This window comes from Parasutterella secunda (genome assembly GCF_016901835.1).
GTDB classification, from domain to species: Bacteria; Pseudomonadota; Gammaproteobacteria; order Burkholderiales; family Burkholderiaceae_F; genus Aphodousia; species Aphodousia faecavium.
In genome coordinates this window covers 115,343-198,785 of the sequence record NZ_JACJKX010000002.1, presented here as the reverse complement: position 1 = coordinate 198,785, position 83,443 = coordinate 115,343, and the positions used below count along the sequence as shown (strand labels likewise).

70 protein-coding genes, 3 tRNA genes and 1 other RNA gene (1 of these 74 only partly in view) are annotated in these 83,443 nt (G+C 49.3%); 47 read left to right on the top strand and 27 right to left on the bottom strand.

What is annotated here, in order from left to right; translation table 11 throughout:
- Positions 1 to 461: 461 nt before the first annotated feature.
- On the top strand, positions 462 to 3,848 hold the full coding sequence (locus tag H5985_RS02235) for an autotransporter domain-containing protein (protein ID WP_205049687.1): 3,387 nt from the start codon (positions 462 to 464) through the stop codon (positions 3,846 to 3,848).
- Positions 3,849 to 3,948: 100 nt separating this feature from the next.
- On the opposite strand, the gene hemW is transcribed toward H5985_RS02235, so the two are convergent.
- From hemW to H5985_RS02215, 4 genes are read right to left on the bottom strand one after another with little or no spacing between them, the layout of a single operon-like run.
- Positions 3,949 to 5,097: a radical SAM family heme chaperone HemW gene (hemW, locus tag H5985_RS02230; protein ID WP_205049686.1), complete on the bottom strand. Its 1,149-nt coding sequence runs from the start codon at positions 5,095 to 5,097 to the stop codon at positions 3,949 to 3,951.
- Positions 5,094 to 5,687, bottom strand: coding sequence for an RdgB/HAM1 family non-canonical purine NTP pyrophosphatase (gene rdgB, locus H5985_RS02225; protein WP_205049685.1), 594 nt, complete (start codon positions 5,685 to 5,687; stop codon positions 5,094 to 5,096). Before rdgB ends, hemW begins: the two co-directional genes overlap by 4 nt.
- Positions 5,688 to 5,700: 13 nt before the next feature.
- Complete coding sequence (gene rph / locus H5985_RS02220; RefSeq protein ID WP_205049684.1) at positions 5,701 to 6,423, bottom strand: ribonuclease PH; 723 nt, start codon at positions 6,421 to 6,423, stop codon at positions 5,701 to 5,703.
- 20 nt (positions 6,424 to 6,443) lie between these two features.
- Positions 6,444 to 7,118: a beta propeller repeat protein gene (locus H5985_RS02215; protein ID WP_205049683.1), complete on the bottom strand. Its 675-nt coding sequence runs from the start codon at positions 7,116 to 7,118 to the stop codon at positions 6,444 to 6,446.
- Between the two features lie 349 nt (positions 7,119 to 7,467).
- Here H5985_RS02215 and H5985_RS02210 point away from each other — a divergent pair, with 349 nt between their 5' ends.
- The 11 genes from H5985_RS02210 to H5985_RS02160 all read left to right on the top strand — a co-directional run bounded on the left by H5985_RS02210 (position 7,468) and on the right by H5985_RS02160 (position 20,538).
- Positions 7,468 to 8,595: a porin gene (locus H5985_RS02210; RefSeq protein ID WP_205049682.1), complete on the top strand. Its 1,128-nt coding sequence runs from the start codon at positions 7,468 to 7,470 to the stop codon at positions 8,593 to 8,595.
- Positions 8,596 to 8,939: 344 nt separating this feature from the next.
- On the top strand, positions 8,940 to 10,019 hold the full coding sequence (locus tag H5985_RS02205) for a porin (protein WP_205049681.1): 1,080 nt from the start codon (positions 8,940 to 8,942) through the stop codon (positions 10,017 to 10,019).
- A gap of 339 nt (positions 10,020 to 10,358) precedes the next feature.
- On the top strand, positions 10,359 to 11,687 hold the full coding sequence (gene miaB, locus H5985_RS02200; RefSeq protein ID WP_205049680.1) for a tRNA (N6-isopentenyl adenosine(37)-C2)-methylthiotransferase MiaB: 1,329 nt from the start codon (positions 10,359 to 10,361) through the stop codon (positions 11,685 to 11,687).
- A 9-nt stretch (positions 11,688 to 11,696) separates the two neighbouring features.
- The gene (locus tag H5985_RS02195; RefSeq protein ID WP_205049679.1) at positions 11,697 to 12,689 is read left to right on the top strand and encodes a PhoH family protein; all 993 of its coding nucleotides are present in this window, start codon (positions 11,697 to 11,699) and stop codon (positions 12,687 to 12,689) included.
- A 2-nt stretch (positions 12,690 to 12,691) separates the two neighbouring features.
- Complete coding sequence (gene ybeY / locus H5985_RS02190) at positions 12,692 to 13,168, top strand: rRNA maturation RNase YbeY (RefSeq protein ID WP_205049678.1); 477 nt, start codon at positions 12,692 to 12,694, stop codon at positions 13,166 to 13,168.
- Between the two features lie 192 nt (positions 13,169 to 13,360).
- Positions 13,361 to 14,239 carry an HlyC/CorC family transporter gene (locus H5985_RS02185; protein WP_205049677.1) on the top strand — a complete coding sequence of 293 codons (879 nt, stop codon included), beginning with the start codon at positions 13,361 to 13,363 and terminating at the stop codon, positions 14,237 to 14,239.
- 2 nt (positions 14,240 to 14,241) lie between these two features.
- Positions 14,242 to 15,777 (top strand): apolipoprotein N-acyltransferase, encoded by a 1,536-nt coding sequence (gene lnt, locus H5985_RS02180; protein WP_205049676.1) that lies wholly within the window; start codon positions 14,242 to 14,244, stop codon positions 15,775 to 15,777.
- Between the two features lie 63 nt (positions 15,778 to 15,840).
- A complete protein-coding gene (gene glyQ / locus H5985_RS02175; protein ID WP_205049675.1) occupies positions 15,841 to 16,746 on the top strand; it encodes a glycine--tRNA ligase subunit alpha in 906 nt (301 codons plus the stop codon).
- 14 nt (positions 16,747 to 16,760) lie between these two features.
- Complete coding sequence (gene glyS, locus H5985_RS02170; RefSeq protein WP_205049674.1) at positions 16,761 to 18,851, top strand: glycine--tRNA ligase subunit beta; 2,091 nt, start codon at positions 16,761 to 16,763, stop codon at positions 18,849 to 18,851.
- Positions 18,852 to 18,920: 69 nt separating this feature from the next.
- Positions 18,921 to 19,679 (top strand): lysophospholipid acyltransferase family protein, encoded by a 759-nt coding sequence (locus tag H5985_RS02165; protein ID WP_205049673.1) that lies wholly within the window; start codon positions 18,921 to 18,923, stop codon positions 19,677 to 19,679.
- A gap of 10 nt (positions 19,680 to 19,689) precedes the next feature.
- On the top strand, positions 19,690 to 20,538 hold the full coding sequence (locus H5985_RS02160; RefSeq protein ID WP_205049672.1) for a YgjP-like metallopeptidase domain-containing protein: 849 nt from the start codon (positions 19,690 to 19,692) through the stop codon (positions 20,536 to 20,538).
- On the opposite strand, the gene rsmA is transcribed toward H5985_RS02160, so the two are convergent.
- Genes rsmA through H5985_RS02145 form a run of 3 tightly spaced genes read right to left on the bottom strand, consistent with a single transcriptional unit; the run spans position 20,535 to position 25,013 of the window.
- Complete coding sequence (rsmA, locus tag H5985_RS02155; protein WP_205049671.1) at positions 20,535 to 21,314, bottom strand: 16S rRNA (adenine(1518)-N(6)/adenine(1519)-N(6))-dimethyltransferase RsmA; 780 nt, start codon at positions 21,312 to 21,314, stop codon at positions 20,535 to 20,537. The two genes, H5985_RS02160 and rsmA, sit on opposite strands and share 4 nt — an antisense overlap.
- A 14-nt stretch (positions 21,315 to 21,328) precedes the next feature.
- The gene (locus H5985_RS02150; protein ID WP_205049670.1) at positions 21,329 to 22,666 is read right to left on the bottom strand and encodes a peptidylprolyl isomerase; all 1,338 of its coding nucleotides are present in this window, start codon (positions 22,664 to 22,666) and stop codon (positions 21,329 to 21,331) included.
- Positions 22,659 to 25,013: an LPS-assembly protein LptD gene (locus H5985_RS02145; RefSeq protein WP_205049669.1), complete on the bottom strand. Its 2,355-nt coding sequence runs from the start codon at positions 25,011 to 25,013 to the stop codon at positions 22,659 to 22,661. Before H5985_RS02145 ends, H5985_RS02150 begins: the two co-directional genes overlap by 8 nt.
- Positions 25,014 to 25,133: 120 nt before the next feature.
- Between H5985_RS02145 and H5985_RS02140 the strand changes: the two genes are divergently transcribed.
- The 11 genes from H5985_RS02140 to H5985_RS02090 all read left to right on the top strand — a co-directional run bounded on the left by H5985_RS02140 (position 25,134) and on the right by H5985_RS02090 (position 36,073).
- Complete coding sequence (locus tag H5985_RS02140) at positions 25,134 to 26,144, top strand: aminoglycoside phosphotransferase family protein (RefSeq protein WP_205049668.1); 1,011 nt, start codon at positions 25,134 to 25,136, stop codon at positions 26,142 to 26,144.
- An 18-nt stretch (positions 26,145 to 26,162) separates the two neighbouring features.
- On the top strand, positions 26,163 to 26,873 hold the full coding sequence (locus H5985_RS02135; RefSeq protein WP_205049696.1) for a nucleotidyltransferase family protein: 711 nt from the start codon (positions 26,163 to 26,165) through the stop codon (positions 26,871 to 26,873).
- A 143-nt stretch (positions 26,874 to 27,016) separates the two neighbouring features.
- Positions 27,017 to 28,000: a tRNA dihydrouridine synthase DusB gene (dusB, locus tag H5985_RS02130; RefSeq protein ID WP_205049667.1), complete on the top strand. Its 984-nt coding sequence runs from the start codon at positions 27,017 to 27,019 to the stop codon at positions 27,998 to 28,000.
- Positions 28,001 to 28,342: a helix-turn-helix domain-containing protein gene (locus H5985_RS02125; RefSeq protein WP_239481537.1), complete on the top strand. Its 342-nt coding sequence runs from the start codon at positions 28,001 to 28,003 to the stop codon at positions 28,340 to 28,342.
- A gap of 68 nt (positions 28,343 to 28,410) precedes the next feature.
- The gene (gene purH, locus H5985_RS02120; RefSeq protein WP_205049666.1) at positions 28,411 to 29,964 is read left to right on the top strand and encodes a bifunctional phosphoribosylaminoimidazolecarboxamide formyltransferase/IMP cyclohydrolase; all 1,554 of its coding nucleotides are present in this window, start codon (positions 28,411 to 28,413) and stop codon (positions 29,962 to 29,964) included.
- A gap of 133 nt (positions 29,965 to 30,097) precedes the next feature.
- A complete protein-coding gene (gene tolB, locus H5985_RS02115; protein ID WP_205049665.1) occupies positions 30,098 to 31,384 on the top strand; it encodes a Tol-Pal system beta propeller repeat protein TolB in 1,287 nt (428 codons plus the stop codon).
- Between the two features lie 28 nt (positions 31,385 to 31,412).
- Positions 31,413 to 31,889 (top strand): peptidoglycan-associated lipoprotein Pal, encoded by a 477-nt coding sequence (gene pal / locus H5985_RS02110; protein ID WP_205049664.1) that lies wholly within the window; start codon positions 31,413 to 31,415, stop codon positions 31,887 to 31,889.
- 72 nt (positions 31,890 to 31,961) lie between these two features.
- A complete protein-coding gene (locus H5985_RS02105) occupies positions 31,962 to 32,642 on the top strand; it encodes a tetratricopeptide repeat protein (protein ID WP_205049663.1) in 681 nt (226 codons plus the stop codon).
- A gap of 74 nt (positions 32,643 to 32,716) precedes the next feature.
- Positions 32,717 to 34,336 carry an NAD-dependent malic enzyme gene (gene maeA, locus H5985_RS02100; protein ID WP_205049662.1) on the top strand — a complete coding sequence of 540 codons (1,620 nt, stop codon included), beginning with the start codon at positions 32,717 to 32,719 and terminating at the stop codon, positions 34,334 to 34,336.
- 64 nt (positions 34,337 to 34,400) lie between these two features.
- Complete coding sequence (locus H5985_RS02095; RefSeq protein ID WP_205049661.1) at positions 34,401 to 35,261, top strand: segregation/condensation protein A; 861 nt, start codon at positions 34,401 to 34,403, stop codon at positions 35,259 to 35,261.
- 107 nt (positions 35,262 to 35,368) lie between these two features.
- On the top strand, positions 35,369 to 36,073 hold the full coding sequence (locus H5985_RS02090) for a TerC family protein (protein ID WP_420892570.1): 705 nt from the start codon (positions 35,369 to 35,371) through the stop codon (positions 36,071 to 36,073).
- Between the two features lie 143 nt (positions 36,074 to 36,216).
- Here the strand turns inward: H5985_RS02090 and H5985_RS02085 are convergent, their stop codons facing one another.
- From H5985_RS02085 to H5985_RS02060, 6 genes are all read right to left on the bottom strand, one after another.
- Positions 36,217 to 37,485 (bottom strand): ATP-binding protein, encoded by a 1,269-nt coding sequence (locus tag H5985_RS02085; protein WP_205049659.1) that lies wholly within the window; start codon positions 37,483 to 37,485, stop codon positions 36,217 to 36,219.
- A 328-nt stretch (positions 37,486 to 37,813) separates the two neighbouring features.
- On the bottom strand, positions 37,814 to 39,496 hold the full coding sequence (locus H5985_RS02080) for an AMP-binding protein (protein ID WP_205049658.1): 1,683 nt from the start codon (positions 39,494 to 39,496) through the stop codon (positions 37,814 to 37,816).
- A 100-nt stretch (positions 39,497 to 39,596) separates the two neighbouring features.
- Entirely contained in the window at positions 39,597 to 40,133 is a 537-nt protein-coding gene (hemG, locus tag H5985_RS02075; RefSeq protein WP_205049657.1) for a menaquinone-dependent protoporphyrinogen IX dehydrogenase, read from the bottom strand.
- 199 nt (positions 40,134 to 40,332) lie between these two features.
- The gene (locus H5985_RS02070; protein WP_205049656.1) at positions 40,333 to 40,992 is read right to left on the bottom strand and encodes an HAD family hydrolase; all 660 of its coding nucleotides are present in this window, start codon (positions 40,990 to 40,992) and stop codon (positions 40,333 to 40,335) included.
- 136 nt (positions 40,993 to 41,128) lie between these two features.
- On the bottom strand, positions 41,129 to 42,496 hold the full coding sequence (dcuC, locus tag H5985_RS02065) for a C4-dicarboxylate transporter DcuC (protein ID WP_205049655.1): 1,368 nt from the start codon (positions 42,494 to 42,496) through the stop codon (positions 41,129 to 41,131).
- Positions 42,497 to 42,526: 30 nt separating this feature from the next.
- Positions 42,527 to 43,951 (bottom strand): argininosuccinate lyase, encoded by a 1,425-nt coding sequence (locus H5985_RS02060; protein ID WP_205049654.1) that lies wholly within the window; start codon positions 43,949 to 43,951, stop codon positions 42,527 to 42,529.
- Between the two features lie 159 nt (positions 43,952 to 44,110).
- On the opposite strand from H5985_RS02060, the gene H5985_RS02055 reads away from it, so the two are divergent.
- On the top strand, positions 44,111 to 45,097 hold the full coding sequence (locus H5985_RS02055) for a LysR family transcriptional regulator (RefSeq protein ID WP_205049653.1): 987 nt from the start codon (positions 44,111 to 44,113) through the stop codon (positions 45,095 to 45,097).
- Between the two features lie 121 nt (positions 45,098 to 45,218).
- Here the strand turns inward: H5985_RS02055 and H5985_RS02050 are convergent, their stop codons facing one another.
- Positions 45,219 to 45,797, bottom strand: coding sequence for an OmpA family protein (locus H5985_RS02050; protein WP_205049652.1), 579 nt, complete (start codon positions 45,795 to 45,797; stop codon positions 45,219 to 45,221).
- Between the two features lie 109 nt (positions 45,798 to 45,906).
- A complete protein-coding gene (locus H5985_RS02045; protein WP_205049651.1) occupies positions 45,907 to 47,217 on the bottom strand; it encodes a TRZ/ATZ family hydrolase in 1,311 nt (436 codons plus the stop codon).
- Positions 47,218 to 47,514: 297 nt separating this feature from the next.
- Between H5985_RS02045 and gyrA the strand changes: the two genes are divergently transcribed.
- The 9 genes from gyrA (at position 47,515) to H5985_RS02000 (ending at position 58,965) form a co-directional block, all read left to right on the top strand.
- On the top strand, positions 47,515 to 50,157 hold the full coding sequence (gyrA, locus tag H5985_RS02040) for a DNA gyrase subunit A (protein WP_205049694.1): 2,643 nt from the start codon (positions 47,515 to 47,517) through the stop codon (positions 50,155 to 50,157).
- A 54-nt stretch (positions 50,158 to 50,211) separates the two neighbouring features.
- Positions 50,212 to 50,868 (top strand): (d)CMP kinase, encoded by a 657-nt coding sequence (cmk, locus tag H5985_RS02035; protein ID WP_205049650.1) that lies wholly within the window; start codon positions 50,212 to 50,214, stop codon positions 50,866 to 50,868.
- A gap of 111 nt (positions 50,869 to 50,979) precedes the next feature.
- Positions 50,980 to 52,674: a 30S ribosomal protein S1 gene (gene rpsA / locus H5985_RS02030; protein ID WP_205049649.1), complete on the top strand. Its 1,695-nt coding sequence runs from the start codon at positions 50,980 to 50,982 to the stop codon at positions 52,672 to 52,674.
- Positions 52,675 to 52,686: 12 nt separating this feature from the next.
- Complete coding sequence (locus H5985_RS02025) at positions 52,687 to 52,998, top strand: integration host factor subunit beta (protein WP_239481535.1); 312 nt, start codon at positions 52,687 to 52,689, stop codon at positions 52,996 to 52,998.
- Between the two features lie 237 nt (positions 52,999 to 53,235).
- Entirely contained in the window at positions 53,236 to 54,423 is a 1,188-nt protein-coding gene (locus tag H5985_RS02020) for a hypothetical protein (RefSeq protein ID WP_205049648.1), read from the top strand.
- Positions 54,424 to 54,481: 58 nt separating this feature from the next.
- A complete protein-coding gene (locus H5985_RS02015) occupies positions 54,482 to 55,648 on the top strand; it encodes an amidohydrolase (protein ID WP_205049647.1) in 1,167 nt (388 codons plus the stop codon).
- Positions 55,649 to 55,756: 108 nt separating this feature from the next.
- Positions 55,757 to 56,890 (top strand): glutamate 5-kinase, encoded by a 1,134-nt coding sequence (gene proB / locus H5985_RS02010; RefSeq protein ID WP_205049646.1) that lies wholly within the window; start codon positions 55,757 to 55,759, stop codon positions 56,888 to 56,890.
- A 9-nt stretch (positions 56,891 to 56,899) separates the two neighbouring features.
- A complete protein-coding gene (locus tag H5985_RS02005) occupies positions 56,900 to 58,159 on the top strand; it encodes a glutamate-5-semialdehyde dehydrogenase (RefSeq protein ID WP_205049645.1) in 1,260 nt (419 codons plus the stop codon).
- A gap of 17 nt (positions 58,160 to 58,176) precedes the next feature.
- Positions 58,177 to 58,965, top strand: coding sequence for an SGNH/GDSL hydrolase family protein (locus tag H5985_RS02000; RefSeq protein WP_205049644.1), 789 nt, complete (start codon positions 58,177 to 58,179; stop codon positions 58,963 to 58,965).
- Positions 58,966 to 59,023: 58 nt separating this feature from the next.
- On the opposite strand, the gene H5985_RS01995 is transcribed toward H5985_RS02000, so the two are convergent.
- Entirely contained in the window at positions 59,024 to 60,055 is a 1,032-nt protein-coding gene (locus H5985_RS01995) for a DUF362 domain-containing protein (RefSeq protein ID WP_239481533.1), read from the bottom strand.
- 271 nt (positions 60,056 to 60,326) lie between these two features.
- Here H5985_RS01995 and brnQ point away from each other — a divergent pair, with 271 nt between their 5' ends.
- Positions 60,327 to 61,658 (top strand): branched-chain amino acid transport system II carrier protein, encoded by a 1,332-nt coding sequence (gene brnQ / locus H5985_RS01990; RefSeq protein WP_205049643.1) that lies wholly within the window; start codon positions 60,327 to 60,329, stop codon positions 61,656 to 61,658.
- Between the two features lie 63 nt (positions 61,659 to 61,721).
- Here the strand turns inward: brnQ and H5985_RS01985 are convergent, their stop codons facing one another.
- Positions 61,722 to 62,630: a radical SAM protein gene (locus tag H5985_RS01985; protein ID WP_205049642.1), complete on the bottom strand. Its 909-nt coding sequence runs from the start codon at positions 62,628 to 62,630 to the stop codon at positions 61,722 to 61,724.
- A gap of 177 nt (positions 62,631 to 62,807) precedes the next feature.
- On the opposite strand from H5985_RS01985, the gene metC reads away from it, so the two are divergent.
- Complete coding sequence (gene metC, locus H5985_RS01980) at positions 62,808 to 63,980, top strand: cystathionine beta-lyase (RefSeq protein WP_205049641.1); 1,173 nt, start codon at positions 62,808 to 62,810, stop codon at positions 63,978 to 63,980.
- A gap of 70 nt (positions 63,981 to 64,050) precedes the next feature.
- On the opposite strand, the gene H5985_RS01975 is transcribed toward metC, so the two are convergent.
- Positions 64,051 to 64,899, bottom strand: a complete 849-nt coding sequence (locus tag H5985_RS01975) for a DMT family transporter (protein ID WP_205049640.1) — start codon at positions 64,897 to 64,899, stop codon at positions 64,051 to 64,053.
- Between the two features lie 311 nt (positions 64,900 to 65,210).
- Positions 65,211 to 65,579: a transfer-messenger RNA gene (ssrA, locus tag H5985_RS01970) on the bottom strand.
- 220 nt (positions 65,580 to 65,799) lie between these two features.
- Here ssrA and infA point away from each other — a divergent pair.
- The 3 genes from infA (at position 65,800) to htpX (ending at position 68,359) form a co-directional block, all read left to right on the top strand.
- Complete coding sequence (infA, locus tag H5985_RS01965) at positions 65,800 to 66,066, top strand: translation initiation factor IF-1 (RefSeq protein WP_205049639.1); 267 nt, start codon at positions 65,800 to 65,802, stop codon at positions 66,064 to 66,066.
- Positions 66,067 to 66,167: 101 nt separating this feature from the next.
- Positions 66,168 to 67,322 carry a lipopolysaccharide assembly protein LapB gene (lapB, locus tag H5985_RS01960; protein ID WP_205049638.1) on the top strand — a complete coding sequence of 385 codons (1,155 nt, stop codon included), beginning with the start codon at positions 66,168 to 66,170 and terminating at the stop codon, positions 67,320 to 67,322.
- Positions 67,323 to 67,465: 143 nt separating this feature from the next.
- Positions 67,466 to 68,359: a protease HtpX gene (htpX, locus tag H5985_RS01955; RefSeq protein WP_205049637.1), complete on the top strand. Its 894-nt coding sequence runs from the start codon at positions 67,466 to 67,468 to the stop codon at positions 68,357 to 68,359.
- 133 nt (positions 68,360 to 68,492) lie between these two features.
- Here htpX and H5985_RS01950 read toward each other — a convergent pair.
- From H5985_RS01950 to H5985_RS01940, 3 genes are all read right to left on the bottom strand, one after another.
- Positions 68,493 to 68,568: transfer RNA gene (locus tag H5985_RS01950), tRNA-His, on the bottom strand.
- 9 nt (positions 68,569 to 68,577) lie between these two features.
- Positions 68,578 to 68,654, bottom strand: a tRNA-Arg gene (locus H5985_RS01945).
- Between the two features lie 19 nt (positions 68,655 to 68,673).
- Positions 68,674 to 68,750: transfer RNA gene (locus H5985_RS01940), tRNA-Pro, on the bottom strand.
- A gap of 130 nt (positions 68,751 to 68,880) precedes the next feature.
- On the opposite strand from H5985_RS01940, the gene folP reads away from it, so the two are divergent.
- Together folP and glmM are read left to right on the top strand one after the other, a co-directional pair.
- The gene (folP, locus tag H5985_RS01935; RefSeq protein ID WP_205049636.1) at positions 68,881 to 69,741 is read left to right on the top strand and encodes a dihydropteroate synthase; all 861 of its coding nucleotides are present in this window, start codon (positions 68,881 to 68,883) and stop codon (positions 69,739 to 69,741) included.
- Between the two features lie 4 nt (positions 69,742 to 69,745).
- Complete coding sequence (gene glmM / locus H5985_RS01930) at positions 69,746 to 71,080, top strand: phosphoglucosamine mutase (protein WP_205049635.1); 1,335 nt, start codon at positions 69,746 to 69,748, stop codon at positions 71,078 to 71,080.
- A 39-nt stretch (positions 71,081 to 71,119) separates the two neighbouring features.
- Here the strand turns inward: glmM and H5985_RS01925 are convergent, their stop codons facing one another.
- Together H5985_RS01925 and H5985_RS01920 are read right to left on the bottom strand one after the other, a co-directional pair.
- The gene (locus tag H5985_RS01925) at positions 71,120 to 71,854 is read right to left on the bottom strand and encodes an LrgB family protein (protein ID WP_205049634.1); all 735 of its coding nucleotides are present in this window, start codon (positions 71,852 to 71,854) and stop codon (positions 71,120 to 71,122) included.
- Positions 71,841 to 72,197 carry a CidA/LrgA family protein gene (locus H5985_RS01920; RefSeq protein ID WP_205049633.1) on the bottom strand — a complete coding sequence of 119 codons (357 nt, stop codon included), beginning with the start codon at positions 72,195 to 72,197 and terminating at the stop codon, positions 71,841 to 71,843. The genes H5985_RS01925 and H5985_RS01920 overlap by 14 nt, the downstream gene beginning before the upstream one ends.
- A 271-nt stretch (positions 72,198 to 72,468) precedes the next feature.
- Between H5985_RS01920 and H5985_RS01915 the strand changes: the two genes are divergently transcribed.
- From H5985_RS01915 to secF, 7 genes are all read left to right on the top strand, one after another.
- Positions 72,469 to 74,166: a zinc-binding metallopeptidase family protein gene (locus H5985_RS01915; protein ID WP_239481531.1), complete on the top strand. Its 1,698-nt coding sequence runs from the start codon at positions 72,469 to 72,471 to the stop codon at positions 74,164 to 74,166.
- 21 nt (positions 74,167 to 74,187) lie between these two features.
- Positions 74,188 to 74,613, top strand: coding sequence for a peptidase dimerization domain-containing protein (locus H5985_RS01910; protein ID WP_205049632.1), 426 nt, complete (start codon positions 74,188 to 74,190; stop codon positions 74,611 to 74,613).
- Positions 74,614 to 75,331: 718 nt separating this feature from the next.
- Positions 75,332 to 76,378 carry a tRNA preQ1(34) S-adenosylmethionine ribosyltransferase-isomerase QueA gene (gene queA / locus H5985_RS01905; protein ID WP_205049631.1) on the top strand — a complete coding sequence of 349 codons (1,047 nt, stop codon included), beginning with the start codon at positions 75,332 to 75,334 and terminating at the stop codon, positions 76,376 to 76,378.
- A 3-nt stretch (positions 76,379 to 76,381) separates the two neighbouring features.
- Positions 76,382 to 77,515: a tRNA guanosine(34) transglycosylase Tgt gene (gene tgt, locus H5985_RS01900; RefSeq protein ID WP_420892569.1), complete on the top strand. Its 1,134-nt coding sequence runs from the start codon at positions 76,382 to 76,384 to the stop codon at positions 77,513 to 77,515.
- Between the two features lie 95 nt (positions 77,516 to 77,610).
- On the top strand, positions 77,611 to 77,952 hold the full coding sequence (gene yajC / locus H5985_RS01895; RefSeq protein ID WP_205049630.1) for a preprotein translocase subunit YajC: 342 nt from the start codon (positions 77,611 to 77,613) through the stop codon (positions 77,950 to 77,952).
- Positions 77,953 to 78,090: 138 nt separating this feature from the next.
- Entirely contained in the window at positions 78,091 to 79,965 is a 1,875-nt protein-coding gene (gene secD / locus H5985_RS01890; RefSeq protein WP_205049629.1) for a protein translocase subunit SecD, read from the top strand.
- A 14-nt stretch (positions 79,966 to 79,979) separates the two neighbouring features.
- On the top strand, positions 79,980 to 80,915 hold the full coding sequence (gene secF, locus H5985_RS01885) for a protein translocase subunit SecF (RefSeq protein WP_205049628.1): 936 nt from the start codon (positions 79,980 to 79,982) through the stop codon (positions 80,913 to 80,915).
- Positions 80,916 to 80,979: 64 nt separating this feature from the next.
- Here the strand turns inward: secF and H5985_RS01880 are convergent, their stop codons facing one another.
- The 3 genes from H5985_RS01880 to H5985_RS01870 form a co-directional block, all read right to left on the bottom strand.
- The gene (locus H5985_RS01880; protein ID WP_205049627.1) at positions 80,980 to 81,765 is read right to left on the bottom strand and encodes a transporter substrate-binding domain-containing protein; all 786 of its coding nucleotides are present in this window, start codon (positions 81,763 to 81,765) and stop codon (positions 80,980 to 80,982) included.
- Positions 81,766 to 81,942: 177 nt separating this feature from the next.
- On the bottom strand, positions 81,943 to 83,394 hold the full coding sequence (locus tag H5985_RS01875; protein WP_205049626.1) for a GTPase domain-containing protein: 1,452 nt from the start codon (positions 83,392 to 83,394) through the stop codon (positions 81,943 to 81,945).
- 9 nt (positions 83,395 to 83,403) lie between these two features.
- A protein-coding gene (locus tag H5985_RS01870; RefSeq protein ID WP_205049625.1) for a DUF2868 domain-containing protein crosses the window boundary here: on the bottom strand, positions 83,404 to 83,443 show its 3' end. 1,412 nt of this gene lie beyond the right edge of the window; the window shows 40 of its 1,452 coding nt (coding positions 1,413-1,452); the start codon falls outside the window, past its right edge — the gene reads right to left on this strand; it ends in the stop codon at positions 83,404 to 83,406.

The window sequence follows — 83,443 nt, the reverse complement described above, 5'->3', positions numbered from 1 at the left end:
GGCCGAAAACGACCTTATTACCCACGAGTTTACCGACGGTTTTGCGGCTGATGCAGCGAGACTTCCCGTTAATCCACTGGTTTTTATAGCGAACAATGTAATCGGTCCCAGTTTGGTTAACGATCATGACGGGGTGGATAGGTTCGAGTGAGGGCATGACAATCTCCATGGATTGCTTATATTATAATCTATGTTTAATGCAAAATTCAATAAGGAAATTAAAAATAATGCAATGAAAACAATGAATTAACTAAAGTGATACTTTAGTTTGGAGATTTATGAGCTAGTTTTTGAAAAGTTGGGGTTCTAGGGGAAAACCCAGACAAAGGTAGGCAGTTTGACTTATATCAATATAGTAAAACTGTAGGAGAGCTAAGCTCAGCACCGAAGCTGCCCTCTGAGGTGCTTTTTGTACCTGTCGGAAAGCTTATTTTCTTTTTTCGGAAAAGGAACTAGCAGTTATGAATAAAACATTTAAAACCATTTGGAACGAAGCTCGTCGTAGCTATATCGTCACCAATGAAGCTCAAAAGTCTCACGGGAAACCATCAAAATGTGCCGTTGCTTTAGCTGTTGCTGCAACGGCTATTTTGTCGATGGGCGCCGCTAACGCCGCCTATGTAGATCCGGGTCGCGTGGCCGCGGGTGCTTATGATGTAAATGCAGCTAAAGCCTCTTGGGAAACTGCAGAATATCAAGCTGACTGGGGCTTGACGGCTATGCATGCTTCTAAAGCTTACGCTTTGGGTTACACCGGTAAAGGTGTAGCTGTCGGTGTCATGGATTCTGGAGCTTTGTTGCAAAAGCACCCGGACTTGGCTGGTGATCGTTTCCATGCTTCTGAAGCAGACGCTCACTACGGTTCTACTGGTGACCGTTACCCGCAAGCAACAGGTGATAAGGGTCATTATGTAGATGGTGGATCTGCTACAGAAAGTGGCAAAATTGACGGTAATTGGATTGCCGGCACAAACGACTCTCACGGTACGCACGTAACGGGTTCTGTTGGCGCTAATCGTGATGGCAGCGAATTCCATGGTGTAGCTTTCGATGCTGATGTGTGGGTAGGCAACACCGGTGGTACGGACAATACTAACTACGGTCCTTTCCAAGATTACGAATTCTTCCACAATCAATGGAAGGCTCTTGCTGATAACTTGGTTAAAGCCAATGGTGTTGAACGTGGTGGTGTGATCAATAATTCCTTCGGTACGAACACTCGCGTTGTCGATAATAAAACTACAGGTCCTGACGGTGGTAGTACCGGTTTTCACTTCCCGACAGATACGGTTTCACAAACAGAATACGAGTATTTCCTGTTCAAGCAAATTTATGGCGACGGCAATAAGACGTTCGTAGATGCCGCTTACGATGCTGTGACGGGAGATAATAGAAATGTTGTTCAGGTCATGACAACGGGTAACCGTGACTTTGCCAACCCGTTCCATCGCCCGCTTTATCCGTATTTCAACCCTGAAGCTGAAAAGAATTGGATTGCTGTTGCAGGCTTGCAAAAAGACTCTGCAACTGGTGGTTATAAGTTGGTCTCTACCTGGAACGAAGCTGGCTTAGCTAAGTACTGGACCGTTGTGGCTCCTGGATCCGGAATTTATGGTTCGAAGGTTGATACAGCCACTGGCGAACCGTATTGGGGTAATTCCTCTGGTACCTCCATGTCTGCTCCTCACGTGACGGGCGCCATGACTGTTTTGATGTCCCGTTATCAAGATATGAGCGCTGTTCAAGTGCGTGATGTCTTGTTCACGACCGCTAACCATAAGAATCCTGACGGTTCCAATTTCGCTGGTTGGACTGCTAAGGAAGGTGAGGTAGATATCCGTTACGGTTGGGGTAATCCTGATCTTGATAAGGGTATGTACGGTTTGGGCCAATTGTTGGGTCACTTCGACTACAACATGGCAAACACTAAATTAGACGTTTGGACCAACGACATTTCTCAAATTGCTTTGAATCAACGCGAAGCAGAAGAGCTTGCATGGAAAGAAGCCGCTGAAGCTTGGCAGAAATTAGACAATTCCAAGAAGTTGTCCATGGAAGGCTTGACGGCTGAACAAAAGGAACTCCTTGGCGAAATTCTCCTTGACACAGATGATGATGTTGTCGGTGTTACGGCAGAACAGGAAAAGATCAGCGAAGAAAATGCTATCGCTTGGCGTGATCAATACTACCAAAAGCGTATCGATGCAATCCAAGAAAAGATTGACAAGGGCTTGTACGACGGTTCTCTGACCAAACGTGGTCAAGGTACATTAGTCTTAACAGGTAACAACGATTATCTCGGTGAAACGAGAGTTGAAGGCGGTACATTGTTGGCCTTCTCCGAATCTATTGGCTCTGCGGATGCCAAGGATGGTCGTGTTGTTACAGTTGGTACTGATGGTACCTTCGGTGTCTTGTCTTCTTACTATGATAACTTCACCATGACTGGCATGAACACCAGTGAAGCTACCGCAGAAGACAAGCTGACGATCAACATTGAAGGCGACGGTACCTTGTTTGTGGACGCCGCTTCCAACGTCAATGTGGCCGCAGTTAGCGGTGTGAAGAACGTTGAGGTTGGTCTTGTCGGTGCCGATGCTGAGCAATTGGCTAAGGTTTATCGCGGTGAAGCTGAATTCAGCGGTTCTATTACGACTGATGAAGGTAGCTTTGCTGGCGCTACCATCACAAAGACTGATGTGAATAACTCTGCGTTCTTCACGGTAAGCAAGGCTGAAGTTTCTGAAGACGGATCTAGTATCTCTGTTTCTGCCGAAAGCAACGGTAAGAAGATCTCCGATTTCAGTACGTCTAAGAATGCTGCCGCTGTAGCTGCCGCTTTGGATAACGGTCCTGCCAACGAATTCTTGGGTTCTGTTTTGTCCATGACTGAAGGTGAAGTTACCGGTACGTTGGATGCTTTGTCTGATGACATGTACTCTACGGCTCGTAACGCTTTTGCTGTTAACAGCTTGACGGTAAGCCGTACGGTTGTTGAACAAGCCCGTAGCTATGGCGAAGGTCGTTCTGCCGAATTCGAAAACGGTCGTGGTCGTATCTGGGTGACGGCTGTTGGTCAATGGATGAATGCTGATGGCGCAAGCAGCAGCATGGACGTTGATTTTGGTGCTGGTTTGGCCGGTGCTGAATGGATTGTCACGGACAACACCAAGTTGGGTGCCTATATCGGTTACGGTCAAACCCGTTACCATGGCAACGCCGGCAAGATTGAAGGTGATGATCTCCACTACGGTATCTACGGCTTGACGGATGTTGGTCCTGTTGGTTTGACCTATGGTATCGGTTACACCACGGAAGATCGTGACTCCAGCCGTACTTTTGCCGGCACGGCTAACTCCCACAGTGAAGACGCTACAGCTTTGCAAGTGTTTGCAGAAGCTGCTTACAACGACTTCAACTTGGGTGATGTCAATGTCGCTCCGTACATTGGTTACCAATGGTTGCGTATCGAAACCGACGGCTTCACGGAATCTGCTTTGAACAATAACTTCAAGATGGATGACGTTGAAGACGATCTGCAAGTTGCAACGGTTGGTGCTCGTGTGACGGCTCCGGTGATGGTTGGTAAGATGCCTGTTGCCTTGAAGGCTGATGTTGGTTACAGCCGCTTCTTCGGTGATACGGAAAGCGTAACCCGCATGCAATTGGGTAACGGTGGCGCTATTGCCTCGATCGAAGGCGAAGAACTTGAAGGCCAAGTCAACTTTGGTCTCGGTATGACCGCTCAAATCGGCAAGCGTGCTACGATTGGCATCAATTACACCGGTGCTTATGGTAGCGATACGGATACCCATGGTATCGGCGCTAACTTGCGTATCAACTTCTAATAGCTGAGAAGTCAAAAGAAAGAGGGAGGAAATTTCCTCCCTCGCCAATCATTCTCTTAAATGAGTATGTTTCCCCGGGTTTTAGCTAGCCCGGGGATTTTTATAGAAAAATTCCCTGCAAATCAGATAAAAAATTCCAACCTTTGTCAGAGGCTACAAAGCGTTTAAGGGGATTATCCATAAGTCCAAAATTTTGGGCTTTTTGAATATTTTCAGAAATATCTGATAGTGAAAGATCAGTTCGTTCAGATATGAGCTCTAAAGCGACACCTTTTCTGAGACGAAGGACATTGAGCATGAATTCAAAAGCCTGCTCTTCTTTGTCAACAATGCGTTTACGAGCAATCGCCGAGCCTCGAATGGCATGTTGCATGTAGCTTACGGGTTGCCTATATCGGGCTTGACGCAGAATCTTCCCATCTTTCAGCGTGATCTTACTGTGTGCCCCCGCTCCGCAGGCGATATAGTCACCAAACTGCCAATAATTAAGATTGTGTTGACAATGTCTGCCAGGCTTCGCATAACCTGAAACTTCATAATGATCGAACCCTGCACTTTCCAAAGTTGAGGCCACTAGATCCTGCATTTGCTCAATTGTATCGGTGTCCGGAATACCTTTCGGAATGTGTTTGGCAAAAATGGTATTGGGTTCTAGTGTGAGTTGGTAGAAAGATAGATGAGTGGTTTGACAACGAATGGCCTCCTGAAGCTCGAATTCGAGTTCTGAGAGCGTTTGGCAGGGTAATGCGAACATCACATCCAAATTGAAATTATCAAACGTTTCCTGCGCGATTTGAATGGCTCGGTGGGCTTCTTTGCTATTGTGGATTCTTCCCAAGCGTTTTAGGAGTTCATCATTGAAGCTTTGTATGCCCATAGAAAGGCGGTTAATGCCGATTGAGTGATATGCGTGAAAATGCTCTGTATCAACTGTACCGGGGTTGGCTTCGAGAGTTATTTCGATGTTGGGAGTTAGAGAGAAATTAGCTGAGACTGCACTTAAAAATCGATCTAACTCGCAGGGTTGAATTAAAGAAGGCGTGCCGCCACCGATAAAAATGCTGATTAAGGGGCGGTTTTGAGCTAATTCAACAGAAGTTTTTAAATCGGCAATTAATGCATCGACGTACTCATGCGAAGGATCCTGATTACTGGGTAAGGCGTGAGAATTGAAGTCGCAATAAGGACACTTTCTCACGCACCATGGCCAATGAACATAAAGAGAAAGGGGGATGTCAGTGCTTTTCATAGCACCCAACGCTTTTTCATTTCGTCAATCAGTTTCACCATGGCAAGACCTCGGTGACTGATGGCGTTTTTTTCTTCTGCGGTTAGTTCTGCAGCGGTTTTACCTAGTTCAGGTAATAAAAAATGCGGGTCATATCCAAAACCACCTTCGCCTCTGGGCGTGTCAATGACTTCTCCGTACCAACGGCCTTCTGCAATGATGGGCTCGGGGTCGTCAGCACTTCTAACGGCAACGAGTACACAGGTGTAGTGAGCACCTCGATCAGATGCTCCTTGAAGCTTTTGAACCAAGAGAGTGTTATTTTTTTTGTCGTCTCCAGGCTCTCCGGCAAAACGAGCAGAATGCACGCCAGGAGCGCCTCCAAGAGCATTAACGCAAATGCCGGAATCATCAGCGATGGCAGCCAGCCCTGTAAGCCGCGCAGCGTGACGAGCTTTAGCCAGGCAATTTTCTAAAAACGTACCGTAGGGCTCTTCGGCAGCTGGAATGTTGAATTCGCCTTGAGGATGAACTTCAACATTAAGGGGCGCCAAAAGTTTATTAAATTCACGCAGTTTCCCTTTGTTGTTACTGGCTAAAACTATTTTCATATTTTGACTCCCGTCAGGCTTTGATCGCTTCTTTTTGCAATTGGATGATTTGGGTAATGGCTTCTTTTGCCAGGGCAGTCATTTCAGCCATTTCTACTTCTGAGAAGGGTTCGCCCTCCGCGGTGCCCTGAATTTCAACGAAACGACCGTCATCGGTCATGACAAAATTCATGTCGGTTTCGCTGTTGCTGTCTTCCGGGTAGTCTAGGTCAATGACAGGGACACCTTCAAAGATGCCCGCACTGATAGCGGCTACCTGTCCCTTAATGGGGCTTTCTGTAATTTGGCCCTTATCGAGCATCGTTTGAATGGCTAATGCCAATGCAACCCAAGCGCCGGAAATGGAGGCGCAGCGCGTGCCGCCATCGGCTTGAATGACATCACAGTCAAGCTGTATGGTGAAGTTATCAATCTTTGTGCGATCCACGACGGCGCGAAGGGCTCGACCGATTAAACGCTGAATTTCCATCGTTCGGCCGGATTGTTTCCCCTTAGCTGCTTCACGGTCGCATCGTGTGTGGGTGGCTCGCGGCAAAAGACCGTATTCAGCGGTGACCCAACCCTCAGCGCGATCTTTCAAAAATTTGGGTTTCCCCTCAATAACAGAAGCCGTGCAGATGACTTTTGTGTTGCCCACTTCTACAAGTACAGAGCCTTCTGCGTGCATGGTGTAGTGAGTTGTAAAGCGCACGGGACGCATTTCATTAGGTTTGCGGTGTGAAGGTCGTTCAAACATAGTTAATCGATCCTTAGAAATTATCCATTGGTTTTGTCGCGCTTTTTTAAACGCGGTTCAAAGAGCATCGAGCCTCCCATCGCTTCGGTCCAAGGGCCTTGCACGTTGGGTTGTGGATGCCAGTGTTGAGCAGAATCTTCACTGACGTAGAAGCCTTTGTCGGTTTGGGCAAAAAGTTTATCTTCCCGGCCATCGAGTGCGACAAACATGCCGAGCTCTTTGCTGATAAAGCGAGGATGCCAGAATTTTCCTTCTTGGCTCGAGACATAAATCCCTTTTTCGCAAGCAGCAAAGAGTTTTCCTTGAAAGTTAAGAAGTGAGAAGAAATGACCACAGGCTTTTCCGTCGTACTTCAGGCGCCATCGGGCCCCCGATGAGGCTTGGAAAATCGCCTCGTTTGTGCAGGCATAAAGCATATTGTCAAAGCTTTCAATGTCAACGAATTCAGCTCCTTTGCGTTGAGGGCTAACTTGCGAAAACTTGGGAGCCTCAATTGACGAACTGTAAATACCACTGTCGGTAACAATAAAAATCTCCCCCCGGTGAAAGGTCAAGCCTCGCAAAGTACCCATGGGTTGGTTTTGATCTTCATAGAAGATGGTCCAAGACTGGCGAGAATCGTGACTGATTTCGATTCGATTAAAGAGGTAATTGAGCCGAAAGGAGGCATTGGGAGCATCAATAACTAAAGGCATTCTTGTTGTTTCCGATTAAGTACCCGAAGATTGTAAAGCAAAAGGAGTGGTTCACATAGAAAAGTATCTTGAGAACTTTAAACAGATGCTCGATTTAAAGAGTGGATGGTTTTGTTAAATGGTCATGAGGTCGAATAAGCCAGCGATGATGTACCGCATCCCGAAGTCAGGAAAGCTATGTTCTGATTGTTTTGTTGTTAAAAAGATACAAATAAAATAGTTAAATCATTTTAAATTTGACATGGAGCGGGGTATGTGGCAAGAAAATTCCAGACAGCAAAGCGAATGTCTTGAGAGATTTGCTTTCACTTTTAGAAAAGAAAGATGTCTTTTTAAAGGAATATCTATTATGAAAAAGACTTTAGCTGCTGTCGCTGTTCTCGGCGCTTTTGCCGGCTCTGCTATCGCTGCCGATGTTACTCTTTATGGTCGTATCGATGAAGGTTTGCTCTATCAACGCGTCGATGCTGACCAACCCCATCAATCTGCAGAAAACTCCTGGGGCCTTGAATCCGGCAATATGACGAGTTCCCGTTTTGGTATCAAGGGTTCTGAACAAATCTCTGAAGATTTGACGGTTTCCTTCACATTGGAACAAGGTTTTAATCCCGATGACGGTTCTTTCGGCGACGATGACCGTATGTTTAATCGTGAAGCCAGTTTGCGTGTGACGACCGCTTACGGTGAATTGGGCTTCGGTCGTATGGGCCGTGTCTTGAGTGATGCTGGTACATATTCCCAACGTGGGGAATTCATCCTTGGTTCTTCTTGGGGTGGAATGACCGGTGGTACCGAACTGATCACCGATAAGACGAGTTCTCGTTTGGACAACATGATCACCTATAAGTCTCCGACATTTGCTGGGATGACGGTTTATGCTCAGTACGCTGGTGGTGATACGGCAGCTGCTGACAGCGAAGAAGAAAACACTTCTAAGACTGATCGTTACTATGGCTTGGCCGCTCTTGGTAACTGGGGTGCCTGGAGCGCTATGTTGGGTGTTGAACAAACCAACTATCAATCTTGGTTCCCGGCTACGGGCACGGGAGAAGACGTTGATGATTCAATCGGTGTCGAAGCATCTGTGGCTTACGACTTCGGTGCTGTCAAGACCGCTTTGACGGGCCGTTACTTCAAGGATAGTGCTGGCTACAACACGATCGTTAGCGACTATCAAATTGAACGTATTGATGGTTATGGTGTGAAGTTGGCAGCTGCTGCTCCGGTGTTTGGTGGTACTTTGCAAGGTATGGTTGGTTACATGGATGCTGAATCTTCTGACGATAAAGAATTTGGTGATCTCGAAGTTAGCCGCTACACAGTTGCATTGACCTATGACTATCCGTTGAGCAAGCGCATGAAGTTGTATACCGCTGCTTCCTACACGAAGGATGACTTCAAGGATAACAACGACAGCACGAATGATGCTAAGCCTAACAATACCGCTTTCGTGTTCGGTATGGCTCACTACTTCTAATTTGAGAAGTCTTCTAATCTGAGTTAGACAGTTTTCTACTACCTTCTGTCTGATTTGGAGTTAGTTGGGGCGGATTCAAGAGCAGAAATGCTTTTGGATGCGCCTTTTTGTTGTAAAAAAACAACTCATTGAAAGCGACCGATAAAAATATAAAAAATTAAACAAATTCATATAGATATAGTGGAATGGTGAAGGTGTTTGAGTAGCTTGGACTATATAGTTAGAAGGACCTTTAGTTTGACTAAGTTGTTTGAGGGGAGCAACAATGCAACTCAGGCAGAAGGTATTCTGCTTTTTCCTCTAGAGGAAAAACAATTCGTTTTTCATATAAAAAGGTAGTAATTATGAAAAAGACTTTAGCTGCAGTCGCCGTTCTCGGCGCATTTGCCGGCACGGCTCTCGCTGCCGACGTTACCCTCTATGGTAAGGTTGACCTTGGTCTCCAATATGTTCACCAAGATGACAAGGGTGTGAAGACCGATAACTGGGGTCTCAAATCCGGTAACTCCAGCTCCTCTCGCTTTGGTTTGAAGGGCCAAGAACAAATTTCTGAAGATTTGACGGTTGGTTTCCAATTGGAACATGGCTTCAACGCTGATGACGGTTCCGATTCTGCCGAAAACAAGGCTTTCTCTCGTGAATCTCGCCTCTATGTGAAGACCGATTACGGTACATTGCACATGGGTCGTTTCGGTGCTTTGGATTCCGGTACGGGTTCTATTGACGTAGCCGCTGGCTTCACGGCTTCCGGTACGGGCTATGGTACCAACATCAATGACCAAGGTCGTGTGTTCAATACCTACAGCCGTTTGGATAACTCCATTGCTTACACCTCTCCCGAATTTGCGGGTATGACGGTGCATGCCATGGCCTCTTTGGGCAATGATCAAGGCACTGCCAAGGAAGCTTCTTCTGACGTGGACCGCTACTATGGTTTGGCCGTTACCGGTCAATGGGGTAACTTCGGTGCCGGTTTGGTCGTGAGCCAAGTTGACCGTGGTCATGTTCAGAGCGCTCTTTATGATGATGACTCCACCAACGTTACGGCTGGTGTGAACTACGACTTCGGTGTCGCACAGACTTTCTTGGCAGCCAACTACTACAAGGGTGGTCAAGTGTTGGATGCGAAGGATGATGAAGTCACTGCTAAAGACTACAGCCAATGGGGCGTGAGCTTTAGCGTTGCTGCTCCGATCGCCGGTGGTAAGTTGGAAACGGCTGTTGGTTATGCAATGGGTACGGATGATGCACGTGCTAGCGATGCTGACGAATACAAGGTGTTCAACGTTGGTGCTTACTACTCTTATCCGTTGAGCAAGCGTACCTATGTTTACGCCGGTGTCGGTTACGACCAAGTTGAAGATTTCGACGGCGAAAAGACCAAGACCACGGAAGTTATCTCCGGTTTGGTTCACAACTTCTAATTCTTGAGAAGTTCTCTGATCTGATTTAACTCAGAAATCAGGCGGGTTCAAGAGCAGACGTGCTTTTGAATCCGCTTTTCTTTACTGATGAGCTTAGACGAAATCGCTTTGAGGTTCGTTTAAGCGTCTTTAACTCTCCATTTATTCAATTTAAAGACGAATCAAAGATTACGAAGTATTTCGTTTACTCTTTGACTGCACTCGAGACTAAAGCTTTGATGAATCAGTATCTTCAATACAAAGTGCTTTTTCTGCTCTGCTATACTTACACCCCCTTTATTGATTAACAATAATTTGTTTTTAAAGAACAAATTTCCTTTTGTGCAACGGATGTAAACCGTGACCGCGAAAAAAATCTACCTTCGCAGCTTTGGCTGCCAGATGAATGAGTACGACTCTGAGAAAATTGTTGACCTGATGGTCGATAACGGCTATGAGCGTACCGATAAAGTCGAGGATGCTGATCTCGTCGTATTAAATACCTGCTCTATTCGAGAAAAGTCTCAGGAAAAAGTTTTCTCGGAATTGGGTCGCATTCGCGATACCAAACGCGAAGCACACAAAGACGATATGCTGATTGCCGTGGGTGGCTGTGTCGCAAGCCAAGAAGGCAAAAAGATTTTGTCTCGTGCGCCTTATGTCGATATCGTTTTTGGACCGCAAACGCTTCATCGTTTGCCGGAAATGGTTGGCAAAGTAAACGACACACACAAACCTCAAGTCGATATTCGTTTCCCTGAAATCGAAAAGTTTGACCACTTAGCCGAACCCAAGGCCCGAGGTGCTACGGCCTTCGTTTCCATCATGGAAGGCTGCAGCAAATATTGCTCCTACTGTGTGGTGCCCTACACCCGCGGCGAAGAAATCTCTCGCCCCATGGCTGATGTGTTAATTGAGGTTGCAAAGCTTGCTGCTCAAGGCGTTAAAGAAGTGACGCTTTTGGGACAAAATGTCAATGCCTATCGGGGAGAAACGCCCGACGGTGACATCGCAGACTTTGCGATGTTGCTGGAATATGTGGCTGAAATTGATGGCATTGAACGCATTCGCTACACCACTTCTCACCCCAAAGAATTTACTCAGCGTTTGATTGATGCGTACGGCAAGATTGACAAGCTGGTCAATCACGTGCATTTGCCCGTGCAGTCCGGAAGTGATCGCATTTTGGCTGCGATGAAGCGCGGCTACACGGTGCTTGAATATAAGTCCATTATTCGACGCTTAAAGGCGATTCGCCCGGATATTTCGATTGCCACCGATATCATCGTGGGGTTCCCCGGCGAAACCGAAGAAGATTTCCAAGCCACATTAAAACTCATGGACGATGTGGGTTTTGATGCAAGCTTCTCCTTTGTTTACAGCCGTCGACCGGGGACGCCTGCCGCGTATTTAAAAGACGATACGCCTCAAGAGGTGAAATTAAAGCGCCTGCAGATTCTTCAGGTGAAAAACGATGCCAAGGCCACGGAAATTGCCCAATCCATGTTGGGGACTGTGCAGCGCGTGTTGGTAATTGGCCCCTCTCGTCGCGGTCGCGGCATGATGGCCGCTCGCACCGACAATAACCGTATTGTCAATTTTGTGGGCGATGAGTCTCTTACAGACACGATGGTGAACGTGAGAATCACGGAAGTCAATCCCCATACGCTTTTGGGTGAACGGGTATAAGAATTGAAAATGGCTGAAGAAAAAGTTTTGTCACTCAATTTGGATTTAAGCAACACGGCCCTAGCGAGTCTCGTGGGGCCGATGGATGCCAATTTGCGCCAGATTGAAGTGATTTTGGACGTCTCGATTTCTCGTCGAAACAATCAATTTCGGATTGCAGGCGACGCAGACAAAGCCCGTGAAGCCTTAAATGCTCTCCAGACATTGGCACTTCGCGCTGAAAGCAGTGCAGAGGAATTGACAACCGATGATGTGCAGCTCTTTTTTGTCGGAGAAAATGCCAAAAAGGTGGACGGAGATTCTCCGACCACGCCGGTGCTGCACACCAAGCGACGTGAGCTTCAAGGCAGAACCCCTCGGCAAAATGACTACATTCAGTCGATTCTGGATAACGATATTGCGTTCGGTATAGGTCCCGCCGGTACCGGTAAAACGTATCTGGCGGTCGCAGCAGCCGTTGATGCCTATGAAAGAGATCGCGTCGAGCGCATTATTCTCACGCGCCCTGCCGTAGAAGCCGGGGAACGCTTGGGGTTCTTGCCCGGAGACCTCTCCCAGAAAGTGGATCCCTATCTGAGGCCCCTTTACGATGCTCTTTTTGATCTCTTGGGCTTTGATAAAACCCAAAGGCTTCTTGAGCGTCAGACGATTGAAATTGCGCCCTTGGCTTATATGCGTGGACGCACCTTAAACAATGCGTTTGTGATCTTGGATGAAGCGCAAAACACGACGCCTGAGCAAATGAAGATGTTTTTAACCCGCATCGGGTTCGGCTCCAAGGCGGTGATCACGGGAGACGTCACGCAAATTGACCTGCCTCGTGGTACACGCTCGGGGCTTGTCGAAGCTCAAAATGTTTTAGCCGGAGTCCGTGGGATTGCGATGACGTATTTCACCGCAAGCGACGTTGTTCGTCACCCACTTGTCGCCCGTATCGTTGAGGCGTACGCTAAAGCTGATGAGAAAAGGCAGTTGGCGAAACTTGCCAAAGAGGACAAATAACCATGTCGAAAAAGAAACTGCAATTTAACATCTTTGAACACGGTGACTTTAAGCTTCCTTCGACCAAAAAGATGAAAAAGTGGGTGAAGGCCGCTATTGAGCGTGACACAGAATTAAACGTGATGTTTGTGGGCGAAGAAGAAGGGCGCGCCATGAACGCTCAGTATCGCCACAAAGACTATGCGACCAATGTGTTGACATTTGACTATCAACACGAGCCTGTGGCGATCGCGGATTTGGTCATTTGTGTGCCGGTTCTCATTAAAGAGTCCAAAGCCCAGAATAAGTCCTTTGACGAACATTTAGCGCACTTACTTATTCACGGGACACTGCATGCTCACGGCTATGACCACATGGAGTATGCCGATGCCAACGTGATGGAAGATAAAGAAATCGGTGCGCTTTTGAAGTTAGGTTTCAAAAATCCCTACGAAGACCGGATTCTCTTAAAAGGGAAAAAGCTGAAGCTGGAATTTTAGAAAAGCATTCAGAGAATTTTGAACCAACTACCGGTATGAGCTTACCCGACAAAATCCCGAATGGTGTTTTTGTCGGGTCTTTAACGCTTAGAAATCTTCAGGTTTTGTCGTGACTTAGAGGCTATGAATAAAGCAATGAAGGCAAAACCCTGATAACATTAACTTTCTTGTTGTTTAATTATTTTAATCTACATGAGTACAGAACCCCCGCTTAAAGCGACTGCAACCAAACACCGCACTTTTTTTGAACGCATCTCCGGCGTCTTTCACCGCCCCACACGCGAAGACTTCATCGATACGCTCCACGAAGCCAATGAACAGAAGCTGATTGACGATTCCGCCTTGAAAATGATGGAAGGCGTCATGCAGTTTTATAACTTGAGAGCGTGTGATTTAATGGTGCCGCGCTCTCAGATGCAGGTGGTGGATTTAAGCGAGAGTAAAGATGTGTGGCTGCCGCAGATGATCGAAGCCGGCCACTCACGTTTTCCGGTCATTATGGACGGAGACCGGGATAATGTGATCGGTATTTTGCACGCCAAAACCATTTTGCGGGTATTGGTTGATCCGAACTTTAAAGCCAAGGACCATCTTCGTGCGGTGAAATTTATTCCCGAAAGTATGCCGCTTAACGACCTGTTGCGGGACTTTAAACTCGAACACAACCATATGGCCATTGTCGTGGATGAGTTTGGCAGCGTCTCGGGCCTTATCACCATTGAAGACGTGCTCGAGCAGATTGTGGGCGAAATCGACGACGAATTTGATGAAGTGGACGAAGACGCTGACAATATTCTGGAAGATCCCAAGCACGGCTGCTGGCGAGTGAAGGCACTCACGGAAATTGAACAATTCAATAACTTTTTCGCGACTGAAATCAATACCGATGAAGACTGCCACTGTGAGACAATCGGCGGCTTGATTGCCGACCGCTTGGAGCATATGCCTAAGATCGGTGAAACGGTGGTGATTGAAGGCTTCCGATTTACGGTTTTGCGAGCAGACGAACGTCAGGTTCGTTTGCTGAAAGTGGAAAAACTTCCCACGACCGACCCCGCTAAAAAAGAATAAAAATGATGTTGTTATCACCCACTCAAAAGTACTATCTTTATCGCCTTGTCTTGAGTTTCGCAAGCGGCGTGTCGCTTGCGAGCGCCTTTGCACCGGCCAACGAACCCATGTTTGCGTTTGCCGCACTCATTGTGATTTTCTATTTGGTAAGCGTCAGTGAAAAAGTCTCTCACGCTGCACTTTGGAGTATGGCCTTTGGTTTCGGATGGTTTGTAAGCGGCATCAATTGGGTCTATTTCAGCATGTATCACTATGGCTACATGCCCCTTGAGTGGACCTATGTGACTACGTCAGTTTTTTCTTTGGCACTTGCGCTTTTTCCCACCGCAGCCTTTGTTCTCGTGGTGAAATTTATTCCCAATCCCATTTTGCGCATGGCCCTGGCGCTGCCTGCAGCGTTTACCTTCTTTGAGTGGTTGCGAGGCTGGGTATTGACGGGCTTTCCGTGGTTAAATCCTGCCTACACCATGATCGATTGGCCTTTTGCGGGTCTTGCGCCCTTTATCGGCAGTTTCGGGGTGCTTTTAGGGATGTCCACGGTGGCAGGCCTTCTGGCCGCTATTTGGACACTTCGCGGTAACTGGATTTATATCGCCTCTTGTGTCATTACCATTTTCTCTATTTTGCTGCTTTCCATGGCAGGAAAAGAAATCGTTTGGAGTGAGCCCGCAGGCGACATCAATGTGCGTCTCGTGCAGCCCAATTTGGAGCCTCGCCTTTTGCAACAATCGATGAGCGAGCGTTTCGATGAAATTTATTTCTATCTCGATAACGTCTCGGTTGAAAGGACTGCGGTGGACGCTGTGATTTTGCCTGAGTCCGCTTATCCCTTGGCTTGGCAGCAATTTCCCAAGGCCCAACAAGACAGACTCATTAATTGGGTCAAAACGGAAAATAAGTCGCTTCTTTTTAACGCCTTCTGGTTGGAAGAGGGGCGCTACAGTAACGCTGCGATTGCCTTGGATCCCCAAGGGGAAATGTCATTGTATAAAAAACGTCACTTAGTACCCTTCGGAGAATTTGTGCCATGGGGTTTCCGTTGGTTTATTGATTCGATGCGCATTCCGATGACAGACTTGGCCCGAGGCGAGACCTCTGCGTTGACCATGAATTTTGCGGGCCACACGGCTGCCGTCAATCTGTGTTACGAAAACCTCTTCGGTAGCGAGTGGATTGAAGCCTGGAGCGGTGCCTCGCCCGAACTTTTGATTAACCTCTCGAACTTGAAGTGGTTCGGGCCTGAAAAAGCCTCGGCTCAGCACCTGCAGATCTCTCAGATGCGGGCACTGGAAACGGCCCGCCCGGTGTTAAGCGTCACCAATAGCGGCAGTACTGCCTTGGTTAATGAGCACGGACAAATCGTCAAGAGCCTTGCCACCGATATCGAGGCAACGCTCGATGTGAAGGTTACTACGATGAAGGGAGAAGCCACGCCCTTTGTGAAATGGGGCAATTGGCCGGCCGTTCTTTTATCAATTTTGATGTTATTAGGTGCTTTTATTTGCACATTTGCCGAAAAGCGCAGGCAAAAGGACTAAAATTAAACAATTTTCAGGGCTCAATCGCCTTTTAACCGATTTCTCAATTTTTGGATCTAACCGATGATTACATTTCAGGAAGTCATCCTGCGTTTGCAGCAGTATTGGAATCAACAGGGTTGCGCCCTTTTGCAACCGATTGATATGGAAGTGGGTGCCGGTACATCTCATACGGCAACCTTTTTAAGAGCGTTGGGGCCGGAGCCGTGGCGCGCCGCTTACGTGCAGCCCTCTCGTCGTCCGAAAGACGCCCGTTATGGCGAAAATCCTAATCGTTTGCATCAACACCATCAATTCCAGGTGGTGCTCAAGCCCGCTCCCACCAACATCGTGGATTTGTACTTGGGCAGCCTTCGTGCGCTTGGCATTGACACGGAAGTGAACGACATCCGTTTTGTCGAAGACAACTGGGAAAACCCGACCTTGGGTGCCTGGGGCTTGGGCTGGGAAATCTGGATGAACGGCATGGAAGTGACGCAGTTTACCTACTTCCAACAAGTGGGCGGTTTGGAATGCAAGCCGATCACCGGTGAAATCACCTACGGTCTTGAACGTTTGACGATGTACCTGCAAAACTGCGACAACGTTTTTGACTTGGTGTACACGCGTTGGCAAGACGCTGACGGCTCGACCCGTACGCTCACCTATGGTGACGTGTTCCATCAAAACGAAGTCGAACAAAGTCACTACAACTTTGAAGCAAGTGATCCCGTGAAACTTTTGCACCAGTTTGACTATTTCGAAAGCGAAGCCAAGCGTCTGATGGATTTGAATCTTGCGCTTCCCGCCTATGAAATGGTGCTCAAAGCCGGTCACACGTTTAACCTGTTGGACGCCCGTGGCGCCATCAGCGTGACCGAACGCGCCGCTTACATTGCCCGTATCCGTACGATCAGCCGCTCGGTGGCACAAAGCTACTACGATGCCCGCGAACGTTTGGGCTTCCCGATGTTGAAAAAGAATTCCTAAGGGGCTAGAGAAAAATGACCAGTTTGTTAGTGGAATTGCAAACCGAAGAGTTGCCGCCGAAGGCTCTTAAAAAACTCTCCGAAGCGTTTGCGCAGAACTTGACGAAGAGCTTAGCCTCTCAGCACTTTTTGGCCGACGGCAGCCGAACGACGGTTTACGGCTCTCCACGCCGCCTCGCCGCTTTGGTGACGAACGTTTTGGCCAAATCTCCCGATGAAGCCTTTAAGCAAAAGCTCGTTCCCGTAAAGGTGGGTTTGGATGCCGAGGGTAACGCTACCCCCGCGCTTTTAAAGAAGATGAAAGCCCTGGGGATTGATGCCGATGTCAAGAGCTTAAAGCAAGTCGATGACGGCAAAAACGTACAGCTCTTCTACGAAGGCATTCGCCCCGGTGTTGAATTGGCCCATGGCCTTCAAACCGCTTTGGAAGCTGCAGCCTTTAATCTGCCGATTCCGAAGGTGATGCATTACCAATTGGCTGATGGTGAAACGACGGTGTCTTTCGTGCGCCCGGCCAAGCACTTGGTGGTGCTCTACGGTGAAGACGTGGTGCCCGTGTCCCTTTTGGGACTCAAAGCCGACCGATTGACTAGCGGCCATCGCTTCCACACGCATGAATTGATTGCCATTAAGAGCGCTGACGGTTATGAAGAGCAGATGATGACCGAAGCCAAGGTTATGCCTTCTTTTGCCAAGCGCCGTGAAAAGATCGTGCACGATGTGGTTGAAGGCGCCCGTGCGATCCATGGCGAAGCCATCATGCCTGAAGATTTGATCGATGAAGTCACGGCGCTCACCGAGTGGCCTGTGATTTATGAATCAAGCTTTGAAGAAGAATTCCTCAAAGTGCCGCAGGAATGCCTGATTCTCACGATGCAGCAAAATCAAAAGTATTTTGCCGTGCAGGACGAAAAGGGTCGTTTGATGAATCGCTTCTTCCTTGTGTCTCAATTGAAAGCCAAGGACGGAGGCGATGCGATCAGCGCCGGTAACGCCCGTGTGGTGCGCGCTCGTTTAGCGGACGCCAAGTTCTTCTACGATCAGGATAAACTGCAAACGCTTGAAAGCCGCATTCCGCTTTTAAAGAATGTGGTTTACCACAATAAACTCGGTACCCAGGCCGAACGCGTGGAACGCGTTAAAGCCATTGCCGCTAAGGTTGCTGACTTGATCGGAGCCAACCGTGATCAAGCCGTGCGTGCTGCCCAGTTGGCCAAAGTTGACCTCTTAACCCTGATGGTCGGAGAATTCCCGGAATTGCAAGGCATTATGGGCGAATACTACGCTTTGCATGACGGGGAAGATGAAGAAGTGGCGCTTGCTATTCGTGAGCACTATCAACCGCGCTTTGCGGGTGACGCCTTACCCTCTACGCCCGTTAGCTTGGCTGTGGCTTTAGCCGATAAGCTTGAAACCCTTTCGGGCCTTTTCGGTATCGGTCAGATGCCCACGGGTGATAAGGATCCGTTTGCGCTTCGTCGTCACGCCTTAGGTGTTTTGCGCATGTTGATTGAAAAGAATCTCAACGTGGCAATCACTGACCTTGTTAACATCGGCTACGAAGCGATGAAGGAAGTCGCAAACGTTAGGGACGCCCGAGATGAGCTTCTCGCCTTCTTTGAAGATCGTCTGCGCGTGATGTTTAAGGACAAGGGCTATAGCGCTCAAGAGGTTGATGCGGTGCTTGCAACGCACCCGACGATGGTGCTCGATGTCCCCGCCAGACTTCAGGCTGTTCGTGCTTTTGCTCAATTGCCTGAAGCCGAAGCCTTGGCTGCAGCCAATAAGCGTATCGGTAATATCCTTAAGAAGACCGTTCCTGAAACCGATGTGGTGGATGTGGCGCTTTTTGATTCCGAAGCAGAAAAAGCTTTGTACGAAGCACTGTGTGTGGCTGAACCCAAAGCTAAGGCTCACTACGAAGCCGGTCACTACACGGATCTTTTAAAGGGACTAGCTCCCATGAAAGCACCGGTTGACTGTTTCTTTGAAGACGTCATGGTCAATGTTGAAGACGCCCGTGTACGTGCCAATCGTTTGGCCCTACTGTGGCGTTTACATCGTACAATGAACATGGTGGCTGAGCTTTCGCGCTTAGCAAAGTAGTTTTTCTTTAGAGAATCACTTCAAGCGAAAGGCTCCGTAACGGGGCCTTTCGCGTATTGGGAATCAACTATGTCAACGATCCGAGGTTGGATTTACTACCTGGTTTTAGCGGTGACACTTGTGCCGTTGGCTATTGTGCTCATCATTTTGTATCCGGCATCCCTTGCCTTTCGCTACCGTTTCGCGATGAACTGGGCGCGCTTTATGCTCAAGATGGGAGAAGTCATTTGCGGCATGCGCTATCAATTTAAGGGTCTGGAAAATTTCCCCAGGGACGGCACGTCGGTTCTGGTGCTCTCCAAGCACCAATCTGCCTGGGATATTTTCGCTTTGGGTTCAGTCATCCCGCATCGGACAAGCTTTGTGTATAAAAAGGAATTGCATTACGTGCCGGTGTTCGGTCAAGCCCTTGCCACCTTGCACATGATGGCCATTGACCGCAAAAAAGGTTCCCGGGCCTATGAGCAATTTATGAAGCAGGGTAAAGAGTTTCTCAATAAGGGATGGTGGCTTGCCATGTTTCCGGAAGGTACCCGCACGGCCCCGGGACAGAAAACGCACTACAAATCTGGCGGCGCCCGTTTTGCCGTAGCGACGGGTACGCCGATTATTCCCATTGCACTTAATTCCGGTGAATGCTGGCCCAGAAATTCGATTTCCAAAACACCGGGTTTGATCACCTTGTCGGTCGGTCCGATGATTAAAACCGAAGGGCGAACGTTTGAGGCGGTGCAGGAAGAATTAGTGGCCTGGATCGAAGGCGAAATGCACGTGATTTCACCAGAGCTCTACGGCAGTAAGGTCACTAACGAATTTGAAAAACCGTAAGGACAATTTCGTGAAGCAATTGGCGTTTGATTTTTTCCAAGATTGGCTCAATGAGGCCAAATCGGCGATCCGTGAGGTGAAGAAAAAAGAGCCTCAGGAGTCCGACGGGTCTTCTCATTTGTCCAAAGAGCCTTCGGTGGGAAAAAAGGATTTTGAGTTAACGCCCGTTGTGAACTATCGGCTCGAGCGCGCCAAACGCAAAAGCGTGGGTTTCATAATCGATGAGAGAGGCTTGACAGTCAGAGCACCACGCTGGGTTTCGGTTGCTGAAATTGAGAAGATGCTTCAGCAAAAAGAGGGCTGGATTCAAAAGAAACTCGCTGAATTTGAGCGTTGGCAAAAAGAAGTCGGTATGCAGAGTGTGCGCTTTGTCGACGGTGCGCAACTTCCTTATTTAGGACGCCCACTAACATTGCGCCTGGATCCTGCGGCAAAGTCCGTCTTCTTTTCTGAAGGCGCTCACGCTTGGGAATTGATTGTCAATACTGCTAAAAACACGCAGGAAGAGCGGGTTAAAGACTGGGTGCAGGTCTGGTTTAAGAAAGAGGCAGAACGCTATCTAGGCGACCGTATTCAGACGATAGCCGGTCATGCATTAGTGAGTTTCAGCGGTTGGGGTTTATCGAGCGCAAAGGGGCGCTGGGGCTCCTGCAGTGCCGATCGCCGCATCAGACTGAATTGGCGCTTGATTCATCTGGATCCACACTTAATTGACTATGTGATTGCGCATGAATTGGCCCATCTTGATGAAATGAACCACAGTGACCGATTCTGGAAGCGGGTGGGAGAGATTTATCCGGATTATGAAAGGGCCCGACGGGCCCTCAAAGGCGTGTACATGCCGATGTTGCCGTTTTAGGCGATATTGGCAAGCTTTACAAAGGCTGCCACATCGAGAGCCTCAGCGCGTAGCGTAGGATCCACGCCCACGCTTTTTATTTGCTCTTCGGTGAGTAATTTGCCGAGTGCATTGCGAAGGGTCTTGCGGCGCTGATTAAAAGCCGCCGCGACAATTTCAGAAAAACGCTCCCAGTTGACAGGGGGCATCTCATCACGATTTTTCGGAATCATGCGCACGATGGAGCTTGTGACTTTAGGGGCAGGCGTAAAGGCACCCGGCGGCACATCAAACATCTTTTGCATACGATAGCGATACTGAAGCATCACCGAGAGTCTGCCATAGACTTTGCTGCCGGGGGCAGCCACCATGCGATCAACCACCTCTTTTTGAAGCATGAAGTGCTGATCGATCACGCGGTCAGCGACCGTCATCAGGTGAAAGAGCAGGGGGCTAGAGATGTTGTAGGGGAGGTTGCCGACCACACGCAGCCTCGCATCAGGATGCACCTGGGTCCAATCAAGTTTGAGTGCATCGGCTTCAATGAGCGTGAGCGTATCGGGAAAGGTCTCTTTTAGCCATGCGGCGAGATCACGATCGATCTCAACCGCTGTGGCGTAACCGGCTCCGGCAATCATTTTTCGGGTGAGCGCTGCCTGACCCGGTCCGATTTCGACAATGGTGTCTTCGGGTTTTGGGTCTATTGTGCGGGCGATACGCTCAATCCAATGCTCATCGTGCAGAAAGTTCTGCCCGAAACGCTTTCTTGCCCGATGGCCGGCTAAACCGTTTTGCATGAAAGATTTACCCCTTAGAGCTCGTCGCGACGAATTTCAACGTAAGCACGGTCACGCAGTTCACGCTGCCAGGTAGCCGTTGCTTCAGCCAGTTTGCGCTGACGCAGAATCTGACGGGCCATAAAGCGCATGCGCTCGGCGTCCATCGCCTCTTCGCGGCGATCCACGACTTGGATGAGGTGGTAGCCGTACTGAGTTTTGATCGGTTGGCTCACTTCGCCGGGTTGAAGCTTATTCATGGCCGCTTCAAACGCAGGTACCGTATCGCCCGGGTGCAACCAACCAAGGTCACCGCCTCGGGTGGCTGAGCCGTCCACGGAGTGCAGACGGGCGAGCGTTGCAAAATCTTCTTTGTTGTTGACCAAACGGTTACGGATGTCGTTTAAGCGGTTAAGAACCGTAGCTTCATCGGTGACCGGGGTGACAGCCATCAAAATGTGGCGGGCGTGCGTTTGGGTGACAGGGCCGCCAGCCAGTTTCGTTTTCACGCCGTCGCGTCGACCGTTGACTTTGACGATGTAGTAGCCGTCAGAGCTCACATTCATGGCAATGCGGGAGGACTCTTGGCGAGCGTCACGCACGGCAGAAGCCAGAGCAGTCGGCATCTGTGAGAGCGTTCTCCAACCGAGATTGCCGCCTTCTAAAGCATCGCTAGCTTTGGAGTAGCTGGCGGCCAACTGACCGAAGTCTTCACCGTCTTGGGCACGCTCGAGGATATCTTCAGCCGTATTGTGGGCAGCGCGCAACTCTTCTGAGCTCATCCCTTCAGAGGTCGGAATCCAGATATGAGACACGTCGTATTCGATCGTATCATTGATGTTGTAGCCTGCTTGATCGGCCAAAAAGGCATCGATTTCGCTTTCAGGAATCTTGATTTCTTCATCCACTTCACGTTCACGCAAGCGTTGCGTGATGATTTGAGAGCGAATTTCTTCTCGGAATTGCGGGAAAGTGACGCCATCTAAAGACAAACGGCGGCGAAGTTCAGCTACTGAAATCTTATTTTGTTGAGCGATCTGCTCGATCGTGGCATTAACCACACCGTCATCGACTCGGATACCGGTTTCGCGTGCACGTTGAGCAATGGCGCGTTCAAGGATTAATTGTTCAAGAACCTGAGCGCGCAGCTGCGGCATCGGGGGCAATTGAATTTTTTGACGGCGAAGGTTGAGTGCTGCCGAGTGAGCGCGCTCAGCCAGTTCCCCCGTCGTGATCACATCGTTATTGACTACGGCTACGACGGCATTGAGCACCTGAGGGGCCGGTGCCTGGGAGGAATCAGCCTTCGTTTGAGCCATACAAACGCTTGCAGAGAAGGCGGCAAGCAACGCCATGCATTTCATCTTATTCATAGTAGTCATACAGTCCGGCTGCGCCGGGTTGATCGGTAACAGGTCGATAGCCCGGGATGGCACGACGCAAGGTTTCAAGAGGATCGGAACCGATGCCGCCCAATCCGGTCAACTCCAGTTGAACATAGAATCGGTAATCGTATTTGTCTTCGCTGTCGAGCACCTTCTGGCCCACAAAGCGCAAAGCCCAGCAGTCTGCAGCGTATTCGACACCGGCGATGGCATCAACGGTTTTGCCGGCATCCAAGTCGTAGTTGTAGCGGGCTAAACCATAGAAGGAGTTACTGAGCGGCCACTGCACACCGAAGTCAATCTGACGGATGCGGTCCACTTCCGGCGTGGTCTTCAAATCGTCGAAGCGATAGTAAAGACCCACAACTGAGGAGGGTTTGGGCTGCCAACGGATACCGGCGTTCATACGCGTGATACGCGTCTCGGTGGTGGAATACTGCGCCGTGGTCGAGAACGTCACGTCTTTGGTTAAATGGGCTGTGACGTTTGCCAGATAGTCGCTCTTTCGGTCTTCATTGATACCTTCGGCTTTCAAATAGCGATATCTGTACCAATCGTTAATGGTGTACTTATTTAACCCTACGTTCTGGTCAGAGAAGTAAAAGCGTTGGCCGATGGAGGCACGCAACCATTCAAAACCGGTTTTGCGATCCAAATAGCGAGAGGTCAAAATAAGTGACAACTGATTGGCTTCGGATACTCGGTCATGACCCGTGAACTCGTTTTCCAGGAAGAAACTGCCGAAACTCAAATCTGCGTAGGAGCTATCAAAAACCGGCATGTGACTTTGGTCACGATAGGGGGTGTAGACGTAGAAAAGTCGCGGTTCAAACGTTTGAGTGGCGTCACTGCCGAACCAGGAGGTATCGCGCTCGAAAATAAGACCGCTATCCAAGCTGAAAGTTGGGACAGTGAAACTGGAGTGCTTTTCATAGCCCACGAAATCCTGGAACCCCTTATTGAGATTTTCTAAACCTGTGAGGTTATAGGAAACGCCCGTAATCATGGCCTTCGGGGTAATGAACCAGGCGGCACCCCTCATCGGGTAGGCGATGGAGTGGTTCATATAGAAGCGATCGCCCTCGGGCTTATAGTCTTCTTCCTGATGCTTAAAGCGCGTCGCTTCCAAAGTGCTTGAAATTTCAAAGCCGTGGAAGTCGGCGTAGTAGGCGCTCCAACGGAATTCCGGAACCTTTTCATAAGGTCTGTCAACCGGATCGTGGTCGGTACGGTCAAGGACTTGATTTTTGCGTACGCTCAAGGATGCATTCCAGAAGTCTTTGCCGTAACTCATCGAGAGGTCTTGCGGCAAAACGGATTCGTCGCTTTCGTTAAATTCGCCTGAGAAGTCATCGAGGTAGTCACCGTCGCTGACTTTGTTGTAATTGGCTTTGAAGTTAATGTCGTTCCACTTCGCCCAACCGTCAACCTTTGCACCGTAACGGCTGTCGCCTTCACGGCGGTCATGCGGCATGTAGTCGTAGACCATCGTGGCACCCATGTTGGGAGTCAGGAATCGGAATTCGTTTCCGAGAATAATGCCGTGGCGGGTGACGAGGCGTGGCGTAAAGGTGTAGTCGTAGTTCGGTGCAATGTTCCAATAGATGGGCTGTGCATAATCAAGACCCAACTCGGAACTCATGCCGATCGTAGGCGTCAAAAGACCGCTTTGACGGTCGGTGCCGACCGGGAAAAACGCATAGGGCAGGCCCATCACCGGCAAGCCCGCCAAGTGAAAACTCATATCATGGGCCGTGGCCATGTTGGTCGTTTCATCGATGGTGAGCGTATCGGCTTCAATCCACCAGGCTTTGCTGCCGGGTTTGCAGGTTGACAAAGTGGCTTGACGCAATTGAGTGGATTCGCCGCTTTCAAATCGGGCGTATTTACTTTTACCTTGAATGCGCCGGGCCGGATACTCGTAGCTTGCGTCCTGCATTTCGCCCGTTTGGGTTTCAATCTGGTAGTTGAGCTCGGGGCCCGCAAAACGCACGCCGTCGCGAAGCACCACGGCGTTACCCTGAACGTCTACGGTATCGGACGATTGGGTGTAGGTAATATTGTCACCGCGAATGAGCGTGCGGGCACGACGAACCTCAGCGTCACCACGCAGAATAATCTCGTCATCGGTCGTTTCCATTTGGTCGGCCGAAATAAAGCTTGCACTGTTTTCGTTGACAAGCTGAGAGGAGTCACTCAAGGAGCTTGCGGTACGAAGACGCACGGCGTCACTGGCCTGCGCATGAGCGTAGCTTGCGCAGGCAAGCGCACAAGCCAGGCTCAGCATTTTGAGTGCCGGCAGCCCCTTGCGGGTAGTCTTGGAAAAATCCGACATGAAATGAATGAATTAGGTTTGTCAAACAGTTTTCGCCCATTATAGCGGAAGCGTTTGGCGCTCTTGTTGCATCGTGTCATAATTTCGCCCAGGAATTTGTAAGAAATCATCGGGGGATGCATGACCGAACGTCAAAATGAACGCCATGAATGGTTGGGTTCGATTGCCGAACGATACAATCTGGATCTTTCAACGGAAAAACCGGCCAGCACGGATGCGGGCTTTCGAAGCTACTTCAGAGTGGCCGACCGTGACGGCAAAACCTATATCGTGATGGATGCGCCGACCGATCATGAGGACGTTCGTCCCTTTATTTGCGTGACCTCGTTATTTGAAAAAGCCAAACTCACGGTGCCCCATATCTACGAGCAAAGTGTCGAAAAGGGCTTTTTGCTCTTAACGGATTTGGGAGAGAAGACTTATCTCAATGTTTTAAACGAAGATAATGCCCGCGAATTAATGGGTAAGGCTATTGACGCATTGGTTCAGTGGCAAAGTATTTCTGAGCCCGGCGTGTTGCCCGAGTATGACCGTGCCCTTTTAACACGCGAACTCAATCTGTTTCCTGAATGGTATATCAGTAAACATCGCGGTAAAACGCTCGATGAAAGACAAAGCGCTTTGTTAAAAGTATGTTTTGAGCGCATTCTTCAAAATAATTTGGCCCAGGCCAAGGTCTTTGTTCATCGCGACTACATGCCACGTAACCTGATGCCCATGGCTTCGGGCGGCCCCGGGATTCTCGATTATCAGGACGCGGTCTACGGTCCGGTTTCCTACGATATTGCTTCGCTTTTACGTGATGCGTTTATCAGCTGGAACGAAACGTTTGTGATCGATATGACGATCCGTTACTGGGAGAAGGCTCGCAGTGCAGGCATTCCCGTGCCGGAAGATTTTGGAATCTTTTGGAAAGATGTGGAATGGATGGGACTGCAGCGGCACTTAAAGATTTTGGGGATTTTTGCGCGGTTGAATTATCGCGACGGCAAGGAAAAGTATCTTGCCGATACCCCGCGCTTTATCAACTACGTCAGGCAGACCGCGCACCGCTACGATGAATTGAAGGCCCTGCTTTTCCTGATTGATCAGATTGAAGACTGTGTGCCTAAGTACGGCTATACGTTTTAGGAGTTGACCGTGCGGGCAATGATTCTAGCGGCAGGCCGCGGCAAGCGAATGAGGCCTCTTACCGATGTGTTACCAAAGCCATTGTTGATGGCAGGCTCCCGTCGCCTGATTGACTGGCCTATTGATGCCTTGGTGCGTGCGGGGATTACCGATGTAGTTATCAACACGGCGCACTTATCCAACACTTTTTTGCCCGCACTGGGACAGTACTATCGCGGTGCCCGCATTGCCTACTCGGTTGAAGGGAAAAATTACGACGAGTCGCTCGAAACCCTGGGCGGGATTGCCAAGGCTTTGCCGCTACTGTCTGACGGCAAAGAACCCTTTATTGTGGTGGCGGGCGATATCGCAACCGACTTTGATTTCGCCACACTTTTAGGTGAACCTGCTCAAAGAATTCGAGAGGGGGATGCTTTGGCTCACTTGGTCCTGGTTCCTAATCCCGATTTTCATCCCGAAGGGGACATGGGACTTGTTGACGGAAAAGTGACTCGGGTGAATCGCTCTTACACCTATTCGAGTATCGGTCTTTTTTCTCCGAGCCTTTTTAAAGAGGTGCCCGTGGTGTTTTCCAAACTTTTCCCGTGGTTTTACCGTTTCATTGATGAGGGACGCGTAACCGGGGAAGTTTTTAACGGTTTTTGGGAAAATGTGGGAACCCCTGAGGCGCTTGAAAAATTAGCTCAGCGTGAAGCTAAGTCGTTGAATTTTTCAAAGAAAACACAATAGGTAGAGTCGGGCTCAGATATTTTCGGCCAGAACTTTGTTTTGAATCAGACAAAGAGCAGAAATTGCTCAAAAAGTAGGCACTCTCGTTACAATGATGTCATTGTCTCGCAAAAGTGCCGGAGTATTTTTAGAGAAATTTTCCGATGGGAATCAATCTGGGGCGGTATCGCATAGAGGGCTCTCTTTTTTTAGCACCGATGGCCGGAGTCACCGATGCACCTTTCAGGCGTCTTTGCCGGGAGTTCGGGGCGGACTATGCGGTAGGAGAGATGGTGGCGAGCGCGGCCCAACTGAGAAAAAGTCGAAAAACACTGGCAAGGGTGAAGTTTTTTGACGATGAAGCGCCCCGTGCGGTGCAGCTTTTAGGAGCGGATCCCGCGGCTTTAAAAGACGCTTTTTACTGGGCCTGTGAAGCCGGTGCCCAGGTGGTGGATTTCAATATGGGGTGCCCTGCTAAAAAGGTCTGCAATGTTGCCTGCGGTTCGGCTTTGATGAAAGAAGAGCCCTTGGCGCTTGAAATTCTTTCGGTACTGGGTGAGGTCTCAAAGGAGTGCGGAGTGCCGGTCACTTTGAAGTGTCGCACAGGTTGGGATGAAGCGCATAAAAACGCACTTACCTTTGCGCAGACTGCTCAAAAGGCCGGTTTTGCGATGGTTACGATTCATGGCAGAACGCGCACAGGCGGCTTTGACAGCTCTGTTGAGTATGACACGATTGCCCAAGTGGCACGAACGGTAGCGATACCGGTTGTGGCAAACGGGGACATTACCGATGCCAACCGTGCCCGAGCTGTGTTGCAATATACGGGGGCGGCAGCCGTGATGATCGGCCGCGCCGCACTCGGCCACCCGTGGCTTTTTAAAGAAATAAAAGAGGCGCTTGAAAATGGATGCGTCCGAGCCACCACCCAAGAGGAGAAGGTGCAGGCGATTTTAAGGCACTGGCGGTGGCATTTTGAGTGCTACGAAGAGCCCGTAGCCGTGATGACTTTTCGAAAGCACCTGCTTTGGTATCTCACGGGCTGGAGCGGTTTTGAAACCGTGAGGGCTCAAATTTGCCAAGCAGGTGATGCCCGTACTCAGGGTAAGCTTTTGCAAGACTATTTTGCCGTCCAAGGATGGCTTTGATTGACTTTTCTCTCTGATTTTGTGTTCGTTGATATGGTTTCCGATACAATCAAAAAACAAGAGGTCCTGACTGAGAATCCGATGATGTCTCAGACGTCCGATGCCATCCGCGATGAGTCGCTTGAGGCAGCCGTGATTCGTAATTTACAGGCCTATTTTGACACGCTCGACGGGATGCGTCCCCACCACGAGCTCTACCCGATGGTTATTCAGGCGGTGGAAAAGCCTTTGCTGGAATTCGCCATGAAGCGCACCGGGCACAATAAGTGCGCCGCCGCGCAGCTCTTGGGAATCAATCGCAACACGCTGCACAAGAAGTTGCAGTTTTATAAGCTCGGCTGATAAAACGCCGGGTCGTACGGATTTTGTTTTTTTATTTTTTTCAATTTTATTTATAAGGACAATTCATTATGCGTAAACAAGCTTTATTGAGTGTTTCGGATAAGACCGGAGTGGTGGAGTTCGCCCGTGAACTTGCCGCCCTGGGCTATCACTTACTCTCGACGGGCGGCACGGCCAAGATGATTGCCGAAGCCGGCATCCCCGTGCAGGAAGTGGCCGATTACACGGGCTTTCCTGAAATGCTCGACGGTCGCGTGAAGACCTTGAATCCGAAGATTCACGCGGGGCTCCTTGCCCGCCGTCCGGATCCGGCTCACATGAAGGCTTTGGCCGACCACGGTATTGATCCCATCGACATCGTGGTTGTGAACCTTTATCCCTTTGAAGCCACGATCGCCAAGCCCGATTGCACGTTCGAAGACGCGATCGAAAATATCGACATCGGCGGTCCGACGATGATTCGTGCAGCAGCGAAAAACCATGAAAGCGTAGCGGTGGTTGTCGATCCCGCCGATTACGCAGGCGTTTTGGCTGAATTGAAAGAAAAAGGTGAAGTCAGTGCCGCCACCCGCCTTCGTTTGGCTAAGAAAGTTTTCTGTCATACGGCCCGTTACGACGCCATGATTTCCAACTACCTCACCTCGCTCGATGAAGACTTCCAAAAGAAAGACTTCCCGGAAAGCTTCACCCGTCAATTCGTGAAGGTTCAGGATATGCGCTACGGTGAAAATCCGCACCAGAAAGCCGCTTTCTACCGTGAAGTCTGCGTGGGTAAAGGTTTGCTTGCAAGCTACAAGCAACTGCATGGCAAGGCTCTCTCCTACAACAACATTGCCGACAGCGACGCTGCTTGGGAAGCCGTGCGTCAATTTAAGGAACCGGCCTGCGTCATCATCAAGCACGCCAATCCCTGCGGCGTGGCCGTGGGTGCTGACAGCGCCGAAGCTTACGCCAAGGCTTTTAAGACCGATTCCAAGAGCGCCTTCGGCGGCATCCTGGCCTTTAACACGACAGTGACCGCTGCATGTGCTGAGATGATTTCCAAGCAGTTTGCAGAAGTCATCATGGCACCGGCTTTCGATGAGGGGGCACTCGCCATTTTGGAAAAGAAACCCAATTTGCGGCTTCTTACGATTGAAATGGGTGAAGACCACAACGACTATGAATTCAAGCGCGTGGGCGGCGGCCTTTTGGTGCAAACGCCTGATTTGCAGATTGTCTCCGAAGAAGCGCTTCGCGTGGTCACGAAGAAACAACCCACCGCTCAACAGCTCAAGGACATGCTTTTTGCCTGGCGTGTAGCGAAGTTTGTGAAGTCCAACACGATCGTTTTTGCCAAGGACGGCATGACGATGGGTGTGGGTGCCGGTCAAATGAGCCGTGTGGATTCGGCCCGCATTGCTTCCATTAAGGCTGAAGAAGCAGGCTTAAGCTTGAAAGACACGGCAGTGGCCAGCGACGCCTTTTTCCCGTTCAGAGACGGGTTGGATGTGGTGGTCGATGCCGGCGCAAGCTGCGTGATTCAGCCGGGCGGCTCCATCCGTGATGAAGAAGTGATTCAAGCCGCCGATGAACGCGGTGTGGTCATGGTCTTTACCGGGGAACGCCACTTCCGTCATTAATTGATTCGAGCGGTTGCGTCAATCGTAACCAATCGAAAAAATGGGCGCCAATCGATGAGACTGGCGCCGCTTTTGCTTTAGAATCAAAGCACTTTAGTTCAATTTTTGTGATACCCGTTTTAAGGGATTGATCATGCAGATTAACCGTCGAACGTTATTGGCCGCGGGCGCGGGCCTTGCCTCCGGGGTAAGCTTGCCTGCCTGGGCTCAACTTCGCATTGAAATTACGGGGGTGGGTGCCAATCAAATGCCGATTGCCATCCCCCGATTTCAGGGAACCAATGACTCGCCGCTGGATTTATCCGCGGTTATCACCGCGGACCTCGAAAGAAGCGGGGCTTTTCGTGCACTCAAGATAATGGGTGAGTTGCCTGCCGAGGATTTGCAAAAACCTCGTGCGGACTTCTGGAAAACGATGGGTGCTACCGCTCTTGTGATGGGCTCGATTGAAAAGCTTGCCGATACGCGCTTTAGCATCAACTATCAGCTCTTCGGAACTGCGGAAAATAAGATTATTGATGAAAAGCAGTTTGTGGCCAGCACTGGAGACCTGCGTCTGACCGCTCACCGCATTGCCGACGCGATCTATGAAAGACTCACAGGCGAGAGCGGTATCTTTGCATCGCGTTTGGCGTATGTTTTGCAACGTGGCCCGCAATCTTATGAGTTGGTGGTAAGCGACTGCGACGGGGAAAATCCCCAGACGGCTCTTCAGAGCAATCAGTCCATCATCTCACCGATGTGGGCACCGAACGGATTGCTTTTGACCTACGTCTCTTTTGAAGCCAATAAGCCCGTGATTTATCTGCACGACGTCCGCTCGGGCGAGCGGCGCCTCATCGCAAGCTTTAAGGGCAACAATTCGGCTCCTGCTTTCAGCCCCGACGGTAAAACGATGGCTGTGGCGCTTTCCATGGGAGGCGGCACGCACATTTACCTCATGAGTACAAACGGCACCAATGTCAGACGCTTTACCCACAGCCAAGGCATTGATACTGAGCCGGTCTTCAGTCCCGACGGTCAGTACGTTTATTTCACGTCCGATCGCGGGGGCTCGCCCCAGATCTATCGCCAACCTGTGGCAGGAGGCTCTGCCGAGCGTGTGACCTACAGTACCGAGTACGCGATCAGCCCCGCGGTCAGCCCCAAGGGCGATAAACTCGCCTTTATTTCCCGTTTTAACGGCGCGTTCCGTGTGACGCTTTTGGATCTCTTAACGGGTACTCAGTTGGTTTTGACCGATACGGTGCGAGACGAGTCTCCCACCTTTGCGCCTAACGGCAAGATTTTGGTGTACGCCACCGAAGAGGCCGGCCGCGGCGTGTTGGCGACCGTGAGTCTGGACGGTCGGGTAAGAACCCGTCTGACCGGTCAAAGAGGGGATATTCGTGAACCCTCTTGGGGACCGCTTTTGAAATAAATTCGATAAAAAATTAATGGAGTTTTAAATGCAATTGAAAAGCAAAATTTTGTTGGTGAGTTTGGGTTTGGCCGGTGCCCTTTTGACGGGCTGCTCCTCCGTGGACTTAAACCCCAACGGACCGGATGCTCAGTATGCGGGCGATCCGTTCTCCAATCCGAATTCGCCCTTGAGCCAGCAAAGCATTTACTTTGCTTTTGATAGCTACACGGTTCCTGCCGAGTCGCAAGCCATGATCGAAGCGCACGCTCAGTACCTGGCTACGCATCCGAGCGCTACCGTTGTGCTCGAAGGCAACACCGATGAACGCGGAGGTCGTGAATACAATCTCGCCCTCGGTCAAAAGCGTAGCGACAGCGTTGAAAACCGTCTGCAACTGTTGGGTGTCCCGGCCGACCGTATGGAAAGCGTGAGCTTCGGTAAGGAACGTCCCCGTGCGTTGGGCCATGACGAAGAGTCTTACCAACAAAACCGTCGCGTAGACATTATCTATCGCACGAAGTAATTAAAGGGAAGATAAGCGCCCGGATGACGGGCGCCTTCTGTTTTATCGGGAACTGAAACGAATAAGGACAATATGCGTCGGACACTAGTGGTAGCGATGATGGTGGCGCTCGCAGCGCAGACAAGCGCTGCGTGGGCGTTTGCCGATGATGAAGCAAGAACCGCCATTTTGGAATTGCGTGAACAGTTAAAGGCGAGTCAACGCGCTCAGGTTGATCTGATGACTCAGGTTGAAGCGCTTCGCTCGGAAAATCAGCGCATGATCGGCCAGATGCAGGAACTCACCCGTCAGGTCGAAACGATGGATAAGCGCCTGATCGAAGTCGAGCCCGCACGGGTGGAATTAAACGGTAGGGTGATCAGCGTCAAGCCTGCCGAACGGCGTGACTTTGAAAATGCGATTGCACTTTTTCAAAAGCGCGATTTCAGCGGTTGCTTAAAAGCCCTCAATACCTTTAAAAAGACTTGGCCCAAATCGGCTTATATGGCCGATGTGGACTATTGGCGTGCAAGTTCTTACTACTCGCTCAATGACTTTAAGAGCACGATCACGGTGACCAATAATCTCTATCGAGTCTATCCGCGATCTGCTAAGGCCCCGGAAGCCCTTTTGATGAAGTCTTCTGCGGAATTGAGCGAAGGCCAGATTGATGAGGCGAAAAAGACGCTCAACACGCTGATTAAGCGCTACCCGAAGTCCGACTCTGTTAAAACAGCCAAAGATCGTTTGGCACAGATTCAAAAACTCGGTTAAGCGTTAAGGATTACAATTAGACTGATTTTTATCCTGAGGAATGGTCCTCGTTTTTTCTTTAGAGATACTTCAAAATGACTTGTTCTCGTTGTGGGCAGGATATCCTGCGTGATCCGCTTCAAAATCGTGGTTCGGCTTTTACCGAAGAGCAAAGAGACCAATTGGGAGTGAGAGGGTTCTTACCCGCTCGCGTGGAAACGCTCGAAGAGCAGGCTCGTCGTGCGGTCGCCTTCATGCGTACGTTCCCCATGCCCATCCAACGTTACTTCTATCTGGATGCGTTGCATAACACCAATGAAACGCTCTTTTTCAAAGTGGTCTGTGACAACATCGAAGAAGTGATGCCCATCATCTATACGCCGACGGTGGGTGAAGCTTGTCAGAAGTTCAGTCACAACTTTCTGCAGGCGCGCGGACTGTTCATCTCTGTGAAGGAAAAGGGCCAGATTGGTAAGATTTTGGACAACGTCAAACAAGATGACGTTGAGGTGATTGTGGTGACCGACGGTCAACGCATTTTGGGCCTGGGTGACCAAGGCGTCAACGGCATGGGTATTCCCGTCGGCAAACTCGCTCTTTATACCGCTTGCGCAGGCGTCGCACCGGAAAAAACGTTGCCTGTAGTCATTGACGTGGGCACCAACAATCCTGCCTACCTCGCCGATCCCCTTTACATGGGCTTGCGTCAGGAACGTGTGTCGGGTGCGGCCTACGACGAACTGATCGATGAGTTTATGGTAGCGGCTCGCAAGCGTTGGCCCAATGTGCTCATTCAGTTTGAAGATTTCGGTAACGCCAATGCGTTCCGCCTGCTTGCCCGTTGGAAAGATAAGAGCCTTTGCTTTAACGACGACATTCAAGGCACGGCCTGTGTGGCATTAACGGGTTTTTACTCCGCCATGCGTGTGACGGGTGGGAAACTTGCCGATCAACGCGTGCTCTTTTTGGGCGCGGGCGAAGCCGCAACCGGTATTGCCAACCTGATTGCCGAAGCCATTGCCGATGAAGAAGGTATGCCGATTGAAGAAGCCCGTAAGCGCTGCTACCTTTTTGACTCCAAGGGTTTGGTCATTGCTCAAAGAACGGATCTTTCCGCTCATAAGCGTCAGTTTGCCCACGAAGCACAACCTGCGGAAAGCTTCCTGCAGGCGATTCAACAGTTGCGCCCGACAGCTATTGTCGGCGTGGCCGCTCAGCAAAATGCGTTCAATTCCATGGTAATCGGTGAAATGAGCGCCATTAACGAACGTCCGATCGTGTTTGCATTGTCGAATCCGACCTCCAAGGCTGAATGCACAGCTGAAATGGCTTATCAGTTCTCCAACGGTCGTGCGCTTTTTGCTTCCGGTTCGCCTTTTGATGTGGTTAATTACAACGGTAAGACCTTTGTTCCCCGTCAAGGTAACAACTCCTATGTGTTCCCGGCTTTAGGACGCGCAGCCACCTTTGTGAAAGCGAAGACTATGCCTACCGGCATGTTCCTCGCTGCGGCCAGAAAGCTTGCTGAATTGGTCAGCGAAGAAGACCTTGAACGCGGCAGTCTCTACCCGTCCTTGAGCGATATTCGTCCAATTTCGGAAGCTATTGCAGTGGCTGTGGCCGAATACGCTTACGAAAAGGGCTTGGCATGCGGCGAAAAACCGCAGGATTTGCCTGCAGCTATTAAGGCGAGCATGTATACGCCGGGTTACTGATCCTTTTTAGGCTCATAACTTCTCGGGCGGGGCTTGTCCCCGCCCGTCTCAATAGAGATCGATTGTGAATCCTAATGCGCTCATTGACGTGGCACCTGAATTGATTCCCGATACGACACCTTCGATTGAAGATGTCGTGGCGGTGGCTCGCTTAAAAGGCGAGCCGCTCTTACATTTTCCTGACGATCTCTATATTCCGCCTGATGCACTCAAACTCTTTTTAGAGTCCTTTGAGGGGCCCTTTGACCTTTTGCTTTACCTGATTCGTAAGCAACGGCTTGACCTCAATGAAATTTCGGTAGCAGCCGTGACCGATCAATACATGGAGTATGTGGAGCAGATTCGTGCGCAGAACATGGAGTTGGCAAGCGACTACCTGGTGATGGCAGCCGACCTCATGATGATTAAAAGCCGATTGCTGTTGCCTGTGCCCGTGAGCGAAGACGGTGAAGAGGAAGAGGACCCCACAGCACGTATTCTTCGGGAAGTGGCTGAATACGAAAAAATTCAGGTGGCGGCGCAGTTACTTAATGCGTTACCGACGATGGGCGACGGTTTTTGGCGTGGGTTTGTGGCAATTGATGAAGAAGAGCAGCCCGAGCCCGAGGTTTTGCCTCAGGAATTGGCGAGGGTTTGGCTTGCCGTCGTTAAAAATGCCGATTTAAAGATCAACCACACCGTCTCCAGACAGGAATTATCCATTCATGAATTCATGTCAGCAATTATCAGGCGTGTGGAAAAAGATCGGTTTGTCAGTTTTGAAGAATTGGTTCAGGACCACCTGACAATGCAGGAGCGGGTGGTGAGCTTTTTGGCGATTTTGGAGCTTTCACGCGAAGGGTTGATTTCCATTACTCAGGCTGCGCCCTATGCGCCGATTTATTGCTCTAAAAAGTTTTTGTCGCTTCAGCCCGAAAAACTCTGACGCCAAAAAATGTGAACAATTTGAAAATCATAACGTTGAGTTAACAAAAATCGCTTAAACTTTAACGGTCTCGTTTTTGATAGAGGAAAAAAGACATTATGGAATGGTTGACCGAGCTTATTACAACGATGCACTGGGGTGCCGTGGCTCAGATCATCATGATTGATATTTTGTTGGGTGGCGACAATGCGGTGGTGATCGCTTTAGCGTGCCGTAATCTCGAACCCAAGCAGCGCCGTCAGGGTATTTTCTGGGGTGTATTCGGTGCTATCGCTTTGCGTGTGGTTCTGATTACCTGTGCGGTGTATTTGTTGCAGTTGCCGCTCCTGAAGGTGGTGGCCGGTCTTCTTTTGATCTGGATCGGTGTGAAGTTGTTGATCCCGCACGATGAAGAGGATAAACATATCGAGGCCAGCACCAAAGTTTTGTCTGCCATTAAAACGATTATTGTGGCTGACCTTGTGATGAGTATCGACAATGTGATCGGAATTGCGGGTGCTGCGCAAGCCGCTCACGAACATCATCAAACCCTTTTGATCATATTCGGTTTGGTCGTGAGCGTTCCCTTCATCGTTTTCGGCAGTCAGATTATTCTGAAGCTGTTTGACCGATTCCCCATCATCGTAACCTTTGGTGGCGCGCTTTTGGGTTGGATCGGCGGCGGTCTGGTCGTGAGCGATATCTTTATGGCCGAACACATCCCGCAAACCAACGTCGTTCACTACACGGCTTGTGTGGTAGGCGCCATATTGGTGGTGCTGATAGCCAAAATGTGGGTCAATAAACAAAAGGCCAAAAAGATAAGCAGTTAATCTCTTATCTCATTAATACTAAAGAGGCGATCGGCTAAGGAGTCAATCGCCTTTTTTATAGGAGCCGGGCAAGCGTTACTCGTATTCTATGCTGAGAATCGGAACGGATAAGCAGGACCTTTGTAAGCGTTTTCGTTTGTGAGCTAAAGTACCCGATCGCACATCAAGAGCCATTTCCAAATAGGGATAATTTCAATTAAATCTGTATCTGTCTCTATTGTTTTTTCTTCATCCAGAGTAATGACGATTCGACGGGTAATTGGAAGTTCTTTACTCATTTTTTCAAAGGCGCTGAGCTCTCGCCTCATCGTCTTCGGATCTAAATCAAGATGGACACAGACTTGAATGGCTACTTGAGTTTTAGGAACATAAAAATCAACTTCAACATCCCTTTGATAAAAAAACACCGCATCATCATCGCCGTATCGACGTCTCAACTCAATGGCAACAAGGTTTTCAAGCTGATCGGCTGTAGGATCGGTATTTAATAGCTCAACAATTCCGTTATCAACAAAAAAGAATTTTTGTTTGCCTTCTCGATCCTGAAGTTTGCCAACTATATTTTTAACCGAGAAAATCAAACAGGAGTCAATCGCATACTGTACATAGTTAATGCAAGTGTTTTTTGCAATCTTTACGCCACAAGAGGTCACGATGTTGGTGAGTCGTGAATATGACACCGATTGACCGATGCTTTCGGCGATTTTTTTTAACAAAATCCTCAAGGGAAAGACATTACTGACTTTATTGCGGACAGCAATGTCACCCAAATAAATTTTTTGGAAAAGAATATTCAGATATTCCAGTTTGTTGTCGAGGTTTAAGCATTCAGGGAATCCGCCATATCGGAAGAAAGAATCAAACTCTCGCCGAATGAGTGCGCCGCCGACTGTTGATAGAACATCTTTTGGAGTCGCTTTAACATTTTTAGTGTTCAAAAATTCAGAGAAATTCATGGGATAGACGTTAATTGTGAAAAAACGTCCCCCCAGTGCAGCGGCTACATCGACGCTTAACATTTTTGCATTTGAACCGGTGATATAAATCTGAGCCCCTGCATCGGCCATACGACGAGCAAATTTTTCCCATCCATCAATCAATTGAATTTCATCCAGAAACAGGATCGGTAATGCCCTGCGACCGCTGAGTTCTGCCTGTACAGACAGGATTTGGTTGAAGTCTGAAACATCAAATCCCAACAAGCGTTCATCCTCGAAATTCAAATACAGCATTTCATCCCAAGTTTTACCTTGTGCCAGTAATTGTTGTATTTTTTGGTACAACAAATACGATTTTCCACAACGTCGTACACCAACTAAAACACAACGAGGAAAGGAATCAATCTGAATTTCACGGGGAAAAGTTGTCTTTGATTCAACCAACTCCCTGTTATCTAAAAGAATTTGACGCAAAAGATTGGGATTAATCATGCAAAGACCTTTAAAAGAAATGAAATTTGTTTGATATATTAAACAAAATACTTAATTTTTGTCTAATGCATTGAACGAAATTATTTAAAATTGTTCAATCTATTGAACAAAATAGGTTTTACGCCTTGCTAAGGATCTATCTCAACGGAAGGTACTGCGGTTGTTTGCTTGTATTGAGTGTCGAGAACGAGTCCTTTTTTGGAAGTGAAAAAAGGCTCTTCTGACTCGTGAGAAGTTAAACTAAATTTGAAGTTGTAAAAAAGAAAACGGAGTGTGGGAAGAATTTTCCCAACACTCCGATGCAGACGCCTTAGACGATGTCTTTTAATTCACGTCTGAGGATCTTGCCGACGGCGGTCTTGGGCAAGGAGTCCACAAAAATAATTTGTTTGGGGATCTTGTAGCCCGTTAACTGTGTACGGCAGTATTTCTGTACGTCTTCCTTGGTAATGGAGGGATCTTTCAAAACGATCACGGCTTTGACCGTTTCACCGGAGCGTTCATGCGGGACACCCACCACGCCGCACTCGAGCACGCCGGGCATAGAAGCGATGACACTTTCAACCTCGTTGGGGTAGACATTAAAGCCCGAGACCAGAATCATGTCCTTTTTGCGGTCGGTAATAGTGATCTTACCGTCGGCATCCATATGACCCACGTCACCCGTACGAAGCCAACCGTCACGGAAAACACCTGCTGTTTCTTCAGGACGGTTCCAATAGCCGCGCATCACCTGCGGACCCTTGACACAAATTTCGCCTGTGTGCGTATCAATGTCTTCGGGGCCGGAACAGAGGCCTAAATCTTTAAAACCGTCACCGCGGATCGTCACTTCGGTGTTCGGTAACGGGTAGCCCACAGAGCCGTCCCAAGGGGCGTCAGGCAAATTACCGCAAACGCCGGGCGAGGCTTCAGTCAGACCGTAGGCTTCCAAAATGCCGATACCGGTGGTTTTCTTCCAACGCTCGGCAACCACTTTTTGAATCTGGGTGCCGCCGGCTACGGCCATCTTAAGGCGCGAGAAATCCACGGAGGCAAACTCGGGATTATTCAAAAGGGCGTTGTAGAGTGTGTTCACACCGGTGTAAACCGAAAACTTCCAGTGCTTGCATTCATTGACCAGTCCCTTGATGTCGCGGGGATTGGTGATTAACACGCTACGGGCAGTCCAATTTAAGAAGGCTAACGTCGCCGTGAAGGCAAAGATGTGATAAAGGGGCAGTGCGCACATAGCCACTTCTTCACATTCTTTAAATGAGACGCTGATCCAGTGACCGGTTTGCTCCACATTGGCTAAAACGTTGCGGTGCGTAAGCATTGCGCCTTTGGAAACGCCTGTGGTGCCGCCCGTGTATTGCAAAAGAGCCACATCTTCATTGGAAATTTCAACCGGACTGAAACCCTTGCGATGACCGATAGCCAGTGCCTGACGAAAATCGACAGCACCCGGCAAGTGCCATTCAGGCACCATCTTTTTCACGTGCTTGACAACCGTGTTGACAATCGTGCGCTTCATGAAGGGGAAGAGGTCACCCACTTGAGTCGTGATGATATGTTTGACCGGTGTGTGCGTGAGGACGCGTTCCAGTGTCTTGGCAAAGTTTTCGATAATGATGATCGCCTTGGCGCCGGAGTCTTTGAGTTGGTGTTCGAGCTCTCGCGCAGTGTAAAGCGGATTGACGTTTACGACGATGAAGCCCGCACGCAAAATGGCAAAAAGGGCAATCGGATACTGCAAAAGGTTCGGCATCATGATGGCGACACGGTCACCTTTTTGCATGCCGGGCAGTGATTGTAAGTAACCGGCTAAGTCGCAGGAAAGCGATTGAGATTCTTTAGCGGTGAGCGTCACACCCATGTTGGTGAAGACCGGGGCATTCGGATGCTTTTCGGCAATACCGTCAAGCAAGGCCGGAATATTGGCAACGCGGTCAGGGTCAATCCGGGCAGGAACGCCTTTCGGATACTTGGCAATCCAAGGAAATTCGGTCATCTTGATAGAGTCCAATTTTTATAAACAGAAACTTATATTTTAAACAAAGAAAATCGCCCGCAGTGGAGCGATTTTCCCTAATTTTCAATGTGATGCGAGATTAGCTGAGCGTCAGGCAGTGACGAGCGTAGCTCTTGACGTCTTCCCAGTCCGTGTAGTCGATCACGGCATCCATAGACGTCGGGCCCTTTGTCATCTTCATGATGAGTTGAATCATCTTCGCATCCAACCAGCCCCAGTTGGGGTAGTCCACCTTACCGGCGATGCACTTCACATCACGGGGTTTCCAAGGCGAATTTTGGAGGAACTTTTGCATGTAACGGTTGCCTTCGGGCGTAGCCTTAATCGGCGTGCGGGCAACAACCGATACGTTGAAGAAACTGTGCGGCTTGGCATCGAGCTCATTCTTGAACTTGGCCAGGAAGTTGTAGAACACCTTGGGATAGGTACCGTAAAGCACAGGGCAACCCACGATAAAGAGATCATACTTGTCCCATTGCACACCTTCACGGTCCGCTTCCATCACGCTCATCATGTCGGCTTGGTTGCCTTCGGCGATCACCGTTTCCCAAATGCGACGAGCCACACGGGCGGTGTGTCCGCTGCGGCTGTGATAGAGCACGAGCACAGATTTCATGTTTTTCTCCTACTGTTTTTCGCCCGAGTGCATACAGTCGGGCGAAAAAAGACAAATGCAAAGCCTATAGGGAATGAAACGATAAAAGATGACCGAAAAAGTTATCGTTTTCCCTAATATTGTTCGTAATTACCCTGAATCATTTTGGGTACGGCAAGCATTGTAGTGCAGAAATATTGCTTCAAGCTTAAAGCGAGTGCTAAAGGTCGAGTTTCAAAATCCAGGGCAAAAGTTCTTTCGGGTGACGGGCAACGATATCGGTATCCCAACCACTGATGGGAAAGTCCTGTCGTAAATATCCCCAAGCTGCAGCAGCAAACGGCATACCGAGCAGACGAGCAACTTTGCAGTCGCGGATATCATCGCCGACGTACGGAGTTTGTTTGGGATCGGCTTGACAATGCTCAAGCGCAATGAGCATGTTGTCGGGCTTCGGTTTAAGTTTTCCTGTGGCATCTCCGCTCACAATAACGCTTGCTCGATCGAAAAGATTGAGTTTTTTGAGAATGGGATCGGTGAAACATTGAAATTTATTGGTGACGACACCCCACTGCCAGCCGTGATTTTCAAGTGCATCAAGCAGTTCAGGCACGCCGTCGAAACAGTGAACTTTTTCCGCACAGTGTTCTTGGTAATCACTTAAGAAACGCTCTTTTAATTCGTTAAAACGCTCGTGTTCCGGGGTAATGTTAAAGCCGATTTTTAATAAGCCCCGAGCGCCGGAACCGGCAAACTCCCGAAGGGTATCAAAGGGAAGGGGATCGAGGTGCTCCAGAACTCTCAAACGATTCAGTGAGGCGCACAGATCCGGAGCACTGTCAACCAACGTGCCATCCAAATCAAAAAGGATCAACGGCATAGGCATTCCTTGAAAAGTCTAAAAACTGTCTGTTCAATCTCGATTTGTCATTTTAGAGATTCTCAGCACGTGTATGGATTAAAAAAAGGCCCGCAATCTCTGGACTGCGGGCCAAGGGAGCAAATGAAGTCGTTAATTAACCGAAGAAAATTTGGTTAAAGACCAATGTTGCAATCAGTCCCAATACCATCGGAATCCACGTGCGGCGTACGATTGCCATGGGCGAAACGCCGGCTGCGCCTGACACGGCAATGATGACGCCGGCCACCGGGCTCATCGCGCGGATCATGCCGCTAGCAAACTGCATCGGGGTGACGAGCGCTTCAACGGAACCGCCGAACCCGGCAGCCACATCCGGAGCGAGCGAGGCAAAGGAAGAATAGGCACCGACGCCTGAACCCGTCAGGAACGTCACAAGAGAAACGATCGCAGTCAACAAAACGGTCATCACGCCCATACCGGCGCCGACACCGTTGGCCGAATTGATGATGACATCAATTAAGCCGGAAGTCTTCAAACCGGTTGCGAAGAATTCTGCGCAGATAATCAGAGCCACAATGCCGGTAAACATCTTGCCCATGCTTTGGAACATGGCCATGGCGTCTTTGAAAATCTTCTTCATATCACGCAGACGGATAATCTCAACGATGACCACGAAGACCCACACCATAAAGAGCGAGGCAATCGTATCGAGTTTGACCGAGGAGACAACAAGCTTGGAGAAGATGATGAGCAAAGCGATCGGCAGCACCGGGAAGATGGCATACCACTTGGGAACAGTGGGCACCTCGACTTTTTTGACGTCCACCGTTTCAGCAACCTGATCGTCACCTTTCTTGTCGTAGTAGCGTTGCACGAAATAGTGAGCGACAGCGGCCACGATGAGGGTCGGAACCGCCAGAGGAAGCTGATACTGAACGAGGTAGATGATAGGGTCAAGGTTCGCCACTTTGGCGGCCAGACTTGCAGTCCCTGCAGTCGGCGCAAAGGTCATGCCGGCCGATGTGCCGATCACAGCCGCAGCCGCCGCACCTGAAACACCGACAGCTTTGAGAATCGGAAAGAGAGCCACCAAAAGAAGCATGGCAAGGCCCGCTGCAGACGGAATCACGATCACCAGCAACTGACCGATGATATAGCCGAAGGCAAGCACAAGGTACGGTGCTTTGAGCGCTGCCAGGGGTTTAACGGCCACGTCAACCAGAGCCTTGGCTGCACCGATGCGGTCCATGTAGGCCGCAAAGCCGCCCGCCGTCATAATCAGAAAGCCGATACCGGCACTTTGTTTGGTTGCAATGGATTTGAGCGTTGCAAAAATATCAAAGAGCCAGAAACCGGACGGTTTGACTCCTTTGGGTAGAAAACCGAAACCAGCGAGTGCCACACAAATCAAAATAGCCAGGCCGGCAAAGAGCAGCACCATATGAGTCTGGTAGCGTTTAATCAAGGCCCATCCTGCGATGACCGTAACGATCAAGGCTATGAGAGGCAATACAGCAGTCATTTTGAAAACTCCTTAGAGGTAAGAAAGCGGTCAGAGATAAGCGGCAAACTTGGCTTCCAAATCCTTGATTGCCTCGTCGACTTGCTTGCGCAAGTTTTCCGTTTGGGTTTGTTCTTTTTTGAGCTTTTCCGTGAACTCGACAAGCATGGCTTGAACTTGATCGGGTGCGGCGCTGCCCTTTGTTTTGCGATTGGCGATGATCTTTCTCGGATCAAGGGCATCTAAAAATTCCGCTTCGCTCATGGGAAGTTCCTGCGGACCCTCGGGGAACTCTTCCAGGATTTCTTCCTTGTAGATGCGTTGCATTTGTTCGTAGGGGAAGTCCTTGGGTAAAACGTTGTTGGCGCGGGCCCACGACACCATACGGCTTGCAACGTGATGGCCGATACGGAAGGGTAAGCCGTGGTCGTGCATGAGACGATCGGCAATTTCCTGAGAAGCCGTCCAGTCGCTATTGAGTTCTTCAAGTGCACGATCGGGATTGATTCGCAGGGCGTTGAGCACTTTGAGGAAGCGCTCGAGCATATTGACCGCACTTTTTGCCATGCGGCTGTTTTTCGCGACGCTCTTTCCGTCTACCATGCCGGGGACAAGGTTATGAACACGTGTAAAGACGGCTGTCATTTCGGAGACAACGTCGCTTGCATCACCTCGGCAGTTGTTCATCAGTCCGGGATTGCGTTTTTGAGGCATGGCTGACGACACGTAGGTATTTTCGCCGCCTTCTTGTAGGATGATCCAGGGACGACTTTGTGCGTACTGAACCATGATGTCGTTAATCATGGAGCCCACGTGAATACCGATGCCGGCGGTAATGGCAGAGACTTCCAGTGCGAAATCCACGGGTGTTTCGCATGTGCAGTCAAAGGCATTTAAACGGGGACGGTCAAAACCCAACAATTCGGCCATGGTATCCCGGTTTAAGGGCCAGCCCGTACCGTTTAAAACGGTTGCGCCCATCGGACACTCGTTGTAACGCTTCAGGCATTCGTTAAGGCGTTCGCGATCTCGCAGCAAGGCGGCGACAAAGCCAAGCAGATAATGGGCGTAGCTGTTGGGTTGAGCGGCTACGCCGTTGGTGTAATTGGGAACAACCGTGTCACGGTGTTGATCGGCAAGTGACAGTAATTTGGCGATCACGGCATCTAGTGCATCGGCGATTTTCATTGTCTCTTCGCGGACAATTGCCACGCGCATCGTCGAGAGAATATCTTGGCTTGAGCGACCGGCGTGAAGAATGGTCACCTCAGGACCCGTCGCAGCAATTACCATCGGTTCGTAGGTGATGTACTTTTTGACTCGCTTACTTGCATCCGTTTCGGCCTCTTTTTCGACGGTGGCAATACCGCGTGCTGCCAGTCTTGCGGTGGCTTCATCGAGCAGGTTTTCTCTGCGATTGGAGACTACGCTTGCCTTATTAATCTCAGAGATCCAATAAAACTCGTCGTGAATCATTTTTGGCTCACTCCTGATAAAACGTTGTGGACTACAGTCGCAGTATCAGAGGAACGGATCAATAAAACAAAGAAATCTACGCAAAATAACTTTGCGAAATTCGCAAAATGTGCCAAAATTTAAAGATTCGTACTGCTTTGAAATTAAAAGGATTCGCTCTTGTCTAAACTCGATGATTTAATGGCGTGGCGCTATCTGATCGCATTTTCAAAAACCGGAACGTTGCAGGCGGCAGCCGACATGCTCAATGTGGATGTCTCCAACGTTTCCAGAAGTATCGCTGCTTTGGAAAAAGCTCTCGGCTGCGATCTGATACGGCACAATGCGCGCCCGATGCAACTTTCCGATACGGGCAAAATGGTTGTTCGTCGCATGGGACAAATTTTGAGAGCTCACGATTCGCTCATGCAAAAGGTGATTGACGACAACAGCGCCTTGACAGGCAATATACGTTTATCGTCCGCTCCGGGCTTCGCAGCCAGGCGTCTGACTCCGTTGCTGCAACGGTTTCAGGAGCTGCATCCCGGCATTACGGTGGAAATTCTCAGTGGGTTTAAACCGAACGATGTTCAAAAAGGTTTGTGCGATATTGCCACCATTACCGGTGAGCCGACCCTGTCGGGACTTTGCTACATGAGTCGCGGTCGCAATGTTTATCTGCCGGTTGCCAGCCCCGGTTACATTCAAAAGCACGGTATGCCGATTGATCCGGTCAATCTTCGTCAGCATACCGGTCTTGTCTACAACGGGCCGGTACGTGAGGAGACCAAGGAGCTGTACCGAGGTGATAAGGCTGCGCCTGTCAGTTATGCATCGAGTATTCGATCGACGGACATTTTGGCCATTCGTAATGCCTTGCTCGAAGGAATGGGCGTGGCGGTAGATATGCCTTTGGTGCAGATTTATGAGGATTTGCTCGCGGGACGATTGGTCGCTATTTTGCCCGGCTGGTTCCGGCCTCCTGTCGAATGCTTTATCGTCGCAAGCAGTGAGGCTTGGCACATGAAGCGAGTGCGTATTTTCCTTGAATGGTATGCCAAAGAAATGCAGGCACTTTTTGCTTCTTATGAGGCACAGATTTCCGATGTGGTGGGTTTGCCCAAAGACACTCATCCTTATGACCGAAATAAACTTTATCGTTCTTAGGGCATGATGCGGAAGGATTTGAACGGGAAAGGACGATAGTTGCCAGGTACTCAGAATGCAGAGCACAAAAAAGCGCCCCGAAAACCGGGGCGCCTTTAAATCAATGAGACTGTCTCATCAATTATTGAGCGCGGGTGCCGACCACTTCGACAACAGCACGGCGGTTCGGAGCCAAGCAGGCAACCAAATCAGCCTTCGTGCCGGTTTGTTCGCACGTCACGACAGGATCAGCGGAGGCCTTGCCTTCGGTTTGGATCTTGTCAGCAGGCACGCCTTGGGCGACCATGTAGGACTTGACGGCTTCAGCGCGGCGTTCGCTCAACTTTTGGTTGAACGTGGCCGGGCCGGTGATGTCGGTGTAACCGGTAGCCATCACGACTTCAACGTTAAGGCCGGACATACGGGCGACCAATTCGTTGAGCATCTTCACGCCTTCGGGTTTGACGCGGGCGCTGTTCAAGTCAAAGAGCGTGTCGGCAGCCAACACGATCTTGCCGCTGTTGGCGATATCAGCATCGCATTCGATGCCTTCGGCCAAAGCGGGTGTCCAGAAGCCGGTACGCCAGCAGAGGTCGTAGTTGCTCATCACGGTTTGACCGGTGGTGGACTTCACGTACGGGAACACGTCAGCGGCGCTAGCCATACCGCTCGTAGCGAGCAAGGCGGCCAAAGCGGCGCTCAAAGCTAAAGTTTTTTTCATAATACAAATTCTCCAATTGGATTTTTTGCGGTGAACAACAGACGACCGCACACGTCTTAGCGGTGTCCCACCGCCCTCGCGAGTGGCTTTTTGGGGACACTGACAGAAACTAAATTCTATTCTGCCACGTTTTTGTTATCTTCTGTGCATTTTCTCTTGTGAGCGGTTGTAACCCTACGGATTGTTGTTTTTTGACAACAAGCTTGCCGTCCACCCAAATGTGGGTAATGTCTTCGCGTCCGGCACTGTAGAGCAGTTGTGAGGCCGGGTCGTAGATGGGCAGTGTGTCCACATTGCCCAAGTCGATGGCGATCACGTCGGCGTCTTTGCCCTTTTCAATCGATCCGATCCGGTCATTCCAACCCAATGCTTTGGCCCCGCCCATCGTGGCAGCATAAAGCATATCGCCCACTTTCATCTTTGTAGTGTCCTGACAGACCGCTTTGCCGAGCATGGCTGCGAGCCGCGTCTCGCCCAAGAGATCCACCTTGTCGTTACTGGCTACACCGTCGGTGCCCATGGCTACGTTAATGCCCATTGCCATCATCTTGGCAACGGGTGAAAAACCGCTGGCTAATTTCAGGTTGGAGCACGGGCAGTGTACGGTGCTCGCTCCGGCACGAGCTAAAAGCGCAAGCTCACTGTCATCGGCATGAACGGTATGAACGGAAATAAACCGTTCGTTTAAAAGCCCCAGTTTTTCGAGGCGTTGAATCGGTCGCATGCCGTATTGTTTGAGTGAGCCTTCGATTTCCGATTGTGTTTCATCCACGTGCATGTGAATGTATGCATTGTGTTTTAGGGCGAGTTCTCGCACCTTAATCAGGCCCTCATCATCGACCGTGTAAGGGGCGTGAGGGCCGACGGTAACCCTCACATGACGGTTATCTTGGAAACGTTCGAACAAAGCTTCGGCGCAGGCAATGTACTCATCCGTGTTTTTTGCCATCGCGGAAGGAAAACCGATCACAATGCCGGAGACGGAACACTTCAAGCCCGCTTGAGTTAAGCCCCGAGCCACATCTTCACTGAAAAAATAATGATCGCTTGCGCAGGTAATGCCTGATTCAATCATTTCGGCGCCTGCCACCAGGGAGCCTTCGTAACAGAACTCAGGACTCATTAACTTACCTTCAGCCGGCCAAATCTTCGTCTGCAGCCAGTCCATCAACGGCAAATCGGCCCCCATGCCGCGCAAAAGGTGCATCGGAGCATGAGTGTGAGCATTAACAAAGCCGGGCAGGATAATGTGATCGGGTAACCGCACGATTTCGTCGGCTTGGATTGCACCGGCCTCTTCGGTCGGAACAACACCTACGATTTTTCCGTCGTTGATGAGCACGCTGTGGTGCGGCAGCACCGTTTCTTTGTCGGTCATGGGCATGACCCAACCGGCCTCGATAATGGTTTGAACTCGCATAAAAACCCTTTTTGTTGAGCAGTCAAGAATCAATCCAAATTGTAGCCTTAGAGGAGCTAATTCTGGTCAATCATCGGACTTTTAGAATCATTGTCAGGTTGATATTGAGTAACTCATTGAAAAATAAAAGAAAAATAAGACTTTTAACCTGCGCATTTTTGAAAAATTCCTGATAAAATCAACAGATTAAAAATTTCAAAGATGGATTGTCAATCGATGTCTGATAACGAAGATATTAAGAATAACGAAGAGAACGTTGCGTCTGAAGAATCAACTGAATCCAATGTCCCGGGTTCCATGTTAAACATCGCTCAAGAGCTTTTGCCCGTTTCGCTTGAGACGGAAATGAAGCGGGCGTATCTGGATTACGCCATGAGTGTGATTGTGGGGCGTGCGCTGCCTGATGCCCGTGATGGCCTCAAGCCCGTACACCGCCGTGTGCTCTACGCCATGGAGCAGATGGGTAACACGTATTCGCGTCCGACCAAGAAGTCAGCCCGTGTGGTCGGGGATGTGATCGGTAAGTATCACCCGCACGGAGATACGGCTGCTTACGATACGATCGTTCGTATGGCTCAGCCCTTCTCGCTTCGTTATCCACTCGTTTACGGTCAGGGTAACTTCGGCAGTCTCGACGGCGACTCTGCAGCTGCTATGCGTTACACCGAAGTGAAGTTGCAGAAGTTGGCCGGTGAAATGCTTGCCGACATTCGCAAGGACACGGTTGACTTTATTCCCAATTACGACAACACGGAAAAAGAACCGACAGTACTCCCCACCCGTTTGCCGCATCTGCTCATTAACGGCAGTGCCGGTATCGCTGTCGGTATGGCAACCAACATTCCTCCGCATAACCTGCGCGAATCCATTGATGCCTGCGTGCATTTGTTAAATCACCCCGATGCTACGGTTGATGATTTGATTAAGTTTGTGCCGGCCCCTGACTTCCCCACAGGGGGAACCATTTTCGGTTTAAAGGGTGTGATTGAAGGCTATCGTACGGGGCGCGGTCGTGTGCTCATGCGCGCCAAAACGCACTACGAAGAATTCGATCATGGCCGCCGCACGCGTATTGTGGTCGATGAAATTCCGTATCAGGTCAATAAGCGTGTGTTGGTCGAAAGCATTGCGCATTTGATCAACGAGAAAAAGATTGAAGGGATTTCCGATCTTCGCGATGAAACCGATAAAGACGGTGTGCGCGTAGTGATTGACCTGAAGGCAGGCGTTGTGGCCGATGTGGTGCTCAATAACCTCTACAAACTCACGCAGCTGCAGGACTCCTTCGGCATCAACATGGTGGCCCTGGTTGACGGTCAACCCCAGCTGTTGAATTTAAAGCAGATTATTGAAGTCTTTTTGATGCACCGCCGCGAGGTGGTGACCCGCCGTTGCCTTTTTGACCTGAAAGAAAACCGTGCTCGCGGTCACATTTTGGAAGGTCTTGCGGTGGCGTTGGCTAATATTGACGATTTTCTGGCGATCATTCGCTCGGCGCCCACACCCGATGTCGCCAAAACCGGTTTGATGAGCCGCGGTTGGAATTCCGCTTTGGTAGGAGAGCTTTTAAATCGAGCGGGAGAACATCGCTCCGACTTCCGCCCGGAAGGTTTGGATGAAGCCTTCGGTCTTCGAGCCGACGGTTTGTATTACCTTACCGAAACGCAAGCCGATAACATTTTGCAGATGCGCCTGCAACGCTTGACCGGTTTGGAACAAGACAAGATCATTCAGGAATATAAGAGTGTGGTCGAAGTGATTGCTGACCTTCTGGATATCCTTGCTAAACCCGATCGTGTCCGCCAGATTATTGAAGACGATCTCATTGAAATTAAAAATGAGTACGGCGATGACCGTCGTTCGGAAATTGATCCGACCGGTGACCCCAACTTTGATCCGCGAGATTTGATTCCGCGCCGCGAAATGGTGGTGACCATGACGCGTGACGGCTACATTAAGAGTCAGCAGTTATCCGACTATCAGGCTCAACGTCGAGGCGGACAGGGTAAGAAGGCCGCAACCATGAAAGAAGGCGATATGATCGATCAGCTCTTTATCGCCAATTCGCATGATCGTATTTTGTGCTTCTCTGATTTCGGCCGTGTTTATTGTTTGGATGTCTATGCGTTGCCTGAGGGCTCTCGTACGTCCAAGGGTCGTCCCATTATCAATTCCGTTCCCTTGGCTGAAGGCGAGCGCATCACGGTTGTGTTGCCGATCAAAGACTTTGATGATCAGCACTTTGTCTTTATGGCTACAGCCAACGGTGTGGTGAAAAAGACTCCGCTGAAGGACTTTGCAAATGTCCGTCGTTCCGGACTCAATGCCGCTATGCTCGATGAGGGTGATCACCTGATCGGTGTGGCCATTACCGACGGCGAGCACGATGTCATGCTCTTTTCCGATGCCGGTAAAGCGGTTCGTTTCAGTGAAACCGATGTCCGTGTTTTAAGCCGCAAGGCTCGTGGCGTGCGAGGTATGGCACTCGATGAGGGTCAGAAGGTGATTGCCATGCTTGTTGCCGACAGCGAAGAGCAGACGGTTCTTACGGCAACCGAAAACGGTTTCGGTAAGCGCACCCCCGTTATTGAGTACACGCGCCACGGCCGTGGTACCAAAGGTATGATTGCGATTCAAACATCAGAGCGCAACGGCAAGGTGGTGGCGGCCACTTTGGTGGATGAGGCCGATGAAGTGATGCTTCTGACACAAAAGGGCAAGATTGTTCGTACGCCGGTAGCCGATATCTCGGTCTTAAAGCGCGCCACTCAAGGGGTGACGTTGATCGGATTGAAGGACGACAGTCTCGTGGCAGTGCAGCGCATTGCTGAAAAGGATGTGGAAGAAGATAAGGCTGAGGAAGAAAAGGAGGCTTCTGAAGCCCTCCAAGCCTCGACGGTTCAAACCGAAGTGCCTGAAGTGCAACCCCAGGACAATTAATACTTCATGAGCTCTTCTGTCAGTCAGGAGAGCTCTTTTTATCCAAACGAGAAAATGATTCCGGTAATTACGATAGATGGGCCGACGGCCTCAGGAAAAGGTACGGTGGCTTCCCGTGTAGCCGCAGCCTTAGGTTTTGACTATTTAGACAGCGGAGCGTTATATCGTCTGAGTGCCTATAAGGCTCTTAAAGAAAACGCCGATTTGGGCAACGAAGAGGTACTCGGAGAGCTTGCCGGCGCTTTGGCTCCGCGATTTGAATCAGGACGAATTTTTCTGGACGACGAGGATGTGACCGATAAGATCCGTGCCGAAGAGGTGGGAGTGGCAGCCAGTAAAGTTGCTGCTTTGCCCAAGGTTCGGGCCGCACTGCTCGATGTTCAGAAAAGGGCACGCCGTGAGCCGGGCCTCGTCGCTGATGGCCGCGATATGGGTAGCGTGATTTTTCCCGATGCGCCCCTTAAAGTGTTTTTAACCGCGAGCGCTCAGGCTCGTGCACAAAGACGCTTTAATCAGTTGAAAGAAAAAGGAATTGTTGCTAATATCGACACCCTTACCCGGGATCTGGAGGAACGTGATCGCCGTGATATGCAGCGACCCGTGTGTCCTCTTGCGCCCGCAAAAGATGCCAAGATTCTCGACTCATCCGAGTTGACAATCGAAGCAACGGTAGCTCAGGTCCTTCAGTGGTACCGGGAGCTTACCCGATAGAGTGTGACGCCTGTCGTCGACTCGCCCGGCAAACCGGCAATGGGGCCGGCCCGGTTTTCTAACCCGGTGCTTTTTGTGTTTGCACAAAAGTACTGATATTTATATTTACACATGTCTGAAAATATTAACCAACCCGAGTCTTTTGCTCAGCTTTTTGAAGAAAGCTTAGCTCGTCAAGAAATGCGCCAAGGCGAAGTCATCACTGCTGAAGTGGTGCGCGTGGACTACAACTTTGTGGTCGTTAACGCCGGTTTGAAGTCTGAAGCCTATGTGCCTATCGAAGAATTCAAGGACGATCGCGGCGAAGTGTCCGTGAAGCCGGGTGATTTCGTGGCCGTGGCTATTGAACAAGTCGAAAACGGCTACGGTGATACGATTTTGTCTCGCGACAAGGCTAAACGCCTTGCCGCTTGGATGAACCTTGAAAAGGCCCTCGAATCTGGCGAACTCGTCACCGGTACGATCACGGGCAAGGTCAAGGGCGGTCTCACGGTGATGACCAACGGTATCCGCGCTTTCTTGCCGGGCTCCTTGGTTGACACCCGTCCTGTTAAGGACACCACGCCCTACGAAGGCAAGACCATGGAATTCAAGGTCATCAAGCTCGACCGTAAGCGCAACAACGTCGTGGTTTCCCGCCGTGCCGTGGTCGAAGCCAGCATGGGCGAAGAACGCGCCAAGCTCCTTGACACGCTCAAGGAAGGCGCCATCGTCAAGGGTATCGTCAAGAACATCACCGATTACGGTGCCTTCGTTGACTTGGGCGGTATCGACGGTCTGCTCCACATCACCGACCTCGCCTGGCGTCGTGTTCGCCATCCGAGCGAAGTGGTTCAAGTCGGTCAAGAACTCGAAGCCAAGGTTCTCAAGTTCGATCAAGAAAAGAACCGTGTGTCTTTGGGCTTGAAGCAATTGGGCGAAGATCCGTGGATCGGTATTGCTCGTCGTTATCCGAAGGGCACGCGCCTGTTCGGTAAGATTACCAACATCACCGATTACGGTGCCTTCGTTGAAATCGAAGCCGGTATCGAAGGTTTGGTGCACGTCTCCGAAATGGATTGGACCAACAAGAACGTTGATCCGAAGAAGGTTGTTCAATTGGGCGATGACGTCGAAGTCATGGTTCTCGAAATCGATGAAGAACGTCGTCGTATCTCCTTGGGCATGAAGCAATGCAAACCCAATCCCTGGGAAGAATTTGCTCAAAGCCACAAGAAGGGTGACAAGGTCACCGGCCAAATCAAGTCCATCACCGATTTCGGTGTGTTCATTGGTTTGACGGGTGGCATCGACGGTTTGGTGCACTTGTCTGACCTCTCTTGGACCGAACAAGGCGAAGAAGCCGTTCGCAAGTACAAGAAAGGTGACGAAGTTCAAGCCGTTGTGCTCGGTATCGACACCGAACGCGAACGCATCAGCTTGGGTGTGAAGCAATTGAGCGGTGATCCGTTCACCAACTTCACGAGCACCCATGAAAAGGGTTCCGTGGTGACCGGTACGGTCAAGAGCGTTGATGCCAAGGGTGCCGTGATCGATTTGGGCGACGAAACCGAAGGTTATCTGCGCGCCTCTGAAATCTCCTCCGAACGCGTTGAAGACGCTACGACGCAATTGAAGGAAGGCGACAGCGTGACGGCTCAGATCATCAGCATCGACCGCAAGAACCGCAGCATCCAATTGTCTATCAAGGCAAAGGACGCCAGCGAAGCTCGCCAAGCCTTGGATCGCATGAACCAAGATGCTCAGAGCGCTTCCGGTACGACCAACTTGGGTGCCTTGTTGAAGGCTAAGCTCGAACAAAAGTAATCGGAGATAGGCATGGTTATTGCCATGACGAAATCCGAGCTGATTGAACGGCTCGCAAATAAAAGCGCGCGTTTGTCCGCGCGAGATGTTGACGAATCCGTTAAGGCGGTGCTCGATGCAATGACTTTGGCCATGGCCACCGGCAGCCGCATCGAAATCCGCGGGTTCGGCAGCTTCTGCCTGAACTACCGCCCCGAGCGCGTGGGTCGCAATCCCAAAAGCGGCGAGAGTGTGGTGGTGCCGGCAAAGTATGTGCCGCACTTTAAGGCGGGCAAGGAGATGCGTTTGCGGGTAGACGCCAATAATACGACGCCGAACTCCTAAGCGTTTCCTAACGTCAACCTAAGTTCAGAACGGGGATTCCGATTGTTTTCGGAGTCCCCTTTCCATATCCGAACACACATGTGAAATTCTCCTAGGTGAAGCTCCTTAGGAATTCTCAACAACTAAGTCAATTACTCTAGAAAGCCTGATAATCAAGGGATAGGCGCTTAAATATAATCAAACAAGGTATGTATTTTTTTGCATGCTTTCTCTGATCTGATTTGAAAAGAGCCTATTATGTATAACTTTCTTGCTGCATTTTGTATCTGCGGTTTCGTCGTGATCATCGGCGAACTCATTTCGACCTGGACCAAAGCGTGGGTCCCTTCAGTATTTGCCTCAGCCTGTATTTTGCTTGTCGGTTACTGGACCGTTATTCCCTACGACTTGGTTAAAGATTCCTATTTAACCCCCTTCGGGGCAACACTGGCCATTTATCTGCTGATCGTTCACATGGGTACGGTCATCAGTTTAAAGACCCTGATGGAACAATGGAAAACTGTGGTTATGTGCCTAGTGGGTCTGGCGGGTATGTGTATTTTAGCCTTACTGCTTTGCCCGCTTTTTATGGATTGGGCCTACATTGTTGCAGGTCTTCCGCCGCTTACCGGTGGCATTGTGGCAGCCACTATTATGCAACAGGCAGCCATTGATCACGGTCTGACTTCAGCTGCGGTCTTTGCCATTACGATGTATTGTGTGCAGGGTTTTGCCGGTTATCCCTTGACGGCTATCTTTATGAAAGCCGAAGGGGCCAAACTGTTGCAAGAATACCGTGCCGGTCAGCGTGTTTCAAAAGATGAGGTCTCGGCTGTTAAAAATGTCACCTCTTTACCCTCTGACAACCGCCGCGGACCGTTGGCCTTGCCGGAATCTTTCAATAGCCCCATTGTGATGCTCACCAAAATCGGTATGGTGGCGTGGCTGTCGATGATGGTGGGAGGCTTCACCGGTATCAGCGGAGCGGTCTGGGCTTTGATTTTCGGTGTCGTTTTCTGCTCTTTGGGATTTTTGGAACCCGATATTTTGCATCGCTGCAATTCGTTTAACATCCTGATGTTTGCGTTGACGATGTTTGTCTTCGACGGATTAAAGGACTGCACGCCAGAGATGTTGATGGGCATTATTGTTCCGATGATTCTCTTGATTGTGATCGGTGTGTTGGGGATGGGAATTTTTGCCTGGGTGGCCGCTAAAGTGATGAAGATGTCCTTCCCCTTGAGTTTTTGCAACTGTCTGACTGCACTGTACGGTTTCCCGTTTAATGTCATTATTACCGAGTCGACTTGCAAGGCGATGGCTAAAACCAAGGAAGAGCACGAATTTCTGATGAGCAAGATGTTCCCCTCCATGATCATCGGCGGCTTCGTGACAGTGACGATTACTTCAGTGATTTTGGCAGGCTTCTTTGTGAACCTGTTCTGATGATTTTTGTCCGGAAGCCCATCGGGTGTTCCGGACGGTTTTTTGAAAGGAATTCAAAATGGATATTCAGGCACTTGGGAAAAAATATCACGACTATCTTATTGAACAGCGTCGTTGGTTTCACGCTTATCCGGAGGTGAGCGGCGAGGAATTCGGCACCGCAGAACATATTCGTCAGGAGTTGGATAAGCACGGTATTGACTGGCGTGAATGCGGGATGAAGACAGGAACGTTGGCTACGATCAAGGGCGCCAAGCCAGGTAAAACCATCTTGCTTCGCGGCGATATCGATGCCTTGACGGTTAATGAAGAAACCGGTTATGAATTTGCCAGCAAAAATCCCGGCGTCATGCATGCCTGCGGGCATGATTGCCACATTTCGATGCTTCTGACAGCCGCTCTCATGCTCAATGAAATCAAAGATGAGCTGTGCGGTACCGTTGTCTGTGCCTTTCAACCTGCCGAAGAAATTGGAAAAGGGGCCAGTGCCATGATTGAAGAAGGTGCCCTTGAAGGCGTGGATGTTGCCTTCGGGATGCACGTATGGTCAGATATACCGAGCGGAAAAATTTCTGTTCGTGAAGGCGCAACGATGGCTTCGGGCGATCGCTTTGAAATCCACGTGCAAGGTAAGGGCGGGCACGGGGCTACACCGCACCTTTGTGCCGATGCCATCGTGATGAGTGCGGCGATCGTTCAGAATCTGCAAACAGTTGTCAGCCGTGAAATCTCGCCGGTAGAAACTGCAGTGTTGACAGTGGGCACCATTGAAGGCGGTACGCGCTGGAACGTTGTCTCGGGCTCGGCAAAATTGACGGGTACGACCCGTTGCTTCAGCAATGAAGTGCGTGCGCAATTCCCGCAAGCCATGAAGCGAGTGGTTGAAGAAACCGCCAAAGCCATGCGCGGCAGCGCAACGCTGACCTATGAGGAACTTGTTCCGCCGACGATTAACGATGTGAAACTGGCTCGAAACGTGCGTAAAAGTGCCGAAAAGATTTTGGGTGAGGACAGTTTGTACGAATATCCGGTAACGATGGGCGGTGAAGACTTTGCCTACTACCAGCAAAAGGTACCCGGTGTAATGGCTCTCTTCGGTGTGGGCAATCCCGCTTGCGATGCCGTGTATGCACAACACTCCGGTTGCTTTAAGGTGGATGAAGATGCGCTCATTAACGGAGCCATGACGCATGTTCAGGTGGCTTATGATTTCCTCAACAACTGATATATCTTTTGATCTGGACTCATGACTTCGCAAGCCTCGGCCTGTCGGTCGGGGCTTTGCTGACTTTCAGTACGTATAATGAAAATTCCCTTTAACGGAATAGACAAGATGTTAGTAGAACGCAAAGATTTAAAAAATGCCAAGCGAATTGTGGTGAAAGTGGGTTCAAGCACGATTACCCATGCCAACGGGAAATGTGACTTTGCTCGCATTGATAAGCTTGCCCGCGAGTTGGCTGATTGGCAAAACCAGGGTAAAGAAATGATTTTGGTGACGTCTGGCGCTGTGGCAGTCGGTGTCGATCGTCTGGGATTGCCCGAAAAACCGAAAACGATTCCGGGTAAGCAAGCTGCTGCGGCCGTCGGTCAGGGCATTTTGATGCATACCTACGAGAAAATCTTTGCAGAATACGGACAGGTGGTTGCACAGGTGTTGCTGACCCGAATGGAAACGATCGATCGGCATCGCTACACCAATGCCAGAAACACCTTCATGGAATTGCTCCGTCAACGCGTGATTCCTATCGTCAATGAAAATGACGTGGTGGCACTCGATGAACTGAAAATCGGCGATAACGACAACATGAGTGCGCTGGTGGCGAGCATTGTCGATGCCGATTTGGTGATCATTTTGTCTGATGTGGATGGGTTATATACCGCCAATCCTCAAACTCACCCTGATGCCAAGCTCGTCTCAAGGGTTGAAGAAATCACCGCAGAGATTGAAGCCAGTGCGGGTGGTGCGGGCAGCAGCGTCGGAACCGGCGGCATGTTTACCAAAATCCAGGCTGCAAAAAATGCCACCACTTCCGGTATTAATCTGGTGATTGCCTCCGGTTCAGAAAAAGACGCAATCAGCCGGATTCTGGAAGGCGAGGAGGTGGGAACACTTTTTGTTTCGAAGGAAAACAGACTGCAATTCAGAAAACGCTGGTTGGCGTTCGGCGCCCGTATCATGGGCAGTGTGACGGTTGATGAAGGTTGCGAAAAAGCCATTAAAAAGGCGGGCGGTTGTAGCATTCTGCCCGTCGGCATCGTTGGGGTTCAGGGAGACTTTGAGGCCGGTAATACCGTGAGCGTTCTCACGAAAGAAGGTCGCGAAATTGCCCGCGGGCTTTGTCACTATTCTTCCGAAGAATTAAAGAAAATCATCGGTTGTCAGTCTTCGGAAATCGAAGACAGAGTCGGACACAAAGCCTTTGATGAAGTGATCCATCGGGATGATTTGGTTATTTTGAATTAGGAGAGAAGAATGCCTGATGTACAAAGCCTTGTGAGGGAAAAAGCCCAAGCTGCACACGATGCAGCAGTCGCCATGAGTATTCTTCGCTCCGGAGAAAAAAACAAAGCCCTTTTGGCGATGGCCCAAGCTTTAGTGACTCATGCTGAGGAAATCCTTCAGGCCAATGCAGAAGATATGGCACGCGCGCAAGCCAATGCGATGAAAACCTCCATGCAGGATCGTTTGCGTTTGACGCCCGAGCGAATTGCGGGTATGGCAGAAGGATTGCGGCAAGTCGCGCAGCTCAAAGATCCTGTGGGAGAGGTAATCGGTGGATCGACTTTACCTAATGGGTTGACCATCACCAAGGTGCGTGTGCCGATCGGTGTGGTGGGGATTATCTATGAGGCTCGCCCCAATGTGACAGCCGACGCTATCGGCTTATGTCTGAAATCGGGCAACACTGTGGTGCTCAAAGGCGGCAGTGAAGCACTGCACTCTAATCGTACGATTGCGAAAATTTTGTCTGAAGCTGCACAAAAAGAGGGGGTGCCTGCCGGTGCCGTGCAGTTTATTGATGTGACCGATCGACAGGCCGTCACGGAGCTTATCCGCATGAACGGTTTGGTTGATGTGGTCATTCCTCGTGGCAGTGCCAGACTGATTCAGGCGGTTGTTCAAAATGCCACGGTACCTGTGATCGAAACGGGAGCGGGGGTTTGTCATACGTTTGTCGATGAAACGGCCGATTGTGATATGGCTCGAAAGATTGCCATTAACGCCAAGGTGCAGCGCCCGTCGGTTTGTAATGCGATGGAAACCCTTTTGGTTCACGAAAACGTCGCGCAAAATTTCTTACCGGCTATGTTGGACGATTTCTTTAAGGCCGGTGTGACGATTTTCGGTTGTGAAAAAACGCAGAAATTTGACGAAAAAGTACAACCGGCCACCGACGAGGATTGGGCAACCGAATACGGTGATTTGCGTCTGTCGATTAAGATTGTGAGCGGTATTGATGAAGCGCTCAGTCATATCGCCCGATACGGTACTCGTCACTCAGAATGTATCGTGACGCGTGATATGCAAAACGCCAAACGTTTCCAGGCTGAAGTCGATGCTGCCGTTGTCTACGTGAACGCTTCCACCCGATTTACCGACGGATTCGAATTCGGTTTCGGCGCAGAAATCGGCATCAGCACCCAAAAGCTTCATGCCAGAGGACCGATGGCCTTGCCGGAACTGACCTCATACAAATATCTGGTCAACGGTGACGGCCAGATCAGAGGCTAGAAAAAGGAGTAGAGAAAATGAGGAAAATATTAACGGCTGTTTTGCTCAGTTCCGTTTTTGCCATGACTTCGGCTCAGGCCTTGGAAAATACGGTTAAGCCCGAAGTTACGGACCTTGGAATCACGAATCCTAAAACGGGTCTTATTGTCGGGAACTCCTATTCTTTCTATAACTGCGGTGTACACAGTTACCTGCGCGGTTTGACGCGTGAAACCAAGCAGCCTTGGAAGGCAAGAATCCTGACGATGAGCTCAGCGATGCTTTCCTACCACAACGTCAAGGACTATCTGACGCCCGATAAGGAAATGGATCCTTATGCAAAGAGTCATCCCATGTTTGATGTGGTTTTCTTACAGGGACAGAGCTCTGAGCCGATTAATGCCAAGCGTCAGGCAACGTTTAAAAAATACGTGGCCGAGCACGCCAAGACCATTCGTGAAGCCGGTGCAGTGCCCATTTTAGTGGCTACATGGGCTCGCCAGGATAAGCCTCAGGATACGCGAGCCTTGGCCGACGAAACCATTAAAGCCGCTAACGCCAATCACATCATGGTATTGCCTGTCGGTTTGGCTTTTGCTGAAAGCCTCAAGATCAGACCGGATTTGATCATGCACCAAGAGGATAAAAGTCATCCGAGCGCAGCAGGCTCTTATCTTTATGGCGCCATGATGTATTCGGTGCTTTTCAAAAAGAGTCCTGAAGGGTTGAAGTATCAGGGCGGCTGCGAAAAACCGCTCAAAGAAGCCGATATTAAGCATCTGCAGACGGTCGCTTGGAAAACGGTCAAAGAGTTCTACGGTTGGTAGATAACAAAAAAGGGCAAGGAAAAAATCCTTGCCCTCAACGTATTAGAAGTTCAGTACTCTAGACATCAATGTCAACGAGTTCGTAGTTGGCTTTACCCATGCCCAATTCGCGCATGGCGGTCAGTTGATGCAACCCGTGGCGTGACTCGATACGTTCAACCAAGTCATGGTTCTTGTCTTTACCCAAGGAGTACACCAGATCCACGCAAGCCTGGTCAATCGCCAAAACATCGGTTGAGGCAACCATGCCGATATCCGGAATGGTGGGTTCGGCAGCAGCCAACCCTGCGCAGTCGCAGTCAACGGACATACGGCGCATCACATTGATAAAGACAATGTGCTTGCCGAAATGATCGCAAACGGCTTTGGCAGATTCGGCCATTGTTTCCATCAATGTTTCTTTACCCGGCCATTGATCCCAAGGTGCATTCACATCTTTGACGGCGTGTACCTGAGCTTTGCCGATTTTGCCGTCAGCGCAACCGATGGCAATGTTTTTCATTGAACCACCGAAGCCGCCCATTGCGTGGCCTTTGAAGTGGGTGAGAACCACCATGGAATCGTAATTGACGATGTTCTTGCCCATGGAGACTTCTTTAAAGTGTTTGCCGCCCTTGACGGGGAGCATAACCGTACCGTCTTCGTCCATGATGTCAACCGGGCAAAAGGTCCATCCGTTGACTTCAAGTGTTTTGCGGTGCTTTTCGGTCGTGTCGCGGTCACCGTGATACAGCGTATTGGTTTCAACAATCGTGCTGTTAGGAATGGTTTGTTGGAAGTCTTTAACCATTTCACGAGGCAAAATGTTGGGACCGTGTTGTTCACCGGTGTGAAGCTTAATGGCAACCTTGCCTTTAACTTCATCGTTAATCAGTGCGTAGAGCTTTTTGAGGTGCTCGGCATCAATGTGGCGGGTGAAAAACACTTTGGCTTTTTCGCCCTTAAAGTCAGAGGTAACTTTTTTAGTGCCGACGACAGGAGCCTGAGTTTGTGCGGAAGCGATTCCGGATAAGGAGCTCAAAACCGCAGCCGACATCACTCCTCCCATGGTCTTTAAAAAAGCACCGCGAGAGCATTTGTATTCAGACATGACTGATCCCCTTAAAAAAGGTTTGACCGAAAAAATTTTATCAATTTTTGTTTTGCCTGCCTTGCTCAAAATCCTTCCCAAAATTGCCCACTTCTGTTGATGGTTCTCTCCAGGTAATAACTGCTCACTCGCCAGAAAATCATAGTAACTACCTAAAGAGAAGAGCTTATTTCACTTTAAAGAAATGATGTTTCTACGCTTTTTCACTTATAGGCAAGATTCATATCCTTCATACAATTAAAGAACACGATGAAATAAAAGAGAGAAAAACATGGATAAAAAAGTTGCAACGAGATATATCCCCATCGGTTTAATGCTTTTTGCTCTTTTCTTTGGAGCCGGGAATCTGATTTTCCCGGCCTCAATGGGGCAGAATGCCGGAGTTAACGTTTGGTACGCTTTGATCGGTTTTTGTATTACGGGCGTCGGTATGCCGCTTTTGAGTGTGATGGCCATGGGCTACTCAGGCTGCAGTGATTTGCAAGAGGCTGCGGGCCGCGCGCATCCCCTCTACGGATTGTTTTTTACGATTGTGGCTTATTTGGCCATCGGTCCGTGTTTTGCTATTCCGCGTACAGGGACGGTCGCTTTTGAAATTGCAGTGAGTCCCTTTTTATCGCCTGAAAGTTTGAGCATCGGTTTGCCGATTTTCTTGGCAGTCTTCTTCCTTATTTCTTTTTGGCTGTCAGCTTCGCCTCAAAAGTTGGTCGATCGTATCGGTAAATTGCTCACACCGGCACTGGTGCTCACCATTGTTTTGTTGATTGTCCAATCGTTTGTTTCGCCGCTGGGCGAGGCTCAAGCTCCGACTAAAGCGTACGCCACTCCGATGGTAGCTGCTGTTCAGGGGGTTTTAGATGGCTATAACACACTCGATGCCATTGCTGCATTCGTATTTGCAACGTTGGTGATTAATGTCGTTCGTGAAGATTGCGGTTTGACAGATCCTGCAGAGATTACTAAACAGGTCTATAAGTCCGGTATCGTGGCGGTGGCTTTGTTGGCCTTTATTTATATTTTTATTGCCAAGATCGGTGCAGAGAGTGTTCCGGCAATCGGCATGCAGTCAACCGGTGCTCCTGTTCTTGCAGAGTCAGCCAAGATTTTGTTCGGTAATGCCGGTGCGGTCATTTTGGCTGTCATTGTGTTGTTGGCCTGTTTGTCTACCGCTATCGGTTTGATTACATGTTGCGCAGCCTACTTCTTAAAGCTTACCGGTCGCTTTACCTACATTTATTGGGTTTCTGTTTTCTCGATCGTCTCTTTCCTCGTGGGCATGTTCGGGTTACAAACAATCATTACCTCGACTGTTCCGGTTTTGATGTTTATTTACCCGTTGGCTGTTGTGCTGATTGTGTTGCTTTTCACACATAAGTTCTTTAACGGTCGGCAATGTGTCTACGCCTTTACTGTGGCCTTTACCTTTGTGATGGCTTTAATCAGTGGGTTGGAAACAGCCAACATTAAGTTTGAAGCTTTGGAAAATTTCCTCGTCAACTATGTCCCGATGCATACTTTGGGATTGAGTTGGATTTGGTTTGCTTTAGTCGGTTATATCTTGGGTTTGCTTTGGATGAAATTGGTACCGGCAAAAGCTAATTGAAGCATGTACTGATGAGACTTATCTCCGGTAGAGAAAAATTGCCTCTATCGGAGATTGTCGTTATCAGGTATTTTCAGCAAGAACGTGTTCTTCATTAAAGTGTGGAATGAATTTCGCACTGTCTGTGCGTCCTACCTGTATGAACCCCTTTGTAATCCCGATCTCCCGCGCGTGACGAACAACTTTTTGATATTCAAGAGTTGTGAGCGGTCGATTGATTTCCGGGTGTCTGCAGGCTTTAAAAAGAGGCATGTATTGATTCATGATGGAAACATAGACCTGATCGTCAAAGGTCTCATGAATCCAGTCTAAACAGCGGCAACTGTCGCGCCACTGCCAGGGTAATACGAGGTGTCTGATGATGAGTCCCCGGCGAAGAAGTCCGGCCTCATCAAGCTCACAGGGCCCCACCATGTCAAACATTGTGCGGATTGCTTCGGAAGCATAGTCGAAGTATTTGGAAACTCCTGAATATTTTTCCCCCAGTCGATTGTCGAAATATTTCAGGTCGGGAAGAAAAATATCAACAAGGCCCGAAAGCATACGAAGTGTTTCAGGCAGTTCATAGGCATTTGAATTGTAAACAACAGGAAGTTTGAGCCCCCTACCCTTAGCGTCAAGCAGAGCCTCACGTATTTGGCGTGTGTAGTGACCGGGCGTGACGAGTTCAATACAGCAAGCCCCTCTTTGAGCCTCTTCGAGAAAAATGTCTGCTAACCGCTTTGTTGAAATTTTAAGTCCGTGCCCTTCAGTGCTGATTTCATGGTTTTGGCAGAAACAGCATCGAAGATTGCAATGCGAAAAAAAGATTGTGCCGGCTCCATTCTTAGCCTCAAGAATGGGCTCCTCCCATGTATGCAGACTCACAAGAGCGACTTCAACATCGTCGCTTGCATGACAAATGCTTCGTTTCAATCCTTGGGGCGTGGAACGGTCGGTATTGCAGCGACGTGGACAAAGGTTACAGATCATGTTCAGACAATAATTAACGTTTTTTCTCCAGCATTCTATTCCTGAAATATCCGTCTGTATTTTCTAAAAAGGCTGATCGGAGTGTCACCGTTGATAATGCAAGAAAAAGAAAACTCTTAAGTACGGTTTAGGTTATGATGGAAAATGATTCGGTTTCTAAAGTTTTGGGATTTCGCTATGCGTGAGGAAACTTTACTGGTTCATGCCGGTCGACACATTTCAGACGATTACGATTTCGTTAATCCACCGGTCATTCGAGCCTCGACTGTTCTGCACAAATCGGCAGAAGATATGCTCAATCGTGCAATGCACGAGCGTGACATGATTGAAGATAAGATTCCGTACGGAACTTATGGTTCTCCCACTCACCACGCTTTCTATAAAGCCTTGTGTGCACTTGAGGGACCTAAAGCTAAGGGTGCCTGGGCATTCCCTTCAGGATTGGCTGCCTGCACAATTCCTCTTTTGGCTTTTCTGAAGTCAGGCGATCATGCACTTTTTATCGATACGATCTATGGACCGACAAGAGAATTCGCTGAAGAAATTTTGAAGCGAATGGGAGTGGAGGTGGAATTTTTCCCGCCTTCTGTTGCAGAAAATATTGCTTCCTACTTCAAACCCAATACAACTTTGTTAATGATGGAAACACCGGGATCACATTCTTTTGAAATGCCTGATGTTCCTGCGATCGCTAAAGCCTGCAGGGAGCATCATGTGATCAGTGTCATTGATAACACCTGGGCAACTCCGCTTTACTTTAAACCGTTAGAGGTTGGTGTGGATGTCGTTATTCATGCTGCAACGAAATACATCGGCGGTCACTCTGATCTCACCATGGGCGTGGTGATCTGCAACGAAGAAACCTGGCCGCGAGCTTATCGTACAATTGTGCAGACCGGTCAAACAACCGGTTGTGATGATATCTATCTCGCTTACCGTGGCCTGCACTCGATGGGCGTTCGAGTCAAAGCCTCAACGGAAAGTGCAAAGAAAATTGTCGATTGGTTGCTGACACGAGATGAAGTTGAACGAGTTCTGTGGCCGGCTCTGCCTACCGACCCCTCGTATCCGATTTGGAAACGAGATTTCAAAGGTGCAACGTCTTTATTCGGTGTGGTCTTTAAAGAGCAGTACGCCAATCAACTGGCTCCCATGATTGACGCGTTAAAGATTTTTGGCCGAGGCTATTCTTGGGGTGGCTACGAAAGTCTTTTAATTCAAAGCTATGGGACAAGAAATCAAACGCCTGTGCCTTTTGAACGAATGGTTCGAATCGCAGTAGGCTTAGAAAATCCTGATGATCTCATTGACGACTTGAGACAGGCGTTTGAAAAACTCCGTATCCGCTAAACCCGACTGATTAGTGCCGGTGGATGAGGCGTAAATCTGGTCTTAAAAGAATGGCAAGAGGATCTCATTGTCACTTTTTTCCGACAAACTCGGAGGCAAGGGCCGCTCCCAGGATCAGGATCGCGCCGGCAACCCCCGCAGTCGTTATTGGCTCCATCAGAACGAAAACCGAAAGAAGAATCGCAACGGCCGGATCAATATAGGAAAAAATGGCAATGCGGGCGGCTTCAAGTTTGGGCAGAGCGGAAAAATATAGCCAATAGGCAATGCCTGTGTGCAAAATTCCCACTGCCAAGGTTAGGCCTATCGTTGTAGTGTCCAAGCTTAAGGTACCAAAATCAACCGTTAAGACTACATATGGCAAAAGCACAACGGCCGCTACAGTCAACTGTACGATGGTTGAGTCGTAAGGATCGAGGTCCTTTAAAAATTTGTTGTTAATGACGACTCCTGCGTAGAAGCAAGCGGCAATCAGTCCCATAGAAATACCTTCTATGGCGATGTTTTGAGAGTTTTCCCAAATGCCGGAAATAAGTGACATGCCCAAAAGTGCACAACCGACACAAATCCATTTTGGCAAGGGAACGCGTTCACGAAGAACAACAGGGGAGAGCAGAATCAAAATGATCGGGGCCATGTAATAGGCAAGCGTTGCCGTGGCCACACTGGTTAATCGGTACGCCTCAAATAAAAAAATCCAGTTTAGTCCCAGCGCAACACCGGCAATGACCAAGTGTCTGAAATTGCCCCTTATGGTCGCAAAATTAATGGGCTTTTTTAAAGCGGCTAATACCAATAATAAGAACAGAGTTCCCAAAGCACCGCGGGATAGCGCAATGACTGTGGAAGGCAAGTCGATAAATTTGACGAACAGGCCTATTGTCCCGAAGATAGTCATTGCAAGAAGATACTGAGGCATATTGCTTTTCTAGAAATCAGACCAGATTAAGAGTAATTGCTTGATAGACCAAAAAGCAAAAATAAATTAAGTGGTTTTAGCTACAGAAAGCAGATCAATTTCTAGGATCCACCCTCTTGCGGTTTCGTAGTATTTGCGAGTACAGAAGAAAAAACAAATGAATAATCTGTTGCTTTTGTCCATCATCTTGCCAATCAAAGAAAAAGGGGTCTGATGGAGTTTAAGAGGGTTACTCGAAAATAAATGGTTCAGTTAACCATTTGAAAAATAAGAGATTGTCAGACTTATTTGGAAAGAATGAGATTTGTCAATGGTGGAGGCGGCGGGAATTGAACCCGCGTCCAGAAATCGTCCATAGCTGGATCTACATGCTTAGCTAAAACATTTAAAAAATCTTATTCCGCTTTACGCCCTTTAGCAGGCTCTGACGAAACCAGACGCTCTAAAGTCTCGATACTCCCGCAGCGTCCTCGGGAACATCCAGCCTGTATGATATGAAACCACTGCCGGCGAACCGGCCCGGTCTAGAGGCAAACCGGTGTGGTCCTCGCCTAGATTAAGCGGCGAGAGCGAAACGCTTATTGTTGGCGTTTATTTTGTTTCCAGCGGATTTACAAGGTGACTGGACCTTGGCATGCACCAAGCCACTTCGTGACCCCTGTCGAAACCAGGTCGCCCCCGTGAACTTGTCGGACTGACAATTATGGACGAAAAAGAAAAAAATTGCTGACGTACAGTGAACCGTTTGTTTTTTCTGAAAAAATAGTGACAAAGCCTCTCGCATGAGATCGCATTTTGCATTAAAATGCGCTTCGCTTTTGTTTTCAAAACAAATTTTTTATCAAAACGAACTTTCGTTTTTTATTTTTTTACGCGTCAACCTAGAAGACGCAAGGAATTATGGCAAAAGAAGATCTGATCGAAATGAGTGGTGTCGTGCTGGAAGTGTTGCCCGATGCCCGTTACCGTGTAAAACTTGACAATGGTCATGAATTGGTTGCTTACACCAATGGCAAGATGCGCAAGCACCATATCCGCATTTTGGCCGGAGACAAAGTTTCTTTGGAATTGTCTCCCTACGATTTAACGAAGGGTCGCATTACCTTCCGTCACATTGAAGGTCGCCCCGCTGCTGCTCCCGCAGCCGGTGCCAATCGTCGCCGTTAATCCACAGCATTCGCAAATGTATCAGGACGCCTGAGTCAGTCGGGCGTCCTTTGTTTGCGTGTACAATCAACGCAAGCCATTCTTAACCGGAATCATTCATCATGGAATTCGAACTTTGGTATCTGATTGTTGTTCCTGTGCTTTTCGTTGCAGGTTGGTGGTTTAGAGGACTGGATCAACGACAACGCGAGCAAGAGCAACGTCCCGGTACCTATTACAAAGGGATCAACCTTTTATTGAATGATCAGCCGGACAAAGCAATCGATGCTTTTATCGAGGTGGTTAAGCTCGACCCGGAAACCATTGAGCTTCACCATGCTTTGGGTAATCTCTTTAGCCGTCGCGGCGAATTTGACCGAGCGGTTCGTATCCACAATCACCTGCTCAATCGTGAAGACTTGCCGACGCACGAACGTTCATTGGCCTTGTTTGAGTTAGGTAATGATTATTTGAAAGCCGGTATTTATGACCGGGCGGAAAACAGTTTTCAACGTCTGTTGAAGGAACCGGAATACCGCTTGGACGCCATGCGTGCACTTTTGAAGATTTACTGCACGGAAAAAGAGTGGGAAAAGGCCATTGATATTGCCAACACGTTGGAAAAACAGGCAGGCGAAAACCACCAGATGGAAATGGGGCATTTCCATTGCGAATTGGCGGTTCAGGCGATACGTGGCAAACAATTCGATAAGGCAAAAGAGCAGCTGCAAAAAGCACTTGAGGTGGATCGTAAAAGTGTTCGCGCATTGATTATGTTAGGGGATTTGGCCATGCTTGCCGAAGATCCGAAAACCGCTCTTGAACATTGGTCTCAGGTAGAAAAAGTCTCTGCAGAGCACTTGACTTTAGTAATGGCTCAGATGGCCAAAGCCTATGAAATGATCGGTCAGCACGAACAGGCGATGAACTTGATTCATCGGGCTTTGGACGATCATTCGGGAGTCGAGACGCTGTCCATTGCCCTTGATTTGATTGCCAAGAGTGAGGGTGAGCAGGCTGCGCAAAAATTCCTGAAAGAAGAATTGATACGTCGACCGACCTTATGGACGTATGAAAAGTTGGCTCAATTGCGTCTGAAGGCCAATCCGGAAGACACTGAACTTCAATTGCTCGTTACATTGCTCAAACCCTATGTCAGCCGTCCTGGTCGTTACCGCTGTGCTCACTGTGGGTTCGTGGCAAAGGGCTTTCAGTGGCTTTGCCCGGGTTGCTCCTCATGGGGAAGTTATTCTCCCAAGCGTGAGGAAGAAGTTTGATCAAGCAATTAAGGTCAAGAGAATTCAATCTTGGCCTTTTTTGTAATTATTTACATTTTTGAGAATCTTCTTTCACACTCTTTACAGCAACATTGCGTACACTTCACATTCATGTGATTGCCTTTATTGACTAGGAAACATCAATGTTTAAACGAATCGGTTTATTCATCTTGACCAACTTGGCCATTTTGGTGATGCTGTCCATCATCTTGAATTTGGTGAGCTGGTTTTTCGGGGTTGATTTCTCGCAAATTGCCGGTGCAGGTCAAAACTATGTATCGCTGTTGATCTTTGCCGCAGTAATCGGTTTTTCCGGTTCCATCATCAGTTTGATGATGAGTAAGACTATCGCTAAGAACTCTATGGGTGTGCAGATGATTGACATTGAGCACCCGCGCAACGAAGTGGAACGTTGGTTGGTTCAAACCGTTGCGAAATTGGCTGAAACCAAAGGTGTGGCGATGCCGGAGGTGGGCATTTACCATGGTGAGCCCAACGCCTTTGCTACCGGCCCCTCTAAAAACAATTCTTTAGTGGCTGTCTCTGACGGGCTTTTAGCCAGTATGAATAAGGAAGAAGTGGCGGCTGTTTTAGGCCATGAAATGAGCCACGTAGCCAACGGCGACATGGTGACGATGACCCTTATGCAGGGCGTGATTAACACGTTTGTTGTATTCTTGTCACGCGTGATCGGCAATATCGTGGATCGTGGAATTTTGCGCAATGAAAGCGACGCTCCTGGAGCCGGTTACTACATCACAAGCTTGGTTCTTGATATGGTCTTGGGACTTTTGGGTTCGATGCTTGTGGCCGCTTTCTCGCGTTACCGTGAATATCGTGCGGATGCCGGTGCAGCCGAAGCTTTAGGATCGCCCGTACCGATGATTAACGCTTTGGCTCGCCTGGGAGGGCAACAACCTTCCGAATTGCCGGGCAACGTCAAGGGTTTTGGTATCAGCGGCGGAATGGGTTCCCTTTTTGCAACGCATCCCCCGATCGAAGCTCGTATCAAAGCGCTTCGTGAACTGCAAAATTAATCGGATACGAGAATAACACTAAGCCTGCCGCTAAAACGGTGGGCTTTTTGTTGTGTACAAAAAGACAGTCTTGAATAGAACTGAATTTAAGATATTCGGGATTTTTGGGAGGAAAGTTTGAAGGGAAGGTTGATGGGGTGGGAAATGGGACTCGAACCCACGACAACCGGAATCACAATCCGGGACTCTACCAACTGAGCTATTCCCACCATCAAACTTGGCCCGCCCGACAGGATTCGAACCTGTGACCCTCGGCTTAGAAGGCCGATGCTCTATCCAGCTGAGCTACGGGCGGCTCGACAACTGTCGAAACGTGGTCGGGGCGAAGGGATTCGAACCCCCGACATCCTGCTCCCAAAGCAGGCGCGCTACCGGACTGCGCTACGCCCCGCCTCAAGTGCGAATCAGCATTATGCAGGAAAAAAAACGGAAGTGCAATAGTTTGGGCAATTTTTTTCGAAAATCCTCTATCTTTAGCTCTATCAAATGAGATGCTGGTTGGTACAATCAAAAACTATTTTATGAGTGAAAAGAAGGGCAATTCAATGAAGTGGTTGTGTGCCGGTCGAGAGCTTGATCTTTCATTTCCCTTGATTATGGGAATTGTCAACGTGACTCCGGATTCTTTCTCTGATGGGGGAGAGCATGACGATTGTGACGCTGCAGTAAAGCACGCTCTGAAGCTTTTGGATGAAGGGGCCGATATTTTGGATATCGGAGGAGAGTCTACCCGTCCGGGAGCGGCAGAAGTCAGCGAAAAAGAGGAATTAAGGCGAGTTATCCCGGTTGTTGAAGCGTTAGCAGCGACCGGAGCAACGATTTCAGTTGATACGAGCAAACCTCTCGTAATCAAAGAGGCAGTAAAAGCCGGAGCGCACATTATTAATGATATTCGTGCACTTTGTCTTCCTGGAGCTTTGCAGGCAGCGGCAGAAACCGATGCGGGGATTTGTCTGATGCATATGCAAGGCGATCCTCAGAGCATGCAAGAAAAGCCGACCTATAAAAATCTTTTGCAAGAAGTGGAATCTTTTTTGTTGAATCGAGCCGCCGAGCTTGAAAAAGTCGGGATTGATTCAAGTCGAATTTGTCTGGATTATGGATTCGGATTCGGAAAAACAGTGGAGCAAAACTTTACGCTTTTAGCCAATACGGCGCGCTTTGCCCGACTGCCTTATCCTTTACTCGTGGGATTGTCCAGAAAGTCCAGTTTAGGAGCGGTTACAGGTAGAGGAGTACACGACAGACTTGTATCTTCTGTGACCGGTGCACTTTTAGCCGCCCAACGAGGAGCTTCTATACTTCGGGTTCACGATGTGGCAGCCACGCGAGATGCGTTTACAATTTGGCGTATGACAGTCAGTCAAACTCAAAAGGAATAGTTTTATGACTCGTAAATATTTTGGGACGGATGGAGTCCGCGGTCGGGTGGGTGAAACCCCGATTACACCGGATTTTGTATTGAAGTTGGGGCAAGCGGCCGGTCGTGTGTTAAGACGACATATTGACGGTCGACGCCATGTGCGAGTAGTGATCGGAAAGGACACACGTGTATCGGGGTATATGTTGGAAGCGGCCCTTCAGGCTGGATTTTCCAGTGCCGGAGTCGATGTAGTGTTGTGCGGTCCGATTCCAACTCCTGCCATTGCTTATTTGACCCGAGCTCAAAGAGCCGATGCAGGTGTTGTCATCAGTGCGAGCCATAACCCCTATCACGACAATGGCATCAAATTTTTCTCAGAGTCCGGTGCGAAATTACCCGATGAGGTGGAGCTTGAAATTGAAGAAGAACTCGATAAGGGTTTTGCTTGCGTAGAAAGCCGCGAATTAGGTAAGGCTTGGCGCCTGGAAGATGCCTCCGGCCGCTATATTGAATTTTGTAAATCGACCATCGACAGTGATGTCAATTTAAAGGGCTTGAGAATCCTGGTGGATTGCGCCAACGGAGCCGCTTATCACGTGGCTCCTGCCGTTTACCATGAATTAGGGGCAGATGTTTTCACTGTCGGCGATACACCGGATGGCTTTAATATCAACGATGGAGTGGGGGCTACACACACGGAGTCTCTGTCCAAGAAAGTGTTTGAGCGCGGCTGCGACGTGGGTATTGCTCTTGACGGGGACGCTGATCGGTTAATCATGGCCGATGCCAACGGGCATGTTTATAACGGTGACGAACTGCTCTACGTGATGGTGCGCGACCGCATGATGCGTGAAAAAGTCCAAGGGGTAGTCGGAACATTGATGACCAATTACGCTCTTGAAAAACGCTTTGCTGAACTGGGAATTGAGTTTGTTCGCGCCAAGGTCGGGGACCGCTATGTGCTCGAGCAACTTAAAGCCCGAGACGGTTGGATTTTCGGCGGAGAAACATCCGGGCATTTATTGGTTCTCGATTGTCAGACAACCGGAGACGGTATTGTGAGCAGTCTTCAGGTACTCGCTGCAATGAGACGCCAGAATAAGACGCTGGCTGAGTTAACAGCCGATTTGAAACTTCTGCCTCAGGTGTTGATCAATAAACGTATTGAAAAGGGCTTTGATTGGAAGTCGCATGAACCGATGCAAAAGGCGTTGCAGGCAGCCCAGGAACAGCTCAACGGACGCGGTCGGGTCCTCATTCGTCCCTCGGGAACCGAGCCGCTTTTGCGCGTAATGGTTGAAGCCGATGATAAGGCGTTGGCTCAATCACTGGCTCAAAGCATTGCGGATACGCTTTAAGAAAATCGGGCCGGTCCTTTTCGGATTCGGCCCGAGCTGTCATTGATTTAATAACCAATTAAGAAGAGGCGGGGCGAGCATCGGTGCAACAAAAGCCGTGACGATACCCGCCAATCCCATCGCAAGCCCTGAGAAGGCGCCCGCCTTATCGCTGATTTGAAAAGCTCTTGATGTGCCCATGCCGTGCGCAGCAACCCCTAATGCAAAGCCTTTGATGTAGTCTTTTTTTATACCGAAGAGCTTAAATATTATTCCGGCGAGCAAAGAGCCCGTGATACCGGTCAAGACGACGATTCCGGCGGTGAACTCAGCAATACCTCCCATTTTTTCGGAGATTCCCATAGCAATCGGCGTAGTCACGCTTTTAGGTGCCATGGACATAATGCTTTCGAAAGAGGCGTGAAAAAGTACGCCAAGTAAGACGGTTGAGGCCACGCCCACAATACAGCCCACTGTGACACCGATAAACAACGGAGCCCAAAGTTTTGCCAGGCGCAGACGTTGGTCAAAAAGCGGAACGGCCAATGCTACAGTTGCCGGTCCAAGAAGAAAATGAACAAATTGCGCTCCGGCAAAGAATGTTTCATATCGGGTATGGGTGGCAAATAGGATCACAAGAAGAATGGCCACGGCAATGACAAAGGGTGACAACAAAGTAATAAACCCGCTTTTTTGGTAAACCCAGATACCGATTTGATAGGCAAAAAGAGTCAGGCAGAGCCATAAAACAGGGTTTTGAGCCAAATGACCCCACAGCAATTCAATCGTCATCATCGACTCCCATCAGTTTGGCACTCCATTGAATGACAAGGGCAGTGACGACCATGGTAATTGCGGTGCCGATCACCAAAATGGCGGCAATAGCCACCCACTCAGCGGAAATTCTGTCCCAGTGACGTACGATTCCAACGCCTGCCGGTACAAACAAAAGTGCTAAGTGAGCCAGTAAAACAGAAGCGGTTAAACGCACTCTTTCAATCAAATCGTCTTTAACCAAAAAACCGATTAACAGAAAAATCATGCCGAGAACCGGGCCGGGTATCGGCCAACCGAAGCCGTACGAGAGGGCCTCGCCAATGAGCTGCAACACTAAAAATAAAACAATGGAAATGAGCATAAGAGGTTAGGGTTATTCCTAGGGAGGAGCAATTGTGTCACCAAGTCAGAAAAAAAGCTACGTTCAAAAAGTGTCTTCTTTGCTAAAAGGCAAACAATTGAAAAGATACTTGACTGAAAGTGGAAGTCGATGGAGGAAAGTCGAATTTTAACGCAATTTCGTTTTCGTGAGAACGATCTCGGCCTCTCGTTTCTCCTGATTTTAAAGTGAAAATAATGAGACCAAAATAGAAATGATTCCAATCGAAGGTCCTTTCAACAGGAGGTTATCTATGCAAAAAACTCGTTGTGCATTAGCCGTCGGTCTTGCGATGATTACAGGCGTTGCCTACGCTGTAGTGCCGCAAGTGAGCACCGATGTACAAAAGGCAGCCGAGACAATTTATAAAGATCCCGTGATGCAAAAGATGCTCACCGAGCTCACGAGCGATGAAAACGCCCAATTCCGTTTCAATACTCATATGGAAGTAGCGCGTATTGCTTCACCTTCCCGTTATGAAATGCGTCGTGCTGAAGAGCTTGCCCGTCGTATGGTTGAGGAATGGGGTTTTGATAAAAGCGATATCATGACCACGCCCGAAGGCATTATTAAGGGCGCTGGTATCCAGAAAGTAGACGGCATGCCGGTCTACAACGTCTGCGTTCGTATCCCCGGTACTTACTCTCAAGAAAAGGGTGCAAAGAGCTATAAAGGACAATTCCCGAAAGTCTTGCTCGAAGGCCATACCGATACAGTGAACCCGGCGAAGTTGCCCCCGAAGAGCAACCCGTACATGCCGGTGAAATTACAAAAGGCCTCGGAACCGATTGTTGCCTCTCCTCAAGAGCTAGCTGCACTTAAGGATGAATTGCATTTCGATAAGAACGGCAAGATTATCCAGGACGAAAACTACAAGAAAGCATACGTTCGCTATGCCAGTCTTGAAGACGCTCAAAAGAAGGGCGGCTATCGTATCTATGTGCCCGGATTTGCCGATGCCATGGGTAATACGACCGGTGTGATGACCGCTGCCATCATGATGAAGAAGTACAACATCAAACCTGTGTATGACATCTGGGTTTGCGGTACGACCGGTGAAGAAGGTAAGGGTAACCTCTGCGGAATGAAGCAGCTCTACGGTTATAACCAAGATACCGGCAAGGGTAACAACGCCTTGAACTTTGTCGCCAACTTCGGTGCTGACTCTACTCGTCCGGGTTCGGGTACGCTCAATTACTTGGGCAGCTACCGCTTTGAAATCAAGTACACGGAACCGGCAGGCTACAAGCAAGGCGGAGCTGAAGCACCGAGCGCTATGATGGCCATGACCCGTGCAATTGCCAAGATTGCCGATGTGAAGTCGCCCTGGGATTTGGATAAGAAAGCCGAACGTACAACCTACACGGTGGGTGTGGCAAGCTGCGATACGGCCGCTCCCGGTGAACGTTCCCGCTCTTGCACGTTAATGGTTGACATGCGTTCTCCGACGCAAGGACCGTTGAGTGCCATTCGTAAACAAATCGAACCGACGTTCAAGGCTGGCATGGATGAAGAAAACGCCAAGTATGGCGTCAAAGCCGGTGATAAGAACGCTGTGAAGATGGAATTGGTGTGGTTCGGTGACCGTCCTGCTCACCAACGCGCTAACTTCAATGACATCGCTACGCAAATTTACTGGCAGTCGGCTCAAACAGTCGGTATTGACAAGCTCAAAGAATTGAAGACCAATTCTTCGAGCTTGAACGACAATGTGCCGGCTGCGGTCGGCGTGCCGACGGTGAACTTCAACGTTCATACGGTGGCGGCCAACGGTGGCGGTCATACCTTTAACGAATGGGGTATTCCGGGTAATGCTCAAGACGAAGGCAAACGCATTTTCCGTATGGTCTTGATGGGCTTGACGGCAGCCGGATACCATACGAGCACGGGTGAAGTGGTCAGACCGACGGCTGATCCGATCGGCGCTCGCACGACAGAGGATATGTACTAATAGGGAACATCGGAGAACATTATGAAAGGAAAATTATTAGTAGCTTTATTAGGTTCTTTTGCTGCCTCGGTGGCGATGGCCGATGTCTCCACAGTGATGTCCGTTGATATCCAGGGGCCCGGCGGACACAGTAATGGTGCATACGGCAATACCAATGCTGTGCATGCAGCTGCCCGAGCGATCATGGAAATTGAAAAAGCAATTCCTTCGCAAAAGCAATGCGTGGTATCAGGTTTCACTGGTGGCAACTCCGTGAACTCTATTGCGGCCGACGGTCACTTTAAGGTTTCCTTAAATGCTAAGGACGATAAGGAAATGGCGACCTTGAAGCAAAAGGTTGAGGCTGCGGTTAAGAAAGGTGTGGATGCTGAAAACGCATTCCGCAGTGTTAAGCCCGGCGATTTGACCGGTGGCGTTCCGGCTCAGGTGCGCTTTACCATCAAATAATCGCTGATTTAAGGAAGGCGGATCAAACCGTCTTCCTGCAAAACCGTTCGGGTGATGAATTCGAGCGGTTTTTCTATGCCAACAAAAGATCATAAAAAGAGCTGTAATTTAATTTAGATCAAATAATAAATAAAAATTAAATAAGTATATATATCGTTAATATGGAATAATAAAAGTATCAAAAAATGATCCGGAGAAGAAAATGGAAGAATATCAATGGATAGTTGATTTAGCTGCGCAAACAGTTCTATCCGTCACTTTTACGTTGACGGGTATGGGAGCTCTTTTATTGCTGATCGGTGCGATTTGAAAGCTTTAGCCTTAATAACAAAAGCCGGCGCAGAGCGCCGGCTTTCGCTTGGACCAAAGAAGTCTTTAGGACTTGAACGTTTTTTCGTTAAGGAGATACAAACAAACGCTCATTGAGCTGGGAGAGATTCATCCAAACTTCAGTTTCCACCCCTTTTTGGCCCCCGTTGTTTGGAAGATCGCTCAAAACTTCTTACTTACGTCGTACTTTATCGCAGAAACCTTGCGTGAAGCTTACGAAGTAGTAAAAAGGTTTGTACTGTGTATATTAACGATAATCATTCTCATTTGCAAATATATCTGTGTTTTAAGTTGTAACGACTTGAATTGAATTCTTCAGATAATTATCTAAAACAATTAAAAATTCGGTAAGATACGGACTCTTTTAAACTTTTTGGCCGGTAAAGCCATGTCTGAACACGAATTATTGTTATCTGATTTTGATTTCGATCTGCCTTTGGATCGGATCGCACAATTTCCTCTGGAAGATCGTTCATCGAGCCGTCTTTTGCACGTTATGCCGGATCGGTTAGCCGATTATCACTTCAGAGATATCGTCGATTTGCTTCGCCCCGATGACTTATTGGTGATGAATAACACCAAAGTCATTAAAGCCCGATTGTTGGGTAAAAAAGAGACCGGTGGGGCAGTTGAGGTCCTCATGGAGCGTATCACCGGTGAATACACGGCGATTGCCATGGCTCGCGCAAGCAAAAGCCCTAAGGCCGGAACTTTCCTGATTTTTGAAAATGAAGGGAAGGTTGAGCGAGTAGAAGTCACCGGACGCGAAGGTGAATTTTTTGCCTTGCGCTTTGAGCACCCTGTGCTAGAAGTATTGGATTTCTTCGGCAAAGTTCCCCTTCCTCCCTATATTGAGCATGCAGCCGATAAAAGCGATGAAAAACGCTACCAAACGGTTTATGCAAAAACCCCTGGTGCAGTAGCCGCTCCTACTGCCGGATTGCACTTTACCGAAGAGGTGATGGCTGCGTTAAAGCAAAAGGGTGTGCAAATTGTGTTTGTCACTTTGCACGTGGGAGCGGGAACTTTTCAGCCCGTCCGTGTTGAAAAATTGTCTGAACACGTGATGCACTCGGAGTGGTACACCATCAGTGAAGAAACGGCTCAAGCCGTTAACCGCGCTAAAAAAGAAGGGCGTCGCGTGGTCTCTGTCGGTACAACGAGCCTGAGGGCACTTGAAAGTGCTGCAGTGAGAAAAGGCGAAATTCAAGCCGGTGCCCGTGACACGCGCCTTTTTATCAAGCCCGGATATGAATTCAAAATCATCGATGCGCTGATTACTAATTTCCACTTGCCGAAATCCACGCTGCTGATGTTGGTTTCCGCCTTGGCCGGAAAAGAACGCATTGATTCAGCCTATCAATACGCTATTAAAGAGCACTACCGTTTCTTTAGCTACGGGGATGCCATGCTCTTGGAGAAAAAGCCGGAGTAAATCGTGAGTCTTGAATTTACCTTGAAAAAAACATGCGGCAAGGCTCGCCGCGGTGAAATGAAGCTAAACCACGGTGTGGTACAGACGCCTATTTTTATGCCGGTGGGAACCTATGGTACGGTCAAAGCCATGGCTCCTAATGAGTTGGAAGAAATCGGCTCTCAAATTATTTTGGGAAATACGTTTCACCTTTGGCTTCGCCCCGGGCTTGATGTCATCGAAAAGCACGGAGGCCTGCACCGCTTCATGGGGTGGGATAAACCCATCCTCACTGACTCGGGTGGCTTTCAGGTTTTTTCTCTTAAAGGCCTGAGAAAAATTACCGAAGAGGGGGTGAAGTTTGCCTCGCCCATCAATGGCGATAAGTTATTTTTGACTCCTGAAGTGTCCATGCAGATTCAGCGTGTCTTAAATAGCGACATCGTGATGGTGTTTGACGAATGCACGCCTTACAAGATTAACGACCGTCCTGCTACGGAAGAAGAAGCGGCCAAATCCATGCGCATGTCGCTTCGTTGGGCGCGTCGCAGCAAGGATGAGTTTGTCCGTTTGGGCAATCCCAATGCTCTTTTCGGAATCGTTCAAGGCGGTATGTATGAGCATCTGCGGGAAGAATCTTTGCAGGGGCTCAAGCAAATCGGTTTTGATGGCTATGCCGTAGGTGGCCTTTCTGTGGGCGAGCCCAAGGAAGAAATGCACCGTATCATGGAAAAAATTGTTTGGCAGCTCCCTGACGATAAGCCTCGTTATTTGATGGGGGTTGGGACTCCGGAGGATTTGGTCGAAGGTGTCAGCCAAGGAATTGATATGTTTGACTGCGTCATGCCAACCCGTAATGCACGAAACGGATGGCTTTTTACACGCTATGGCGATATTAAGATTCGCAACAGCAAATACAAAGACGATTTGCGGCCTCTTGATCCGACATGTGATTGTTATGCTTGTCGTCATTTTACCCGGGCCTATCTGCATCACTTGCAAAAGGTCAATGAAATTTTAGGTGCTCGACTCAACACCATTCACAATCTGCACTACTATCTGCATTTGATGCAGGAAATGCGTCAGGCGCTCGATGAGGATCGTTTTGAGCAGTGGAGGGAAGAGTTTTACAAAAATCGTGCCCGCGGCGTTGATTAGGGGATATATCTAGGCAAAAATTCAGCCTAATCCCCCGTATAATTACAGGACTGTTTGTCCGAAACAAAATCGGACGCTTTTTATTGGAGTAACACATGTTTTTTATTTCTGACGCGTTTGCGCAAACAGCAACCGGTGGCGATACGGCTAGTCTTTTGACGAGCATGCTGCCGATGATTTTGATTTTCGTTGCGTTCTGGTTCTTTTTGATCCGCCCGCAACAAAAGCGTCAAAAGGAACACGCCAAGATGGTTGATGCCCTCACTAAGGGTGATGAGGTATTGACCGCAGGCGGTATTGCCGGTCGCGTGGTTGAAGTAAGTGACGACTATATGGTTGTTCAGATTGCCTCTGTTAAGGGGGAACCGGTGACCTTGACGATGCAACGCGTGGCTGTTCAGACGGTTTTGCCCAAGGGTACAATCAAGACCTTCTAATTTAAAATCCCCAAGGCTATCGGCCTTGGGTTTTTTACAGAACGGGTAAAGTGACTAGATAGAATCTTTACCCGTTTCGAGCCCAAGAGAGCGAGCCCAGCGAGTCGTTCTCTTTTTCAGTTTTTCTGGGGAATAAACGTGAACCGTTATCCATTGTGGAAATACATCATCATTGTCGTTGCACTGGTGATCGGTATGATCTATACGGCGCCGAATTTCTTCGGTGAATCGCCCGCCGTGCAGATTTCCAGCCAAAAGGCAACAGTCAAAGTTGATGAACATATCTATGAGCGTGTTCAAAGCGCACTGACCAATGCCAAGATTGAACCCAACGGCATTTTCTTTGAACAAGGTGCTCAACAATCCACGATTCGTGTCCGCTTTGAGCCGACGCAAGCAGAATTGCAGCTTCAAGCCAAAGAAGTCATCGAACGTGAACTTAATCCCGATCAAGCAGATCCCACTTTTGTGGTCGCCTTAAACCTGGTGCCGAATACGCCGCAATGGCTCTTGAGCCTGCGTGCATTACCTATGTATTTGGGCCTGGACTTGCGCGGTGGTGTGCACTTCCTGCTGGAAGTGGATATGGATGCGGCTATTGAAAAGCGTGCCGATGCACTGGCGAGCGATTTGCGCTCTCAATTCCGTGATCAACGCATCCGTCATGCCGGTATCACCCGCAGCGGGACTTCGCTTGAAATTGCTTTCCGTTCCGCTCAAGAACGCGATAAAGCTCGTGATCTGTTGCGCAACACTCACAACGATTTGACTTTGGAAGATCGTGACGAGGGCCAAACGTATCGCCTGGTAGCGACCATGACCGATGCGTCGTTGCGTGAAGTGCGCGATTACGCCTTAAAGCAAAACATTTCCACTTTGCATAACCGTATTAACGAATTGGGCGTTGCAGAACCTGTGATTGCCCAGCAAGGTGCCAATCGTATTGTGGTTCAATTGCCGGGCGTGCAGGATACAGCTAAGGCTAAAGAAATTTTGGGTCGTACCGCAACGCTTGAAATTCGTATGGTGGATGACTCGCCCGAAGCCTATGCTCAGTTGGCAGCCGGTACCGTTCCTTTCGGCGACGAGCGTTATTTAGACCGTGCAGGCGTGCCCATCTTGGTCAAGCGCCAAGTCGTGCTCACGGGTGACAATCTCAATGATGCTCAGCCCGGGTTCGATCAGCAAACTCAGGAACCGACCGTTAACCTGACGCTGGACAGCCGCGGCGCTCGTATTTTCCAAGACGTGACGCGTGAAAACGTCGGTAAGCGCATGGCCATTATCCTTTTTGAAAAGGGTAAAGGCGAAGTGGTGACCGCACCGGTTATTCGTCAGGAAATCGGCGGCGGGCGCGTGCAGATTTCCGGTCGCATGACGGCAACCGAAGCCACCGATACGGCCTTGCTGCTTCGTGCCGGTTCACTGGCTGCTCCGATGGAAATCATCGAAGAACGTTTGGTCGGTCCGAGTTTGGGTGCGGCCAACATTGAAGCAGGCTTCCGCTCGACGCTATACGGTTTTGCCGTGGTGTCGGTCTTCATGATTCTCTACTATCAGGTTTTCGGTGCTGTTTCAGTCTTTGCATTGACCTGTAACGTGATGTTGTTGATCGCACTGTTGTCTATGCTTCAAGCCACATTAACCTTGCCGGGTATCGCCGCTATTGCTTTGACACTCGGTATGGCAGTGGACGCCAACGTGTTGATTAACGAACGTGTTCGTGAAGAGTTGCGCGAAGGCCGTTCGCCTCAGCAGGCAATCAGTGAGGGTTTCGATCGGGCTTTTGCCACGATTTTGGACTCCAACGTCACCAGTTTGATTGCCGGTATTGCCTTGTTGATTTTCGGTTCCGGTCCGGTCAGAGGCTTTGCTGTGGTGCACTGTTTGGGTATTTTGACCTCAATCTTTACGTCGGTGGTGGTGAGCCGTGGTGTGATCAATTTGATTTATGGTCGCCAGAAGAAGCTCAAGAGACTGCACGTGGGTCAAATTTGGAAGCCGACGGACTAAGAGGGAGTTGACGTATGGAGTTTTTTAGAATTCGGCGCACGATCCATTTCATGCGCTTTGACAAGGTCTTCAATACGATCTCTTTGATTTCGTTTTTGATCGCCGTATTTCTCCTGTGTACCCGTGGGTTGGCGTTATCGATTGAATTCACCGGTGGTACGCAGATGGAGGTGACCTATCCACAGGCAGCTCCCACGGAACAAATTCGTGAACAGATTAAAGCCGGATTAGGTGTTGAAGCGGCCGTACAAAATTTCGGTACCGCTCGAGACGTCATTATCCGTTTACCGACTGTGGAAGGAGAATCCTCCGGACAACAGGCCCAGGAAGTGATGGCGGTTCTGAATAAAACGGAACCCGAAGCCAAGATGACCCGAGTGGAATTCGTGGGCCCTCAAGTTGGTGAAGAGTTGGCGACAGACGGGTTAACCGCATTGATTCTTGTGGTTATCGGTATTGTGACCTATTTGGCCTTCCGCTTTGAATGGAAGTTCTCAGTAGCAGCCATTATTGCTAACTTGCACGACGTAGTGTTGGTTTTGGGCATTTTCTCGTTTTTCCAATGGGAATTCTCATTGCCGGTGCTGGCGGCCGTATTGGCTGTGTTGGGGTACTCCGTTAACGAATCCGTGATTATTTTCGACCGTGTTCGCGAGCACTTCAAGAAGATGCGCCGTATGGATACGGTTGAAATCATTGATTCGGCCATTACGGCAACGATGTCTCGTACGGTGATCACTCACTCGTCAACGCTTGCGATGACGCTGGCGATGTTCTTCTTCGGTGGTCCGGCTCTGCATTACTTTGCATTGGCTTTGACTATCGGTATTTGCTTGGGTGTGTATTCATCCGTGTTCGTGGCCGCTGCTATCGCTCTGTACTTGGGTGTGAAGCGTGAGGACTTAGTCAAGCCCGTGAAGAAGGATCAGGTTCAGGAAATGGTACCCTAATCTGATCAAAGGTAAACACTAAAAACGGCGCATCAAGCGCCGTTTTTAGTGATGGTGACCTGAATTAAACCCCGTATTTCTTCTCTAAGGATTTCAATTCGCCTCTGAGATCCATCAGATTCCAAAGATAGTTCATGACACGCGTATAGTCCGCATCATCGGTCGGCATCCAAAAGCCCATGTAGTTGACGGGCGTTAAGGGATGATCAAGAAACTGAGCATGCAATTGCGGGAACTTCTTTGCGTAGAGCTTGGCTTCTGCATTTTCCGTAATCATCAAATCGCCCTTACCTTGTGCAATGAGTTCAGGGATTTCGTAGTTCTTTTCGTGTGTGAGAATTTTGGCTTTGGTCAGATTCTGAAGAACAAATTGCTCATTTGTACCACCGGGATTTTTAATGACCGTAACGTCAGGACTATTGAGTTTTTCCAACGAGGTGAGTTTGTCTTTATTTTTCTTATGGATTAAAGCCACTTTGCCGAAAGGCGCATAAGCAGGCAGAAAGTCCCCGGTCAGTACTCGCGCGGGTGAACGGGTGATGCCACCGACAGCCACGTCAAATTTGTTGTCAGCCATGTCCTTAGCGAGGTTTGACCAGCTGGAATGGACAAACTCGACTTTCCAGCCGTAGACATCCGCCATCTTTTGTACCAATTCAATGTCGTGCCCGACAAACTTGCCGTCTTCCTTCATGGAAAACGGACGATAGTCACCCGGCGTGCCGACACGAAGCACTTTCTTTTCCATGATGTTGTCGAGTCGTTCTCCTGCCATGGCCGTCGATACAGAACCGATTGCTAAAGCGCTTAAAAGCGACAGAGTTAAAAGACAACGTGAGGCTTTTTGCATATTTCATCCTTAATAAATAAAAGAATATGTTGAGATTCTAGGGGGAATCGCTTTGCTCTTTCATGATTTTGAAATGTTCAGATAAGCCGCTTCTCTTACGGGCTTTCCCGAGTTTTTAGGCAAAAACAACTAAGAAAAAAAGGGCTAGCGAATGCGAGCCCTCTAGGAGATAGAAAATTAGGGAGTTTTCTTATATAAAGCGTAGAGCACACCACGAATGATCGTATCGGTGGTTTGTTTACTTAAGGACTCAATGGCATCGGGCTCTTCAAGAGTAGTCGTGTCGTACTCATTGGGCATCTTTTTCATTTCTGCAATCACGACATCTTTCCAAAAAGCGGGAGCTTCGCTTTCTTCCCAGTAACCGCGACCGCGGCCGAAGTGAGCAACGGCTAGATAGAGTAAAACGGCTTCAAGGAGGAAATTTTGAAGCGCCATTTTGCTCCAGGAAACCCGAGTTCCGTGAACGCCTTTGACCTGGTTATAAGCCAGTGCAGCGCCAGCTCCGCCGATAGCGCCGATCACTGTACCTAAAAGAGTACCCAGTCCCGCGCTTAACCCGCCGGTACCGATATCGGCAGCAAGCCCCGTAGCCGCACCGGCTCCTACCGCTCCGACAATTGCAGCCCCTTTCGGATTGGCAGCAGTATTGATGGTCCAATCGGTTTTTAAGCGGCGCAAAATTTCGCGCTTAACGCCCGAGCCTTCCAATTGGTGAGCATCAATCAGGCGCTGAGTGAGTGCACAAAGACAATCGGCCGCGCGGGCTGCCAACGCGTTTTTGGCATCCTCAATCGGTCCACTTTGTAATTTGACGACACCCAGACGTCTGCCCCAGTCTTTGACTTGTTCGGTGAGTGAATAGTTGGAAAGCTCCTCGTGATCGACAGCCAGTTGAGTCATGTAGTTGGCGATGGCTTCGATTGAGGTGGAATAAACCGCTCGACGTTGACGGCTCCAAGCTTCACGAAGTGCTTCAAAAGTGGCTTTCTGCTCCTCAGTGAGCACATTGCCGATGGCATCAAAAAGGGCAAATTCCTGTACCCAACAACGAGCAAATGCATCCATCGGTAAAACCGATTTCACCAAAGGATATTGGGCCATGTAATCAACCCAGCGCTTCAGTTCTGCCTCTTCGACTTCCTGTTCACGCGGCTTGCCCATTTGGTTTAAAAGGACGATAACGGGCTTACCGATCCAGGAAAGAATTTTCATTTCCGCCTCAATATAGGCACAGGCTTGAGGCGATTCGCTGGCGTTGACAAGATAGAGTACGACGCTGCTTGTATCGCGGACATGCTTCAGAGCGCGCTGATTAAGCCACAGGACTTTATTGGACATACGGTCCCAAACTTCAGCAAGAAACCACCCGAGCGGATTGGCACGTCCTTCCAGACGCTTGGCCAATCTTACGCTGTCACCGAACCCCGGTGTGTCCCACAGTACCAGTTCCGAGCAACCGTCACTGGCCCGAATCAGCACGTAGTCATCATTGGTTTCGGTGACATGCGGTCGGTCGGCGACCTCGCCGATGTCGCGCCCGAGCAAGGTTCGTGCCAGTGTCGTTTTACCGATATTGGTATGAGACACCAGACTCAGATTAATGCGCATGAGTTGTTGATCAGACATAGTTCAGTCCTATTTTGCTTGCCCGGTGGCAAGTCGTAATTCGTCACAG

What these genes read in the sequence shown, in the direction of transcription:
- H5985_RS02235 (WP_205049687.1), top strand. Translation starts at nt 462, where the DNA reads ATGAATAAAACATTTAAAACCATTTGGAACGAAGCTCGTCGTAGCTAT.
- hemW (WP_205049686.1), bottom strand. Translation starts at nt 5,097, where the DNA reads ATGAAAAGCACTGACATCCCCCTTTCTCTTTATGTTCATTGGCCATGG.
- rdgB (WP_205049685.1), bottom strand. Translation starts at nt 5,687, where the DNA reads ATGAAAATAGTTTTAGCCAGTAACAACAAAGGGAAACTGCGTGAATTT.
- rph (WP_205049684.1), bottom strand. Translation starts at nt 6,423, where the DNA reads ATGTTTGAACGACCTTCACACCGCAAACCTAATGAAATGCGTCCCGTG.
- H5985_RS02215 (WP_205049683.1), bottom strand. Translation starts at nt 7,118, where the DNA reads ATGCCTTTAGTTATTGATGCTCCCAATGCCTCCTTTCGGCTCAATTAC.
- H5985_RS02210 (WP_205049682.1), top strand. Translation starts at nt 7,468, where the DNA reads ATGAAAAAGACTTTAGCTGCTGTCGCTGTTCTCGGCGCTTTTGCCGGC.
- H5985_RS02205 (WP_205049681.1), top strand. Translation starts at nt 8,940, where the DNA reads ATGAAAAAGACTTTAGCTGCAGTCGCCGTTCTCGGCGCATTTGCCGGC.
- H5985_RS02195 (WP_205049679.1), top strand. Translation starts at nt 11,697, where the DNA reads ATGGCTGAAGAAAAAGTTTTGTCACTCAATTTGGATTTAAGCAACACG.
- ybeY (WP_205049678.1), top strand. Translation starts at nt 12,692, where the DNA reads ATGTCGAAAAAGAAACTGCAATTTAACATCTTTGAACACGGTGACTTT.
- H5985_RS02185 (WP_205049677.1), top strand. Translation starts at nt 13,361, where the DNA reads ATGAGTACAGAACCCCCGCTTAAAGCGACTGCAACCAAACACCGCACT.
- lnt (WP_205049676.1), top strand. Translation starts at nt 14,242, where the DNA reads ATGATGTTGTTATCACCCACTCAAAAGTACTATCTTTATCGCCTTGTC.
- glyQ (WP_205049675.1), top strand. Translation starts at nt 15,841, where the DNA reads ATGATTACATTTCAGGAAGTCATCCTGCGTTTGCAGCAGTATTGGAAT.
- glyS (WP_205049674.1), top strand. Translation starts at nt 16,761, where the DNA reads ATGACCAGTTTGTTAGTGGAATTGCAAACCGAAGAGTTGCCGCCGAAG.
- H5985_RS02165 (WP_205049673.1), top strand. Translation starts at nt 18,921, where the DNA reads ATGTCAACGATCCGAGGTTGGATTTACTACCTGGTTTTAGCGGTGACA.
- rsmA (WP_205049671.1), bottom strand. Translation starts at nt 21,314, where the DNA reads ATGCAAAACGGTTTAGCCGGCCATCGGGCAAGAAAGCGTTTCGGGCAG.
- H5985_RS02150 (WP_205049670.1), bottom strand. Translation starts at nt 22,666, where the DNA reads ATGAATAAGATGAAATGCATGGCGTTGCTTGCCGCCTTCTCTGCAAGC.
- H5985_RS02145 (WP_205049669.1), bottom strand. Translation starts at nt 25,013, where the DNA reads ATGTCGGATTTTTCCAAGACTACCCGCAAGGGGCTGCCGGCACTCAAA.
- H5985_RS02140 (WP_205049668.1), top strand. Translation starts at nt 25,134, where the DNA reads ATGACCGAACGTCAAAATGAACGCCATGAATGGTTGGGTTCGATTGCC.
- H5985_RS02135 (WP_205049696.1), top strand. Translation starts at nt 26,163, where the DNA reads ATGATTCTAGCGGCAGGCCGCGGCAAGCGAATGAGGCCTCTTACCGAT.
- dusB (WP_205049667.1), top strand. Translation starts at nt 27,017, where the DNA reads ATGGGAATCAATCTGGGGCGGTATCGCATAGAGGGCTCTCTTTTTTTA.
- purH (WP_205049666.1), top strand. Translation starts at nt 28,411, where the DNA reads ATGCGTAAACAAGCTTTATTGAGTGTTTCGGATAAGACCGGAGTGGTG.
- tolB (WP_205049665.1), top strand. Translation starts at nt 30,098, where the DNA reads ATGCAGATTAACCGTCGAACGTTATTGGCCGCGGGCGCGGGCCTTGCC.
- pal (WP_205049664.1), top strand. Translation starts at nt 31,413, where the DNA reads ATGCAATTGAAAAGCAAAATTTTGTTGGTGAGTTTGGGTTTGGCCGGT.
- H5985_RS02105 (WP_205049663.1), top strand. Translation starts at nt 31,962, where the DNA reads ATGCGTCGGACACTAGTGGTAGCGATGATGGTGGCGCTCGCAGCGCAG.
- maeA (WP_205049662.1), top strand. Translation starts at nt 32,717, where the DNA reads ATGACTTGTTCTCGTTGTGGGCAGGATATCCTGCGTGATCCGCTTCAA.
- H5985_RS02080 (WP_205049658.1), bottom strand. Translation starts at nt 39,496, where the DNA reads ATGACCGAATTTCCTTGGATTGCCAAGTATCCGAAAGGCGTTCCTGCC.
- hemG (WP_205049657.1), bottom strand. Translation starts at nt 40,133, where the DNA reads ATGAAATCTGTGCTCGTGCTCTATCACAGCCGCAGCGGACACACCGCC.
- H5985_RS02070 (WP_205049656.1), bottom strand. Translation starts at nt 40,992, where the DNA reads ATGCCGTTGATCCTTTTTGATTTGGATGGCACGTTGGTTGACAGTGCT.
- dcuC (WP_205049655.1), bottom strand. Translation starts at nt 42,496, where the DNA reads ATGACTGCTGTATTGCCTCTCATAGCCTTGATCGTTACGGTCATCGCA.
- H5985_RS02060 (WP_205049654.1), bottom strand. Translation starts at nt 43,951, where the DNA reads ATGATTCACGACGAGTTTTATTGGATCTCTGAGATTAATAAGGCAAGC.
- H5985_RS02050 (WP_205049652.1), bottom strand. Translation starts at nt 45,797, where the DNA reads ATGAAAAAAACTTTAGCTTTGAGCGCCGCTTTGGCCGCCTTGCTCGCT.
- H5985_RS02045 (WP_205049651.1), bottom strand. Translation starts at nt 47,217, where the DNA reads ATGCGAGTTCAAACCATTATCGAGGCCGGTTGGGTCATGCCCATGACC.
- gyrA (WP_205049694.1), top strand. Translation starts at nt 47,515, where the DNA reads ATGTTAAACATCGCTCAAGAGCTTTTGCCCGTTTCGCTTGAGACGGAA.
- cmk (WP_205049650.1), top strand. Translation starts at nt 50,212, where the DNA reads ATGATTCCGGTAATTACGATAGATGGGCCGACGGCCTCAGGAAAAGGT.
- rpsA (WP_205049649.1), top strand. Translation starts at nt 50,980, where the DNA reads ATGTCTGAAAATATTAACCAACCCGAGTCTTTTGCTCAGCTTTTTGAA.
- H5985_RS02025 (WP_239481535.1), top strand. Translation starts at nt 52,687, where the DNA reads ATGGTTATTGCCATGACGAAATCCGAGCTGATTGAACGGCTCGCAAAT.
- H5985_RS02020 (WP_205049648.1), top strand. Translation starts at nt 53,236, where the DNA reads ATGTATAACTTTCTTGCTGCATTTTGTATCTGCGGTTTCGTCGTGATC.
- H5985_RS02015 (WP_205049647.1), top strand. Translation starts at nt 54,482, where the DNA reads ATGGATATTCAGGCACTTGGGAAAAAATATCACGACTATCTTATTGAA.
- proB (WP_205049646.1), top strand. Translation starts at nt 55,757, where the DNA reads ATGTTAGTAGAACGCAAAGATTTAAAAAATGCCAAGCGAATTGTGGTG.
- H5985_RS02005 (WP_205049645.1), top strand. Translation starts at nt 56,900, where the DNA reads ATGCCTGATGTACAAAGCCTTGTGAGGGAAAAAGCCCAAGCTGCACAC.
- H5985_RS02000 (WP_205049644.1), top strand. Translation starts at nt 58,177, where the DNA reads ATGAGGAAAATATTAACGGCTGTTTTGCTCAGTTCCGTTTTTGCCATG.
- H5985_RS01995 (WP_239481533.1), bottom strand. Translation starts at nt 60,055, where the DNA reads ATGTCTGAATACAAATGCTCTCGCGGTGCTTTTTTAAAGACCATGGGA.
- brnQ (WP_205049643.1), top strand. Translation starts at nt 60,327, where the DNA reads ATGGATAAAAAAGTTGCAACGAGATATATCCCCATCGGTTTAATGCTT.
- H5985_RS01985 (WP_205049642.1), bottom strand. Translation starts at nt 62,630, where the DNA reads ATGATCTGTAACCTTTGTCCACGTCGCTGCAATACCGACCGTTCCACG.
- metC (WP_205049641.1), top strand. Translation starts at nt 62,808, where the DNA reads ATGCGTGAGGAAACTTTACTGGTTCATGCCGGTCGACACATTTCAGAC.
- H5985_RS01975 (WP_205049640.1), bottom strand. Translation starts at nt 64,899, where the DNA reads ATGCCTCAGTATCTTCTTGCAATGACTATCTTCGGGACAATAGGCCTG.
- infA (WP_205049639.1), top strand. Translation starts at nt 65,800, where the DNA reads ATGGCAAAAGAAGATCTGATCGAAATGAGTGGTGTCGTGCTGGAAGTG.
- lapB (WP_205049638.1), top strand. Translation starts at nt 66,168, where the DNA reads ATGGAATTCGAACTTTGGTATCTGATTGTTGTTCCTGTGCTTTTCGTT.
- htpX (WP_205049637.1), top strand. Translation starts at nt 67,466, where the DNA reads ATGTTTAAACGAATCGGTTTATTCATCTTGACCAACTTGGCCATTTTG.
- folP (WP_205049636.1), top strand. Translation starts at nt 68,881, where the DNA reads ATGAGTGAAAAGAAGGGCAATTCAATGAAGTGGTTGTGTGCCGGTCGA.
- glmM (WP_205049635.1), top strand. Translation starts at nt 69,746, where the DNA reads ATGACTCGTAAATATTTTGGGACGGATGGAGTCCGCGGTCGGGTGGGT.
- H5985_RS01925 (WP_205049634.1), bottom strand. Translation starts at nt 71,854, where the DNA reads ATGATGACGATTGAATTGCTGTGGGGTCATTTGGCTCAAAACCCTGTT.
- H5985_RS01920 (WP_205049633.1), bottom strand. Translation starts at nt 72,197, where the DNA reads ATGCTCATTTCCATTGTTTTATTTTTAGTGTTGCAGCTCATTGGCGAG.
- H5985_RS01915 (WP_239481531.1), top strand. Translation starts at nt 72,469, where the DNA reads ATGCAAAAAACTCGTTGTGCATTAGCCGTCGGTCTTGCGATGATTACA.
- H5985_RS01910 (WP_205049632.1), top strand. Translation starts at nt 74,188, where the DNA reads ATGAAAGGAAAATTATTAGTAGCTTTATTAGGTTCTTTTGCTGCCTCG.
- queA (WP_205049631.1), top strand. Translation starts at nt 75,332, where the DNA reads ATGTCTGAACACGAATTATTGTTATCTGATTTTGATTTCGATCTGCCT.
- yajC (WP_205049630.1), top strand. Translation starts at nt 77,611, where the DNA reads ATGTTTTTTATTTCTGACGCGTTTGCGCAAACAGCAACCGGTGGCGAT.
- secF (WP_205049628.1), top strand. Translation starts at nt 79,980, where the DNA reads ATGGAGTTTTTTAGAATTCGGCGCACGATCCATTTCATGCGCTTTGAC.
- H5985_RS01880 (WP_205049627.1), bottom strand. Translation starts at nt 81,765, where the DNA reads ATGCAAAAAGCCTCACGTTGTCTTTTAACTCTGTCGCTTTTAAGCGCT.
- H5985_RS01875 (WP_205049626.1), bottom strand. Translation starts at nt 83,394, where the DNA reads ATGTCTGATCAACAACTCATGCGCATTAATCTGAGTCTGGTGTCTCAT.